This window comes from Phaeovibrio sulfidiphilus, from assembly GCF_014861485.1.
GTDB classification, from domain to species: domain Bacteria; phylum Pseudomonadota; class Alphaproteobacteria; order Rhodospirillales; family Rhodospirillaceae; genus Phaeovibrio; species Phaeovibrio sulfidiphilus.
The window spans coordinates 173,014-288,356 of record NZ_JACZHT010000002.1 but is presented as its reverse complement, the minus strand read 5'-3'; the positions used below and the strand labels follow the sequence as shown (position 1 = coordinate 288,356).

Annotated in this window: 94 protein-coding genes, 5 tRNA genes and 2 other RNA genes (2 of these 101 only partly in view); 39 read left to right on the top strand and 62 right to left on the bottom strand. The window is 67.4% G+C overall.

Annotated features, from left to right (window positions below; all coding sequences use genetic code 11):
* The 10 genes from pgaB (IHV25_RS04245) to IHV25_RS04200 form a co-directional block, all read right to left on the bottom strand.
* Positions 1 to 425, bottom strand: the start of a protein-coding gene (pgaB, locus tag IHV25_RS04245; protein ID WP_197974946.1) for a poly-beta-1,6-N-acetyl-D-glucosamine N-deacetylase PgaB. The gene continues 1,600 nt to the left of window position 1, outside the view; the window shows 425 of its 2,025 coding nt (coding positions 1-425); its start codon is at positions 423 to 425; the stop codon falls past the left edge of the window.
* 65 nt (positions 426 to 490) lie between these two features.
* Positions 491 to 3,097: a poly-beta-1,6-N-acetyl-D-glucosamine N-deacetylase PgaB gene (pgaB, locus tag IHV25_RS04240; RefSeq protein WP_192533856.1), complete on the bottom strand. Its 2,607-nt coding sequence runs from the start codon at positions 3,095 to 3,097 to the stop codon at positions 491 to 493.
* 146 nt (positions 3,098 to 3,243) lie between these two features.
* Entirely contained in the window at positions 3,244 to 7,821 is a 4,578-nt protein-coding gene (pgaA, locus tag IHV25_RS10415) for a poly-beta-1,6 N-acetyl-D-glucosamine export porin PgaA (protein WP_192533855.1), read from the bottom strand.
* Positions 7,822 to 8,351: 530 nt separating this feature from the next.
* On the bottom strand, positions 8,352 to 8,588 hold the full coding sequence (locus IHV25_RS04230) for a BolA/IbaG family iron-sulfur metabolism protein (protein ID WP_192533854.1): 237 nt from the start codon (positions 8,586 to 8,588) through the stop codon (positions 8,352 to 8,354).
* Between the two features lie 469 nt (positions 8,589 to 9,057).
* Complete coding sequence (gene purL, locus IHV25_RS04225) at positions 9,058 to 11,277, bottom strand: phosphoribosylformylglycinamidine synthase subunit PurL (protein ID WP_338048584.1); 2,220 nt, start codon at positions 11,275 to 11,277, stop codon at positions 9,058 to 9,060.
* Complete coding sequence (gene purQ, locus IHV25_RS04220; RefSeq protein ID WP_192533853.1) at positions 11,274 to 11,966, bottom strand: phosphoribosylformylglycinamidine synthase subunit PurQ; 693 nt, start codon at positions 11,964 to 11,966, stop codon at positions 11,274 to 11,276. Before purQ ends, purL begins: the two co-directional genes overlap by 4 nt.
* Positions 11,967 to 11,982: 16 nt before the next feature.
* Entirely contained in the window at positions 11,983 to 12,225 is a 243-nt protein-coding gene (gene purS / locus IHV25_RS04215; RefSeq protein ID WP_192533852.1) for a phosphoribosylformylglycinamidine synthase subunit PurS, read from the bottom strand.
* 103 nt (positions 12,226 to 12,328) lie between these two features.
* A complete protein-coding gene (purC, locus tag IHV25_RS04210) occupies positions 12,329 to 13,099 on the bottom strand; it encodes a phosphoribosylaminoimidazolesuccinocarboxamide synthase (RefSeq protein WP_192533851.1) in 771 nt (256 codons plus the stop codon).
* Between the two features lie 143 nt (positions 13,100 to 13,242).
* Positions 13,243 to 13,731, bottom strand: coding sequence for a protein-export chaperone SecB (gene secB, locus IHV25_RS04205; RefSeq protein WP_192533850.1), 489 nt, complete (start codon positions 13,729 to 13,731; stop codon positions 13,243 to 13,245).
* A gap of 107 nt (positions 13,732 to 13,838) precedes the next feature.
* On the bottom strand, positions 13,839 to 14,465 hold the full coding sequence (locus IHV25_RS04200) for an FxsA family protein (protein ID WP_192533849.1): 627 nt from the start codon (positions 14,463 to 14,465) through the stop codon (positions 13,839 to 13,841).
* Between the two features lie 291 nt (positions 14,466 to 14,756).
* On the opposite strand from IHV25_RS04200, the gene IHV25_RS04195 reads away from it, so the two are divergent.
* The 4 genes from IHV25_RS04195 (at position 14,757) to IHV25_RS04180 (ending at position 18,125) form a co-directional block, all read left to right on the top strand.
* Positions 14,757 to 15,449: a Tim44/TimA family putative adaptor protein gene (locus IHV25_RS04195; protein WP_192533848.1), complete on the top strand. Its 693-nt coding sequence runs from the start codon at positions 14,757 to 14,759 to the stop codon at positions 15,447 to 15,449.
* On the top strand, positions 15,442 to 16,587 hold the full coding sequence (gene mltA / locus IHV25_RS04190) for a murein transglycosylase A (protein ID WP_192533847.1): 1,146 nt from the start codon (positions 15,442 to 15,444) through the stop codon (positions 16,585 to 16,587). Before IHV25_RS04195 ends, mltA begins: the two co-directional genes overlap by 8 nt.
* A gap of 353 nt (positions 16,588 to 16,940) precedes the next feature.
* On the top strand, positions 16,941 to 17,456 hold the full coding sequence (locus IHV25_RS04185; protein WP_192533846.1) for a hypothetical protein: 516 nt from the start codon (positions 16,941 to 16,943) through the stop codon (positions 17,454 to 17,456).
* A 54-nt stretch (positions 17,457 to 17,510) separates the two neighbouring features.
* Positions 17,511 to 18,125 (top strand): Smr/MutS family protein, encoded by a 615-nt coding sequence (locus IHV25_RS04180; protein ID WP_192533845.1) that lies wholly within the window; start codon positions 17,511 to 17,513, stop codon positions 18,123 to 18,125.
* Between the two features lie 478 nt (positions 18,126 to 18,603).
* Here the strand turns inward: IHV25_RS04180 and IHV25_RS04175 are convergent.
* The 9 genes from IHV25_RS04175 to IHV25_RS04135 form a co-directional block, all read right to left on the bottom strand.
* A tRNA-Val gene (locus tag IHV25_RS04175) sits at positions 18,604 to 18,679 on the bottom strand.
* A 556-nt stretch (positions 18,680 to 19,235) separates the two neighbouring features.
* The gene (locus tag IHV25_RS04170; protein WP_192533844.1) at positions 19,236 to 19,595 is read right to left on the bottom strand and encodes a DUF5368 domain-containing protein; all 360 of its coding nucleotides are present in this window, start codon (positions 19,593 to 19,595) and stop codon (positions 19,236 to 19,238) included.
* A gap of 10 nt (positions 19,596 to 19,605) precedes the next feature.
* A complete protein-coding gene (locus IHV25_RS04165; RefSeq protein ID WP_192533843.1) occupies positions 19,606 to 20,946 on the bottom strand; it encodes an FAD-dependent oxidoreductase in 1,341 nt (446 codons plus the stop codon).
* 294 nt (positions 20,947 to 21,240) lie between these two features.
* Complete coding sequence (locus IHV25_RS04160; RefSeq protein ID WP_192533842.1) at positions 21,241 to 21,612, bottom strand: DsrE family protein; 372 nt, start codon at positions 21,610 to 21,612, stop codon at positions 21,241 to 21,243.
* A gap of 148 nt (positions 21,613 to 21,760) precedes the next feature.
* Positions 21,761 to 22,210, bottom strand: a complete 450-nt coding sequence (locus tag IHV25_RS04155) for a DUF6691 family protein (RefSeq protein WP_192533841.1) — start codon at positions 22,208 to 22,210, stop codon at positions 21,761 to 21,763.
* Positions 22,210 to 22,638 (bottom strand): YeeE/YedE family protein, encoded by a 429-nt coding sequence (locus IHV25_RS04150; protein WP_192533840.1) that lies wholly within the window; start codon positions 22,636 to 22,638, stop codon positions 22,210 to 22,212. The genes IHV25_RS04155 and IHV25_RS04150 overlap by 1 nt, the downstream gene beginning before the upstream one ends.
* Before the next feature lie 106 nt (positions 22,639 to 22,744).
* Entirely contained in the window at positions 22,745 to 23,248 is a 504-nt protein-coding gene (locus IHV25_RS04145; RefSeq protein ID WP_192533839.1) for an ArsR/SmtB family transcription factor, read from the bottom strand.
* 622 nt (positions 23,249 to 23,870) lie between these two features.
* Positions 23,871 to 23,945: transfer RNA gene (locus IHV25_RS04140), tRNA-Gly, on the bottom strand.
* A 67-nt stretch (positions 23,946 to 24,012) separates the two neighbouring features.
* Positions 24,013 to 24,087, bottom strand: a tRNA-Gly gene (locus IHV25_RS04135).
* 296 nt (positions 24,088 to 24,383) lie between these two features.
* On the opposite strand from IHV25_RS04135, the gene IHV25_RS04130 reads away from it, so the two are divergent.
* The 6 genes from IHV25_RS04130 (at position 24,384) to IHV25_RS04105 (ending at position 30,569) form a co-directional block, all read left to right on the top strand.
* Positions 24,384 to 26,333: an LTA synthase family protein gene (locus IHV25_RS04130; RefSeq protein WP_192533838.1), complete on the top strand. Its 1,950-nt coding sequence runs from the start codon at positions 24,384 to 24,386 to the stop codon at positions 26,331 to 26,333.
* A 486-nt stretch (positions 26,334 to 26,819) separates the two neighbouring features.
* Positions 26,820 to 27,150, top strand: a transfer-messenger RNA (tmRNA) gene (gene ssrA, locus IHV25_RS04125).
* 262 nt (positions 27,151 to 27,412) lie between these two features.
* Positions 27,413 to 28,090, top strand: a complete 678-nt coding sequence (locus IHV25_RS04120) for an SspB family protein (protein WP_192533837.1) — start codon at positions 27,413 to 27,415, stop codon at positions 28,088 to 28,090.
* 136 nt (positions 28,091 to 28,226) lie between these two features.
* On the top strand, positions 28,227 to 29,843 hold the full coding sequence (locus IHV25_RS04115) for a fumarate hydratase (RefSeq protein ID WP_192533836.1): 1,617 nt from the start codon (positions 28,227 to 28,229) through the stop codon (positions 29,841 to 29,843).
* Between the two features lie 8 nt (positions 29,844 to 29,851).
* Positions 29,852 to 30,079, top strand: a complete 228-nt coding sequence (locus IHV25_RS04110; RefSeq protein WP_192533835.1) for a ribbon-helix-helix domain-containing protein — start codon at positions 29,852 to 29,854, stop codon at positions 30,077 to 30,079.
* Positions 30,072 to 30,569, top strand: coding sequence for a hypothetical protein (locus tag IHV25_RS04105; protein WP_192533834.1), 498 nt, complete (start codon positions 30,072 to 30,074; stop codon positions 30,567 to 30,569). The genes IHV25_RS04110 and IHV25_RS04105 overlap by 8 nt, the downstream gene beginning before the upstream one ends.
* A 136-nt stretch (positions 30,570 to 30,705) precedes the next feature.
* Here the strand turns inward: IHV25_RS04105 and IHV25_RS04100 are convergent, their stop codons facing one another.
* On the bottom strand, positions 30,706 to 31,113 hold the full coding sequence (locus IHV25_RS04100) for a hypothetical protein (protein ID WP_192533833.1): 408 nt from the start codon (positions 31,111 to 31,113) through the stop codon (positions 30,706 to 30,708).
* A gap of 299 nt (positions 31,114 to 31,412) precedes the next feature.
* Between IHV25_RS04100 and IHV25_RS10410 the strand changes: the two genes are divergently transcribed.
* From IHV25_RS10410 to glyA, 4 genes are all read left to right on the top strand, one after another.
* Positions 31,413 to 32,495 carry a transglycosylase SLT domain-containing protein gene (locus IHV25_RS10410; RefSeq protein WP_242018781.1) on the top strand — a complete coding sequence of 361 codons (1,083 nt, stop codon included), beginning with the start codon at positions 31,413 to 31,415 and terminating at the stop codon, positions 32,493 to 32,495.
* A 254-nt stretch (positions 32,496 to 32,749) separates the two neighbouring features.
* Positions 32,750 to 32,974 (top strand): DUF6898 family protein, encoded by a 225-nt coding sequence (locus IHV25_RS04090; protein WP_192533832.1) that lies wholly within the window; start codon positions 32,750 to 32,752, stop codon positions 32,972 to 32,974.
* Positions 32,975 to 33,106: 132 nt separating this feature from the next.
* Positions 33,107 to 33,598, top strand: coding sequence for a ribose 5-phosphate isomerase B (gene rpiB, locus IHV25_RS04085; RefSeq protein WP_192533831.1), 492 nt, complete (start codon positions 33,107 to 33,109; stop codon positions 33,596 to 33,598).
* Positions 33,599 to 33,679: 81 nt separating this feature from the next.
* Positions 33,680 to 34,972 carry a serine hydroxymethyltransferase gene (gene glyA, locus IHV25_RS04080; RefSeq protein ID WP_192533830.1) on the top strand — a complete coding sequence of 431 codons (1,293 nt, stop codon included), beginning with the start codon at positions 33,680 to 33,682 and terminating at the stop codon, positions 34,970 to 34,972.
* Between the two features lie 311 nt (positions 34,973 to 35,283).
* Here the strand turns inward: glyA and IHV25_RS04075 are convergent, their stop codons facing one another.
* The 8 genes from IHV25_RS04075 to IHV25_RS04040 form a co-directional block, all read right to left on the bottom strand.
* Positions 35,284 to 37,299, bottom strand: coding sequence for a methyl-accepting chemotaxis protein (locus tag IHV25_RS04075; RefSeq protein ID WP_192533829.1), 2,016 nt, complete (start codon positions 37,297 to 37,299; stop codon positions 35,284 to 35,286).
* A 426-nt stretch (positions 37,300 to 37,725) separates the two neighbouring features.
* On the bottom strand, positions 37,726 to 38,724 hold the full coding sequence (gene hpnA, locus IHV25_RS04070) for a hopanoid-associated sugar epimerase (RefSeq protein ID WP_192533828.1): 999 nt from the start codon (positions 38,722 to 38,724) through the stop codon (positions 37,726 to 37,728).
* A 361-nt stretch (positions 38,725 to 39,085) separates the two neighbouring features.
* Positions 39,086 to 39,493 (bottom strand): hypothetical protein, encoded by a 408-nt coding sequence (locus IHV25_RS04065; protein ID WP_192533827.1) that lies wholly within the window; start codon positions 39,491 to 39,493, stop codon positions 39,086 to 39,088.
* 384 nt (positions 39,494 to 39,877) lie between these two features.
* Positions 39,878 to 41,365, bottom strand: coding sequence for a D-glycero-beta-D-manno-heptose-7-phosphate kinase (rfaE1, locus tag IHV25_RS04060; RefSeq protein ID WP_192533826.1), 1,488 nt, complete (start codon positions 41,363 to 41,365; stop codon positions 39,878 to 39,880).
* A 214-nt stretch (positions 41,366 to 41,579) separates the two neighbouring features.
* Positions 41,580 to 41,909, bottom strand: coding sequence for a CGGC domain-containing protein (locus IHV25_RS04055; protein ID WP_192533825.1), 330 nt, complete (start codon positions 41,907 to 41,909; stop codon positions 41,580 to 41,582).
* A gap of 114 nt (positions 41,910 to 42,023) precedes the next feature.
* Entirely contained in the window at positions 42,024 to 43,532 is a 1,509-nt protein-coding gene (gene der / locus IHV25_RS04050) for a ribosome biogenesis GTPase Der (RefSeq protein WP_192533824.1), read from the bottom strand.
* Between the two features lie 346 nt (positions 43,533 to 43,878).
* Positions 43,879 to 45,252 (bottom strand): outer membrane protein assembly factor BamB family protein, encoded by a 1,374-nt coding sequence (locus IHV25_RS04045; RefSeq protein WP_242018780.1) that lies wholly within the window; start codon positions 45,250 to 45,252, stop codon positions 43,879 to 43,881.
* Entirely contained in the window at positions 45,233 to 46,063 is an 831-nt protein-coding gene (locus IHV25_RS04040; protein ID WP_192533823.1) for a tetratricopeptide repeat protein, read from the bottom strand. Before IHV25_RS04040 ends, IHV25_RS04045 begins: the two co-directional genes overlap by 20 nt.
* Before the next feature lie 135 nt (positions 46,064 to 46,198).
* Between IHV25_RS04040 and rnpB the strand changes: the two genes are divergently transcribed.
* Positions 46,199 to 46,596, top strand: an RNA gene (gene rnpB, locus IHV25_RS04035) — RNase P RNA component class A.
* Between the two features lie 263 nt (positions 46,597 to 46,859).
* Here the strand turns inward: rnpB and IHV25_RS04030 are convergent.
* The 11 genes from IHV25_RS04030 to cysE all read right to left on the bottom strand — a co-directional run bounded on the left by IHV25_RS04030 (position 46,860) and on the right by cysE (position 55,890).
* Positions 46,860 to 47,375 (bottom strand): hypothetical protein, encoded by a 516-nt coding sequence (locus IHV25_RS04030; protein WP_192533822.1) that lies wholly within the window; start codon positions 47,373 to 47,375, stop codon positions 46,860 to 46,862.
* Complete coding sequence (thiL, locus tag IHV25_RS04025) at positions 47,372 to 48,430, bottom strand: thiamine-phosphate kinase (RefSeq protein ID WP_192533821.1); 1,059 nt, start codon at positions 48,428 to 48,430, stop codon at positions 47,372 to 47,374. Before thiL ends, IHV25_RS04030 begins: the two co-directional genes overlap by 4 nt.
* A gap of 19 nt (positions 48,431 to 48,449) precedes the next feature.
* A complete protein-coding gene (gene nusB, locus IHV25_RS04020; protein WP_192533820.1) occupies positions 48,450 to 49,046 on the bottom strand; it encodes a transcription antitermination factor NusB in 597 nt (198 codons plus the stop codon).
* Between the two features lie 457 nt (positions 49,047 to 49,503).
* Positions 49,504 to 49,995: a 6,7-dimethyl-8-ribityllumazine synthase gene (locus tag IHV25_RS04015; RefSeq protein WP_192533819.1), complete on the bottom strand. Its 492-nt coding sequence runs from the start codon at positions 49,993 to 49,995 to the stop codon at positions 49,504 to 49,506.
* A gap of 158 nt (positions 49,996 to 50,153) precedes the next feature.
* On the bottom strand, positions 50,154 to 51,287 hold the full coding sequence (gene ribB / locus IHV25_RS04010) for a 3,4-dihydroxy-2-butanone-4-phosphate synthase (protein ID WP_338048583.1): 1,134 nt from the start codon (positions 51,285 to 51,287) through the stop codon (positions 50,154 to 50,156).
* A complete protein-coding gene (locus IHV25_RS04005; protein ID WP_192533818.1) occupies positions 51,284 to 51,886 on the bottom strand; it encodes a riboflavin synthase in 603 nt (200 codons plus the stop codon). Before IHV25_RS04005 ends, ribB begins: the two co-directional genes overlap by 4 nt.
* Before the next feature lie 8 nt (positions 51,887 to 51,894).
* On the bottom strand, positions 51,895 to 53,046 hold the full coding sequence (gene ribD / locus IHV25_RS04000) for a bifunctional diaminohydroxyphosphoribosylaminopyrimidine deaminase/5-amino-6-(5-phosphoribosylamino)uracil reductase RibD (RefSeq protein ID WP_242018779.1): 1,152 nt from the start codon (positions 53,044 to 53,046) through the stop codon (positions 51,895 to 51,897).
* A 52-nt stretch (positions 53,047 to 53,098) separates the two neighbouring features.
* Positions 53,099 to 53,557 (bottom strand): transcriptional regulator NrdR, encoded by a 459-nt coding sequence (gene nrdR / locus IHV25_RS03995; protein WP_192533817.1) that lies wholly within the window; start codon positions 53,555 to 53,557, stop codon positions 53,099 to 53,101.
* Positions 53,558 to 53,914: 357 nt separating this feature from the next.
* Positions 53,915 to 54,559, bottom strand: coding sequence for a phosphate-starvation-inducible PsiE family protein (locus IHV25_RS03990; RefSeq protein WP_192533816.1), 645 nt, complete (start codon positions 54,557 to 54,559; stop codon positions 53,915 to 53,917).
* Positions 54,560 to 54,599: 40 nt separating this feature from the next.
* Positions 54,600 to 55,112: an Rrf2 family transcriptional regulator gene (locus IHV25_RS03985; protein WP_192533815.1), complete on the bottom strand. Its 513-nt coding sequence runs from the start codon at positions 55,110 to 55,112 to the stop codon at positions 54,600 to 54,602.
* Positions 55,113 to 55,137: 25 nt separating this feature from the next.
* Positions 55,138 to 55,890, bottom strand: coding sequence for a serine O-acetyltransferase (cysE, locus tag IHV25_RS03980; protein WP_192533814.1), 753 nt, complete (start codon positions 55,888 to 55,890; stop codon positions 55,138 to 55,140).
* Between the two features lie 1,479 nt (positions 55,891 to 57,369).
* Here cysE and IHV25_RS03975 point away from each other — a divergent pair.
* On the top strand, positions 57,370 to 58,011 hold the full coding sequence (locus IHV25_RS03975; protein ID WP_192533813.1) for an alpha/beta hydrolase: 642 nt from the start codon (positions 57,370 to 57,372) through the stop codon (positions 58,009 to 58,011).
* A gap of 289 nt (positions 58,012 to 58,300) precedes the next feature.
* Here the strand turns inward: IHV25_RS03975 and IHV25_RS03970 are convergent, their stop codons facing one another.
* The 3 genes from IHV25_RS03970 to dnaE all read right to left on the bottom strand — a co-directional run bounded on the left by IHV25_RS03970 (position 58,301) and on the right by dnaE (position 66,688).
* Entirely contained in the window at positions 58,301 to 61,840 is a 3,540-nt protein-coding gene (locus IHV25_RS03970; protein WP_192533812.1) for an ATP-binding protein, read from the bottom strand.
* Positions 61,837 to 63,084 (bottom strand): metallophosphoesterase family protein, encoded by a 1,248-nt coding sequence (locus IHV25_RS03965; RefSeq protein ID WP_192533811.1) that lies wholly within the window; start codon positions 63,082 to 63,084, stop codon positions 61,837 to 61,839. The genes IHV25_RS03970 and IHV25_RS03965 overlap by 4 nt, the downstream gene beginning before the upstream one ends.
* Positions 63,085 to 63,157: 73 nt before the next feature.
* Positions 63,158 to 66,688: a DNA polymerase III subunit alpha gene (gene dnaE, locus IHV25_RS03960; RefSeq protein ID WP_192533810.1), complete on the bottom strand. Its 3,531-nt coding sequence runs from the start codon at positions 66,686 to 66,688 to the stop codon at positions 63,158 to 63,160.
* Positions 66,689 to 66,914: 226 nt separating this feature from the next.
* On the opposite strand from dnaE, the gene bioF reads away from it, so the two are divergent.
* The 5 genes from bioF to IHV25_RS03935 all read left to right on the top strand — a co-directional run bounded on the left by bioF (position 66,915) and on the right by IHV25_RS03935 (position 71,619).
* On the top strand, positions 66,915 to 68,078 hold the full coding sequence (bioF, locus tag IHV25_RS03955; RefSeq protein ID WP_192533809.1) for an 8-amino-7-oxononanoate synthase: 1,164 nt from the start codon (positions 66,915 to 66,917) through the stop codon (positions 68,076 to 68,078).
* Positions 68,079 to 68,287: 209 nt separating this feature from the next.
* Positions 68,288 to 68,941, top strand: a complete 654-nt coding sequence (locus IHV25_RS03950; RefSeq protein ID WP_192533808.1) for an alpha/beta fold hydrolase — start codon at positions 68,288 to 68,290, stop codon at positions 68,939 to 68,941.
* On the top strand, positions 68,938 to 69,753 hold the full coding sequence (bioC, locus tag IHV25_RS03945; RefSeq protein WP_197974945.1) for a malonyl-ACP O-methyltransferase BioC: 816 nt from the start codon (positions 68,938 to 68,940) through the stop codon (positions 69,751 to 69,753). The genes IHV25_RS03950 and bioC overlap by 4 nt, the downstream gene beginning before the upstream one ends.
* Positions 69,754 to 69,963: 210 nt before the next feature.
* Positions 69,964 to 70,055: transfer RNA gene (locus tag IHV25_RS03940), tRNA-Ser, on the top strand.
* Between the two features lie 523 nt (positions 70,056 to 70,578).
* On the top strand, positions 70,579 to 71,619 hold the full coding sequence (locus tag IHV25_RS03935) for a PH domain-containing protein (RefSeq protein WP_192533807.1): 1,041 nt from the start codon (positions 70,579 to 70,581) through the stop codon (positions 71,617 to 71,619).
* A gap of 295 nt (positions 71,620 to 71,914) precedes the next feature.
* Here the strand turns inward: IHV25_RS03935 and IHV25_RS03930 are convergent.
* The 4 genes from IHV25_RS03930 to IHV25_RS03915 form a co-directional block, all read right to left on the bottom strand.
* Positions 71,915 to 71,990, bottom strand: a tRNA-Glu gene (locus IHV25_RS03930).
* A gap of 167 nt (positions 71,991 to 72,157) precedes the next feature.
* Positions 72,158 to 72,364 (bottom strand): cold-shock protein, encoded by a 207-nt coding sequence (locus IHV25_RS03925; RefSeq protein WP_192533806.1) that lies wholly within the window; start codon positions 72,362 to 72,364, stop codon positions 72,158 to 72,160.
* Between the two features lie 222 nt (positions 72,365 to 72,586).
* Positions 72,587 to 76,048, bottom strand: coding sequence for a pyruvate carboxylase (gene pyc, locus IHV25_RS03920; RefSeq protein WP_192533805.1), 3,462 nt, complete (start codon positions 76,046 to 76,048; stop codon positions 72,587 to 72,589).
* Between the two features lie 719 nt (positions 76,049 to 76,767).
* On the bottom strand, positions 76,768 to 77,790 hold the full coding sequence (locus IHV25_RS03915; protein ID WP_192533804.1) for an NAD(P)H-quinone oxidoreductase: 1,023 nt from the start codon (positions 77,788 to 77,790) through the stop codon (positions 76,768 to 76,770).
* A gap of 82 nt (positions 77,791 to 77,872) precedes the next feature.
* Here IHV25_RS03915 and IHV25_RS03910 point away from each other — a divergent pair, with 82 nt between their 5' ends.
* The gene (locus IHV25_RS03910; protein WP_192533803.1) at positions 77,873 to 78,076 is read left to right on the top strand and encodes a DUF1192 domain-containing protein; all 204 of its coding nucleotides are present in this window, start codon (positions 77,873 to 77,875) and stop codon (positions 78,074 to 78,076) included.
* Between the two features lie 524 nt (positions 78,077 to 78,600).
* Here the strand turns inward: IHV25_RS03910 and IHV25_RS03905 are convergent.
* The 8 genes from IHV25_RS03905 to IHV25_RS03870 all read right to left on the bottom strand — a co-directional run bounded on the left by IHV25_RS03905 (position 78,601) and on the right by IHV25_RS03870 (position 89,153).
* Positions 78,601 to 79,431 (bottom strand): 1-acyl-sn-glycerol-3-phosphate acyltransferase, encoded by an 831-nt coding sequence (locus tag IHV25_RS03905; RefSeq protein WP_192533802.1) that lies wholly within the window; start codon positions 79,429 to 79,431, stop codon positions 78,601 to 78,603.
* 44 nt (positions 79,432 to 79,475) lie between these two features.
* A complete protein-coding gene (locus tag IHV25_RS03900; RefSeq protein ID WP_338048582.1) occupies positions 79,476 to 80,252 on the bottom strand; it encodes a GNAT family N-acetyltransferase in 777 nt (258 codons plus the stop codon).
* A gap of 27 nt (positions 80,253 to 80,279) precedes the next feature.
* A complete protein-coding gene (locus IHV25_RS03895; protein WP_192533801.1) occupies positions 80,280 to 80,705 on the bottom strand; it encodes a Fur family transcriptional regulator in 426 nt (141 codons plus the stop codon).
* A 192-nt stretch (positions 80,706 to 80,897) separates the two neighbouring features.
* Entirely contained in the window at positions 80,898 to 81,311 is a 414-nt protein-coding gene (locus IHV25_RS03890; RefSeq protein ID WP_192533800.1) for a Ros/MucR family transcriptional regulator, read from the bottom strand.
* Between the two features lie 1,059 nt (positions 81,312 to 82,370).
* Entirely contained in the window at positions 82,371 to 85,427 is a 3,057-nt protein-coding gene (locus tag IHV25_RS03885) for a helicase-related protein (RefSeq protein ID WP_192533799.1), read from the bottom strand.
* A 48-nt stretch (positions 85,428 to 85,475) separates the two neighbouring features.
* Positions 85,476 to 85,847 (bottom strand): HPF/RaiA family ribosome-associated protein, encoded by a 372-nt coding sequence (locus tag IHV25_RS03880; protein WP_192533798.1) that lies wholly within the window; start codon positions 85,845 to 85,847, stop codon positions 85,476 to 85,478.
* A 423-nt stretch (positions 85,848 to 86,270) separates the two neighbouring features.
* Positions 86,271 to 87,512, bottom strand: coding sequence for a sugar transporter (locus IHV25_RS03875; RefSeq protein WP_192533797.1), 1,242 nt, complete (start codon positions 87,510 to 87,512; stop codon positions 86,271 to 86,273).
* 138 nt (positions 87,513 to 87,650) lie between these two features.
* On the bottom strand, positions 87,651 to 89,153 hold the full coding sequence (locus IHV25_RS03870) for an NAD(P)H-hydrate dehydratase (RefSeq protein ID WP_192533796.1): 1,503 nt from the start codon (positions 89,151 to 89,153) through the stop codon (positions 87,651 to 87,653).
* 93 nt (positions 89,154 to 89,246) lie between these two features.
* On the opposite strand from IHV25_RS03870, the gene IHV25_RS03865 reads away from it, so the two are divergent.
* The 5 genes from IHV25_RS03865 (at position 89,247) to IHV25_RS03845 (ending at position 95,401) form a co-directional block, all read left to right on the top strand.
* The gene (locus IHV25_RS03865; protein ID WP_192533795.1) at positions 89,247 to 90,512 is read left to right on the top strand and encodes a D-amino acid dehydrogenase; all 1,266 of its coding nucleotides are present in this window, start codon (positions 89,247 to 89,249) and stop codon (positions 90,510 to 90,512) included.
* A 103-nt stretch (positions 90,513 to 90,615) separates the two neighbouring features.
* The gene (locus tag IHV25_RS03860) at positions 90,616 to 91,422 is read left to right on the top strand and encodes a division plane positioning ATPase MipZ (protein WP_192533794.1); all 807 of its coding nucleotides are present in this window, start codon (positions 90,616 to 90,618) and stop codon (positions 91,420 to 91,422) included.
* Positions 91,423 to 91,424: 2 nt separating this feature from the next.
* The gene (gene galU, locus IHV25_RS03855) at positions 91,425 to 92,309 is read left to right on the top strand and encodes a UTP--glucose-1-phosphate uridylyltransferase GalU (protein ID WP_192533986.1); all 885 of its coding nucleotides are present in this window, start codon (positions 91,425 to 91,427) and stop codon (positions 92,307 to 92,309) included.
* Positions 92,310 to 92,416: 107 nt separating this feature from the next.
* The gene (locus tag IHV25_RS03850; RefSeq protein WP_192533793.1) at positions 92,417 to 93,733 is read left to right on the top strand and encodes a UDP-glucose dehydrogenase family protein; all 1,317 of its coding nucleotides are present in this window, start codon (positions 92,417 to 92,419) and stop codon (positions 93,731 to 93,733) included.
* 33 nt (positions 93,734 to 93,766) lie between these two features.
* Positions 93,767 to 95,401 (top strand): alpha-D-glucose phosphate-specific phosphoglucomutase, encoded by a 1,635-nt coding sequence (locus tag IHV25_RS03845; protein WP_192533792.1) that lies wholly within the window; start codon positions 93,767 to 93,769, stop codon positions 95,399 to 95,401.
* Between the two features lie 213 nt (positions 95,402 to 95,614).
* Here the strand turns inward: IHV25_RS03845 and IHV25_RS03840 are convergent, their stop codons facing one another.
* The 3 genes from IHV25_RS03840 to IHV25_RS03830 are packed head-to-tail and all read right to left on the bottom strand — an operon-like array spanning position 95,615 to position 97,991.
* A complete protein-coding gene (locus IHV25_RS03840; RefSeq protein WP_192533791.1) occupies positions 95,615 to 96,295 on the bottom strand; it encodes a pyrimidine 5'-nucleotidase in 681 nt (226 codons plus the stop codon).
* A gap of 18 nt (positions 96,296 to 96,313) precedes the next feature.
* Positions 96,314 to 97,258: an acetylglutamate kinase gene (argB, locus tag IHV25_RS03835; RefSeq protein WP_192533790.1), complete on the bottom strand. Its 945-nt coding sequence runs from the start codon at positions 97,256 to 97,258 to the stop codon at positions 96,314 to 96,316.
* Positions 97,259 to 97,307: 49 nt separating this feature from the next.
* Positions 97,308 to 97,991 (bottom strand): YggS family pyridoxal phosphate-dependent enzyme, encoded by a 684-nt coding sequence (locus IHV25_RS03830; protein WP_192533789.1) that lies wholly within the window; start codon positions 97,989 to 97,991, stop codon positions 97,308 to 97,310.
* Positions 97,992 to 98,078: 87 nt separating this feature from the next.
* Here IHV25_RS03830 and IHV25_RS03825 point away from each other — a divergent pair, with 87 nt between their 5' ends.
* The 5 genes from IHV25_RS03825 to IHV25_RS03805 all read left to right on the top strand — a co-directional run bounded on the left by IHV25_RS03825 (position 98,079) and on the right by IHV25_RS03805 (position 103,769).
* Positions 98,079 to 98,705 carry a thiamine phosphate synthase gene (locus IHV25_RS03825; protein WP_192533788.1) on the top strand — a complete coding sequence of 209 codons (627 nt, stop codon included), beginning with the start codon at positions 98,079 to 98,081 and terminating at the stop codon, positions 98,703 to 98,705.
* Between the two features lie 67 nt (positions 98,706 to 98,772).
* On the top strand, positions 98,773 to 99,765 hold the full coding sequence (gene thiS, locus IHV25_RS03820) for a sulfur carrier protein ThiS (RefSeq protein ID WP_192533787.1): 993 nt from the start codon (positions 98,773 to 98,775) through the stop codon (positions 99,763 to 99,765).
* Between the two features lie 214 nt (positions 99,766 to 99,979).
* Complete coding sequence (locus IHV25_RS03815) at positions 99,980 to 100,369, top strand: SH3 domain-containing protein (protein ID WP_192533786.1); 390 nt, start codon at positions 99,980 to 99,982, stop codon at positions 100,367 to 100,369.
* 452 nt (positions 100,370 to 100,821) lie between these two features.
* On the top strand, positions 100,822 to 102,660 hold the full coding sequence (locus IHV25_RS03810) for a phosphoenolpyruvate carboxykinase (GTP) (RefSeq protein ID WP_192533785.1): 1,839 nt from the start codon (positions 100,822 to 100,824) through the stop codon (positions 102,658 to 102,660).
* 413 nt (positions 102,661 to 103,073) lie between these two features.
* Positions 103,074 to 103,769, top strand: a complete 696-nt coding sequence (locus IHV25_RS03805) for an N-acetylmuramoyl-L-alanine amidase (RefSeq protein WP_192533784.1) — start codon at positions 103,074 to 103,076, stop codon at positions 103,767 to 103,769.
* Between the two features lie 294 nt (positions 103,770 to 104,063).
* Here IHV25_RS03805 and IHV25_RS03800 read toward each other — a convergent pair whose 3' ends face one another.
* Positions 104,064 to 104,471, bottom strand: coding sequence for a hypothetical protein (locus IHV25_RS03800; RefSeq protein WP_192533783.1), 408 nt, complete (start codon positions 104,469 to 104,471; stop codon positions 104,064 to 104,066).
* A 145-nt stretch (positions 104,472 to 104,616) separates the two neighbouring features.
* Here IHV25_RS03800 and IHV25_RS03795 point away from each other — a divergent pair, with 145 nt between their 5' ends.
* Genes IHV25_RS03795 through IHV25_RS10640 form a run of 3 tightly spaced genes read left to right on the top strand, consistent with a single transcriptional unit; the run spans position 104,617 to position 107,178 of the window.
* Positions 104,617 to 105,063, top strand: coding sequence for a PepSY domain-containing protein (locus tag IHV25_RS03795; RefSeq protein WP_192533782.1), 447 nt, complete (start codon positions 104,617 to 104,619; stop codon positions 105,061 to 105,063).
* 4 nt (positions 105,064 to 105,067) lie between these two features.
* A complete protein-coding gene (locus IHV25_RS03790; RefSeq protein WP_192533781.1) occupies positions 105,068 to 105,736 on the top strand; it encodes a response regulator in 669 nt (222 codons plus the stop codon).
* The gene (locus tag IHV25_RS10640; RefSeq protein WP_192533780.1) at positions 105,733 to 107,178 is read left to right on the top strand and encodes an ATP-binding protein; all 1,446 of its coding nucleotides are present in this window, start codon (positions 105,733 to 105,735) and stop codon (positions 107,176 to 107,178) included. The genes IHV25_RS03790 and IHV25_RS10640 overlap by 4 nt, the downstream gene beginning before the upstream one ends.
* Before the next feature lie 347 nt (positions 107,179 to 107,525).
* Here IHV25_RS10640 and IHV25_RS10395 read toward each other — a convergent pair whose 3' ends face one another.
* The 3 genes from IHV25_RS10395 to rpsA form a co-directional block, all read right to left on the bottom strand.
* Positions 107,526 to 107,861 carry a lipopolysaccharide assembly protein LapA domain-containing protein gene (locus IHV25_RS10395; protein WP_192533779.1) on the bottom strand — a complete coding sequence of 112 codons (336 nt, stop codon included), beginning with the start codon at positions 107,859 to 107,861 and terminating at the stop codon, positions 107,526 to 107,528.
* A 111-nt stretch (positions 107,862 to 107,972) separates the two neighbouring features.
* On the bottom strand, positions 107,973 to 108,251 hold the full coding sequence (gene ihfB, locus IHV25_RS03775; protein ID WP_192533778.1) for an integration host factor subunit beta: 279 nt from the start codon (positions 108,249 to 108,251) through the stop codon (positions 107,973 to 107,975).
* A 276-nt stretch (positions 108,252 to 108,527) separates the two neighbouring features.
* Positions 108,528 to 110,258, bottom strand: coding sequence for a 30S ribosomal protein S1 (rpsA, locus tag IHV25_RS03770; RefSeq protein ID WP_192533777.1), 1,731 nt, complete (start codon positions 110,256 to 110,258; stop codon positions 108,528 to 108,530).
* 802 nt (positions 110,259 to 111,060) lie between these two features.
* Between rpsA and IHV25_RS03765 the strand changes: the two genes are divergently transcribed.
* On the top strand, positions 111,061 to 111,318 hold the full coding sequence (locus tag IHV25_RS03765; protein WP_192533776.1) for a DUF1178 family protein: 258 nt from the start codon (positions 111,061 to 111,063) through the stop codon (positions 111,316 to 111,318).
* A 140-nt stretch (positions 111,319 to 111,458) separates the two neighbouring features.
* Here the strand turns inward: IHV25_RS03765 and IHV25_RS03760 are convergent, their stop codons facing one another.
* Positions 111,459 to 112,370 carry an ExeA family protein gene (locus IHV25_RS03760; RefSeq protein ID WP_192533775.1) on the bottom strand — a complete coding sequence of 304 codons (912 nt, stop codon included), beginning with the start codon at positions 112,368 to 112,370 and terminating at the stop codon, positions 111,459 to 111,461.
* Between the two features lie 594 nt (positions 112,371 to 112,964).
* Between IHV25_RS03760 and IHV25_RS03755 the strand changes: the two genes are divergently transcribed.
* The 3 genes in view from IHV25_RS03755 to IHV25_RS03745 are tightly spaced (at most 52 nt apart) and all read left to right on the top strand, a layout consistent with a single transcriptional unit that may run on beyond the window.
* Positions 112,965 to 114,989, top strand: a complete 2,025-nt coding sequence (locus tag IHV25_RS03755; RefSeq protein ID WP_192533774.1) for a ribonucleoside triphosphate reductase — start codon at positions 112,965 to 112,967, stop codon at positions 114,987 to 114,989.
* Positions 114,990 to 115,041: 52 nt separating this feature from the next.
* Positions 115,042 to 115,230 (top strand): anaerobic ribonucleoside-triphosphate reductase, encoded by a 189-nt coding sequence (nrdD, locus tag IHV25_RS03750; protein WP_192533773.1) that lies wholly within the window; start codon positions 115,042 to 115,044, stop codon positions 115,228 to 115,230.
* Positions 115,231 to 115,252: 22 nt separating this feature from the next.
* Positions 115,253 to 115,343, top strand: partial view of an anaerobic ribonucleoside-triphosphate reductase activating protein gene (locus tag IHV25_RS03745; protein ID WP_192533772.1) — the 5' end (the start) only. The gene runs 575 nt beyond the window's last position; 91 of the gene's 666 nt are visible here — the first part of the coding sequence; the start codon lies at positions 115,253 to 115,255; its stop codon lies off the right edge, out of view.

The window sequence follows — 115,343 nt, the reverse complement described above, 5'->3', positions numbered from 1 at the left end:
GGCGCATACACCGCAGGCCAGCCGCGCGCCTTCAGAAGCGGAAAAACCGACTGGTGGAAGCTCCGGTAGCCGTCGTCAAAGGTCAGCAGAACCGCGCGCTCGGGCAAGGCCGGACCGCCCGCCGCCGCCTCCAGGATCCGGTCCACGGACACGGGGGTGTAGCCGTGGTCCTGAAGCCACTGGAAGTGGGCCTTCAGGTTTTCCAGGGAAAGCGAGAAATACCGGCGGTCCGAGCCCAGAACCCCGATGTCGTGGTAGCACAGGACAGCAAAATGGTTCTCCGGCCAGGGGCGGGGAGCCGCCGGCGAGGGCTCGCGGGCGAACGCGACCCCCGCGCCCCCCCGCACGAGAGCGGAGACCATCCCGTCCGCCAGGGCGGCACCTGTCAGTGCGGCAAGACCAACAATCAGGACGAGCGCAAGCACACTGCATGCAATCTGAACAGAGGCCCGGGCGCGCCCGGCTCTGATCCAACGTGCCGGGCGCCGGGTCATCGGGTCTCTCCCGGAGAGGGAACCGGATCGCGCTGCCCCGGCCCCGCATTGGGGTAGAGGTCGAAGTCATCGGCCACTCCGGTCGCGTCCTGGCGGGGCTCGGGCTCGGTGGGCGGGAGGGTGCCCCGATGCCGGCCGCTGACAGCCTCGTCGCGCAATCTCCCGTCCCCGGCCGGGACCAGGGGCACCGGGCCCGGGCCTCCCGTACCGGGTTTCACGGCGGGCGCCACATCGGACTTCGCATTGGACTTCACGCCCGGCTTCGTGCCGGGAGCCGGATCGGGCTTCGCGCCAGGCTTCGCGCCCGGCTCCGCCCCCTGATAGGCCGGGGTCCGCTGTCCGCCGGCGGCGGGGGCCGGCGCACGTGTGCCAACCGGCGCGCTGGCGGGTTGGCGCGTCAGGGTCGGCTCGGTGGCGAGGGCGGCCCCGGTGGCGGCGCCTCCCGGCAAGACCCGTGCGGTTCCACCGACCAGACCGCCTGCCAGTGTTGCCGGTGGCAGAGCCTCCTCCTGCGGGCGGGGCGGCGGCAGGGGGAACCAAGCATCCGCCAGTTCGGAGCGGACAACCGTCATCTCCGGCTGGTTGGCCAGGAAATCGTCCGGGTAGTAGCCGAAACTCACGGCCCCGTTGCGCATGAGGCGGCGCATCCAGCCCACAAGCTCCCGGGCATCAAGCGCATCCTGACCGGGAGGCCGGTTCCAGTCCCGGGACTGGAGCAGGAAAATGGCGCGCCGCACGCCGTCAGACCGGGTCCGGGCCGCGGACACCAGGCGATCGATCCAGGAGTTCACATCGTCGGGCCTCACACCCTGGGTGTAGGGCATGGCCAGCGGCACCACCTGATCATAGGCCCGCAGGAACTCGTCGTAATTCTGGGCAAAATCCACCTCCCGGGCCGGATCCAGCACCGGATCGGGAGCGATCATGCGGGTCATGCGGATATCCGGATTGCGGTAACGCCGGACGCCCTCTGCCAGTTCGCGGGTGAACCGCACCAGGGCACCGGTCTTGAACCGGGCGAGGCGCAAGGCGGTGGCGTCATCCATGGCCGCGATCTCGGCCGCGGTGGCCGGGAGCCCCGCCGCCCGGTAGGCCGCCAGGGCTGCGGGCCCCGTATCCTCGGTCCGGGTAAGGAGGGCGTCGCCGCCGAAAACGACCCCGTGGATGGGAACATGGCGGCCCAGATCCTCGTAAATCGACAAGATACGCCGACGCCCCTCCGCGCTGAAGGGCGAGACCCGCCGCACGGGATGGACCGCGCCTGCGCTCTGCACGGTCTCGATGCCCGGGCCCAGGTCGTAGGCCAGCACCGGCATCAGGGCGAAGACCTCGGCGTTCGCGCGAGTGCGAAGCTGCCAGGCCACCCGGCTGAAGATGTCGGTGCGCACCGGCAGGACCCGGTTCGGGAAATAGGCTTCCCGAACCCGGCCGTCCGGTCCCGGGCGGGCAAACGGCGAGATGAACACGGTGGTGACCCGCATGTCGAACACGCGCTTGATCAGCGCATCCAGGTTTTTCGCCTGCCGGTCCGGATCCGGATCGTAGAGCAAATCAAGGTCGATGTTCATCACCCGGAAGCGGGGCGGATCGCGCTGGAAGCCCATGGCATTGCGGAAGGTGTCCAAAGACGGGTTGTCGGTGATCAGGAAACGGGGCACCGACATGGGCTGGTCCAGGGTGGCAAGCCCGTCATTCAGGGTGTAGGCCATGAGGTAGCCGTGCTGTTTGAGCACCTCGATCCCCAGACCGGACGACGCGCCGTAGGGCCAGACCCAGACCCGCGGCGCCTTTCCTGTGGCCTGCCGGATCCGCTCCGAGATCCGTTTCACATCGGCGGAGAAGCGCTTGCGGTACTGGTCATCGGTCTCGTAGGCCTTGCGTTTTGGATCGTACAGGCGGAACGCGGCGGTGGGCATCATGTTGCCCTGGGGATTGGCCAGGGAGCCATAGTGCATGTCGTAGGTATGGGCTCCGATCTCCACCAGGCCCGAGCGGTGGATGTCCCGGATCATCTGCCAGTTGGCAAACTTGCGCCGCTCGGTGGGCAGGCCGGCGAAATCCACGGGCCGGTTCGCGGGGGTGTCCATCCACTTGCCCACGGGGGCCAGAACCGCAGGCCAGTTGAAGGCCTTCAGGGCCGGAAGAACGCGGTGGTAAAAGCTGCTGAAGCCGTCATCGAAGGTCAGGAGGATGGCTCTCGGCGGCAGGGCCGGCCCGCCCGCCTGGGCCCGCAGGATGTCGTCCACCGACACGGGGCGGTAGCCGTTTTCCCGAAGCCAGGCAAACTGCTCGAACAGGGCCGAGGTCCGGACCGCCACATAGTTCTGGTCCGCCTCCAGATCGTCCACATCGTGGTAGCACAGCACGAGGTACTGGTTGTGGGGCCAGGGAGCCTCGGCGGAGGGGCGCTCCCGCAAGGCCGGAGGCAGGAACGGCGGGATGTCCCGAGCGTAGCTGCGCTCGCTCTGGTTTCCGGGCGCGTCAGAGGCAAGCGCCCCCGCCGGCAGCGCCATCGCCAGCGCCACCGCAAGACCTGCGAGAAGAAAAAGCAGACCCCCGAGGGAAAATCCGCTTCGGGAAAGGAGAGATCCCTGTGCCACCATACCCCGCCCTGCTGGTCTCCTGTCAGGCGCCGCCCGGCTCGGGGGCTGGGGAGCCCCGAGCGCGCACCGTCTGACGCACTGTACAATCATACACCACCCGCATGGAGTAAAGAACTCAACAAACCGAACTCCGGGCGGTGCACAGCCTAAAACCGGTACCTGAGATCGAAGGTTCCCTGCACCTCCTGCTCGCGCACCCCGTCATAGGGGCGGTTGCGGTAGGTCACGTAGGCACCGGCATCGAGAACGTCATTCCACTCAACCCGGTGGCCGTAGGTCACGAAGGCGGACCAGTCCCAGCCGTGCCCCTTCTGCCAGTAGGGACCGATGCCTCCCGCCAGATTGTGCGACCATATGGTCTGGTAGCGCCGGTAGAGAACATGGCGGGCATCCAGCCCCGGAGTGGCCCCGAAGTCCATCTTGGGGCTCCAGTAGGGCACGTTGGTGTGGGAGTTGTGGCTGAAGCTGATGTCCGGGCGCAGGTCCAGCGTGAAATAGGGATCCGTGATCAGGCGCTCCTTGCCCGCAAGGGCGTAGTCCATCCGGAAGTTCCCGTCGGTAAACCACAGGGGCGCCGCGCCCAGGGTCCATTCCCGGCGCTCGCTGTCGTACCAGCGCACCCAGGTGTCGAAGCCCCCGGCCTCGATGTTGCTGTTGAGCGCACGCAGGGGCGTCCGGGCGGCCAGGGTCTCCCCGGTGAAGCCGACGCGCCAGTGGTCATTGAAGTCGTGCCAGGCCGAGGCCCGGAAGGCGAAGGTGTCGCCCGCCTTGTAGTCATGGTGGGAGAGCTCCAGCTCCAGCCAGTTGTCCCGGGTCCGGTACTCCACGCCGGCGCGCAAGGTGCGCTGGTAGGCATAGCCCTCCTGGAACTTGCCGCGACGGTAGCCGCCGCCGCCGAACACACGCCAGTTGTCATACAGGGGCGGCGAGTAGAGAACCGTGTCAAACCCCCAGTCGTTCGTGCCGGTCACGGGCGAGGGGCTGTCGCTGTAGAGGCCCCGGTAGCCGGTCACGCGCAGTTCCGCCATGTGGTGGACCGCACGAAGCCGGTCGAGCCGCTGGGCCTCGAGGCTTTCCGGGTAGCGGGTGATGACATCGCTTGCGATCTGCTCGAACTGGTCCCACTCCTGAAGCTCCAGGGCGGTGCGGCCCTGCTGGACCAAGACCCCCAGGTTCGTGGGCTCCAGGCTTTCTGCGATTTTCAGCTCCTCCTCGGCGCGCCGGGGCCAGCCCCGGGCCGAGTAGACGGCGGCCAGAGAGGTCCGCAGCCCCTGGCTCGTGGGGGCGGTCTGCAGAAGGGTCTCGTAGAACGCCTGGGCCTCGGGCAGATAGTCGGACGACTGGAGAGACGCACCCCAGACCTCCTGGGCCAGGAACCACTCGTTGTTCGGGATCTCGACCCCCGAGCCCTTGGGGGTATAGAACGGGCGGTAGTGGTCGCGGAAGGCCTCCGCCACCTCCCGGGCCCGGTAGTGCTGGTTATTCTCCGACAGGGCGTTGAACAGGCCGACGTTGGCCTCGAAATAGCGCTCCTCGCCCAGGGCCTTCGGGCCGCGGCTGGCCAGGGCCTCGTAGAGGGGCACGGCCTTTTCCGGAAGCTTCTGGTAGAGGTAGGCTCCCGCCACCCAGAACAGCACCTGGTCGTTGACCGTCACACCCTCGGCCACCAGAGCCTCGTACTCGTCGGTGGCCTCCTTCATGTACATCCGGTTGTGAAGCGCGCCGATGTAGTCCTGGCGCACGGCAATCAGAAGATCCCGGGCCTCGGGCCGCCCGGCCCACTGCTGGAACATCCGGTCATACAGGACCAGGGCCTTGTCCGCCGTGTGGAAGCGCTCGCTCTCGATGGACGAGCCCGGAAGGCGCACCAGCTCGGCCGCCACATCCGACATGAGCTGGCGGCGCGAGGCCGCATCGATGGCATGGGGCGGACGGCCGGACTCGATGAACGCGGGCGCGGCGAGCCGGTTCATCTGCATTGAGCCCACGTAGATCTGCTGGACATCGCGGATATTGGGATCAAGCTCGTTGGCCTTCGTGGCCGCCTCGAAGGAATCAAACAGGCGGCTGATCACCCCGAAATTGTGGTAGGCCGACCGGTGGACATAGGCCAGCACCGCGTAGCTCAGGGCATCGGGCTTCTTTTTCACCATGTCCAGGGCCATGGGCAGCGCCCGGTCATCCTGACCCGCGTCCGCCAGGGTGTAGATGTAGCCCATCCGCAGGCCCCGGTCGTTCGGAGCCTTCCTCATGGCGGCCTGCCAGGCGGCCAGGGCGGGGGTCCACTCCCGGGCATCCCGGAAGGCCCGCGCCGCCGCCGCGTGGGCGCCCGCGGGAAGGGGGCGGTCCCTGTATCGGCCATAGACGTCCCGAACCGTCTGCCCGTCCCCGGCCCAGCCGGCGATCACCACCCAGTCGGCAATTTTGGCATCCGGAAGGGGCCCCTTGCGGGCGGCGTCCGCCAGCCAGGCCAGAACCGGGGCGTGGCGGCCGTCCCGGGCCATGCGCACAAGATCGTCGTAGCCCACGCCCTGGGGCGGAGCGCCGTAATCCCGGGCCTCCGCCCGGGGAGCCGTGCCGGGATGTGTCCCCGTTTGCGTCCCGGTGCCTGTCGCGGCGCCTGTTGCGACGCCCCTGCCCCCGACCGGGGCCGGCTCCGACGGCTGGACCGCTGCGGGAGCCGGCGCCCGGGCGACCTGTGGGAACGGAGGGGATGGGGCCACCCGCGCGGATCCGGGAGCCGACACCCGGGAGGCTCCGGGGGCGGCTGCGGGCGCGGAGACGGAGGCGGAGACAGGAACGGCTGCGGGAACCGATCCGCCAGGCGCGGACGGTGCGACCCGGGAGGGTGCAGTCCGGGACGCCGGCGCCCGGACGGCCACCGGAACGCCCCCTGCGGACAGAACGGCCGCGGAGCCGGGCGCCCGGGCCTGCGGGGCGCCGGGTGCCTCTGTGGCCCTGTCGCCGCTGTCCGGCCCGCCCCTTCCCGCCCGTCCTCCCGGGGCCTTGTCAGCCGCCCTGTCAGCCTCCGTATCATCAGGGGGATCAGCCGCCGTGTCCGCTGTTGCTCCGGCCACGGTTCGGGCCACCGGTCCGGAGGGGCTGTCCCCGCGCACCCCGCTCCCGGCGTCCGGTTTCGGAGCCGGGTCCGGGTCCGGCTGCGGATCCGGGCGAGCGTCCCCACGGGGGCTCACGGCCACCGGATCCCGGGGGGCACCGGCCTGCCCCCGCGGCTCCCTAGGGTCCGCCGGCGCAGCGCCAGACCCCGGGCGACCCGCCCGGCGGCTCACATAGTCCTCAAGCTCCGCATCCGGGGTCGTGCCGCGCTCATTCAGCGCCTTCAGTGCGGCCGCTGCCTCCCCCACCCGTCCGGCGTCTGCCAGGGTGGCAATCCGGGCTTTCTGCCAGGCCGTGTTCCCGGGGTCCTCCTTCAGGGCCTGCTCCCACAGGGCCAGGGATTCAGGCCATTTTTTGAGGTTGCGCAGCGACCGCGCCGCCGCCGCCAGAGCCTGGGGATCCAGCTCATGGTCCGGGCCATAGTGCTCCTGGACCCCGGCGGCCTCCCGGTCGTTCCCGGCCCAATTCGCGATGCGGATCCAGTCGGACACCTGCCCGCCTGTAAAGGGCAGACCGGCCAGCGCCATGGCCCGAAAATGATCAAGGGCGGGGGCATGGTTGCCGTCCCGCGCCAGGGTGATCAGGGCGTCATAACGGGCCCGCTCCGCATACACCAGCAGGTCGCGGGTATCGCGCCCGGGAAAAATCCGCGACGCCGCCCGCGCCAGCGGCAGGGCCTCCTGCCAGTACCCCGCATCGACCAGAGTGGCGATCTGGTTGACCGCGTAGTCCTCGTCATCGGGTTCGGCACGCCGGATCTCGTCCCACAGGGCAAGGGAGCGCCCATACTCCCCGAGCACGCGAAACGACCGGGCGGCCGCCACCTTTCCGTCAAGAGGGATCGGCGTCGTGCGAAAGCGCTCATAGACCTCGACCGCCTCCCGGTCCTGACCGGACCAGTGGGCATAGCGGATCCAGTCCGCCACGTTGTCACGGGTGAGGGGATAGCCCGAGCGCTCGAACTCGCGGAAGCGGTCCATGGCCGCCATGGGATCCTGGCCGTCGTCCCGGCGGGTCTGGGACGTCGTGGAGCGCTCCTCGACGTAGGCCAGGATCTCCCGGGCCTCGAGCCCCGGAGACACGGCCTCGTAGGCTTTCGCCCTCGCCAGGGCCTCCTCGTGGTGCCCGGCGTCGGCCATGGTTCCGATCTGCTCCAGCAGATAGATCTCGGAATCCCGGTCCACCTGCCGCAGAAGCTCCCAGACGGTCAGGGCCTCGTCGTACTCTCCCAGCTTGCGGTAGGACCGGGCCGCCGCCACCTGCCCCTCCACCGGAAGGTCATACATGGCGCGGTAAAACTCGTAGAGGCCCACCGCCTCGCGGTACTTCTGGGCCCAGCTCAGAACCTGGATCCAGTCCGAGGCCTGGGCCGGCCCGATCATCTTCCTGGCCTCAAGCTGGCGGAAGTACTCAAGGGCCGGGCGGACGTCGCCTTCCCGCGCCCTGAGAACCACCTCGTCGTAGCTGATGTCCTCGCCCTCGATGCTCATGACCAGCGGCTGCCAGTTCTGGAGAATGTAAGCAAAACCGCCCACCGACCCCAGGATCATCAGGATCAGGACTCCAACGGTCAGCCAGCCATTGCGCCGCCGGGGCTCCGGCTCCACCACGGGCTCCGCAGGCGGAGCACCCCCGGCCCCGGACGGGGCTGAGAGTACGCGTGGGGGTTGAAGTCGAAGGCTGCGCATTCGAGAGGATCCTTCAGGTGCCCGCTCACCAGCCAGCAGGCGAAGGGCCGCGTGTCGACACTTCCGGGTTTCCCGTTAGAGTGTCGTACAATGGTGTTAAAAAAAAATTAAACTCCTTCTGACCGGAGAATGGCGTGGGGTTGCGACCGGAGACATGCCGCACGCCCCGAGACCGCCCCCGAAACCGGACACCCCCGTCGCGCGCGTGTTGGAGGGCACCATCCACTCCACAGACCAGCCGCACCACCGGGAGGGGTCGGACCGAGGGGGAATGGACCCTGCCCGCCCCCTCCCCCTCCCCCGCCACCGAGCGCGAGGCCGGGAGAGGACAAGACACCCGGGACCAGGGGGCCGCGGGCCGGGAAACAGGAAAGGCAGCCTTGCGGCTGCCTTTGCGAATGGGGTCTCGGGAACCGGCGAGCGGCCAGGTGGGGGAATGGGGATGCGTGTCACGGCGTCCCGGTCTGGACAGCAAGGCGCGGCAGGGGCGCTGTGGCCGCCTCGCGCAGAACGTCCAGAAGCATCTTGTGCTGCTCCACCCTGGACTTGCCGCTGAACATCTCGGAAATGACACGGACACTCAGGTGTTCGCCGTCACCCAGGTCCTCGATATTGATCCGGGCCCCGGGAAGGGCGTTCTCGATCAGGGTCAGGATCGTCGCGTGGTCGCAGTATTTTCGGAACATGGAGGCCTCCCGTTCGTAAGCGGTGAGACAGAACGACCCAATCTACCCCATCGCGCAGGGAAACTCAAAGACCGGAATTGGACCCGATAAAAACAAAGGCGGGGTGCCCCGGGAAGGACCAGGCACGTCCGCAAAACACCCCGCAAAACACCCCGCAAAACACCCCCGCCCCTCTGGAAAACACCCCCGTCGGGGCGGGCTCTGGAGGCAGGAGCGCCGCGGCGAAGGGAGCCGACCCGGCCGCGGTCCCTCGGGAGGACCGGGCCCGATGCCCCCGCACCGGGCCACCCGGGAGCGGTGTCCGCCCGCCGGCATTCCCGGTCTGCGGGACGGGGACAGGGGCGAATCCGCTGGCGCCGCCGCCGGCCGGAGGCCCAAAAGAAAAGGGCCAGCGCGTCAGGCTGGCCCACCGGATTGACCGGCCGACACAGGCGGGAGCAGGCCCCCGCCCGTTGGGTTCCAAAAGGGCTCAGGCGCCCATGTAGGCCGGAAGCCAGCCCTCGTGTGCCTCGCGAAGAGCCGCCACGGTGGGCCCCTCCTCGCCGTTGACCATCAGCTCGGTGCCGCCGGTGATGCCCAGCTTGCGAACCGAGACGCCGGTCGCAACCGCACGCTCGATCACGGCGGTGGCCTCGGCCTCGTTGGCCACGGTCAGGACATAGCGCCCCTGGTCCTCGCCGAAGAGTGCGAACGCGGACGGCGTCCCCTCGAGATGGATGCGAACACCCATGTTGCCCGCCAGGGCCATGTCCGCAAGCCCCATCAGGAGCCCGCCGTCGGACAGGTCGTGACAGGCGGTGACCACGCCCTCGCTGATCAGGGCCCGCACCAGATCGCCGACCCGGCGCTCGTGGGCGAGATCCACAACCGGCGGAGGACCGGCCTCACGGCCAACGATCTCACGCAGGTAGAGCGAGCAGTCCAGCCAGTGACCCTCGGCCCCTTCCGGCGCCCCAAGAAGGAGAACCGGCTGTCCCTCGGCCTTGAAGGCCAGGTCCACGACCTTGTCGCAGGACACGATGCCCACGCCGCCAATGGCGGGGGTCGGCGGAATGGCCTGGTTGTTGGTCTCGTTGTAGAGGCTGACGTTTCCGGACACCACCGGGAAGTCCAGCGCCAGACAGGCGTCGCGGATGCCCTGGCAGGCCCCCACGAACTGGCCCATGATCCGGGGCTTTTCCGGGTTGCCGAAGTTCATGTTGTCGGTGATGGCGAGGGGAACCGCGCCCACCGCCGTCAGGTTCCGCCAGACCTCGGCCACCGCCTGGCGTCCGCCCATGACGGGGTCGGCCTCGACGTAGCGGGGCGTGCAGTCGGCGGTCATGGCGAGAGCCTTGGAGGGCGCGTCCTCGAGACGCACCACGGCCGCATCGCCGCCCGGGCGCTGCATGGTGTTGCCGCCCACCAGGTAGTCGTACTGCTCCCAGATCCAGCGCCGGGAGGCTCCGTCCGGAGAGGACAGCAGCTTCAGAAGCGCCTCCTGCCACGTGATGGAGTCCACGCCCGCCATGCTGGCCGGACGGGCCGGCACGGTCGGCTGCCAGGGACGGTCGTACTCGGGGCTCGCCTGGGCCAGGGGATCGATGGGCAGGTCGCCCACGGTCTCGCCGTGCCAGCGCAGCTCCATGCGGCCCGTGTCGGTCAGGTGACCGATGATGGCGAACTCCAGCTCCCACTTCTCGAAGATGGAGCGGGCCAGATCCTCGCGGCCGGGCTTCAGAACCATGAGCATGCGCTCCTGGCTTTCCGACAGCATCAGCTCGTAGGGGTTCATGCCGTCCTCGCGCATGGGGACGCGCTCCAGGTCCAGGACCACGCCCAGACCGCCCTTGGAGGCCATCTCGAAGGACGACGACGTCAGACCCGCAGCGCCCATGTCCTGGATGGACACGATGGCGTCAGTGGCCATCAGCTCGAGGCAGGCCTCGATCAGAAGCTTCTCGGTGAACGGGTCGCCCACCTGCACCGTGGGACGCTTCTCCTCCGAGCCCTCATTGAACTCGGTGGAGGCCATGGTGGCGCCGTGGATGCCGTCACGGCCCGTGCGCGAGCCCACGTAGACAACCGGGTTGCCCACGCCCGCCGCAGCCGAGAGGAAAATCCGGTCGCGCTTCGCCACACCCACGGTCATGGCGTTGACCAGGATGTTGCCGTTGTAGCCCGGGTGGAAGTTGACCTCGCCACCCACGCAGGGCACGCCCACGCAGTTGCCGTAGCCGCCGATGCCCGAGACAACGCCGGACACCAGATGGCGGGTGTTCGGATCCTCGGGGGCGCCGAAGCGCAGGGCGTTCAGGTTGGCAACCGGGCGCGCGCCCATGGTGAACACGTCACGCAGGATGCCGCCCACGCCGGTGGCCGCGCCCTGGTAGGGCTCGATGTAGCTGGGGTGGTTGTGGCTCTCCATCTTGAAGACCGCAACCAGGTCGTCGCCGATGTCGATGACGCCCGCGTTCTCGCCCGGACCGTGGACCACCCAGGGAGCCTGGGTCGGCAGGGTCTTGAGCCACTTCTTGGACGACTTGTAGGAGCAGTGCTCCGACCACATGACCGAGAAGATACCCAGTTCCAGCAGGTTGGGCGCCCGGCCCATGATGCTCAGGACGGTCTCGTACTCGCTTTCGGACAGGCCGTGGTCGCGCACGACGTTTGCGTCAATGCCTTCGGCATAGGGAACGGTCTTGCTCACGACAGCGTCTCCAGAAGGGATTTGAACAGGGGCAGGCCGTCGGTGCCGCCAAATCCGGCCTCGATGGAGTTCTCCGGATGGGGCATCAGGCCCAGAACGCGCCGGTTTTCGGACAGAACGCCCGCAATCGACCGGAGCGAGCCGTTCAGACAGGTTTCGTCAGAGACAACGCCGTTCGCGTCGGCATAGCGGAAGGCAATCCGGTCCTCGTCCTCAAGGCGCTTCAGCGTCTCGGCATCGGCGGTGTAGTTGCCGTCCTGGTGGGCGACGGGAAGACGGATCTTCTGGCCCTTGCGGTAGCCGCCGGTGAAGGGGCTCTTCTCCGTTCCCACCACCAGGTTCACGTCCCGGCAGATGAACTGGAGACCCCGGTTGCGCACCAGGGCGCCGGGAAGGATGCCGGCCTCGGTCAGGATCTGGAAGCCGTTGCACACCCCCAGAACGCAACCGCCGTCCGCGGCGAATGTGCGAACGGCGTTCAGAACCGGGCTGCGGGCCGCCATTGCGCCGGGGCGAAGGTAGTCACCGTAGGAGTAGCCCCCGGCCACGACCACCAGGTCCGTTCCCTCGGGGAGCGCGGTGTCCCGGTGCCAGACAACCGACGGGCGCTTTCCGCCCGCGACGGTCACGGCCTTGATGATATCCTGTTCCCGGTTGGTGCCGGGAAAGAGAAGGATCGCCGTTTTCATGGGTTCCGGCGCTCCTTCACTTCGCCAGTTCGATGGCGTAGGTCTCGATGACCGGGTTGGCCAGCAGCGCCTGGCACATGGCCTCCACCTGCTCGCGCGCCTTGGCCGCGTCGGTTTCCGCAAGGTCGAGTTCAATCACCTTGCCCTGACGCACGTCGCCGACACCCTCGAAGCCGAGACCCGCGAGAGCATGGGAAATGGCACGGCCCTGCGGATCGAGAACGCCGGGTTTGAAGGAAATGGTGACCTTGGCTTTCATCGCAAATTAGGCTCCTGAAGGGAGAAAGGACCACGGGGGTCCGCAAGGAAAACGGGGAACAGAAGGCGGCGCACCGGAACAGATCCGCAGTGCGCCGGCCTTGTTACTGAAGGGTGCTGGGGCCCTGGACGTCGCGGGGGCCGCTCTCGGGCAGGATTCCGAGACGGCGGGCCACCTCCTGGTAGGCCTCCTCGACACCGCCAAGGTCACGCCGGAACCGGTCCTTGTCCAGCTTCTCGCCGGTGGCCATATCCCACAGGCGGCAGTTGTCCGGGGAGATCTCGTCCGCCAGAACGATGCGGGGCTCCTCCTCCTCCTCGTCGTAGTAGCGGCCGAACTCCAGCTTGAAGTCCACAAGGCGGAGCTGCACGCCCAGGAAGAGGCCCGACAGGTAGTCGTTGACCCGCAGGGACATGGCCATGATCTCGTCGATCTCCAGGGGGTCGGCCCAGTTGAACGCCGTGATGTGCTCCTCGGAGACCATGGGGTCACCGAGCTCGTCGTTCTTGTAGTAGAACTCGATGATGGAGCGCGGCAGGGGCGTCCCCTCGGGGATGGCAAACTTCTTGGACAGCGAGCCCGCCGCCACGTTGCGCACCACAACCTCGATCGGGATAATCTCCACCTCTTTAACCAGCTGCTCACGCATGTTGAGGCGGCGGATAAAGTGGGTCGGGACCCCGATTTCACCAAGCCGGGTCATCAGGTATTCGCTGATGCGGTTGTTGAGAACCCCTTTCCCGGTGATGGTGCCCTTTTTCTGGTTGTTGAATGCGGTCGCATCATCCTTGAAGTACTGCACGACGGTTCCGGGTTCCGGACCTTCATACAGGATCTTCGCCTTGCCTTCGTACAGCTGCTTGCGTCGGGCCATCTGGGATAAACCTTGAGAAAAGAGAGACACGCGAAGCGCCCCCGAAGCGCATGGGGGCGTCATCCGTCGTTATATGCGCACTTTCGCCCGCAAAGTCCACGAAAAGCGGTTCCAAAGAAGGAATCCCGGAGGGACAGCCGTCCTCAGGCACTGCCCTTCGAGGGCTGGTCGGCGAGCTGCATCTTGCGGAACAGGCCGGCAAAATCAGGGGGCTGGACCAGAAGCGGCGGGAAGCCCCCGTCGCGGGTCACGTCCGCAATGATGTTGCGGGCAAAGGGGAAGATCATGCGCGGAACCTCGATGAGGGTCGCGGGCTTGACGTGCTCTTCCGGGAGATTGACGCTGCACACGGCGGCGTATTTCAGCTCCACCATGAACGCGGTCATCTCGGGAGTGCGGGCCTCGGCCTGGATCAGCAGAACCACCTCATAGGCGTTCTCGCCGATGCGCTCGGCCTCCACATGGAGATCAAGCTTCACCTCGGGAGGGGCCGCCATCCGGGTAAAGATCACCGGCGAGTTGGGCGATTCGAAGGACAGATCCTTTGTATATTGCCCGTTGATAACAAGCGGCGGCATCCCCGCACCGGCGGCAAGCTCCTGCGCGTCGTCCGTAATGTTCTCTTCGCTCATGGTGACCTCGTGACAGCTGGCTAACGAATGGCCCGGTATAAGTCTCCGCAGAAACCGAATCAAGCCGGAACCGGGAGAGGGCCCCTAAAAACGTCCGGAACAGACGATCACGAGCCGCCCGTGCTCCCGTCGTCCTTGCGATCCGTTCCCGAGGCACCGCCCTGGCCCACATGCGCCCAGGGGTTGTCGTGGTCGCCGCCGCTCGCGCCCCTCGAATCCGCATCGTCCGGGCCCGCGGCCCCGGCCCGGGTCTCACTCTCCACAACCTCGGTGAACTCGCCGTCGATCACGCGTCCGCCACTGTGGGAGCCGCTCCCCGGGCGGGAGCCGGAAAAGCCGCCCGTGCCCCGGCCCGCGTCCGGCCCCATTCCCGTGCGCAAGGTGCCCCGACGCTCCAGGTAGCCTCGCAGGGCCTCGTGCACCGGAGGAAGCAGAAGAAGAATGCCGATGGTGTCCGTCAGGAAGCCCGGCAGGATCATCAGCAGCCCGCCGACCACCACGCAGGCGTTGTCAAACATCTCCTTCACCGGAGGCTGGCCCCGGGCCAGGCTCTCGCGCACCCGCATGGCGGTCTGCATGCTGTGCTTTTGCATGACGATGAAGCCCACAGCCGAGATCGCGAGGGTCAGGAGAATGGTCTCGAAAACACCGAGGGCCTTGCCCACCTCGATGAAGAGGGCAATCTCGACAAACGGGATGGACAGAAGAAAGAGAAGGAACAGCGGGCCGCCCATGGTGTCAAAGTCTCCGGATGAAACGTTCTGCGGACTGCCAGGGTGAACGAAGCGGGCAGGTTTGGCAACGGCAAACCGCCCCGTGTACAGGGGACGGGAGTGCGGCCGCGGACCGCTACACCGGAAAAACGCCCCGGAGCCCCTGTGGAAACCGGATCTTTTTGCGCTTAGGGTCTGGCGAAAAGGCGCTTCAGGCGCTAACGTATAGCGGAGACACGGCCGGATTCGCGAAAAGCGTGCGCAGTCGCGCCGGTCCGCCTGGCACACCCCTGCCCAAGAGATCGGGATCCGATGGAAAACAGCTCGTTTGTTCCTATACTCCTTGTCGCACTGATTGCGGTATTTCTGGTCCTGCGCCTTCGGGCCCTGCTGGGGCAGCATCCGGAGGACGAGGATGACGGCTTTCCGATGCGCCGGGAAGACACGGGCCGCAGCCCCTACGGCACGGACGCCAACGGCCACCGCGACGGCCCGGACAGCGAGACCGGCGCCACCGGCTTCGGTGCGGACGGTCCCGTGCTGGACCCGACCCTGGCCGGCACCCTGACCCGCATCCGCCTTGCAGACCCCTCGTTCTCGGCCGAGGACTTCCTGAACGGCGCCCGCTCGGCGTTCCAGATGGTTCTGCTCGCCTTTGCCAAGGGGGACCGGCGCACGCTGGAGACCCTCCTGTCGCCGGAGGTGATGCGAAACTTTGAAAACGTCATCCGCGAGCGCGAGGAGGCCGGCGAGACCATGGAGTCCGAGCTGATCTCCTTCAAGTCCGTGGCCATCGAGACCGCCCGCCTGGACGGCAGCATCGCCCACATGACCATCAAATACGTCACCGAACAGGTCAACCTGCTGAAGAACGCTGACGGAGAGGTCATCGAGGGGGATCCGAACCGAATCGAGACCCTGACCGACATCTGGACGTTCGAGCGTGACATCACCTCGGGCAATCCGAACTGGCTGCTGGTGGCGACCCGGTCCTCCGATGTCTGAGGCCCCTGCCGGACGCCCGTCGGCCCGCGTGCGCGCGGGCCAATCCCTCAGGATGGCGGCAGCCGCGGGCCTTCTGGGCCTTCTGCAAGCCTGCGCCAGCCCCGCAGGCCCCGCAGCCTTCACGGTCGGGGACGCCCACTACCGCCGGGCCCACACCGCAGACCTGCCCGGCTGGTCCCGGGATCCGGTCCATGAGGTTCTTCCGGCGCTGGAACGCTCCTGCAGGCGGCTGGCCACCCTCCCGGCCAACACGGCCTTCGGGCCTCCGGAGTTCGGCCTGACCACCGGCGACTGGCGAAGCGTCTGCGCTGAAAGCGCCCGGCTTGCCCGGACGCGGGCGGGCCAAGCCGAGGTCCGCACCTTCCTCGAGAACAATTTCACAGTCTGGCAGATTGCCTCGACAGACGGGCCCGACGGGCTCTTCACCGGATACTACGAGGCCGTCCTGGATGTGTCCGAAACTCCGGCGCCGGGCTACACGGTTCCGGTTCTGGGCCTGCCCGCGGGCTGGGAGCGCACCGGAACCGGCCGCCCCAGGCGCGCCGAGATCGAGGACGGCGCCCTGTCCGGAACAGCACCGGTTCTTCTGTGGGCCCGCGATCCGGTGGAGCTGTTCTTCACCCAGATCCAGGGCTCGGGGATCGCACGGCTTCCGAACGGGCAGCAGGTTCGCATCGGCTACGCGGGTGACAACGGCCATCCCTTCGTCGGGATCGGACGGATCATGAACGAGCGGGGTCTGGGCAACGGCAACTCCATGCCCGCCATCCGGGCCTGGCTGACAGCCCATCCGGACCAGGCGCGCGAGCTGATGCGCGAGAACCCGCGCTATATCTTCTTCCGCCGGGTCAGCGGCGAGGGCCCGGTGGGAGCCCAGGGCGTCCCCCTGGAGCCCCTGCGCTCGCTGGCGGTGGACCGCCGTCACGTGCCCCTGGGCAGCCTCATGTGGATCGAGACCCGGGACGGGAACGGCCGTTCCCTCCAGCGTCTGGCCCTGGCCCAGGACACGGGGGGTGCCATCAAGGGCCCCGTTCGGGTGGACGTGTTCTGGGGCAGCGGGGAAAGCGCCCTCTTCCACGCCGGGGGCATGAAATCCGGCGGGCGTGCCTGGCTCCTGCTTCCCGCAGTGCGGTCCTGAGCGGGCAGCAGACACCGGAGACGCAGACCGGACGGGAAAACACACCGCCCGGTCTCCGGCCACGGAGATGAGCGCAGGGCAACCTGAACCCAAGGTCTCAGGCAGGCCGGAAGCGGCAACGTGAGGCCGGGACGCAAACGCCGGAACCAGCCCGGCGCCCGCATCCCCGCACCGCCCCCACAACACCCCTTTCCCCCCCTGCCCCCTCGTTTCCCGGACAGGCCGGCACGCCCGCGTGCCGGGCATGCCCCCAACCCGCTGTACAGATCCGCCCGGCCGGGCTCCCGCTGAACAGGAACCTTCCCAGAAAACGGCAGATGCTGTAAAAAAGGGAAAGCCCCGGGGAAAGAGACATGACCGACCTTTCAAAACGACAGCAGGCGGATCTCGAGGACTTCGACCGCAATCTGTTCGAGCACCTGAAAAGCGCCATCCAGCGTGGTGATGTGCTTGTGCTCACGGAGTTTGATCACCTCAACAAGCGGGGTGCTCCGTCCTTCAGCAGTTTTGACAACATCCTCCCCCTGCTTGCCAGTGTTCTGCTGGCCACGGGGGTGCTGTTCATCAACCTGCTGGCAGGCGTCGCGGCTCTGGTGGGGGCGGCCCTGTTCTACACCTTCGCGATCCGGCCCTGGATTGCCTACCGGCTCAACCTGAGAACCCGGGATCTGCTTCTGACCGACCTCCAGAGCTGGCGGCGCGTGTGGGCCTACGGCGGGGTCGTAATCATGCTGGCGGGAAAACAGCGCGTGGGCTGCAAGGCCCCGGCGGCCGACTGGAGGGGACTGGCCCGCCTGTTCGTCCCCGAGAGCAAGGCCGGCTTCAAGCCCAGCGGATCCTCGCTGATGCCCACCAACATTACCGACTGACAGCACGCACCGGATACGGGCCCGTTACGGGCACATAGGGATAACCTCATCGCGATGACCAGACGCAAACCGGGCACGTCTCCCGAAGACCTGTCCCTGTGGGAGGGCCTGACCCGTTCCATTTCCCCCCTGAAAGCCCGCTCGGACCGCCTGGCGCCCCCCGTTCAGCCCCTGCCCCGGCGCGGCGTTCTGCCGGACATCCCGGGAGCCTCCGAGCCCCGGGCCCCGTCGTCGCGCTGGCCGGAGGTGCCCGGCCTGTCGGTCCCCGGTCTTGCCGCGGGGGATCCGGAGGACCAGCTGTTCCGAAAAACGTTCGAGCCCCTGGAGAGCGGCCGCCTGCACGGCATGGACGCCAAAACAGCCGACCGGCTGCGCAAGGGACGCCTGCCCGTGGACAGCGCGCTGGACCTGCACGGCATGACCCAGGCGGAGGCGGAAGCCGCGCTCCAGGCCTTTGTCCGTCGGGGCTGGGATTCGGGCTGGCGCTCGGTCCTTGTGGTGACCGGCCGCGGAGGCTACCGCGCCGGCCAGGGAGGGATCCTGCGCCAGAGGCTGCCGGACTGGCTCAACAGCGCGCCAATGCGGCCGTTCGTTGTGGGCTTTACCCAGGCCCAGCAGAAGGACGGCGGAAGCGGCGCCTTCTACGTCCGCCTGCGCCGCAAGCGCTAGGGGCCGCCCCCGAAAAGACGCCGGACACGGGCTGCCAGGCTGGCCGCCGGGACGGGATGAACGATCCAATCCGATACACTATGATCCGGCCACGCGCCCGGGTGCGGACAGGTGCCCCGAACACATCAACCCGGCACTCAGCACGGCCTCCCGGGCAGAGCCCCTCGATAACCACGCCGGGCGCACCGCTTCCCGTACCGGAAAACAGCTGCCTTCAGGCCGGTATCGACCTTTCCTCAACCGAGTGGAGAGGCCGCATGCGGATGGCCTCCTCTCCCCTCGCCCGGCCGTGGGGCCACACACAGTCGCTGGTGCAGGCACACCACCGCCGCGCGCTGACGAAGGAATGAGGAAGCTTGTCGGGAGAAAAAAACAACCGAGGAGGAAAAACCAAACGAGAGTTTGGAAACTCCCCTGTTAGATTTTGGAAACTCTGGGTGAGCGGTTACAAGAACGCTACCTAACACATTGTTTTCATTGGTGGGCGGTGACGGGATCGAACCGCCGACCCTCTGGGTGTAAACCAGATGCTCTCCCAGCTGAGCTAACCGCCCGCACCAGCCTTCTGTCTGCGTCACCGCAGGTCTTACCGGCCTTCACCCAAAAACACAACCCCTTTCGTGGGGTATTGCCGGATCCAAAGGCTGTCCGCGCCCCGCCCGGGAGCCCCCTCCCCAGACGGGTCATTCCCACCACGGCAGGCGGAAGACACCCACCGGGAGGTCACCCTGCCCTTCCGCCGGAGGCACCGGCTCCACAAAACTCCGCCCCCCGCCAGCGCCGCCACAACACCCACACTCCCGGAAGCGCCCCGGAAACGCCCGGTCGTGCTCATGATGATCCGGCCCCACACCGGCCCCGGACCCGGGCAACACCGCCACACACCGGCCCGGGCGCGCCACCCACACCGCACCCGGGCAACGCCGCCACACACCGGCCCCGCCACGGCCACGCCCATTTCACATCACCAGCGCTGAACAAAAAACGCGGGACGTCCGGTTCACCGGCGCGGTCCCGCGTTCTGGATGATCGGCTAACGGGGTGGCGGTATCACCGCCCCGATGCCGGAGGTTCAGGGGCCAGGCGCACCACAGCGCCCGGCCCGGCGTTCTACTTCGTTTCCTGCGCGGGCGGACGCAGCAGGGACTGGCCCGTGTAGACCAGGATCGCCATGCCAACCGCCCCCAGAAGGGCCACACCCAGCAGGACGAACACGTCAACCGGGCCCCCCGTGTGGCGAAGCGCCGAGTTCGTCTGCGCCAGAACGAAGACCACGGCCACCACCGCGCCCACGGGCATGGAGACCTGCGCCCACAGGAATTTCCGCATGGACACGGCGCGATCACGGATCAGAACGTAGACATAGGCCACGGTGATGACGGCTGCGAGAAGCATCATGGCCCAGAACAGGCCGGATCCGAAAATTTCCTCGAACACGGCGATCATTGTCGTAAGAGTGAGTTCTTTCATAGCATCCTCCCTATGCCTTGCCGCGCAACATGGCGTTGTACGTTGCCTTCAGGGCGACTTCCTTCATGAGCCAGCTGATCCACAGTTCCTCGAGCGGCGCAATCACGCCATCGAAGGACGGCAGGAGGTTGTTGTTGTAGTCGAACTCCACCAGCATGGCCTGGCCGACACGGGTGATCATCGGGCACGAGGTGTAGCCGGTGTAGATCTCGGTCCCCTCCCGGCCCTGGATCTGGGAAACGAGGTGATCCTCGACCACGGGCACCTGCCACTTGACCGACGCGGCCGTCTTGCCCTTGGGCACGCCGGCGATGTCTCCGAGAGCGAAAATCTCGGAGTACTGCGGGTGGCGCAGGGTTCCCTGGTCACAGGCCATCCACCCCTGGTCGGTCCACTTGTCGGCCCAGCTGAGCCCGGACTCCCGCACCACCGCCGGAGCCCTCTGGGGCGGGATGATGTGGATGTAGTCCCAGGGCATCTCGACCGAGGTCACCTTGTCCGCGCCGGTCGCCGGATCCGTCACCACCGCACTGAAGGTTGCGATACGGCGGCCCGGATCAATGGCCTTGAGGTTGTACTTGTAGTGGGTGGCCACGCCGCGCTGCCCGAACAGCATCCGGACCTTCTCCGCCACGATGGGCACGGAGAACAGAACGGTCTGCGGGCAGGTGTAGTTGAGCTGGTACTTGCCCTTCGCACCGCTGCGACTGGCGATGTCGTCGATCAGGAAGGTGTGCTTGAGCGGCGCACCGGCGCACTTCATCTCGGTCGCCGGACGGTTGAAGACGCCCACGCCGCCGTTCTCGACGAACTTCGAGGCGGCCGCCCAGGTTTTCGCCGCGTACTCGGGGCCCGCGTACAGGGAGCCGATCCCGTTCGTGCCCACCATGTCCAGCGAGAAGCCCTCGATGGCGTCGTGGTCAAGAACAAGGCCCGGAGCCATGACCAGGAAGTCATAGTCCACTTTCTGGCCGGACGCGGTTGTGACGGTTTTCGCCACCGGATCGACAGCCGCAGCCTGCTCCTCGATGAGGGTCACGCCCTTCGGAAGCCACTCCCTGGTCGTGGACACCAGGTACTCCTGGGGCTTCAGACCCGCGGCCACCAGAGACAGACCCGGCTGGTAGATGTGGTTCTTGCGGGCGTCAATGATGGTGATCTTCGCCCCATCCAGCCTCTGGACCATGCGGTTGGCAAACGCGGTGCCGGCCGCACCGGCACCAATAATGACGATATTGGCGTTGGTTTTGGTTTTGGACGCCCGGGCAAGGCCCACAGGCAGCGTGGCCGCAAGACCGACTGCCGCTCCAAAACGCAGGAAGTCACGTCGTGATGACTGGAAATCTTTCATGATCTACCCCCGTTCCTTTCTCTTCTCAGGACACTGTGTGCCTTATTGTTCTCTGGACCCCGTTCATTCATGCCGCCGGGACGCTCTGGTTTTCATGCTACAGGACGGCCTGTCCTGTGTGTTCGGATCCTCCTTTTCTTTCCGTTGGCGGGAAGGGGCCGAACCCGTCCCCTGTCTCCGGTGTCTCACGCGGATCCGCCGGAAGCGGCGGGTGCGTGCGTCGTGTCGGGCCGGCGGTCCGGGCCCGTCCGGGGCGGGGCCAACACCCCGCCGCCGGTCCGGCCCGGCCAGCCGTCAGGTAATCTGAAGCGAGCCCTTCGAGCCGACAAGGAAATCCACAACCTGCGGCACCTTGACGATCTCGTACTCGGGAACCATCTGCTCCTCGGTGAAGCCGTTGTGAATCATGCACGAGTAGCAGATTCCAACCCGGCCACCCAGGGCGCGGTACTCCTTCAGAAGATCCGAGACCGGCGCGAAGGGCGCACCGATGTCCATGCCGTCCGTCGCTCCCGGAACCCCCAGCTCCACCGCCTGAAGCATCAGAAGCATCATGGTGCTGTGCCCCTTTTTCAGGGCATTCAGGGCCACGGTGAAGGCCACCGTGACTTTTTCCGGGTTCGCTTTGCCGTCAAACACCGTTGTTACGAAATCGGCAGGCTGCATGGGGAACTCCTAATAAAGAGAGCAGTGCGCTCGTTCAGGTTAACCGTCAGACCGTGACAGCCGCCAGCACAGGCGTCCGTCCGGAGCAGGAAGCCGGGATTGGCCGGAACCGACCACCCGGTGTGCGGATCCCCCGGTACCCCGTCCCTCAGGACGTGGTCTTCCGGGGCTCGAGAGTCTGGGCGCCGGGTTGGAGCGCAAACCGCGAGAACGCGATCCCCGCCACCATGGACGCCACGAAAACAAAGGCATCGGGCTCCAGAAGGCCCACAGCGGGAACCGATCCCCCGGGGCAGAAGCCTGCGATTCCCCAGCCGATCCCCAGGATCGAGGCCCCCGCCACCAGCGGCACGTCGATCTGCCTGCGGGTCGGCAGGTGGAAGCGGACATCGAAGACCGGCGCCGGGCGACGCATCACAAGGCGGTAGCCGACCGCGGTCACCACCAGCGCGCCTCCCATGACAACCGCCAAAGACGGATCCCAGGTTCCGGCCACGTCGAAGAAATTCAGCACCTTGGCCGGGTTGATCATCCCCGACAGGGCAATACCCGTACCGAACAGCAGACCGGCGAGCAGGGCGAAGGCGAGTGCGGGCATCAAAAACCTCCGAAAACGTGGCGGACAACGAACACGGTGGCAGCGGTGGTGGCCATGAAGCACAGGGTTGCCACAACCGAGCGGGTGGAGAAACGGGCCAGACCGCAAACCCCGTGTCCCGAGGTGCAGCCCGATCCCAGCTGGACACCGATTCCCACCAGAACGCCGCCGAAGATCAGCCAGGGCAGGGGTGTGGCGCTGCTGAAGGGAATCGTGACCCCGGGGACACTGGACAGGGCCAGCGGAGCCGCCACGGCGCCCACAAGGAAGGCGATCCTCCAGCCCCGAAGGGACTGCGAGGGCAAAACCGCTCCCGCCAGAATGTGGGAGAGCCCGGCAATGCGGCCGTGCAGCGCCATCAGGGTCACCGCCGAGAGACCAATGAACATGCCGCCCACAAGGGACATCCAGGGAGTGAACTCGGTCATCGGGCACCGCCTTCCATCGTACCGGGCGCCGCCCCGGGGGGCCGCTGTCTGAAAGTCGTCGGGCAGGATCGGACAGACCGCCCGGGTGTTCGTGTCGTGGTGGGCATCATCTCTCTCCGTGGGCGGGCTGCTGGTCCTGGCAGAACAGGGCGTGCATGGTGTGCATGACCGTCTCGACGCGGGAATCAGCCAGGCGATAGAAAACCTGCTTTCCCTCCCGGCGCCCGGCAATCAGGCCGGCCTTTCGCAGCGCCGCAATCTGCTGCGAGAGCCCGGGCTGGCGGATCCCGAGACACTCCTCAAGCTCGCCAACCGAGCGCTCCCCGTTCACCAGGGTGCACGCAATCAGCAGCCGGTCCGGATTGGACAGCCGCTTGAGAAAGGCAAGGGCCTCGTCAAGCCGGGCCTGAAGGGGACTGGATTCGGGAGACGGGGCGGCCTGATCCGCAGACCGGTCAGGACGGCTCCCCGCAGCGGATGCGGACGGGGCGGCCACCGGGTGCGAACGGGCTTGAGGCCGGTGCACGGAAGCCGGGCCCGCAGGAACGGGACAGGACGCGGAAGACGCGGCCTGGCGGGAATATCCGGTGATTTCGGGCTGTTGAGCCATGGGCGGATTCTCCTCCGCGTTCTCGGTGCACCTAAACAGTTTCATATTATCGATTGCGTAACAATGCAATAGATATTGTTGGAATATACACGCAAGGGCGCACCCGGCCAGACCAATCGGGCCGAAGGGGCGGGACACCCGGGATTTCTGCGGCGAAACACAAGGAGGGAACAGGACCGCGACACCAGGACGGCCAGGGCCAGGCAGCCGGGTCCGGTTCGCAAAGCACCAGAGGAGGGACGGGAAACCCGCGGAAAACAGGACGCCGGGAGAGAAGGATTCGGGGCCAGGCCGGACCGGAAGCGGGCCCGGACCACGCGGAAACGACCGGGCCGGAAGCGGGCACAGGCACCCCGAAACGACCGGACCGGAAGCGGGCCAGCCCCCGAAACGGCCGCGCCGACAGGTGTCGTTGCATGAAGCAGATGGCCGCCGCATGGCGCTGCCTACCGCCCGGGGAGAGCCGCACCGGCCGGCACCGGCACCGCGACCGGCACAGGCACGGGTGCCAACACCGGGCGGCACCCAAAGCGGCCCCACGCCGGACTGCCTGCCGGGGGCATCCGTCCGGAAACGCAAAAAGGCGTCCCGGAGGACGCCTTTTTATTGCTCTTCGCAAAAATGGAGCGGGTGATGAGATTCGAACTCACGACCCCAACCTTGGCAAGGTTGTGCTCTACCCCTGAGCTACACCCGCATCCGCGAACCACCCCGGAGGGAAGCCCGACACCCCCGGAAACCGGGAGAAAACCCAACGCAAAATCTGGAGCGGGTGATGAGATTCGAACTCACGACCCCAACCTTGGCAAGGTTGTGCTCTACCCCTGAGCTACACCCGCATCCGGAGCCGACCCGAGGGCCAGCGCGTTGGTGAGCGGCATAATAGCCACGGCGAGGCCGAACGCAAGCCCTTTTTTTTCCGGGACGCACTTTTTTCAGCGTTGGATTCAAATGCTTTTTATTCAAACGGCTAGACGCCTTTTTGGAACGGTCTCGCAGGAACGGCCCTCTGGCCGTCTTGTGACGCTTTTTTGAAACCGCTAGGTTCGCCGTGACTGGCAGAGCGTCGCCCGCCCGCGGGATAAAGACGGCCCTGCCGGCGCAGATCAACGGAACCGGTGACGGAGACAACGATATGAAGGCTGCATTGCGAAAACTGGCGACAGACGTTCTTCTGCCGCTGAGCCTGCTGGCGGGTGTTCACACCCTTCTTGTTGCGGGCGTCGCATACGGCCTGGATGTCCACCTCTCGTTTCGCGCGCAGGCCACCGATCTGGCCCTGGCCCTTCTTGTGGGCGTCCCCCTGCTGATGATGAGCCGCAACCGCGTGGCCTGGCTGGCCATGATGACGCTGCTTCTGGCCCTGCTTCATGTGGGCAATGCGCTGAAGATCACCATGCTGGGCGGACCGGTGCTCCCGGATGACTTCTTTGCGGCCCAGGCCCTGTTTTTCATCATGAAAACCTGGCAGGCCGTGCTGGGCGGAGCGATCCTCGCCCTGCTTCTGGTGTTCCTTGTCCTTTCTGTTGGCATCCGCCCCCTGCGGGCCCGGATTGGGGCCGCCCTTCTGGCCACACTGGCAGCGCTGATTGCCCTTGTCCCGGCCGAGCGCACGGTGGCCTCGCTGGACCGGACCTACGGCAACGTGGTCTGGAACCAGAGAGGCAACTACGAGAGCCGCGGCCCTCTGCTGTACCTTCTTCAGGAAGGCAGCCGCGCCCGGGCCACACGCCCCCATGTGCCCGTCGCCGCCGAGGTCCGCACCGCGTTCGAGGCCCTCGTGGGCACCGCAGAGACCGCCCCTGCCCCGGCCAGCGCCGCCAGCGCCCCGACCGTCGCCGCCCCGGCCGGTTCTGCGGGCACCCCCACGGCAGCCGAAAACCCGGCCCGGCGCACCCTGGTGGTGATCCTTCTGGAGTCGTTCTTTGACCCCTCCTCCCTGAAGGCCGCCCGGTTCTCCCGCGATCCCCTCCACCCCGATTTCCGGGCCCTGTGGAAGAAAACCGGCTACTCCCACGGCCTGTCCCCCGTGTTCGGCGGCTACACGGCCAACGCGGAGTTCGAGGTTCTGTGCGGCTTTCCCGTGACCATGGACGCGGTGTTCTTTGAAAAGGGGCTGACCCGCGACGTTCCGTGCCTGCCGCGCCTTCTGGCAGGAGCGGGCTACACCACGATTGCGTCCCACCCCAATATCCCCGTGTTCTGGAACCGGGTGAACGCGTACCGGCGGATCGGGTTCGACGTCTACCGGGCCCGGGACGACTTCGATCTGGACGACATGAACGGCGAGTATCTGGCGGATTCGTCCCTCTACCGGCAGGTTCTCGATCACGTGGGCCCGATGATCGACGCAAAGCGTCCGACCTTCAGCTACGTCGTGACCTTCTTCGGGCACCTGGACTATCCCCTGAACGAGAACCGGGAGCAGCCGGTCCGCGCCCGCAACGGCGACGAGCTCCTGGAGCGCTACGCCAACACGGTCCACGACAAGTCCCGTGCGCTGATGGAGTTCATCCGCGACGTCCAGAAGCGGGATCCGGACGCGCTGATCGTGGCCTTTGGCGACCACCTGCCCTTCCTGGGCCCCAACTTCGGAGGCTACACGGAGTCGGGACTTCTGGAATCCAGCCGCTCGGACTTCACGGATTCCATGTTCCGGACCGTCTCCGCCACGCCCCTGATCGTGATCGACGGCAAGAAGGGCCCCCTGGTGCTCGGGGACATGCCCCTCTACCGCCTGCCCTCCCTGATCCGCTCACTGATGGGGAACACGGACCTGTCCCTGGTGGACATCACCTCCCGCGCGCCGGGGGAAACCCGGATTCGCCCCCTCCCGGGCATGGCCTACGGGCTGACACCCCCGAAACGGCGCAACGGCAAGCCCGCCCTGACGGTCTGCCGGTTTGATGACACGGATCCCGAGGCCTGCGCCGCCCAGAAGGAGTGGCTGCAGGCGGTGGAAACCCTGACCCGGGATGTGTTCTCGGGCCGCCAGGAAACCCTTGGGCTGCTGCCCTCGCCCGACCTCTCGCCGGAAAAGCTGGTCACGGAGGCCAACACGCCCCAGACCGCCGAGGAGCTCTGAGCCCGCCCCGCGCGGCAAACAGCCCGGAAGGCGGGCCGCCGCGCAGCCCGCCCCCCGCAGGGCGGGTGGTCACCCCGGGGTCCGGGGAGCGGGTGAGCGGCCGAGTCCAGGAGTACGGACAAAAACCGGGGAGAGGAGGATACGCCTGCCTCTCCCCACGCCCTTTTCAGGCCCGGCAGGCGGCCCTCATCGAGTGGGAACAGGGGCCTGACGCCATCAACCACACCGCCGGGCCCGCAAAGCGCCGCACATCGTGAGACCGTGCCGCTCCCCGGAAACGGAGCCCCACGGCGACAGGGGCACGACCCGCCTGTCCCGCCCCCTCTCCCCGAACAGCCCCCCTTGCGGAACCCGGGCCCCTCCCCGGACCCGGCACCGGCGCACCGGCGGACACCTCCCGCGCCCGAACAGCCTCCCCCCAACGCCCCCCGCCAAACGCCCCCCCAAGAGCCTCCCCAACACACACCCGGCATTTGTCTCCGGGCGACGCTTGCGTTCCGCACCGGATCGGTCCTATATTGGGGGTGCCGGGGATACCCGGCTATGACGCTAAACCCCTTGCGGAATAAGCGTAGCGGACCCGGGGGCAGTACCCGGCGCCTCCACCATTTTCACGGCCCGGCCCTTGTGGCCCGTGCCGGTCCGGGGGCGAAACAGGATCGACGCGCGTGGTAAAGGCCTGGGTTGTGTTCGGTATGGTACCCGCCGTTATCGGGCCGAAACCTACAAGTGCCAACGACAACGTTGAGTACGCCGCTGCGGCTTAATAACCCGTAAGCGCGGCCCGGGGGGCGCCGGGCAACAGAAGCCCCCCACCTTTCCCGCAGTCTCCGGCCTGTCCGGCCCCCGATCCTGACCCGCCCCTACAAAAAGGCGAGAGTGTTGCCCGCAATACAAGCGGCGCTCGCAGACCTTCGGCTGTGTCTCCCGGACTTGGAAAACTTTGCTTGCGCCTTGTCTTTTAGTCGTTATTCTAGGCCGGAAACCGGACGAGCATACCGGACGCCGGGGTCTTTTCCCCTGTCCGCGGGGCGGCATCTGCCGCTGCCAGGTCGCCCGGACCTGAGATTTCCTGTCTGATGTCGACGAGGTCGGTGGTGAAAGACGCAATTGATGAATTCGCCTATGACCAGATGGTTGAGAACGCCCTGCGTGGCGTCGTGCGCGAGGCGCTGTCCATCACCGAGAAGCAGGGCCTGCCCGGCTTCAACCATTTCTACATAACCTTTCGGACCGACCACCCCGGTGTTCTGCTGCCCACCCGCCTGAAGGCGACGCACCCGCACACCATGACGATTGTCCTCCAGAACCAGTTCTGGGATCTTTCGGTCTACGACGAGGCGTTCGGCGTGGTGCTGTCCTTCAGCGGCCGGCGCGAGCACCTCACCATCCCCTTTGACTCCATCACCGCCTTTGTGGATCCGCACGCGAACTTCGGTCTCCAGTTTCACGTGCTTCTGCCCGACGGCCAGATCGTCGACGATGACGACGGTGACGGAGACGAAAGCCCCACCGATCCCGACGCCTGCTCGGAAAGCGACGAGGACCGCCGCGACCGCGCGCGGAGTATCCGCGATGCGCTCCAGGTTCTGGTGGGCGAGCTCCAGGAGGAGGACTCCTCCCGGCGAGACACAAAAAAGAAAGCACCGGCCGGAAAACCGGCCCCGGAGGACGGCCCGGAGGATCCGGACGACCCTGGAAGCAGCCCGGGCGGAAGCAACGTGGTTGCCTTCGACAGCTTTCGCAAGAAACACTGACACAAAACCCCAGGGGTTCCGGTCACAGGACCGGACACACACACCCGTTGTCGGAACCCCGTCCATGCGGCGTCCCCACGGCCGCATCCTGTTTGCGGCGTCCCCTACGTCCGCCTCTTATTGAAGGACGACAGCCATGATAGATCCCGGCTTCGCCGAGATGTTCCCCCTCGCCCCCGACACCACCGAGTACCGCCGCCTTGAGGAGGCGGACGGCCTGGTCTCCACGGACACGTTCCGCGGACAGGAGATGCTTGTGGTCGAGCCCAGGGCCCTCACCATCCTTGCGCGCGAGGCGTTCCACGACATCTCGTTTTTCCTGCGCACCGGCCACCTGGAGCAGCTGCGGGCCATTTTCGATGACCCGGACGCCTCCCCCAACGACCGCTTCGTCGCCCTCGAGCTTCTGAAGAACGCGAACGTGGCCGCTGCCGGCGTCCTGCCCATGTGCCAGGACACGGGAACCGCCATCATCATGGGCAAGAAGGGACAAAACGTCCTGTCCGGAAGCAGTGACGCTGTGTGCCTCACCCAGGGCGTGGCGGACGCCTACACCGGACTGAACCTCCGCTACTCCCAGCTTGCGCCCCTCACCATGTATGACGAGGTGAACACGGCCAACAACCTGCCGGCCCAGATCGACCTGTACGCCACCGCCGGCAACGAGTACCGCTTCATGTTCATGGCCAAGGGTGGCGGCTCGGCCAACAAGGTCTTCCTCCACCAGCAGACCAAGGCGCTCCTCAATCCGGACAGCCTGCTGCGCTTTGTGGCGGACAACCTGGATTCCCTCGGCACCTCGGCCTGCCCGCCCTACCACCTGGCCATTGTCATCGGCGGCACCTCGGCGGAAACCTGCCTGAAGACCGTCAAGCTGGCCTCGGCCCGCTATCTGGACGGCCTGCCCCACGCGGGCTCGGCCACCGGCCACGCCTTCCGCGACCTGGAGATGGAGCAGAAGATCCTGGAGCTGACCCGGACCTTTGGCCTGGGAGCCCAGTTCGGCGGCAAATACTACTGTCACGATGTGCGGGTTATCCGCCTGCCCCGTCACGGCGCCAGCTGCCCGGTGGGCATCGGCGTGTCGTGCTCGGCCGACCGCCAGGCCCTGGCCAAGATCACGCCCGAGGGTGTCTTCCTCGAGAAGCTGGACCGCGACCCGGCGCGCCTCCTGCCGGACGTGAAGACCGACACGCTCTCGGACGACGTGGTGCAGATCGACCTGTCCCGCCCGATGGACGAGATCCGCGCCACCCTGTCGCGCTATCCCGTGCGCACGCGGGTGTCCCTGTCCGGCCCCATGATCGTGGCCCGGGACATTGCCCACGCCAAGCTCAAGGAGCGTCTGGACCGGGGCGAGGGCCTGCCCGAGTACTTCAAAAACATGGCGGTCTACTACGCGGGTCCGGCCAAGACCCCCGAGGGCTATGCCTCCGGCTCCTTCGGCCCGACCACGGCCGGGCGCATGGACGCCTACGTGGACCTGTTCCAGAGCCACGGCGGCTCCATGGTGATGATCGCCAAGGGGAACCGCTCCCAGATGGTGACGGACGCCTGCCGCAAATACGGCGGCTTCTACCTTGGCTCCATCGGCGGCGCGGCAGCCCAGCTGGCCCTCGAGAGCATCCGGAAGGTCGAGGTTCTCGAATTCCCGGAACTGGGCATGGAGGCGATCTGGAAGATCGAGGTCAAGGACTTCCCGGCATTCATCATTGTGGATGACAAGGGCAACGATTTCTTCAGACAACTCTGAGGACCACAATGGATGGATCGGTAAAAAAGCGCTCGATGGTCATTTCCGGACACTCGACGAGCGTTTCGCTTGAGGATTCCTTCTGGCACGCGCTCCAGGACATCGCCCGGGAGCGCGGGCTGAAGGTGCCGGCCCTGGTGGCCGAAATCGACGCGAACCGCACGGGGTCTCTCTCGAGCGCCATACGTGTTTTTGTTCTCAACCACTACAGAAAGGGCAGCAGCCCGCATGCCTGACACACCCGTTTCGCGACGCGGGGTGTTGTTTGCACTGGGGGCCCTGCCCCTGGTGCTGGCTGTCGGAGCCTGCAGCACCTCCCGGCCGGACCGCGGTGCTCCCGTCCCGACCGATTTCGACAACCCCCGCGCCCGCGCGCTTGCCGACCGGGCCCGCGCGGCCCTGGCAGCGCACAATCCCGACACGGCCATTGCCCTGGCCCGGGAGAGCCTTCAGGCCTGGCCCGCCTCCACGCAGACCTGGGGCCTCCTGCGCGAGGCCGCCACCGCAGCCGGACGCGACGAGGACCGGCGCCTTGCGACCTTTTTCGAGGGCCGCATCAAGGACTACGAGGCCATGCACCCCCTCCAGGCGCGCCTTGCCTTTCTGGGCGCCGCCAGACAGCCCCCCGCGGCCACACCGTCCATCGGCCCCTGGGCCGAGCGCCTGGCCGGCTACTTTGCCTGGAAAGATGCCCGAAGCGGGAAGCAGACCGGCCCCCTGCGCTAAAGGCGGCAGACGGCGGATGGCGGGCGACCCGCGCGGCCATGCGGAAGACGCAAAAAAGCCCGGTGCCGTACCAGCACCGGGCTCACACACAGGCTACACAGCGGAAAGCCCCGCTCCCCGCCGTGGAAGAGGATACTCAGTTGTCCGCAGCGGCGGTCACCGCACCGGTGTCCCGACGGAAGGCCTCCCGGGCCGGGTCAAACAGAAAAACACTGCGGGGGCTCTGGGCCTCACCGCCCTCCGGAGCGACCACGAAATCCATGCGGCCGTCCTGGTCCATGTCCCGGGCCTGAATGACCGGACGGACCGGAGCCGACGCCGGATCCTCCACCGGCAGAACCTCCTCGATGGTCTGGACAAGGGTGCCCTTCCAGTAAACACGGATATCCAGAACATCGCTGGCCCGGTCCACGCTGCGCGAGGACGTGTAACAGAGGTGATAGTCGTTGCCCAGGGTTACAATCGCTTCCTGGTTAGCCAGCGAAAACGACGAAACGGCACAAAAAACCCCAAAAAGGCCGAGCAGCGGAATTGATTTCTTCATGGCATCCAGATCTTAATGAATAGTTAACGGGGTTTTTCTACAAAAGGGCGCACCCTTTGTATAATCTGCCCGCGCGAATCGAGGCTGTAAACAGAAAAATAGGACAATTGCTCTATTTTCCTTCCCAATGAGTCACAATAGTTTCTTCGGGGCGCCCCTCTTCCCCTGAAACGGGTGGCCGATACACAGTTCCTCAAGACCTGTGCCCGAAAACACGGTGGCCCGGACGAGAGGCTTCGGGGTTGTTGCACCGGGCTGCGAGACCTATAGTCAAGCCTGTGGCGTGCGAGGTGGCAGACATGGGTCGAACAGCCGTTGGCGGACGGTCTCTCCTTTATGGTTTTGCGTTCTGCGGGGCGAGCCTGGCAGTGGCCCTGCCCTGCGCGGCCCGGACCCCGCCTGAGGCCGTCTGTGCCGCCCAGACCGAGCACCACAACCGGCAGGCGGGATTTCCGCCCCACATGCTGACCGCCATCTCGCTGGTCGAGTCCGGACGCTGGAACAAAAGCCTCGGGGCTCGGATCGCCTGGCCCTGGACGGTAACCACCGGAAATGACGGACGTTTCTTTGACACCCGGGAGCAGGCGCTCGCGCACATTGCCGCCCTGCGGGCCAAAGGGGTGACGAATATCGACGTGGGGTGCATGCAGGTCAACCTCCATTTTCACGGAAAGGCCTTCCGCAGCATTGAGGAGGCCCTGGACCCGGCCTCGAACGTGGCGTACGCGGTGGTTTTCCTGAACCGCCTGTACGGGGAGACCCGGTCCTGGGCCCGGTCCATGACCGCCTACCACTCCCGCACGCCGGTTCACGCCGAACGCTACGCAGGCAAGTTGCTGAGTGCTCTCGACGAGGTGGAGGAATCGGCACCGCGCCGCCAGGCCCTGACCCGGGGCATTGCTCCCGCCCCGCCCCGGGGCCGTCCGTCCTGGACGCTCAAGGACACCTGGCAGGGCTATGATGCGGGAGTGAGCGCGGACACCCTGGAGCGCTACCGGACCCACACGGAAAGCCGCGCACGGGAATACATGGCGACCTACGGGGGCAACGGCGGGCTGGCCCCCGCCCCGACGGGACCGATCCATCTGGTTCCCGCCCCCGCGCCGCATGAGCAACCCGGCAACGCGCCGGAGGCAGCGCCGGGCAACGCACCGGAGTCCCGCGCCCCGGACACCCGACTGCCCGCAGGCGCCGCACCCGCCGCCGGTTCCACACCCGACTGGGCCGCCGGGCGCGACCGGAACCGGGAGCAACTGGAAAAAGCCCGACAGCTGGATGAGGAGGCTCGCGTTTCCAGGGAAAAAGCAGAACAATGGCGCTCACGGGTTCTGGAGGACTGGTACCGCCGGAAACAGGATGCCTCGCGGAGCCCCTCCGGCTAGCCTGCCTGACAGACCATCCGGGCGAGGCCCCGGGCTTTTGCGGGGTCCAAGACCACCCGGCCGCACCACCCCCGCCCCACCCGGCCCCGGCCGCCCACACCCGGCAGCCCACACCCGGCAGGCAGCCCCATCCGACGCCGCTCGGGCCCCGCCGCCGCCGCCTCTCCGGAGCCAACCGCCCCCGGACCACACGGACCCAGCGGGGCCCCAGACGCACACAGACGCGCTCACCCGCCCAGACGGAGACCAACGCCATGTCCACCCCCGCCAACCGCCCCCCGCCGCCCATGCCGGACGAGGTGCTCTACGAGATCCGCCCCAACGGGCGCTACCTGCGCGTGGCCGCCATTGACCCCAAAACCGGGATCGAGGCGGTGAGCATCATGCCCTCATGGGCGCGGGAGGACACCATCAAGGAAAATGCGGCCCGCAAGCTGGCCTGGGTTCTCCAGAAGCACCGCGAGAGCGGCGGACGGTGAGCACCTCCGGCACCGCGCGCCGCACACGGATCCGCCCCGCTGAATCCCTGGAACCGGACCACCGGCTGTGCTAGACAGTCCTGACACTTTCCCGCCCGGCCCCGAGGGGGCCCCCAGACAGGAAAATGCGCAATGACGCCTCATGACGCCTCCTGCGGCTGCGCAGGAACCCCGGCCCGCCCCACCGTCGCCTTTGCCTCGGACCACGGAGCCGTTGAACTGCGGCAGGTTCTGATCGACCATCTCCAGGGACAGGGCTACCCGGTCATCGACCTGGGGACCGAGCCCGGACAGTCCGTGGACTACCCGGACGTGGCCGAACAGCTGGTCAAGACCCTGCGAAAGGGAACCGCCACGATCGGCGTTCTCCTGTGCGGGACCGGAATAGGAATTTCCATCGCGCTGAACCGGCATGCGGACATGCGCGGAGCCCTGGTCCACGACGCCTACGGCGCACGCATGGCCCGGGCCCACAACAACGCCAACGTCCTGGTCCTGGGCGGGCGCACCACAGGCCCCGAGGTCGCAAAGGAATGCCTGGACATCTTCCTTGCAACGCCCTTCGAGGGAGGCCGCCACGCCCGGCGCGTGGAGAAACTGGGCGCCCCCTCCGGCACCCCCTGAGCCCCGACACACGGGCGCGCGGCGCCCCCTTCCCTCCCACGTGCAGTTCATTTCACCCAGCAGTAAACGGAACATCCGAACATGAGCTCTTATACTCCCTGGTCCGGCTACTTCACCGCCAGCGTTACCGAAACCGACCCGGCCGTGGCCCGCACCCTTGAAGGCGAGCTGACCCGCGAGCAGGGCCAGATCGAGCTGATTGCCTCCGAGAACATCGTCTCGAAAGCGGTGCTCGAGGCGGCCGGCTCGGTCCTGACCAACAAGTACGCCGAGGGCTACCCGGGCAAGCGCTACTACGGCGGCTGCGAGGAGGTCGACGTGACGGAAGAGCTCGCCATCGAGCGGGCCAAGGCCCTGTTCGGCGCCGAGTACGTCAACGTGCAGCCCCACTCCGGCGCCCAGGCCAACGGCGCGGTCATGCTGGCGCTCGTGAAGCCCGGCGAGACCATCATGGGCATGAGCCTGGCCGCCGGCGGGCACCTGACCCACGGCGCGGGCATGGCCATGTCCGGCAAGTGGTTCAACGCCGTGCAGTACGGCGTGCGCCGCGATGACGCCCGGATCGACTTCGACGAGGTCGAGGCCCTGGCACTCGAGCACAAGCCCCGCCTGATCGTTGCGGGCGGATCGGCCTACCCGCGGGAAATCGACTTCCTGCGCTTCCGCGAGATCGCCGACAAGGTGGGCGCCATGTTCTGGGTCGACATGGCCCACTTCGCCGGCCTGGTCGCCGCCGGGCTGCACCCGAACCCGGTTCCCATCGCGGACGTGGTCACCACCACCACCCACAAGACCCTGCGCGGCCCCCGCGGTGGCATGATCCTGTCCAACAACCCGGATCTTGTGCGCCCGCTCAACTCGGCGGTGTTCCCGGGTCTCCAGGGCGGCCCCCTGATGCACGTGATCGCGGCCAAGGCCGTGGCCTTCGGTGAGGCCCTGCGCCCCGAGTTCAAGGTCTACGCCCAGGCGGTGAAGGACAACGCCCGGGTTCTGGCGGACACCCTGATCGAGCGCGGCCTCGACATCGTCTCCGGCGGCACGGACACCCACCTGGTTCTGGTGGACCTGCGCCCGAAAAACCTGACCGGAAACGTGGCCGAGAAGAGCCTCGAGAACGCGGGCATGACCTGCAACAAGAACGGCATTCCGTTCGACCCCCAGAAGGCCACGGTCACCTCGGGCATCCGCCTTGGCTCGCCTGCGGCCACCACCCGCGGCTTCGGCCAGGAGGAGTTCCGCCAGGTCGGCCTGATGATTGCCGAGGTTCTGGACGGGCTGGTTGCCAACCCCGACGACAACAGCGCGGTCGAGGCCTCGGTCCGTGCGCGGGTGTCGGAGCTGTGCGCCCGCTTCCCCATCTACCCGAGCGCCTGAGGCGACGGGTCACCCTGACGACGGGAGGCGCTCCGGCGCCTCCCTTTTTTTATGGCCGCGCGGCCGGTCCGCCCGCCAGCGACAGCCAGAGCGCGGGCCCCGGGCCCCGGAACCAAAGCGCACCGGACGCCTGTTCAGGCCCGAAGCCGGCCGCAGGTAACCGGAAACCTCTCCGACTGGCGGCCTGCCCGCTTCCGCTCCCCCACCACGGGGCCCTGCCGCGTCCCCCTCGCCGCGCCCCGGCGGGAGTCCGAACGCCCCCACCGGGCCCACGCAGGCCCGGGCCGCCCTGAGCCCCGCGGACCGGGAGCTCACGACGTCTGGCGGGCCTCCTGCGTCTTCAGTTCCAGAATGATGTGGTCAACCGACCCAGCCTGCTCGATCAGGGTTTCGAGAATGGCGCTGGACGTGCGCATGTCCTCGACCGTTTCCAGGGCGATCGCGTTCACCCGGTCAAGCCCGCGGGCAATGCCGGCACTGTCCCCCTCCATCCCAGCGATGGCGTCGGCAATCCGGGTCATCTGGAGGGCGTTGTCCCTGGACACGGCCACGATGTTGCGCAGGGCCTCGCCCGAGGCGGCGGCAAGGGACGTCGCCTCCTTCAGGGCCTCGGTGGTTCCCGACATGCCCGCAAGGTTTGCCTCCGCCACCTTCCGGATGCTGGCCAGGACCGCGCTCACCCCCTGTGTGGCCTCCATGGTTTTTTCCGCCAGCTTGTGCACCTCGTCGGCCACGACGGCAAAACCCCGGCCGGCCTCCCCCGCCCGGGCGGCCTCGATGGCCGCGTTCAGGGCAAGAAGGTTGGTCTGGTCCGCAATCGCGGTGATGGAGCTCAGGATATCCGCGATGTTGCCGGTCTGGGCTGTGAGGGCGTTCATGGAGCCCCGCACCTCGGCGGCGTTTTCCTGGACCCGGCTGATGGCGGCAATCACGCTGTCCACCCGTCGGGCACCGGTCTCGGCGACCTCGCGGGCCTCGGTCACGCTGCGGGCCGTTCCGGCGGAGCTGCGGGCGATCTCGCCGAACACCCCCACCATGCGGCTGACGGACACGCTGGTCTCCTGAAGGCTCCGGTACTGCTCATCGCCGCCCTTGCGGGTTTTCTCGATCTCGTCCCCCAGCTGGCGGGCCACCCGGTTCAGGTTCTCGGACACCGCCGCCGCCTTGTCCGCCACCTCCAGGGTATGGTCCAGAATGGAGCGCAGGGCATGCTCCTGGGTCTCGGCCTGGAGGATCCGGTTCTTCAGGGCCCCCACCATCTGCCGCAGGGACGACGACAGGACACCGATCTCATCGCGGCCCCGGACCTCGAGGGTCTCGTCCAGGTTCCCCCGGGCCACCTGGCGGGCGTAGTCCGCCGTCTGGCGGAGCGGCCCAATCAGGGGCCGCAGCACGGCCATCCCGATCAGTCCGCCCGAAAGGGTGAGAACCGCCGAGAACAGGGCGCTGAAGAACAGGGAGCGCCAGACGTTCCGCATCAGCTCGCTGTCGCTGGCCTCGGTGCAGAGGTACCACCCCAGACCGGGGATCTTCTGGGTGAAGACGTAGCGCGTGTCCCCGTCCAGGCGATAGCGGAACGAATGGGTGTCCGAGGCGGTAATGGCGCTCCACTCCTCCCGGTACGCGGGCAGCACCGCGCCCACAGGCGTGTTCAGGCGCTTGATGTCCTGATAGAAACGCAAGATGCCGTTCTCGTCCGCGATAAAGGTCAGGCCCCGGGTTCCAATGACCGTGCGGGCCAGGTTCGCGGCCAGATCCCGGATGTCCAGCGCCATGGACATGACCCCGGCGAAGTCACCGTCCACCTCGACCCGGCGGTTGACGAAGGCCTTTGTCCCCCACACCGGATCGTCCACATAGACCACCACACTCTGCCAGGCGCTGCCCGTGCGGAACTCGTGGAACCAGGGATCGTTTTCCTCGGTCATGGTGTAGCTGTGGTCGCGCACGCCGTCCTGGAATTTGGTGTACTGCAGCGTCCGGTTCGAGGCGAAGTTGGCGCCCAGGGTGTGGTAGGTGGCGCAAAAGCTCTCGAGAAGGGCATAGACCGCGTCCAGCCCGGCGTCATTGGGCTCGCCCTGACGGATCCACTCCTGGAGCACGCCGCTGCGCGCCGCGAACTCCGCCGCCCGGGCGGGCTCCATGATCTCGTGATCGATGGCCGCCAGAATGGTTCTGGAGGTCTCGGGAAGAAGACCGTCAACCAGCTGCCTGCGAATATCCGACTGGTGATAGTACGAGGACAGAGAAATAATCGGAACAGAAACAAAAAAAAGCAGGACTGCAATAAGGATGTTGATCTTCTGCCGTATGGAAAATGTCTTCATTCCAGCACCCTGTTCGCCCGTTGAATGTTGAACGGAGCCGGAAAAAACGGGACAGGCGCCCACGGCTCCGCTTGAACACCGAGTCAGCGTGCTTCAAGCATAACCTCTTCAGAGTACTTCCAAAAGGCAAAAACAACCATGGAGACATGTCGCGCCCGTTTTAAACGCATACAGGCACACGAAGGGTGAAGAGCGGGCGAGAACCGTGGGCTGGCCCGGCACACGGCACCCGACCCCATAGGGCTCCCAGAAATCTGGCGGACGTGCCGCCCCCTGCCACGCACAGGCGAGCGGACGGTGGAAAACCAACGGGACCGCCAGTCGGAGGGGCGGTCGGACGGTCGGACGATGGGACGGCGGGGCGGCCGAAACCCGATGCGGGATCCGAAACCAGCCGGAACCCGATGCGGGATCCGGGGCAGGCCGTCAGCCCCCCAGGTAGCCGTTCTCGCGAAACCAGGTGACCGCATCCCTCAGGGCCTCGGACGCGGGCCGGGGCGCATAGCCCAGCGCGCTGCGGGCTTTGGCGGACGAGAAGAACATCTTGTAGCGGGACATGCGCACCCCATCCAGGGTCACGAAGGGCTCGCGCTCCTGACGGCGGAGCCGGGCCAGGGTTTCCACCACCCAGGCGACGGGCATGATCAGGCCCTGGGGCACCACCAGGCGGGGCGGCGTGCGGCCGGCCAGGCGGCAGACCTCGCTGACCAGGGCCAGAAGGGTCATGTCATCGCCGCCCAGGATGTAGCGCTCGCCGACCTGCCCCCGGTCGAAGGCCAGCAGGTGCCCGGCGGCCACATCGTCCACGTGGACCACGTTCAGGCCCGTGTCCACCACCGCGGGCATCTTGCCCAGTGCCGCCTCGACGATGGTCCGCCCCGTGGGCGTGGGACGCACGTCCCGGGGGCCGATAGGCGTGGAGGGGTTGACGATCACGACCGGCGCACCCTCGCGGACCACAAGGCCCCGCACGGCCTCCTCGGCCAGGAACTTGGACAGCTTGTAGGGGCCGATCATGTCGGCAGCCGTGGTCGGCGTGGTCTCGTCCGCGACGGAGCCGTCGGTCCCGGGCTTCAGCACCGCAACCGAGCTGGTGTACACCACCCGCGAGGCCCCGCCATCCAGCGCAGCGCGGATAATGTTCACGGAGCCGTCCACGTTGGCGCGCATCATCTCCTCGGGGTGGAGGCACCACAGCCGGTAATCCGCCGCCACGTGGTAGAGCGCCGAAATCCCCCGGGTGGCCGCGCGCAAGGAGGCCGCGTCCGTCAGGTCGCCCTGGACCGTCTCCACGTCGAGGCCGTCCAGGTTGGTCCTGGGCGAGGAGGAGCGCACAAGAGCCCGCACGGACTCCCCGCGGGCCAGAAGGGAGCGGACAACGGCTGCGCCCACAAATCCGGAGGCGCCGGTAACAAGAACGGTCATGAGAACACCCGGGGTTCGAGCAAGGAAGGGAGGGAGGCAAGCAAGCAGGGAGCCGGACACCGCCCGGCGGAGTGGCCGGGAAGGCCTGTCGGAGGGCCACCTTAGCCTGGCAGCCGGATCATGGAAAGGCGCACCGGCGGGAGCACCGGCAGGCGCACGGTCCTGGCCGACCTTACCCGATCCCGGGCGCGACCCGGTGGACGCCCGGTTCTGCGGTCCGGTTCCCCGGCGCCGTCTTTGCCCGGGGCCCGGGGGTTGGAGGGGGGCAGGCACACGCCGGGGCGCGGGCCTCAGTCGGGGCGACAGAAACAACAGCAGAACGGCAGAGGAAACCCGGCCAGACTCAGTCGAGGCGACGACCTCAGTCACAGCGGTCGTAATACCGGGACGAGCCCGCCGCCAGGTTCGCCTTGCGGATCCGGCTGCCCTCGTTGGTGATGACGGTGTCATAGCGGTCCTGGGACGGATCCCCCGAAGCCCGGGTCACCTTGAACGACACCCGCACGCTGTCCGGAGCGTAGTAGCTGTACTTGCCCCGGGCAAAGCCCCAGCTTCCGTCACGCTTGCGCCAGCGGTAGCCGCCCCGGGCAAAGTGGATGGTCTCGGACACCTTGGACTCGCACTCGCCGTTCACGGCCCAGGATCCCAGAAGCCAGGGGGGCGGGTCGTCGCTCCAGTCCGGCTCCTGGGCGAGCGCAGGGGCAGGACAGAGCAGCAGCGCGGCAAGCGCCACAGCGGGAAGCACGGTTTTTCCTCTGGCTCGGCTCACGAGAACATCCCCCGACGGCTGTTGCATCCTCGGAGTGATTATAGATATCCATTCGCCGCATGGAAATGCAAAAGCGCCCCCGGCCGGCCATCCCTCCCCCACCCTGCCATCCCTTCCCCACCCGGACGGAAGGCCCGGAACAGGGGGCGACGGGCCGCCGCACAGCGGAAGGAACGCGGTCGCCCTGGACCGCCCCCCCGGCATCGGCAGGGGCGCATCTCCCGGGCAGCCCCTGCGGACGCGTCACTCAGATACGGGCGCACCCGGGACACCCACCGGAAGGACGGTGCTTGCGGGAAGACCCGCCACCGGCCGGGCGCAGGCCGGTCCCGCCCCCGGAAGCCGACCGGGCGCGTGCTGTCATCCGGAACGCGGGCGCCCGGATCAGTCGCCCATAATGGCGCTTTCGGCCCGGCTGTGGTAGCGGCGCAGCGTCGCGGTGGTGGAGTGCCCCTCCTCGAGGCTGGCGAGGAAAACCCGCCCCCCGGCCGCCTTGACAAGGTCGCCCCCGACCACCTGGTCCTCCGAGTAGTCGGCGCCCTTGATGAGCACATCAGGGGTGAGCAGGCCGATGAGCTCCAGCGGCGTGTCCTCCGAGAACAGGACCACCAGATCCACAAACGACAGGGACGCGAGGACCGTGGCCCGGGCCGTCTCGGACTGGACCGGGCGCTGCTCGCCCTTGAGGCGCTTCACCGAGACGTCCGCATTCAGACCCACCACAAGCCGGTCGCACTGGGCCTTGGCCTGCTTCAGCAAGGACACATGCCCCGGATGGAGAAGATCGAAGCACCCGTTGGTGAAGCCGATCCGCTTGCCCCGGCGGCGCCAGCGGCTGACCCGCTCCAGAGCCTCCTCGGGGGTTGCCACGCGGGACTCGGTCTCGGACCACTCCTCGTGACGCAGGGAGCCCACAAGGGTGTCTGCCTCGACGGTGGCGGTTCCCACCCGGCCCACGGCAATTCCGGCCGCCCGGTTGGCCAGGCGGCAGGCATCCTCGAGCGGCGCCTTGACCGCCAGGGCCGCGGCAAGGGTCGCAAGAACCGTGTCCCCGGCGCCGGAGACATCGAACACCTCGCGGGCGTCGGCGGGCAGGTGCACCACTCCGCCCGTATCCCGGGCCAGGGTCATACCCTCGTGGGAGCGGGTGGCCAGAACGGCCCCGAAGCCAAAGCTGTCCATCAGGGTCCGGCAGGCGCCGACGATGGCGGCATCCGTGCTGACGGCCAGGCCCGTGGCCTCGGCCAGTTCCTGACGGTTGGGAGTGATCAGATCCGCATGGGCGTAAATTCCGTAGTCCCGCCCCTTGGGATCCACGATGACCGGCACCCCGGCGTCGCGGGCCAGATCGATCAGCCGCGTGGACACGCCGTCGGCCAGGATCCCCTTGCCGTAGTCCGACAGCACCAGGACATCCACCGACGGCAGACGCGCAACCGCGGTCTCAAGCAGGATGCGGGCCCGCTCGGCGGACAGGGGGGCCACCGTTTCCTCGTCCGTTCGCAGGAGCTGCTGGCCGTTCGCCACATAGCGGACCTTGAGCGGTGTGCGCCGGGCCCGGTCCACACCAATCAGGGGCTCCACGTTCTTTTCCCGGGTGAGAAGGCTCTGGATCTCGGCCCCCGCGGCGTCGTCCCCCATCACGCTCAGGAAGACCACGCTGGCGCCCAGAGCCACAAGGTTGCGCACCACGTTGCCCGCTCCGCCCAGCATGGTCCGGGTCTCCCCCACCTTCAGAACCGGAATGGGCGCCTCGGGGGAAATGCGGTCCACCGTTCCGTGGACAAACCGGTCCAGCATCACATCCCCCACACACAAGACCCGGGCCTCGGGAAAGCGGGAAACGATGGCAGTCAGGGCTTTGGTGGTCATCGGGACGGCTCCTGGTTCAGAACGTCGGGCAGTGTGCAGGACAGGTGGCAAAAGGCTGGGGGCAAAACGCTGGGGTTGGGGGCAAAACGCTGGGGTTGGGGGCAAGAGACGGGAGGCTGGCGGAGCGGAAACCCTGGCACCGGAGATCGCGGCCTCAGGGACCGGAGCCCTGGGGCCACCGGGGTCAGCGGTCCGCGGATCGGGAGCGCCGGGCTCAGTGGGTTCCGTTGACGATGGGAAGGCCGGTGACCCGCTCGATGGCCTCGCGCATGGGACCAATATAGGGACAGGTCATGGTCCCGCCATAGGATCCCCTCACCATGCAGGTGGACAGCATGATGACCTCGGCCCCCTTGCGGGCCAGAAGCTGGGCCCGCTGGACGGCACGCCGGCCGGAGCACCCGCCGCAGGACACAAACCCCACGACCGAGGTCTCCCCGAGCGGCTGGAAGTGGGCCGCCCCGTGGTCTCTGGCCACAAAACAACTGGTCCCGGGACAGGTGTCCTCGGTCTGCTGGCAGCGGATTATTCCAACCTTCACCATGCCATGCCTCCTGCTGTGAGAACGGGCTCCCGACCCGACAGCGGCCCGAGCCCATGGGATTGGGCCCGGCACCCCAGCGGACCGCCGAACCCTTCCGGAAAAGACCGACAGGCCCTAGCGCTTGTCGGCGAACGGATTGCGCGTGGCCCGGAACAGCAGGCGGACGGGCACGCCGTCCATGTCGAAATCCTCCCGCAGGCCGTTCACAAGGTAGCGGCGGTAGGATTCGGGCAGGTCGTCCGGGCGGGTCATGAACAGGGCAAAAGTGGGCGGACGGATCTTGGCCTGGGTGGCGTAGCGGATGCGCAGGCGCCGCCCGTGCTTGCCCAGGGGCAGCGGATGCCCCTCGATATGGCGGGCCAGCCAGCGGTTCAGGCGCCCCGTGGACACACGCCGGTTCCAGCGCTCGTGAACCACGAGGATGGTCTTCATCAGCTCGTCCATACCCCGGCCCTGAAGGGCGGACATGGTCACCACCGGCACCCCCCGCACCTGGGACAGGGAGCTTTCCAGGCGGTCCGCCACCCGCTGGCGCGACGCCTTGCGGTCCTCGGCCACGTCCCACTTGTTGACGGCGATCACCAGAGCGCGGCCCTCGTCGATCACCCGCCGGGCGATGGTCAGATCCTGGCGGTCCATGGGCATGTTGGCATCAAGCACCAGAATGCAGACCTCGGCCAGGCGCAGCGCGTTCAGGGTGTCGGCCACCATGAGCTTCTCGAGGGAGTCCTCGATGCGGGCCTTGCGCCGGAGCCCGGCGGTGTCCACCAGCCGGAAGCGGCGTCCGCCCCATTCCCAGTCCACCTCGATGGCGTCGCGGGTCACACCGGCCTCGGGACCGGTGACAAGACGCTCCTCCCCCAGAAGGCGGTTCACCAGCGTGGACTTGCCCGTGTTGGGACGTCCCACAATGGCGACCTGGATCGGGCGCTCGCCCCTGGGGTCGATGGCCTCCACCGCGTAGTCATCCTCGGCGTCCGCATCGTCGGCATCGGCGTCGGCCGCCAGGGCCGAGGGGTCGTCGGGCCAGTCCTCGGGCTCCAGGGCATCGATGGCCTCGAGGTCCAGACCGTCGCGCTGGCGGGCGGCGGCCTCGTCGGGATCCTCCTCGGGACCGTGGGCCTCCACCCAGGCATCGTAGACCGGCATCAGGGCCTCGAACAGCAGGGCCATCCCCTCGCCATGCTCGGCGGAGAGGGGGACCGGATCCCCCAGGCCCAGCTTGTAGGCCTCGTACAGGCCGGCCTGGCCCGCACCGCCCTCGCACTTGTTGGCCACCAGGATCACCGGCACCGGAGACCGGCGCAGGGCGTCGGCAAAGTGGGCGTCCAGGGGGGTCACACCGGCCCGGGAGTCAATCAGCATCAGGGCGGCGTCCGCCTCCTGGAGCGCGCGGTCCGTCTGCTGGCGCATGCGGCCTTCCAGAACCTCGGGCCCGGCCTCTTCCAGACCGGCGGTGTCCACGATGCGGAAGGTCATGTCCCCCAGGGAGCCCCGGGCCTCCCGGCGGTCCCGGGTGACGCCGGGCATGTCGTGGACAATGGCCAGGCGCCGTCCCGCAAGACGGTTGAACAGCGTGGACTTCCCGACGTTGGGGCGCCCGATGATGGCAAGGGTAAACATCTGTATTTCCTTGAAACGAGACCGCGACGGACCCTCTGTCCATCGGCGGGTCCGAACAGGGACGGCGCACCCGGGATGTCCGGTGCGCCCCCTCCTCGGAGAACTCAGTCGGTGTGGGACGCTCCCTGGAACCCCGGTCCGCCTCCATGGCGGGAACGCCGTCCGGTGGGCCGGGCCGGCGGTCTTTCGCACCCGCAGGCCCCGCCTGCCGTCCCGCCGTCCCCTGCCCTGTCCGAAACCGGAAGCGGAGGAACCGCGGCGCAGGCCCCAAAGGGCCAGGGGTGCAGCGGCACACAACGGGGTGGACGGCGGACCGCGGAACCGGGCGGAGCCGCCCGGACGGGCCCTAATGGAAGGCGACCAGCCGCCCCTTTTCGGTCAGGAAGTAAAGGATCCCGTCAGCGACAACAGGGGTAGTGACCATGGCGCTGGAGAGCTCGATCTGTCCGAGCAGCTTTCCGGTATAGGGCGAGAAGCTGTAGACGTAGCCGTCCGAGCAGCCGACGATCAGGCGATCCGACACCAGAATGGGGCCGATCCAGAACAGGGCGCCCTTCTGCTTGGAGGCCTTGTTCCACCGCGGCAGCGAGAAGGACCACAGGACCTCACCGCTCGAGGCGCTGACGGCCGCAAGCTCCGCATCCTCGGACACCAGGTACAGCACGTCGCCCGCAATCCACGGAGACTGGGTGCCCGCAACCCGAAGCTGCCAGGCCCGCCCGCCGGAGCGCAGGTCCATGCCCACCATCAGGCCACTGTTGCCGATGAAGTAGACCCGGTTGCCGTCGATGATCGGATTGGCGCGAATATCATAGAGCAGCCCGGCCGCATCCGTGCGCCGCACCGCCGTGACCGAGTCCGCCCAGATCTCGGTGCCGCTTTCCAGGCGCAGGGCAAAGACCTCGCCGGAGGAATAGGCCACCACCACAATGCCCTGATCGATCGCCGGAGCGGGCGTGCCCATCAGGGAGGTGCTCTCCGCAACGCCCGAGTGGACCCACAGCTTGGAGCCGTCCGCCGCCGCCAGGGCCACGGTCTGGTTCCCCAGGGTCACCACAACCACCCGGCCCGAGTTGACCGTGGGAGCCGCACGTACGGGCGCGTCCATGGACGCCCGCCAGAGCTCCGTGCCCGAGGCCGCATCCAGGGCCACAACCTTCGCAAAGCCGGTGGTGGCGAAAATCCGTCCGTCCTCGTAGGCGATGCCGCCCCCGAGGAAATCGCCGTCCCGCTCCTCGGTGCCCCGCTCGGGCAGGGACACGTCCCAGACCTTGCGCCCCGTCCGGGCGTCGAAGGCCCGCACGCTGGCGCGGCGGTCAATGGTGAAGACCAGGCCCTCGGCCACAATGGGGGAGTTCAGAAGCTTCCCACGCTTGGTGGAGCCGGAGCCGATCCGGGTGGTCCACAGCTCGGTCAGGGGACCGTCCGCCACCATGTGCTGCATGGCGTGGTGGGAGTAGCCGCCGCTCTGGGGCCAGTCCTCGTTGGGCTCAGGATCGGGGAGCACTACGGGCCGGTTGGAGTGGGGAGCCGTTGCCAGCCCCCGCTCCTGAATCAGCACGCCCTGCCGCTCGCCCGGGTGGGGCTCGAAGCTGGACTCCCCGAACCAGGAGTCGCCACCGCAGCCCGCCACCAGAAGGGCCAGGGCCGCACCGCCGCCCAGGCGGAAGACCCGGGCGCGAAAACTGTCAAGAAGCGACCTAGTTCCCGTCATCAGCATCGCTGTTCTCCCCACCCGAAGTGTCCGAAGGCGATCCGTTCCCCGCCGGAGCCGCAGACGGCCCGTCCTGCGCGCCGGGCCTGGCCAGACCCAGCCCCAGGGACATCATGACGCCGCGCACCCGCTCGCGCCCCTGCTCGCCGGTCTGGGAGTTCCCCAGAACGGCGGTGAACAGGGCCTCGGCCGCGGCCCGGTCCCCGTCCTTCAGGGCGGCATAGGCGGCCAGCTCGTCGGCGAGCGGCTGGAAGTTGTGGCGCGGCGAGCGCAGGGGAGCCAGAATCTCCTCCACCTCGGCGCGGCTCAGGGTGTCGAGGCCGTTGGAGACGGCCAGAATGCGCGCCAGATCCCGGAACGGGGGCGCAGCCGCCTTGTCGGCCGCGATGCGGCGATAGAGGTCGACCGCGTCCGACACCCGGCCCTGGTCCAGGGCAATGGCGGCCTCCGACAGACCGGCCAGAGCCGCCACGGCGCCAGGATACTCGCGGGTGATCTCGGAAAACTCACCGAGCGCACCGCTTGTGTCGCCCAGCTCGAGCTTGACCAGCGCCTCCTCGTAGGCCCGCACGGCCGCAAGGGTGCGCTTGTGCTCAATGTACTGGTAGCCCTTGAAGCCCGCCGCCACCAGGGCAAGACACAGGGCGAGGCCCGAAATCCAGCCCCCGTAGCGCTTCCAGAAGGCGAGCATGCGCTCCCGGCGCAGCTCCTCGTCGACCTCGCGAATCAGTGCGGCCTCCGCCGGATCAATGATCTCCTCGTCCGCGGACTCGGCGGCAGATTTGGGCGACTTCGGGGGGTTCGGGTTCCTGGCCATGCAACAAGGTCTCGCGAAGAAAAAGGGGAATGGGCGGGAAAAATGACCGCGTACAATAACGCACAGGCCCGCACCTTGGCAATGGAGCCTGTAAACCCTTGCATCAGGGGCCTTGTATGCGCACAATGCGCCCCGTCAGAGGATCGGATGGCCGCTGCCGGGCTCGCGCCCGGGGGAGGAAAGTCCGGGCTCCACGGAGACGCGGCGCCGGGTAACACCCGGCGGGGGCGACCCCCGGGACAGTGCCACAGAAAGCAAACCGCCGGTCTATACGGCCGGCAAGGGTGAAAGGGTGCGGCAAGAGCGCACCGCGCGCCCGGCAACGGGAGCGGCACGGTAAACCCCGCCGGGAGCAAGATCAAAAAGGAACGGCAGTCCCTCTCGCGGGGACAGACGGAGTTTCCGGGTCGCCGTTCGGGTAGTATCGCACGAGGCGTCCGGCGACGGGCGTCCCAGATGAATGGCCATCCCCGCTGCAGGCACCCCGGTGTGTGCGGTGTGGACAGAACCCGGCTTACAGATCCTCTGACGCGCTTTTCCCCTTCCGGCCGGCTGTAACGGCCCGACCGCAGCGACATAACTGCACCGGCACGAAGGCAGCGGCCTGACCTGAGCGACCACGAACGCGCCCGCCCGAACGAAACGGGCCTGCGCCCCGGGTTGGTGTGCGGGTGAGATCAAACTGCCGCAAGGAGACATAGCGACGCCGCCCCCCCGGGGTTAGTGTGCGGATGTGCGGGGCGATACCAGCGCTCGCCCCCGGTCCCTGCGCCCCCGCCCGAAGCCGGAACGGGTGCTACTGCTGGGGCGGGTTGCCGGTGGTCTCCGAGAAGCCGGAAATGAGCACCTCCTGGACCACGTTCTCCTCCAGGGCCCGGTTGGCCACATCCCGCAGGCGGGCCTTGATCTCGGCCATGTTGAAGTGGCCGACCAGCTCCAGCTGCTGGGGCAGCAGGACCATCAGCTCCTCGAGGAAAACCGCAGAGAGGATATGACCCCGGCGAAGGAAAATGTTGCTCTTGGCCGGATCCACCAGGATGCGCGCGCTGATGTTGGCGCTGCGCACCAGCCGTCCGTCCACGATCACCGGGACCGTCAGGGTGCGCACCGACAGCAAGAACGGCGGCGGGCCCAGACGCTCGCGGGGCGTCGGCGGCGGTGCGGGGGCCTCGGCCTCGACCGCTTTGGAGTCGGACAGGCCCAGACTGCCGCGCAGGCCAAAGGTGTCGGGAATGAACCCCAGAGCGATGCCGCCCACAAAGATGCCCAGCAGCAGAACCACCACGCTCAGAATAACGACAAGAATCTTCACCCTGCATTCTCCACGGCATCCCCGGGGGAGCAGCCGCCGGACCCGTCGTCACCGGAGCCTCCGGCCAGGTGAACCCAGCCGCCCCGGCGCGGACGAAATGGCGCGCCCCCCACGTCTCGAAGACTGACCTGCCCTTCCCCCGGCCCCGTCACCCGACCAATCCGGGTCACCGGGGTGCCGCTGGCCTGTCCGGCCGCCAGCACCCGGTCGCGCACCGTTTCCGGGGCACAGAACAGGAGCTCGTAGTCGTCACCGCCGGTGACTGCGGTCTCCAGAAACCGCGCATCCGACTGGCAAAGGATACGGGCAGCCGGGGACAGCGGCAAGGCACTCCTGTCGATCTCGACGCAAACGCCCGACGCGCGGGCCATGTGCGCAGCGTCATTGAAGAGCCCGTCGGACACATCCATGGCCGCCGAGGCCAGACCCCGAAGGGCACGCCCCAGGGACACCCGGGGCCGCGGGCAGCGGTAGCGCTCCGAAAGCCACTGGTGGTGTTCAGGTGCCAGCCCCGCAAGCGCGGGATCGTCGCGGCAGGCGAGAAGCCCCAGAGCCCCGTCCCCCAGGGTGCCGGACAGCCAGACGTCGTCGCCGGGCGCCGCGCCCGAGCGCCGCAGGGCCATGCCCTCGGGAACGTAGCCCAGGATGGTGACGGAAAACCCGAAGGGACCGGGGGTGGAGACCGTGTCGCCGCCGTACAGGGACAGGCCGAAGGTCTCCATGTCCGCCTTCAGGCCCGCATGGAACGCCTCCATCCAGCCGTCATCCAGCCGGTCCGAGAGAAGCGCCGCCAGAAGGAAGCCGGCCGGGTCCGCGCCCATGGCCGCCATGTCCGACAGGTTCACCCGCAGGGCCTTGCGCGCCACGTCGCCGGGAGGGTCGGTCTCGAGAAAATGGACCCCCGCCAGGACCGTATCCACGCTGACGACCTGCTCCTGCCCGCAGCGGGCGGGGATCAGGGCCGCGTCATCCGCAAGGGACAGGGCCTCGGGCGCTCCCTCGGCCAGGGGGCGAAACAGGGAGCCGATCAGCTCGAATTCCGGACGCAGCGCCATTCCCCGCAGTCCCCGCGGCTCAGCTTCCGAACCCGTCCGTGCCGGCTGCGCCGGACCGCAGGGTGCGCCCCAGACGGTCCAGGACCGCGTTCACAAGTCCACGCTCGGGGCCGGAGTAGAACGAGGCGGCCAGGTCCACGTATTCCTTGATGATCACCGGAACCGGCGTGGACGGGCGCTCGAGAAGCTCGTAGATGGAGACCCGGAGCACCGCGCGCAGAAGGGGCTCCAGCCGCTCCCAGGGCCAGTCGGACGACAGGGAGGCCCGCAGAACCTCGTCGATCCGGGCCCGCTCGTGCACGGTGCCGCGGGCCAGAAGACCGAACAGCTCGCCGTCGGGGGGGGCGAGATCCTCCCGCTCCTCGGTGGGCTCGCGCACCCCCAGAGGATCGGGAACATCAATCATGGCCAGAGAGCCGAGAGACCCGTCCATGAACGCCCGAACCAGGGTCTCGATACGGATGCTGGCCTGGTGGGGGCGCTCCTCCCCGGCGGGGGCGTCCACGTCGAAGGCATACAGGGCCTGGACGGCGGCCAGGCGGGCACTGGAACTCCGGATGCGACGGATTTCACTGCGGGTACGGTCACGGGATCCGGTCCCGGAATCTTCGGTCATGGTGATGACTATCCTTGTTGTCGGGCCCGGCCGTGCCGTCCCTGGTGTTCGGACCGTACACACAGTCCGCATGCATGTCGGCCCCGCCCCGGCGCCGCAGGGAGCGGGCGCAGGGCCCCGGACGGACCCGGGAGCGGACCTGTTTTCGGATCCCGGCGCGGCACCCTCAGGGGCACCATCGGACGCCGGGACCGGCGGGCGGAGCCCCTGCCCCGTGTTCCGGAACAGGCCGAGCCGCCAAACCCGAACCGCCGGGACAAGCCCCGGCGGCCATACTCGTGGTCCCGGGCGCGTCCGCCGGACCGCGGATCCGCCCGACAGGGCGAAACGCCGGATCCGGCACCGCCCCGGACGTGGGGAGGCCGTTGACGTGTGGCACCCTGTGCCTGGTGGCGTCCCGGTCGTGGGGCGCCCTGTACCTGGTGCCGACCTGAACCCGGCGACGCCCGGCCCGCCCTCAGACCTTCTGGGCGGTCTGGTTCGGGGGCAGAGCCCTCTTGAGGTCGATCAGGCGCAGGCAGGCTTCCGCCGCCCGTCCGCCGTAGTTGCGCTGGGCCGGGTCCGCCCGCTCCAGGGCCAGATCCAGGTTCGGGCAGGTCAGGATGCCGTTGCCGATGGCCAGCGAGTGGGCCAGGGTCAGCTTGCCCAGAGCATCGAAGCACACCCGCGAGACATGCTCGTAGTGATCGGTCTTGCCCTTGATGGCGCAGCCCAGGACCACGAAACCGTCACAGCCGTCATAGGTGATGCCGATGAACTGGCTGCGGGAGACATATTGCACCACCGCCGGGATTTCCAGAATCCCGGGAACGCTCAGGCGCTCGTACACCACGCCGGCCCGCTCCAGCGCCTCGATGGCGCCCTTGACGAGAAGGTCGGAGATATCATCGTAGAACCGCGCCTCGATAATGAAGACGCGGGTCGGCTTTTTCTTGGCCAACGCGGACATGCGAGCCCCCTTTTTTCATTTCTTTTCTGGACCGGCCCCGCCCCGCCCCCGAAGGCCGGGAGGGTCGGCGCACCCGACTCTCCCCGGCCCGGAGCGAACCGGAACGCCGGGCGTTTTTCCGGCCCCGGCAGCACGCCGGGAATCCCCTCACAGTGCCGCTAAAGCGGTCTGTGTTCAACAATCTTCAGGCCATACCCCGCAAGCCCGACAATCGTCTTGGGCGTGTTGGACAGCAGGACCATGTCGCGCACCCCCAGATCCAGGAGAATCTGGGCGCCCACGCCGTAGTCCAGCAGCGGACCCGACGACGCGTCGCGGTCGACGGAGTTCTGGATCCGGTTCAGGAGCATGCGCGGTGCGTTGTTGCGAATCACCACGATCACGCCCCGGCCCTCCGCGGCGATACGTTCCATCGCCGAGTGGAGCTGGCTGCTGTGGTCTTCGCCGCAGCGCCCCAGAAGATCGTCAAACACGTCGAAGGCGTGCATGCGCACCAGAACCGGATCGGACCCGGCCAGGTCGCCCTTCACAAGGGCGATGTGCTCGATCCCCGAAACCCGGGAGGTGTACAGGATCAGACGCCAGTCCCCGCCGTACCGGGAATGGAACTCCTGCTCCAGCTCCCGCTCCACCAGACGCTCGGTCCGGCGGCGGTAGGCGATCAGGTCGGCGATGGTGCCCAGCTTCAGGCCGTGCTCCTGCGCAAACCGCACAAGATCGGGCATGCGGGACATGGTCCCGTCCTCGTTGATGATCTCGCAGATCACGCCGGCGGGCAGAAGCCCCGCCAGCCGGGAGACATCCACGGCGGCCTCGGTGTGGCCCGCACGCACCAGAACGCCGCCCTCACGCGCCACGATGGGAAACACGTGACCGGGGGAGACGATGTCCTCGGACCCCGCGTCCGGGTCAATGGCGACCGCGATGGTCCGGGCCCGGTCCTCGGCGGAGATGCCGGTGCTGACCCCGTCGCGCGCCTCGATGGACACGGTGAAGGCCGTGGAGTGGCGGGACTTGTTCTTGCGCGCCATCAGGGGCAGGCCCAGATGCTCCACCCGCTCGGCGGTCATGGCCAGGCACACAAGGCCCCGCGCATGCCGGATCATGAAGTTGATGGCATTGCGGTCGGCCATCTGGGCCGGGATGACCAGGTCACCCTCGTTCTCCCGGTCCTCGTCGTCCACCAGGATGAACATGCGCCCGTTGCGGGCGTCCTCGATGATCTCCTCGGGACTGGCAATGTAGTCACGAAACGAGACATGGGACGGATTGGAGTTCACCTCGGCGCTCACGACTGGGCCCCGTTCTCGCACGAGAGAAGACGGGCCACGTAGCGGGCGAGCATGTCGATCTCCATGTTGACCCGGTCCCCGGCCTTCAGGGAGCCGAACGTGGTCACCGAAAGCGTGTGGGGAATGATATTCACGCCGAACAGGGCGCCGTCCACCTCGTTCACCGTCAGGGACACGCCGTCCAGGGCCACCGAGCCCTTGGGCGCGACGTACTGTTTCAGGTCGTCGGGAACCCGGAAGGTGAAGCGCACGCTCTCGCCGTCGGGGCGCAGGTCGACAACCTCGGCGACCCCGTCCACGTGACCGGAGACGATATGGCCACCCAGCTCGTCGCCAAGGCACAGGGCCCGCTCGAAGTTCACGGGGGTTCCCTCGGTCCAGCCACCGAGCGTGGTCTTGGACAGGGTTTCCGCGGACGCCTGGACGCTGAACCCGTCCGCGTCGGTGTCAACCACCGTCAGACAGCAGCCGTTGCAGGCAATGGACGCACCGAGGGGGATGGTCGAGGTGTCATAGGCCGTCGAGAAGGTGAAGCGGGTCTCACCGCTTCGATCGACCGCGCGCACCCGCCCGAGGTCGGTGATAATACCGGTAAACATGGACAAACTTACTCCCAGAGAGGCGGCTGTCGCCTGGAAACCCGGGCGCCAGCATAATGCTCCACACGGTCTGTGCCAACCGGGTGCGTGCGCACGAGTTCGAAAAAAGGTCGCCCGGCCAGTGAGGCCAGGGCAAGGGGCGCCACGCAGGACAGGCCGTCGCCCCCCACAAGGCTGGGGGAACGGAACCACACAATGCGGTCCACCACCCCGGCCTCGAGGAACGCGGCATGGAGCCGGGGGCCGCCCTCCACCAGAAGGCGGGTGATACCGCTGCGGGCCAGGTCCGCCAGAACGGCGCGAACGCAAGGCCGGCCGCTGTCGCCGTCGGGTTCGGTTGGCACCACACGCACGCCCAGGGCCTCGAGGGGCCCGGCCCCGACCCCGGGGGCCGAATACAGCCAGACCGGCGTGTCCCGGGCCGTGCGGGCCAGAACCGAGTCGGCCGGAAGCCGGGCCCGGCTGTCGAGGATCACCCGCACGGGCGAGCGGTCCTCCAGACCGGGAAGGCGGCACGTCAGGGCCGGATCATCGGCCAGAACGGTTCCCGAGCCCACCGCAATGGCGTCGTGGTCCGCGCGCAGCATCTGCCCGGCTGCCCGGGCCTGCGGCCCTGTGATCCACTTGCTGACACCGGAGGAAAGGGCCACGCGGCCATCCAGGGTCGAGGCAATCTTGAGGGTCACCAGGGGGCGCCCCTGGGTACGGTTCAGCACAAATCCCAGATTGAGGTCGCGGGCCTCGTCCTCGAAGAGCCCCACATCCACCCGGATCCCGGCCTCGCGCAGGCGCTGCACACCGCGACCGTTGACCCGCGTGTCCGGATCCTCCATGGCCACCACAACCCGGGACACGCCCGCCGCAATCAGCGCGTCGGCGCACGGAGGCTCCTTGCCGTGATGGGAACAGGGCTCCAGCGTCACATAGGCCACCGCGCCTTGGGCCGCGTCCCCGGCCCGCTCCAGCGCGATGCGCTCGGCGTGGGGACGGCCTCCCGGCGCGGTCCAGCCCCGGGACAGAACCCGCCCGTCCGCGGACACAAGAACACAGCCCACAGCCGGATTGGGCCACACGCGCCCCAGCCCCCGCGCGGCAAGGGCAAGGGCAGCGCGCATGTGCTGCCGGTCTGCGGACGAGAAAGTCTCTGTACTGAAAACCATCAGGGTGCCTTCGGGCTCCTGCGGACCCGGATCCGCAGGGGCCACGCTGTCCTCAGGGGTCCGGCGCTTGCAAAGTGCCAACAAACTCCTGGAAGTCCTTGGGATCATTGAAATCCCGGTAGACCGAGGCAAAGCGCACATAGGCCACCTTGTCCAGAAGGGCCAGTTCCTCCATGGCCATCTGGCCAATCAGGCGGGACGGCACCTCGGCCTCGTTGAGGGCCTCGAGCTCGCGCTGGATCTTGGAGACCACCATCTCGACCTGCCCGGTCTCGATGGGCCGCTTGCGGCAGGCCAGCATGAGCGCCTGGGCCAGCTTGTCACGATCAAACACGGCCCGCTCTCCGTTGCGCTTGATCACATACAGATCGCGGAGATAGACACGCTCAAACGTGGTGAAACGGGAATTGCACTTGGGGCAATAGCGACGCCGGCGAATTGCCGTACTCTCCTCGGTGGGACGGGAGTCCTTCACCTGAGTATCTTCATTGGCGCAAAACGGACAGCGCATCGGCGCACCTCCGGGCTCGACGAAACCTCCTGACAGGTGATCCCCGCCCGAGCCACCGTGTATCCGAAAAATACTGAACCGGGAACCAAGACGAAAGATCAGTTCGGGTTTATCATACCTGAACGGCGCGTCAACAAAATAGAGTAAAGTTACAGGGGGAAGAGGCACAAAATGTGCGGACATCCCGGCTGGAACGCTCCCGCGGTGCATCAATCCGGATACCGCGGCCGGATACCGCGGCGGGGCCGGAATTTGCGAGCGCGAAGCATCCCGATCGGGCCCTGGCGAGACGCGGCGGAAGGACGGGACGCGGGAGCCCGGCCCCCCCCCGGGAAACGGGCCCCGGGAAACGCGTTCCTAGCGCACCACGCCGCCCTGGTGGGACGCCCGGCGGGCGTCTGCCCAGGCGTCGGACGCTGCAGCGTCCTCGGCCGCCCCCTCGGGGGGAGGATCCGCCGGAGGCTCGCGCCGGGGACTGGTCTCGGGCAAAAAGAGGGTCGTTGTCGCGCCCCCCACCAGCCGGTGGGCAATGGCCACCACCAAAATGGCCCCCAGAACCAGAAGATAGCCCCAGATGCCCATCATCTCCTCGAGATGGACGTCCCCCGCCGCCGTTTGCACCGGCATTACGATGAGCTGGCGCAGGAGGGTGATCATGGCCACCTCCAGAAACACCCGGACCTGGAACTGGCCGGTGCGCACGTACTCCACCTCGGCGGAGATCAGGGCCGAGAGGGTCCAGACAATGAACAGAACCCCAAGGGCGTGCAGGAAGCTGCGCACCAGGTTCAGTTCCTGGAAGCCGGTCTCGGTGATCCGGCCGAAGGCCACGTACATCTCGGCGAAGAACTGGACGAGCACCACAACGCTCGCCACCACCAGAGCAACCGAGATCACGATATGAAGGAGACCGTTGAAGAGCCAGAGCCCGCGCACGAGCACGAACTCCAGAAGGGTTTCCCTCAGGGACAGGATGGGATTGCGGGAAAAATCCGTCAGCATCGCGGGGGTATCCGGCTAAAGACTGGGGAACGGAGATCCGTCAGGGCTGTCCGCCCGGAGGGACCGAATGCAAGGCATCGGCGGCATTGACCGGGACGCAGGACGCCTCTCCCGAGGCCTGCGACGGGCAGCCAACCCGTTTTCGCACCACGTCCTCGAGGGTGAGCCGGTCCAGGAACAGGAAAATATGGCTGGCGAGGGCATCCCAGAGATCATGGGTCAGGCACCGGGAGCCGTCATGCTGGCAGCCCTCTCCGGGGGCCAGGCCCTCCTGGGCGCAGCGGCAGGTCTCGATGGGCTCGTCCACGGCAAGAATGATTTCGGCGATCCGGATCTCCGAGGCCTCCCGGGACAGGACATAGCCGCCCCCGGGACCGCGCACCGAGTTCACAAGCCCCTGGCGGCGCAGGCGGCCGAACAGCTGCTCCAGATAGGACAGGGAAATGTCCTGCCGACGGGCAATCTCCACAAGCGCCGTCGGCGTCTCCGTGCTGCAGGCGGCAAGGTCCGTCATGGCCATGACCGCATAGCGTCCCCGCGTGGTCAGTCTCATTGCGCCGCCCTCATTGTCCGTATCCTCACTGTGTCGTGCCGGAGCGCCGCTCGCCCCGACCTGTCCTGGCACCGCCCGCCGGCGCAGACGGTGCTGCAGCCGCGACCGGAGCCGCCACCGGAGACGGCATCCGCTCCAGTGTCTCGATTCGTTCCCGAAGACGCTCCAGTTCCTTGTGAAGCTCCCCGATATGGACCTCCACCGGATCGCTCACGTTTTCCGGCGTGCCGTAGGGGGAGAACCCCTCCTCCGCCCGGAGCCGGACCTCACCCGCCTCCTGGGCCGGGATGCCCACCATGGTGGCGCCCGGGCGAACCGGCTTCAGAACAACCGCGTTGGCGCCGATCCGGGCGCCCTTGCCGATCACATGGGGCCCCAGAACCTGGGCGCCCGCACCGATCACCACCCCGTCCTCGACGGTGGGGTGGCGCTTGCCCCGCTCAAGCGAGGTGCCCCCCAGGGTCACGTCGTGATAGAGGGTCACGTCATCGCCCACCTCGGCGGTCTCGCCGATCACAACGCCGGTGGCGTGGTCGATAAAGAGGCGCCGGCCGATTTTTGCCGCCGGGTGGATCTCGACGCCCGTGAACATCTTCCCCAGGTGGGCGATGAAACGGGCCAGGGTGTACCAGCCGTGTGTCCACAGCGGATGGGCGATTCGGTAAAACAGAAGGGCGTGGAAGCCCGGGTAACACAGAAAAACCTCAAGTTTCGAGCGTGCCGCGGGATCGCGGGCCATTATTGTGTCAAGGTCTTCTCTCAGTTGCTTGAAAAACATGGGGTCTTCCGTACCAGTAACTCAGCCTGCCGGACAGGGAAAGCGGTCCGGGGCGTATCAGATCAGGGGTGTAACACGGCGCCGGTGACCGGCCCTGTCGGGTCGGGAGCGCGCACAAACGGCATTTTCACGTGGATGTCTTCGAGCGTTTTTCCCTCCGGAAGGGACTGCCGGGTCATGGAAAACCCTAACATCACCGACGAAAACGATCAACAATAGCAACCGGATCCGGGCCGTGCCGGAGTTCGGACCGCGGCGCCCCGCAGGCCCGAAGACCCGCCAGCGCCGATGAGGGGGGACAGGAGCGCGGCCCCCACGCGCAAGCGCAGGTGCAGTCCTGCCGGACCCGCCCGCCCGACGAGACCGCCTGCCGAGACCGCCTGCCGAGACCGCCTGACGACAGGGCGGGCCCGGGAGTTCGTCACCGGCCAGGGCTCCGCCGGGCAAGGGCTCCGGCGCCAGCCGTTCTCAACTCCGCTGTCTACACCCTTTTGCCGGATGTTGCGACTCATGGTTTTCCCGAAGCCCACCGCCCCGTGGCCACTGCCCCATGGCCACTGCTGAGGGACACACAGGAGATCCGGAGGCCGGGCGGGCCAAAGCCCGGGGAACGGGCGGGCCAAAGCCCGGGGAAACTGAAAAGCAGGCGGACTGAAAAGCGGGCACGACGGATTTCGGGGAGCCGGCCGCGCAGACCCGGAGCAGGCCCAGGAGACCCGACCCGGCCGCGCAGACCCGCAGCCCCGGCGCACCGGCCACCTCACGGGCACCCGGACCGCCCGCACGTGGCACCGGGCCCAACGGCAGCCACAGCGGCATACCCCTGTCGTGCACAGCCGCAGATCCCGCCCGCCCCGGTCGCATACACCGTCCGCCATCCTGTCCGGACCCGTGATCCCAATCGGGGACCACGCCCGTGTGTCCTCATGTGGAGACCCGAGGAGCCAAAAAACAGCCCCAGGATCCGGTTTTCACACCGTAAACACCTCGACGCGGCGGAAAACTCTCCCCAGATGAGCACGGCGAGGCGGAAAACAGCCCCGTTCGAGGCGCCGGAGCGGGGGCGATTCGCGACAAAAGCACGGCAGGATCGACCGGATCGGGCAGGAAAACCTCCAGTTTCGGGCCCGTCGAACGGTCACGGGACCGGGTTTGTCAAGCTCTTCTCTCAGTTTCTTGAAAAACATGGTGACTTCCGTGCTAATATCCCTCGCCCGCCGGACGGCCGAACGGGTCCGAAGCAGAGGAGAGCTCCGGAGCATGGCGGTTACGAGGCTTTTCCCTGCACGTCCCGGTGCCCGTATGAACCGGTTTTTTCTGCGGGCACACCCGGGCTGCCCCGAATCCGTCGGGAGCACGCGCCCCGGGTAAACACCGGCCACGCCCACGCAGCCGACCGACGCCAGCGGCCACAACCGTTCGTACCGTTGCTTCGCAACCCGCGCCTCCGGCGCACACATGGATGGAACACCGACCACGATGCCTGAAATTATCTTTAACGGTGCCGAAGGCCGTCTTGAAGGCCGCTACAAGCACTCCTCCGCGTCCGACGCTCCCATCGCCCTGATCCTGTCGCCGCACCCCCAGAAGGGCGGCACCATGAACAACAAGGTCGTCTACACCCTGTTCCATACCTTTGCCAGCCACGGTTTTTCCGTGATGCGCTTCAATTTCCGCGGTGTGGGGCGCTCCCAGGGAACCTTTGACAACGGCCCCGGCGAGCTGTCCGACGCGGCCTCCGCCCTCGACTGGATGCAAAGCTACAACGCCAACGCCCGGTCCTGCTGGGTGGCGGGCTTCTCCTTCGGGTCCTGGATTGCCATGCAGCTTCTGATGCGACGCCCCGAGATCAACGGGTTCGTGTCCGTTGCCCCGCCTGCGGGGGTGCACGACTTCAGCTTCCTTGCGCCCTGCCCGTCCTCGGGGCTGATCGTCCACGGATCCCGAGACGGCATGGTGGCCGAGGCCAACGTGGCCCGGCTGGCCGGCAAGCTGTCCCAGCAGAAGAACATCAAGATTGACTACCGGGTCGTGGCGGGCGCGGGGCACACGTTCTCGGAACACCTGCCGGTCCTGCAGGACACGGTGGGGGCCTATCTGCGCGAGAGCCTGACACCCTGAGCCGGATCCGGGGCCTCTCCTGAGGGCATCGGCCACGCCCCCGGGACGCACCCGGCCCGGTCGGAAAACGGGTAGCCCCATCGGGCCCGCGCGCTGTCACCCGACGCCATGACCGCGCCGCCACCCGGCGCTGACACCTTGCGCTCCAGGCCGACGCAGGCCCTTGCGCCGTAACCCGGCTCTGGCGCCGTGCGCTGCAAGCCAGTCCCGGCCCCGCCCCCGCACATGCACCGGGCCTCGCGGACCGCCGCACCCGGCCGGGGTTCTATACCCCGCACGCCCGCGGCGCTCACGCCCCCGGCTGGAGACCGGCCGTCGGAAGGGTGTGGATGTGCACCCGGGCCCCGCAGACCTCCTGCGCCAGATCCACCACATGGCGGTGGTGGGTCAGGTAGATCGCCTGGCCGGTCCGCCCGATCCGCTCCATGAGCTGGCAGGCCGCCCGGGTCCGCCCCTCGTCGAAGGTCTCGAAAATGTCGTCACAGAAAAACGGCAGGACCGTTCCGGCCGCGGCCATCTGCTCGTAGGCCGCCGCGCGCAGGGCCAGGTAAAGCTGGAAGCGCGTGCCCTTGGAGAGGTCCTCGGCCCGCTTGGCGGTTCCCGCCGCGTCCAGAGCCATCAGGATTTCGGCCCCGCCATCGGGCACGGTCTCGAGCCGGGAGTAGGCCCCGTTGGTCAGCTCGACGAACGCGCGTTCCGTGGCCTCCAGCATCCCGCTGCGATGGCGGTCCCGGTAGCGGCGGATCGCCTCGTGTGCAAGGCGAAGGCCGATCTGCCATTCCAGATAGTCGAAGGCAATGTCCCCGAGCTCCAGCTCGAGGGTCTTGCACCGCTCCACAAGCAGGGCCACATCGGCCTCGCCGGTGACCGCTTTCAGGGCGGTCTCTGCGGCCACCCGGGCCTCCACCGCGGCAGTGTGGCGCCGGTCCGCATCGTCCAGAGCCGCGGCGCTGTCCAGAAGCCGGGTCTCCAGATCGCTCATGCGGGCATCCGCCAAAGACGCCCGGGCGTCGGCCAGATCGGTGCACCCCAGGCCAAGGCAAACCTCCCGCTCCAGCTCCGCCTTCTGCTGGCGCATGCCGATGGCCCGGTGGGTTGCGGACACCGCGGCGCGCACGTCCTCAAGGGTGGCCGCGGGAATGGCGGGCGGGAACAGGGCGCCCAGATGGGCCACCCGCGCGGCCAGCCGCTCGCGGCGCCGGGTGATGTCGTCCCCGTTTTCCCGAAGCTCTGCCAGGGATTGCTCCAGGGCGGCGGCCTTCTGTTCGGCGGCGGCGCTCTCGCGGGCGCGATCCTCCAGCGCGGCGTAAATCTCCTGCGCCGTTCCCGTGTCGGCCACCGCGTAGCGCCCGGCAAGAGCCCGGACCTCCTGCCCGAACGCCTCCCGGTCCCGGGCCATGGCCTCGATCCGCTGAACCGTCTCGCGCAGAAGGCCATCGCATTCGCGCAGATCCCGAAGCGGGTCCAGGGACCGGAGCAAAGCCTCCGCCCCCAGGGTGGAGCCGAACAGCCCGTCGACCAGGGACGTCCAGCGCGCAACTGCCTCCTCCTCCCGAAGACGGGCGGCGGACAGGCGGTTCTCCTGGGCCTCGCGAGCCTCCAGATTGTCCCGCAGGCGCACCTGCTCCTGCTCCACATCCCGAAGACGGGTCGTGTGGCGGGTCGCAATCGTGCCTGCCCGGTGAAGCACATCGGGAAGCGCCGCGGTCTCCGCGGGCCCCGTGTCATCGGCGCCCAGCTCGGCCATCAGGGCCCGGGCCCGGGCAAAAACCGGCGCGTGCTGCTCCTGCACCTGGTCCAGGGTGCGGGCCGCCTCCCGCGCCGCGTCCAGAGCCCGGAACCAGACCACCGCCCCATCCGGCGCAAGCCCCCCGGCGCTCCGTGAGCCAGCCCCCGGATCAAGCCCGCCGTCAGTTCCCGCATCAAGTCCCGCCTCAAGCCCCGCATCCGCAAGAAGCCCCGCAAGGCGGGTATACAGTCGGGCCCGCTCCGTCCCGGCCTGCTCCAGCGAGCGGTCCAGCCCCGCGGCCCGAACCTCCTTTTCCCGCAGATCCTGGCGGATCTCCCGCAGGCTTCCGGCTTCCGCCGCCCGGGCAAGCTGCTGGCCCTCCAGCCGGTCCAGGGCCTGCATGGCCTCGTGAAATGTCCCGGCCGTGTCCGCCGTCAGGGCCGCCCGGTGGGCCGCCCACAGGGCATCGCGGGTCGTGCGCGCCGCCAGGACCTCCTCATCCGAGACCACGCCGGCCGTGGTTTTCAGGGCCTCGGCCCGGGCCCGAAGGCTCTCGCACTCGGTGCGAAGGTCATTGCGGCGCTCCTGCAGGTCGGCGAGCTTCCGGTCCAGGCTCTGGATCGAGGACACCAGGTCGGCCACCTCGGCCTCGGTCACAGCCGTGTCGGGCACGGTGTCGAACACCTGCCGCCCCCGGGTCAGGGCGGCCAGAGCACTCCCCAGACGGGCCCGGGCCGAGGCCAGCTCCTTCTGGGCGACGGCGTGATCCCGTTCCAGGCCCTGGGTGTCGAACCGCTCCAGCACCGCTGCGATCTCGGGGCCGTCCCGGTCCCCGTCGTCCTGGAGCCGGGCGATCTTCCGCTGCAGGTCCGCCAGAAACCGGTCCTGGGCCTCGAGCTCACCGCACTCCCGTGCGATGTCCGAGCGGGAGGTCAGGACGGCCTCGCGCGCCTGCTCCAGCTCCGTCAGCCGGAGGGCGGGCACCACAAGGGTCTGCGGGTCGACGTCCTCCCCGATCCCCAGATCGCGGACGCACTGGCGCATGGCGGCGATCCGGTCCGCCCGCTCCTGCTCCCGGTGGGGCAGATCGGTCTGCGCCGCCTGAACGCGGCCGTGCACCCCCTGAAGCGCTGCCAGATCCTCGGCCAGGCCGGGAGCCCGGGGAACCGCCGCAACTGCAGCCTGCTCGTCCTCCAGTCGGGCCCGCTCCCGGGCCAGCTGGGCCGCGCGGTCATCCAGGGTCGCACGCTCCCCCAGAAGATCCAACAGCTCCTCCGGATCCACGTCCAGAGCCTCCGGGTAGAGCGCCAGGGGAGCCAGATCACGCTCCAAAGCGTCGATCCTCTCCAGAACCGGCAGGGCCCGAAGGCGCGCCTCGATGTGCACCTTTTCCTGATGGAGCGCCCGGCGGTCCGCCTCCGCCGACGCCTGCTCGGCCCGGGCCTCGTCCAAAGCCTGCCTGCGGGCCTTCCAGGCCTCGCCCGGGATGTCCGTCTCCTGGATACGAGTACGCAGGTCATCAAATTCCTTTTTGACCTCGGCAAACCGGGTCAGGCGCGCGCCCTTGCGGTAGAGGTCGTCCGCCTTCTTCCGGGCGTCCTCCAGCACCGTGGACAGGTCGCTGATCCCCGCCGCCGCGGAAAACAGCAGCCGCCCGATCTCGCCCTGGCTGTTGGTGATCTCCTGTCCGCCGGTCTCGATGGTGGCATCGTCCAGACACAGAAGCTTCCGGTAGTCGTCCCGGGACAGCCGTCCCAGAACGGCCCCCAGAACCGCCTCGGGGACCACGGCCCCGCGCTCGTCCAGAAGGGGCGAGCCTTTTCTGGGACTTCGTTCCAGAAATAAAGTCTGACCATTGATATCCAGAAGACCCGCCACCGACAGGTTGGGGCGCTGGTGGCGGAAGTCATAGGGCTCGTTCTTGGCAAGAAACCCGTAAAGAAGCCGGAGATACCCCTCCATCAGGGTGGTCTTGCCCGCCTCGTTGGGGCCGTAGACCACGTGGAAGTCCGGTGTGCCGGGGACGGCCTCGCCGAACTCCAGGTGTGTGTCGGTGAAGTGGCCGAAGCGCTTCAAGTCCAGGCGGCGCAGGCGCATCATGAGGACGCCCCCCGCATAAGGGCCAGAACCCGCTCGCGCCCCCGCCGCGCGAGATCGTCCGCGTGCTGCTCGAGCGCCCCCTCGTCCGGCAGGAGAGCCGCCCGGTGCTCCGCTGGCACGAGCAGCAAGACGGTGTCCACATCCGCCAGAATGTCCTGCCGGATGCCGGGCTCGGCAGCGATGGCCTCCATCAGGACCGCCAGCTCCGAGGTGGCGTCGCACGCCGTCTCGCCGGGCCCGGCAGCGTCGCCGGTTGTCACATCTGTATCGACCTTCTCGACCCACAGGCGACCGGTCTCCAGGGCCAGCTCTTTCACGGTCTCGGTCCAGACCTCCGCATCGCGCACAATCTGCCAGCCCAGGGGGCCGGTTCCCGCAAGGCGGACCCGGACAATCCCCCGGGGCGAGACAAGCGCCCGGTCGCAGCGCTGCAGCGCCTTCCGAACCGCAAGGCGCAGCGCGTCCGGATCGCCGATCCCCGTGACGTCAACGGAAACCCGGTGGAACTCCACCTCGGACGTGGGAATCTCGGACACGGAAATCCGGCCATCCCCGATGCTCAGGAGCGTGGCCGAGCGGGGGCCGGGCTCCTTGATGTCCCGGCCCTGGGGCGTCCCGGGCATGACCACCCAGGGGGACTCCCGGTGCACCTGCCGGCGGTGGACATGCCCCAGCGCCCAGTAGTCAAATCCCAGAGCCTCCAGCTCCGCCACCGAGCACGGCGCATAGGGATCGTGCCCCGGAGCCCCCGAAAGGGACGTGTGCAAAAGCGCGATGTTCACAGCACCCGGCACGGGCGCCGCGAACTTGGGCAGCAAACTGGCCGGGGCCTGGCGACCGCTGAAGCTGACGCCGTGGATCCAGACATCGGTCTGCCCCAGGCGCACCTTTCCGCCCTGGTCGTCGAATACGTGGACATTTCCCGGAAGCGGAATTTCCCCCGCCACCGGGTTTTCCGCGTCGTGGTTTCCCTTCACGTAGAACACCCCAATGCCCGCGCTGTTCAGGCGGTCGAGCTGGGCGTTCAGGAAGGCGGCGGTGCGGGCGCTTCTCTGGGCCCCGTCGAACAGGTCTCCGGCCACCAGAAGGCCCTGGACGCCAAGCTCGAGCGCGCTGTCCACAATGCGCACGAACGCCTGGCGCGTGGCCGCCCGGACCTGGTCTTGAAGCGCGCCGTCCCGCAGCGCCAGCGAGCGCAGCGGGGAATCCAGGTGAACGTCGGCGGTGTGGATCAGGCGGATCATTCAGACAGGGGCTTTCTTCTGGAGGGTCGGACGGAACCAATCAGACACACGGAAGGGCGGGCAAGCGGGACGGCTAGACCTCGCGCACCGCCAGAATTCCCGGCAGGGTGCGCAGGCGGGAGATGGTCTCGCCGCGCACCGCGTAGCCGGATTTCAGCCGGATATCCACGTCCCGCTCCTCCCGGGTGAGGCACAGGGTGATCTGGCGTTTTCCGCGACCGTCGCGCTCCAGAACCTCCCGCAGCTCCCCGACCGAAATCTCGGGGCCAAGCGTGATGCGGACCCTCTGGACCGCCTTGGCGATGGCGTTGTCCAAAGGCTCGATATGGGAGGCCGAGAGCCGGATCTCATCGCTGTCCATGCGGACCGAGACGGTCATGAACAGGGGCTGGCCGCTTTCCAGAAGCTCCCGGGAGGCCGCCAGCTGCTCGGAAAACACCATGGTCTCGAGCATGGCGGTGGCGTCGGAAATCTCGACAAAAGCATAGCGGCTTTTGCTCTTTTCGGAAATGCGCTCCTTCTTGGCGCCGGGGACCACCGCCACCGGCACCCGGGCGGACGACCCGCCGCTGCGCACGTGTCCGGCCAGGTAGGCCAGCGGAATGACCTCGAGACGCTCGAGGGAGTCCGCGTAGATGTCCAGCGGGTGGGCCGAGAGATAGAACCCGATGGCGTCGCGCTCGTGGGAGAGGCGCTCCATCTCGGACCAGGGGCGGGCCTTGGGCAGGTTCAGGGGCGGCAGACTGTCCTCGCCATCGCCGAACAGGCTGGACTGGGAGGACGACCGGGTCTCCCCCGCAAGCTGGGCGTGGCGCATGAGAAGCTCAACCCCGTCCAGAAGGGAGCGGCGGTCCGGATGCAGGGAGTCCAGCGCCCCGGCCTTGATCAGGTTTTCGAGCATGCGCTTGTTGACGGCCTTCAGGTCCATGCGGTGGACGAAGTCCTCCAGCGAGCGGAAGGGCCCGTTCTCCTGCCGCTCGGCCACCAGATCCCTCATGGCCGCAAGGCCCACGTTCTTGATGGCCCCGAGCGCGTAGCGCACGGCCCCGTCCTCCGGGCAGAAGGTGGCCTCGGAGCGGTTCACATCCGGGCCCAGAACCTCGATGCCCAGGCGCTTGAGCTCCATCTTCGAGGCGGCCAGGCGGTCCGTGTTGTTCAGGTCGAAGGTCATGGTGGCGGCCATGAACTCCACCGGGTAGTTGGCCTTCAGGTAGGCGGTCTGGTAGGCCACGATGGCGTAGGCGGCGGCGTGGGACTTGTTGAAACCGTACTCGGCGAACTTGGCCATCTGGTCGAAGACCTCGTTGGCCTTGCTCTGGGAGGTGCCCCGGGCGGTGGCCCCGGTGACGAACAGGGCGCGCTGCTCGTCCATCTCGGCCTTGATCTTCTTGCCCATGGCGCGGCGCAGAAGGTCGGCGCCCCCAAGGGAGTAACCGGCCATGATCTGGGCGGCCTGCATGACCTGCTCCTGGTAGATCATGATGCCGTAGGTTTCTTTCAAGATCGGCTCCAGGGAGGGGTGCATGTAGATCACCTCCTCCTCACCGTTCTTGCGCCGGATGTAGCTGGGGATGTTCTCCATCGGCCCCGGGCGGTAGAGCGCCACAATAGCCACGATGTCCTCGATGGTGTCGGGCTTGAGGCCCTTCAGCACATCGCGCATGCCCGTACTTTCCAGCTGGAACACACCGGCGGTCTCGCCCCGGCTCATCAGTTCGTAGGCCGGGCGGTCGTCCAAAGGAATGGTGTCCGGGTCCACCTCGATCCCGCGGCGCTTCAGAAGCGAGGCGGCGGTGGCCACGACGGACAGGGTTTTCAGGCCCAGGAAGTCGAACTTCACCAGACCGGCCTGCTCGACCCACTTCATGTTGAACTGGGTGACGGGCATGTCCGAGTTGGGGTCTCGGTACAGGGGCACCAGATCCACCAGGGGCCGGTCGCCGATCACCACACCGGCGGCGTGGGTGGAGGCGTGGGAGTAGAGTCCCTCGAGCTCCTGGCCGATTTCCAGCAGCTTGGCGACCTCCGGATCCTCGTCACGCAGGGCGCGCAGGCGCTCCTCCTCCCGGATGGCGTCGGCCAGCATGACGGTCTTGCCCGGAGGCGCCGGGACCAGCTTGCAGATGGCGTTGACCTTGCCCAGGGGCATCTGCATCACCCGGCCGACCGAGCGCAGGACCGCCCGCGCCTGGAGCTTTCCGAAGGTGATGATCTGGGCCACCCGGTCCGTGCCGTAGCGCTCCTGGACGTAGGCGATGACCTCGCCCCGGCGCTCCTGACAGAAGTCGATATCGAAGTCGGGCATGGAGACCCGCTCGGGGTTCAGGAAGCGCTCGAACAGAAGGGCGTAGCGCAGCGGGTTCAGGTTCGTGATGGTCAGCGCCCAGGCCACAACCGAGCCCGCGCCGGACCCGCGCCCGGGCCCCACGGGGATGCCCTTGCCCTTGGCCCACTGGATGAAGTCCGCAACGATCAGGAAGTATCCCGGGAACCCCATGCGGATAATCACGTCGATCTCGAAGTCCAGACGCTCCCGGTAGGGGGCGGCGACCTCGGAGCGCGCGGCCTCATCCATGTCGGGTGTGTAGACCTCGGTCTCCAGGCGCCGGTCCAGCCCGTCCCGGGCCAGCTTCCGAAGCGCGTCGCCCTCGGACATGCCCTCCCCCGCGCCCGGACCGTGGGGCAGGATGGGCTTGCGCTTGGGCGAACGCACCGCACAGCGCCGCGCAATCACCAGGGTGTTGTCACAGGCCTCGGGGAGGTCGGCGAACAGGGCCCGCATCTCGGCGGCGCTCTTCAGATAGTGCTCCGGCGTCAGGCAGCGCCGGTCCGGGTCGTCGAGGACCGTCTTCTGGGACAGGCAGATGAGGACGTCGTGGGCCTCGAACTGCTGGCGCTTGAGGAAAAACGCGTCGTTGGTGGCCACCAGGGGCAGGTCGTGGGCGTAGGCCAGATCAATGAGCCGGGGCTCGATCCGGTTTTCCTCGTCCGTGTCGTGGCGCTGGATCTCCACATACAGGCGGTCGCCGAACACCTCTTTCAGGCGCAGGAGATGGGCCTCGGCCTCATCAAAGCGCCCGGCCAGAAGAAGGCGCCCCAGCGGACCGCGAACGCCCCCCGTCATCAAAATCAGCCCCTCGCTCAGAGCCTCGATGTCCGCCAGCCGGACCTGGGGAAGCTCGGTGCGCGCGGACTCGAGAAACGCCTTCGAGGACAGGCGCGTCAGGTTCCCGAGCCCCGTCTCGTTCTGGGCCAGAAGCACCAGGGTGTCCGGGTCGGGATCACGCACCTCCCGCGAGGCGCCGAAGCCGGATTCGCGGGTGTCCTCGTTGCGCACCGCAAGCTGGATCCCCACAACGGGCTGGACGCCCCGGTCCTGGGCCGCAATGGAGAACTCCAGAGCCCCGAACAGGTTGCCTGTGTCCGTGATGGCGACGGCGGGCATGCCGTCCGCGCGGCACGCGTCCGCAAGCTGGCGGATGCCGATGGCGCCCTCGGACAGGGAGAGCGCCGTGTGAACGCGCAGGTGCACGAAGCTCCCTTCGGGAACCTGGACAGCGGGAAGCTGCGGCGTTTCCTCCGCCGGAGAGGGGGTAGCGGTCATGACAGCCCTGTGATGCGAACGTGGGGTCAGGTGGGGTCAGGTCGGGTCCGGTCAAATCAGATCGGGATCGGATCCGGATCAGCACGCGAGCATGCCACGCCCGGACGGCGAGTGTAAGCCTCAAGTTGGGTCTCGCGTCCGGGTGTGTCCTGTCGTATATCTTCCGTCCGTACCCGTATCGTCCCCCCGCGCCCCTTTCGGGCTGCGGCCGACAGGAAGCGCGCCCATGACCTTTGAACTGGCCCGGCGTCTGGAGACGCTCCGAAGCCAGGGGCTCTACCGGCACCGTCTCACCCTCGAAACTCCCCAGACTGTGAACATCACCGTCAGGGGCCGGTCGCTTCTGGCCTTCTGCTCGAACGACTATCTGGGACTTGCGGCCCGGCCCGAGATCGCCGACGCCTTCATGGACGGACTCCGCCGCTGGGGAACCGGAGGCGGGGCCTCGCACCTGGTGAACGGGCACTTCACGCCCCACCACGAGCTGGAAACGGCCCTGGCCCGGTTTACCGGACGGCCGCGGGCCCTTCTGTTCGGCTCGGGCTATGCGGCCAACGTGGCGGTCCTCTCGGTCTTCGGGGGCATGGCCACCTCGGTCCTCCAGGACCGCCTGAACCATGCGTCCCTTCTGGACGGCGGCCTGCTGAGCGGCACCCGCATGGTGCGCTACCTCCACAACGACCCGGGCAGCCTGGAAACCCACCTGGGCCGAGCCGGAGACGCCCCCCTTGTGGTCACCGACGGCGTCTTCAGCATGGACGGCGACCTGGCACGCCTGCCGGAGATCGCTGCCCTCACCCGGGCACACGGCGGTCTCCTGGTGGTGGACGACGCCCACGGCTTCGGAGTGCTCGGCGAGCGGGGCACCGGCTCGGTCGGGCACCTGGGCCTGGACAGCGACGACGTCCCGGTCCTGGTGGGCACCCTGGGCAAGAGTTTCGGCACCAGCGGCGCCTTTGTCGCCGGAAGCGAGGAGGTCATCGAGACCCTGATCCAGTTCGCCCACTCCTATATCTATACCACCAGCACGCCGCCGGCCCTGGCCTGCGCAACCCTGAAGGCGCTCGAGCTTCTGGAGACCGCGGACACCGAACGCGCCCACCTGAGCGCCCTCATCTCCACGTTCCGGACGGAAGCCGCCGGCATGGGCCTGGGGCTGATGGACAGCCAGACGCCCATCCAGCCGGTTCTTCTGGGGGACAATGACCGGGCCGTGGCCGCATCCGCCTTCCTGGAAGACCAGGGCCTGCTTGTGCGGGCCATCCGCCCGCCCACCGTGCCCAGGGGGACCGCGCGCCTGCGCATCACCTTCAGCGCGGCCCATACCCACGATGATCTGGCCCGCCTGCTCTGCGCCCTGAAGGCGGCCAAAGACCGGGGGATCCTGTGAGCGCCCCCGCCATCCAAAACGGGGCTCCCGCACCCGTCGCCCGCGCACCGGAGGGCCCCGGGTCCGCGGCCCCGACGGCGCCACGCCCGACAGCGCCCCGCCCGACAGCAAGCGCCCCGAAAACAAACACCCCGACGGCCATCGCCCTCTTCCCGGGCTGGGCCCTGTGCGCCTGCACGCTAGACCCACTCGCCCGCGCCCTGGAGGACGTGCTTCCCGGCGCCGAAATCCGCGTCCATGACCTGCACGAGGGGCCCCATCCGGACCACCTCTCCGGCGCGCCGGTATCCGACGAAACCGCCGCCCGCGTGGCGCCCGGCGCCTGGCTTGTGGGCTGGTCCCAGGGCGGACAGGCCGCCGCACACCTGGCCGCGCGCCGGGGGGCGGCCTGCCCCGGACTGGTCACCCTGGGCTCCAACCCCCGGTTCACCGCCAGCACGGACTGGACCGCCGCCATGCCGGTGGACACCTTCAACGCCTTCTGCGAGGGCTTCCGGACCAACCCGGACCTCACCCTGAGCCGTTTCCATGCCCTGTGCACGAAAGGCGGCCCGGGAGGACGGGCGCTGGCCCGGAGCCTGGGGGAAACCCGCCCGGATCGTGCCGCCTGCCAGGCGCGTCTTGCGCTGCTGGGCACCCAGGACGCCCGCCAGGACCTGGTGGCGTACCGCGGGCCCCAGTTGCACCTGTACGGCTCGGCGGACGCCCTGGTCCCCGCGTCTGTGGCCCGGGATCTGGCGGTGCTCGTGCCCGAAGCCACCGTGGAGATGATCGACGGGGGCTCCCACGCCTTCGCGCTCGAGGATCCTGCCGCGGTGGCGCGGCGGGTGGCCGCCTTCATTCGGGAGCACACAGCGCCGTGACCCCGCCCCCTGATCTCCCGACAGGGCGCCTGCGCGACAAGCTGCGGGTGGCCCGCTCGTTTTCCCAGGCCTCGCCGGCCTACGATGCCCGGGCTGGGCTGCAAACCGTTGTGGGGGCAGCGCTTCTGGACCTGCTGGAGACCGGTTGCTCCCGGGCCCCTGAGGTTCTGATCGATCTGGGCTGCGGAACCGGCGCGCGCACCGCCCTGCTGATGGACCTCCACCCCGGCGCCCGCGCCTTCGGGCTGGACCTGGCCCAGGGCATGGCCCGCCACGCCGCCAGCCGGGCACCGGGCGCGTTCTATGTGACCGGGGACATGGAGGCCCTGCCCTTCGCGCCCCGGGTTGCCGACCTTCTGTATTCCAGCCTGGCCATCCAGTGGTGCGAGGATCCGGCCTCGGTCCTGCGCGAGGCGCACCGCGTCCTGCGTCCCGGTGGCCGGTTTGTGTTCTCGACCCTGCTGGCGGGCACCCTCTGGCAGCTTGAGGAGGGCTGGCGGCAGGTGGACAGTCATGTGCACGTGAACCGCTTTCGCACCGGAGGCGACTACCGGAGCCTTGCGGAGAACGCCGGGTTCCGCATCACGGCCTGGCGCGAGGAAACCCGGATCGAGACCTTCCCGGATGTGCTCGCCCTGATGCGCAGCGTCAAGGGAATCGGTGCACGCAACCTCAACACCGGACGCCGCCCGGGGCTGACGGCCCCGGCCCGGATCGCCGCCCTTGCCCGGGCCTTCGAGCCGCTGCGCACGCTGGAGGGTCTCCCCCTCACCTACCGCGTCCTGTACGTCGGGCTGGAAAAGCCGGCCTGAGGCCTGAGCCGGATCCGTGCAAAAGGGATGCAGCCGGCGCGGCCTCCCGCCGGCCCAAGGCAGGCAACCCGTTGCTGCAAACAAAACATCGCACAGGGCAGGAAAGAATATTGACCTCGTGTCTGCCATCTGTTACTTCAGGGCCACTTCGCGCGAGGCGGGCTTGAACCCGCATTTGACCGAAGCGGGCGCAGCCAGCCCGAGACCTGCGGAGCGGTGGGTGAGTGGCTGAAACCAACGGTTTGCTAAACCGTCATGCTGGGAAACCGGCATCGAGGGTTCGAATCCCTCCCGCTCCGCCACGCCCCCTTTCGGGGGTGTTTCCCCCCGTCCCAGAAAATTGACAACCCGCAGAAAATAGCCAATCCTTGGCATAAACCTGTGCCGGGAAGTCCCGGGCCATTCGTATTGGGCGTGGGGCAAAAAAGATTGGCACTGCGCAACTGAAGGCATTCCCCGTAATCGGTGACACTCCGGTCGACACAGTTGACGCCAACCTTGTTCTTGTTGTCCTGCAGCCGATCTGAAGGGGGAAGACAGAAACGGCCTCCCGGGTCCGGGTGCGCAGGGATGCAAGCCGGTTTCCCCCCCGGACGTCCCGATCTCCGGATTCCGGCCCAGGCAGCCACCAGGAATGGCCGTGTTCACCACGGCGCTGCCCTCGGGGCGCAGCAGGGCGCCTGCGCTGAAAATCCCGTCCTCCCATGGGGTGAGCGAAGGCAAGGTTCTGGCGCGCCGGGTGGCTATGTTACTCTCCAGGAGCAGTTTCGTTTCCGCGAACTCGGCTCTTCGCCCCTTGAGGCGACACGAATGGAGGGATGACCTATGGAGCGCACCCGGGAGGACCTGGCAGCCGAGGCCGTCATCGGCGAGCGTCGCATCGCCAAAGAGCCGGCTCTGGCCCTGATTGCCGGTCTGCTGGTCGAGGGCGAAAGGTTTTACGGCGCTGTAACCGGTCTTTACAGCGATGGAAAGGGTCTCCTGGCTGCCACGGATCGACGCCTGATTTTTGCCAGCAAGGGACTGTTGGGGCGCTCCACGATGGAAGAGTTTCCCTACACTCGCATTGAATCCATCCAGCAAAAAACCGGTCTGCTGCTGGGGGAAATTTCCGTTGGACAGGCAAAAATCACGCACGTTGACAAGGCTGTCGTGCCCAGGTTTGTGCGCGGCATCCACACCGCCATGAGCGGTCTCGAGCCGGCTCCTGACATCACCCCGGACGACTCTGTCCATCCGACGCCACGCGAGAAGCTCTCTGCAGCCCCGCCGAAAACTCGGTCGTCCGAAGCCATAAAGAAGCCCGGCCGGGCGGGTCTCGGCTGTCTGGGCATGGCTCTTCTGGCCACTTTGCTCGGGGTGTGGCTGATCGGTGACAACGAGAATGGGGCCAAGGCACCCTCCACCGACCAGAGAGTGAGGGGTGGAGCCGTTCAAGCAGCAACGGAACCTGCGAGGACTATCCGGATCCCGGGGGATCGCGGCCTTTGGGATGCCGCCAGGGCTCTCGGATACGAGGCCACTGCTCCTGCAGAAGCCCTGACCACGGACGGGGCCGATGTTTTCCGCTATTCGTGCACGGGAGAGCGGGAGTGTGAGCTTCACTGGTCCGAGCGGGACAGACGGATTGAAAGCCTCTCCTACACAGCAACGAGCTGTGACCGGGATGCTCTGGCAGACATGGCTCTTATCGCCGGAAGCCTTTTTCCCGAGGTTCTCGAACCTGCCAGGCATTGGCTCGCAGCGTGTGAGAGCGCATGCAAGGAGGGTAAGCCCTTTACGGTTTTTGAAGGGGTAGCAGCGGTTACCTGTGGCTCGGGGTCCAAAGGGCAGCTTTTGCTGACCGTCACGCCCGGGGAGCGCTGAGCCGCAGCCCGGCGCCGCGCTACCCGAGGGGGCGACAGCCCCTCCCCGGGGCGCTCTGTCGGAAGAGCATCCGAGCGCTGCAACACCGCATCAGCCACGGAGCCGGCTGGCGCCCCGCCCGGCCCCGGCCTCCGGGGAGATGGAGGCGAACGGGCCCCGGGCAAAGCCGAAGGGCAGCCCGCCGGCTTCCGCGGTCACACCCGGACGCGGGAATAACAAAAAGCGCCCTGCCCCGGTCCCGCTTCGGAACAAAAGGAGCGCGCGCTTTGGAATGTCAGACTGTCAGGAAAGAAAATGGCGTCCCCAACGGGAATCGAACCCGTGTCTTCAGCGTGAAAGGCTGATGTCCTAGGCCTCTAGACGATGGGGACGCATGTTCACCTGCCGACCCGGAGGCCTGCCTGTGGCTCTCGAACGAACGGCGAAGGCTGTGGCCTTCGCCGCCGCTTTTGTCAGCGCCCGGGGGCGCCGTCGATGCCCGCTTTCTAAACAACCTTGCTGGTGAGTGCAAGCTGTTTTTTCAGGGAAAGCGCTTTTCTTAGAGGGGCTTCAGCTCCGAAGCCGCCATCTTGCCGGTGCGGCCGCGCTCGAGCTCGAACGACACCTTCTGGCCCTCACGCAGGGCGTCCATGCCAGCCTGCTGGACAGCAGTGATGTGCACGAACACGTCGTTGGATCCGTCCTCGGGCTCGATGAAGCCGTAGCCCTTGGTGACATTGAACCACTTCACAGTACCGATCGCCATGTTGGGTAGTCTCCTGATCTGGCGTTCGTAAGAGGCAACATGCCCCAAACGATCAATTCTTCGTCAATGGTCAGACCAGAAGCCGGCCAGTTAGGCAGCCGCGGTAAGCCTATGCGAAAATCGATGCGTAAGCATGACTGATTATCGCCCCCGGCGCAAGGAAAACGTCCTCGCAAGGCACATTTCCCTGTACGCCGGGTCGGCTGCCCGTCCGGACCGGCTTCAGGCCTTGTAGATCACAAGCAAGTCCTTGGCCTCGACCGCTGTGCCCGGAGTGACCGCGACGCGCTCGATCACGCCGTCCCGGTCTGCGGCCAGGGCCGTTTCCATTTTCATTGCCTCGATGACCATAAGTGTCTGTCCGGAATGGACAGTCTGGCCCGCCTGCACGCCAACGCTGGCCACAAGGCCCGGCATGGGTGCCGCAACGTGGCAGGGATTGGTGGGATCGGCCTTCTCCCGAGTCTGCTGGACAACCCCGCTGGAGCGGTCCGGCACACGCACGGTGCGCATCTGGCCGTTGAGCTCGAAGAACACGCGCACCTGACCTTCCTCGTCGACCTCGCCGACTCCGAGACAGGACACCACGATGGTCTTTCCGGTCTCGAGCTCGACGCTGATCTCCTGCCCCGGCTTCATACCATAGAAGAACACCGGGGTCGGAAGGGTAGACACAGGGCCATTGGTCTTCTGGGTCTTGACGTAGTCAATGAAGACCTTCGGATACATCAAATAGGACTCAAACTCGAGGTCCGAGATCGGCCGCCCGGCCTTGTCCTCAGCCTCCTTGCGGCGGGCCTTCAGGTCAGCCGGGGGAACCAGAGCACCCGGACGGCCCTCCATGGGCTTCTCGCCGCGCAGCACCTTGGCCTGGAGCGCCTGGGGGAAGCCCTCGGGCGGGCGCCCCAGCTCGCCGCGCATCAGCTGCACGACGCTCTCGGGGAAGCTGATGTCCCGGGCCGGATCCGTAACGTCCTCCGGCGTCAGGCCCGCACCCACCATATAGAGCGCCAGGTCCCCCACCACCTTCGAGCTGGGGGTCACCTTCACGATATCGCCGAACATGCGGTTCACATCCGAGTAGGACCGGGCCACCTCGTGCCAGCGCTCCTCCAGCCCCATGGAGCGGGCCTGCTCCTTGAGGTTGGTGAACTGGCCGCCGGGCATCTCGTGGAGATAGACCTCGGACGCGCCGGCCTTCATGTCGCTCTCGAAGCCGTTGTACTGGCGGCGCACGGCCTCCCAGTAGTCGCTGATCTGGCGCAGGACCACGGGATCGATCCCCGTCTCCCGGTCCGAGAACCGCAGGGCCTCGACGATGGAGCCCATGCACGGCTGGGACGTGAGCCCCGAGAAGCTGTCCATGGCCGCGTCCACCGCGTCGGCCCCGGCCCGGATGGCCTCCAGCACCGAGGCGGCGGAGATGCCGCTGGTGTCGTGGGTGTGGAAGTGGACCGGAAGCCCGGTCTCCTCCTTCAGGGCCCGGACCAGCTCGAAGGCCGCGCGGGGCTTCACCAGACCGGCCATGTCCTTGATCCCCAGAATGTGCGTGCCCGCCTTCTGGAGTTCCTTGGCCATCTTCACGTAGTAGCCCAGATTGTACTTCGGCCGCGACGAGTCAAACAGGTCGCCCGTGTAGCAGATCGTGGCCTCCAGCAGCTTGCCGCTTTCCAGGACCGCGTCCATGGAGACGCGCATGTTCTCCACCCAGTTCAGGGAGTCGAACACCCGGAACACGTCCACGCCCGCCTCGGCGGCGCGGGAGACGAAGCCCTTGACCACGTTGTCCGGGTAGACCGTGTAGCCCACGCCGTTGGCGCCGCGCAGCAGCATCTGGAACAGGATGTTGGGCACGCGCTCGCGCAGCTTGACCAGACGCTCCCACGGGCACTCGTGCAGGAAGCGCATGGCCACGTCGAAGGTGGCGCCGCCCCAGCACTCCAGCGAGAACAGCTGGGGCAGGTTCCGGGAGTAGGCCTCGGCGATCTGCAGCATGTCGTAGGTGCGCAGCCGGGTGGCCAGAAGGGACTGGTGGGCGTCGCGGAAGGTGGTGTCCGTGATCAGGGCCTGCTTCTGGCCCAGCATCCAGCGGGCAAAGGCCTCGGGCCCGTCCCGCAGCAGGCGCGAGCGGGTTCCCTCGGGCACCTCGTCGCGCAGCAGCTCGGGCACCCGGGGCGGCAGGCCCGGGGTGGGAAGGGCGCGGCCCTTGACCTCGGGGTTTCCGTTCACCGTCACGTCGGCAATGAAGCCCAGAAGCCGGGTCGCCCGGTCCTGGCGCTTCTCGAAGTGGAACAGCTCCGGGGTCTCGTCGATAAAGCGGGTGGTGTACGAGGCCTCGAGGAACTTCGGGTGGTTGATCAGGTTCTCGACGAAGGCGAGGTTGGTGGCCACGCCCCGGATCCGGAACTCGCGCAGGGCCCGGTCCAGACGGTGGATTGCCTCGGTGGGCGTGGGCGCCCAGGCGGTCACCTTCTCGAGAAGGCTGTCATAGTAGCGGGTGATGACCGCATCCGTGTAGGCCGTGCCCCCGTCCAGACGGATGCCGAAGCCGGTAGCGCCCCGGTAGGCGCTGATGCGGCCGTAGTCGGGGATGAAGTTCTCCTCCGGATCCTCGGTGGTGATCCGGCACTGGATGGCGTGGCCGTTGTGGTGGATCTGGGGCTGGGCCGGGACACCGGTCTCCTCCGGGTTGCCGATGTGGCCGCCCTCGATGATCCGGATCTGGGCCTTGACGATATCAATGCCCGTGATCTCCTCGGTGATGGTGTGCTCCACCTGGATGCGCGGGTTGACCTCGATGAAGTAGAAGGCGCCCGTGTCCACGTCCATCAGGTACTCGACGGTTCCGGCACAGACGTAGTTGGCCTCGCGCGCGAGGCTGAGGGCGCTCTCGCACAGGGCCAGGCGCTGCTCCTCGTTCAGGTACGGGGCGGGGGCCCGCTCCACGACCTTCTGGTTGCGCCGCTGGACCGAGCAGTCCCGCTCCCACAGGTGCACAATGGTCCCGTAGATGTCGCCCAGGATCTGGACCTCCACGTGACGGGCCCGCTGGACCAGCTTCTCGAGATAGACCTCGCCGTTTCCGAAGGCGGATTCCGCCTCGCGCCGGCCCGCGTCCACCTGGGTCTCCAGATCCTTCTCGCTGTGGATGACCCGCATGCCACGGCCGCCGCCGCCCCAGGACGCCTTCAGCATCAGGGGATAGCCGATGGCCTTCGCCTGCTTGCGCACCTCGGCCATGTCCGTGGAAAGGGGCCCGGTCGCGGGCATCACCGCAACGCCGGCGCGCACCGCCATGTCCCGGGCGGACACCTTGTTGCCCAGAACCCGCATCACGTCCGGGGGCGGGCCGACGAACAAGATGCCCTCGCGGGCGCAGGCCTCGGCGAAGTCCGGGTTCTCGGACAGGAAGCCGTAGCCCGGGTGAATGGCGTCCGCACCGCAGGCGCGGGCGACCCGGATCACCTCCTCGATGGAGAGGTAGGCCCGGACGGGCCCCATGCCCTTGCCCACAAGATAACTTTCGTCAGCCTTGAAGCGGTGAAGGGAGAGCTTGTCCTCTTCTGTGTAAAGGGCCACCGTACGGATGCCCAGCTCGTTGGCTGCGCGAAAGATACGAATGGCGATCTCGCCCCGGTTGGCAACGAGCAGTTTTCTGATCTTGCGAGACTGCAATGCGGACATGCGCATCCTCTCCCCTTATTGAAATCCCTGGATCGGATGCCCCGAAAAACAGGGCACCCGGTTTCTGCGCCGACTGAAGATGTCGGACTTTTGGGGACGAAAGGTGATCGAAAATCAACCCGATTGCAAGGAATTGCCCGGCCGGAAACGGGCAAGGGGCCGAAAGAGGCCCGGCAATGTCCCCCACGCATTGGGGTCAATCAGGACACTGCATTCCTTGGAGGGCCTCCGGCAGAACGGGAGGCCGGGGAGCCTCCGACTCCCGCTCAAATGACGGGCCCGGACGTCACCGAAGCGTCACCGGCCCGTGCAGGATTACACGATATAAGAGCGTATTGGAAGTCATGTTTTCCCCAGGTTGCCGACCGATTGGGGAAACAGCCGGGCGCCGGCAGGACACCGGCAGGACACCGGATCCGGATCCTCTCGGGAGGACAGGGTGTTTCCGGAGGAGACAGAGGCCGGACCGGGGTCCACCCCCTGGCTGCCTCCGGAAACAGAGGCGTCAGGTTTTTCTCCGGACGGGGAACCGGAGCATCTCCCTGCCGATGGGGCGCCAGTCGGCCCACAGCGCAACCGAAGACTGCGACGTGCGCAAAGGTAGCGCCCCGGTAAATCTGTACCGCACGGGAAACGCCCGTTCAACCGGAAACTCGGCGCGCGGGGAAGAAACACGCCGGCGTGCCAAGCCGCGGGGTACGGCCCCGAAGAGCCGCCCGTCAGAGCACGAGGACGACCTTGCCCGAGTGCTCGGAAGCCTCCATAAGCCGGTGCGCCTCGGCCGCCTCGGCCAGGGGAAGCTCGCGGTAGATGTGGGGACGGAAGCGCCCGCTCTCCACCAGGGGCCAGACGTGGCGACGCAGCTTCGAGGCAATGGCCGCCTTCACGCCCACGGGCTGGGTCCGCAGCGTGGAGCCCGTCAGGGTCAGCCGCTTGAGCATGACGCGCATCATGTCGAAACTCACCTTCGAGCCCTTCTTGAAGGCGATGGACACCCGGGTACCCCCCTCGGCCATGATGGAGATGTCCCGGGCCACGTAGTCACCGCCGACCATGTCCAGGATCACGTCCACCCCGGCCTTGCCGACCAGCTCGCGGATCACATCCTCGTAGACCTCCTCGCGGTAGTTGATGGCCCGCTCCGCCCCTAGGCGCTCGCACAGGGCGCACTTCTCGGGGCTGCCCGCCGTGGTGTAGACCGTCGCACCGAAGGCCTTCGCAAGCTGGATGGCCGTGGTGCCGATCCCGCTCGCGCCCCCGTGGACCAGGAACCGGTCGCCCTCGCGCAAGTCCCCGATCTGGAACACGTTGCGCCAGACCGTGAAGGTGGTCTCGGGAAGGGCGGCCGCCTCGGCAAAGCTCAGATCCCCCGGAACCGGCAGGCAGACCGCCCCGTCCGCGGTGGCGTACTCGGCGTACCCGCCCCCGGTCAAAAGGGCGCAGACCGGCATCCCGACCCGCAGCCCCTCCCCGGCTCCGGGCCCGAGAGCGGCAATGACTCCCGAGACCTCGAGCCCCGGCAGGTCCGAGGCTCCCGGAGGCGGCGGATAGTAGCCCTGCCGCTGGACAAGGTCGGGGCCGTTCACGCCCGCAGCCCGGATCCGGATGAGCACCTCGCCCTCGCCAGGGACCGGAACGGGGCGCCGGGCGGGCTTCAGAACCTCCGGCCCGCCCTTGCCATCGATCTCGATGCACGCCATGGTTTCAGGAAGGGGCAGAGGGCTATTCGAGGATTGTGGCATATGGTGGACTCCTGAGAGTAAAAACGGATATAAGCGAGAGTGCCGGAGTTTAGGAGATACGCGACAGGGAGAAAAGGCCGCTATGGACGATGAGGAAAGAACGGTCCCCGTTTCCGGATTCCTTCCCAGGGTTCTGGATGACATGAGCGTAAGTGAGATGGAGGCCTACCTCGCAGATCTGGAGGAGGAAATATCCCGTGTGAGGGAGGTGGTCCGCAAGCGGTCGGGGCACCTGTCCGCCGCCGAGGAGCTGTTCCGGAAGGCCCGGGAAACCGGCGGGGGCTGATCCCCCGGGGCGCCCGCAGGCGGGCCCCCTCCCCGACAAGCCACCCGGCGCCGGACCGCGCCCCGCACCCCGCAGGTGGGCGAGGCGGGCGAAAACCACCGGACGGCCCCCCCGAGGGGACGACACAGAAGGGCGGGATACACCACAGGATTGCGCCCGACTGGACCCCATAACAGGGCAGCACCGGCAGGATCGCGATCACGGGGAACACCCCACGGGCGGGCAGGAAAAACGGGCTGCACCGGCGGGAACACAGGACGGGACTGCACCGGAGCGGACCCGGCGGAGCGAGTGCCCGCACGCCCGACAGCGGGCAGGTCCGACCCGGTCCGCACCGCCAGCACCGGGGCACAGGCAGAAGGTTCCCCTGCCGGGGCAGTCTCCTCTGAGACAGTTCCGGGGCCGCCCTCTGGCAACGCCAAACCGCAGCCCGATAACTCCGGGGCACCCTCCTGATGCCCGTCCCCGTCTTGTCGCCCGCACACCCCTCTTTCTGGCCGGGGCAAGCCCTCCGGCGGCGACCGTTACCGCCCCGAAGCCGCAGCCGGAGCCTCGTCCTCCAGCCGCCCGGACAGGGCCCGGGACAGCCCGCCCGAAATCTGCGCCTGACAGTACCCCGACAGCGCCTTGCGGGAGGCGAAGTCCGCCGGGCGGACCGGCGGGTGAAAGATCACATCCACCCCGAGACGCCCGAAGCCCAGGACCGTCCAGGCGTGGGGCGCCAGGTCCATATCCCCGTACCAGGCAAAAAGCGGGCGAAGGCACCGCCCCATGGGAAGTCCGTCCACCCGGGTGTAGGCCAGGGTCACCGGCTGGACCCAGGGCTCGGAGGCCGTGTCGTTTCCGGGAAGGACCACCGGGGTGTCCGCAACGGAAAAAAGGGCACTCTTAAAGGGATACACCCGGTTCCCGTCATCGCTTGTCCCCTCGGGGAACAGCACAAGCGGATCCCCCTGGACAAAGCGCCTGCGGATATCCCGGGCCGCCTGCCCCGTGGCCGAGCGACGCCGGTCGATGAAGATCGTCCGGGCCGACTTCGCGAGCAGCCCGAGCCCCGGCCACCCGGCGACCTCCGCCTTGGCCACGAACACGCCGCCCGGAATGCACAGCCCGAGAATGAAGATATCCAGATAGGACACGTGGTTGGACACCACCAGAAGGGGCTGGTTGGCCGACACCGCTCCGTATCTGCGGATGTCCAGCCCCAGAATCCGGGAGCAGACCCACCAGTGGAACACCCCCAGGCGGCGGTAGCCCCAGCCCACGGTCCGGGACAGGGCATAGGGCCCCACAATGAGGAGGCTCCACACCGTAAGGCAGACAAGGCGAAGAAGGGCGGGGAAGGCATGGGACACAGGCACACTCTCCTGAAGCTGTGCGGACACAAACGTGGGCAATATCAGAAGAAATGCCTGCGGTATTTTTCCTCGAGACGGTCCAGCGCAACAATAACGAAGACATCTGTTGTGTTGAACTGCCGGTCGATGACGGCCCCGTCCCCGAAGAACCCGCCCACGTTCAGGTAGCCCTTGATGAGCGGCGGCAGGGAGACCACCACGCCGCGGGTGTCAATGGCCTCGGGGGGAAGGAGATCCATGGGCTGGTACAGCTCGGGAAGGGCGCGCACCCGAAGCGCGCCCGGCGCCAGGTGACGGTGGTACAGGTAGGACAGCTGGGGCGCCAGAACCGACGGGTCCGTGCCGTACAGGCTGGCGCACCCGAACAGAAGCGACACGTCGTGGCGGCGCACATAGGCCGCCAGTCCGCGCCAGAGCATCTGCATGGTCGCCCGGTTCCGGTGGGTCGGGGCGACACAGGACCGCCCCAACTCCATGATATTTCCGGAAAAATCCAGGACCGGCGTGATGTCGTACTCGGACGCGCTGTAGAAGCGGCCGATTCGCTCCATCGGCTCGCGCCGGAGCATGCGGTAGCACCCGACGACCCGCCCGTGGGGTGGATCGAGATCATAGTCCAGCACAAGGAGATGATCGGCAACCGGATCGAAAACATCGAAATCCTGCCCGCGCAGGGCCATCTCCGCGGTCGGGGTTGCCCCCATCTCCTCGTAGAAGACCTGATAGCGCAGGGACTGGACCGCCTGCAGTTCGGCGTCCGTATTCGCAAGCCCCACCCCAAGCGAACCCGCTGGAAGAACGCCCAGATTGTCCATCATCACTTCCCGGAACGAGAGGGAGCCGACTTACTCCGACTCTTTCGACGCGAGCGGAACGCCATACAGGGCAAGGGTATGCCCAATAAGACGGAAGCCCATCTTCTCGGCGATTTCCTTCCGGATACGATCGATCTCGTCACTCTGGAACTCGATGATCTTGCCGGTTTTCACGTCAATCAGGTGATCGTGCTGGCCCTCATCGGATATTTTCTCGTAGCGCGCACGCCCGTCCCGGAAGTCATGCCGCTCCAGCACGCCGGCCTCCTCGAAGAGGCGGACGGTGCGGTACACGGTGGCGATGGAGATGCGGTCATCAAGGAGCGAGGCGCGACGGTAGACCTCCTCCACATCGGGGTGATCCTTGGCTTCTGCAAAAACCCGCGCGATCACCCTTCGCTGTTCAGTCATCTTGATGCCCTGATCAAGGCACCGCTTTTCGATGTTCGTTATCATGCGGGGGATCTCTTCCTAAAAAATGATGCAGCACCGGGCCGCAAGCATACCCGCATTCCGGCCCGAAAGGCAAAGAGGTCATTCAGCCCCCCGGCCACCTGGCCTCCGCCCGTCACTCGGGGGCGGGAAACGGCTCCGCGGGGCCACGGGGGCCCCGCATCACAGCCCGGAACGCGTCGGTCCCGCGGGAGTCTAGCCCTGGCGGGTCGTGCGAGTCCCGAGACCGATCTTCTTCGCCAGCTCGGAGCGTCGGACGGCGTAGTTCGGGGCCACCATCGGGTAATCCGGCGACAGACCCCAGCGCTCGCGATACTCTTCCGGCGTCATGTTGTAGGCCGTCTTCAGGTGACGCTTCAGCATCTTGAGCTTTTTGCCGTCCTCAAGACAGATGATGTAGTCCGGGGTCACCGACTTGCGGATGGGAACGGCCGGCTGGGGACGTTCCTCAACCTCAACGGGCGGACTGGACAGCGCCACCAGAGACCTGTGGACAGACACGACGAGATCAGGAAGCTCGGATACAGCCACCGTATTATTGCCGACATAGGAGGCGACAATTTGAGCCGTGCACTGAATCAGATCTTTTTGCGGCATGGGATTGGACATAAACTCACCTTCATTGAAAAAGGAGCCTGGCATTTCGAGTATAAGTATACTTCACTTTTTTGAAAACCGTAAAGACCAAAAAAACTCCCTTTTTGCTCCGCGAGGACAGCATTCCGAAGCAACCGGGATGACAAAATCTTGAACACAAATCCGAGTGGCATGGACAGGAATTAAAATTACTTCCAATGTGCACCGCTTCCCGTTAACCGTTTTTCCGTTCAAAATCACAAACACGGGCTGCGAAATACCGTCCTTTGTCTTGACCGGGGCCACCCAAAGGCCTGTTCCCGCGCGATTCTCCCTACCAACGAATATCGGTCCGACTGTGCACCCCGCGGTAACTCGCTTACAGCGAGTGCTTCGGGCATGACAATAACGCCATAAAAAAAGTGTCATGGGCACTGAAAAGAAGTCGGGCGGCAAAGCCCCGCGCGCCCAATGCTGCGCCCGGTCCGCATCCAAACGAAACGCGCCCCCTCCCCCAAAGCGGGAGTCACGGGACGGACCATCCGCGACTCCGGCGGCGATCCGGACCGAGGGCGTGCGGTCCGCCCCCCCCTGATACCGAAGCCGCTGGCGGAGGTGCCACCGCGCCCGCAGTCCCCGAGCCCACACCCCGCCCCCCCCCTCCCGCCCGCCCCGTCCGGGAACGGCGACCTGCGGGGACGGCGACCTGCGGGGAGGGTCACAAAGCGGCAGAACGCTCCCGCGGCGAAGGTGCACGGGGACGGGGCGTGTCCGGACACACAGCCGGGCGGGATCAGGAGGCCGGGAGACCGGGACGAAACGAGACCCGCCCTTACCCCGGGACGCAACAGAGCCCGCCTGTGCAGGTGCAGGTGGGCCCGGAACGGAGCAGCGGGAACGCCCCCGCGCGTCACCGGTATGGCGCGGACACCGGGAAACGCCCCACAAAAGAGAGAACCGCGCAACAGCCCGGGCACCGGACCCGGCCAACGCCCCCTTCCTGGAACAGGGCAGCCGCCGCACACAGCCCGAAAAAAAGTGGCCCTGCACAGCTGTCAGGGCCACCCGATGTCTCACGTCTGATGCGTGATCCTAGCGCTTCAGAAGGGCGCCGAGGACAGCGAAGGGGCTGTCCGGATCCGGCTCGCGCTCACGCGGAGCCGGTGCGCTGGAGAAGCTGGACGGCTTGCGCCCGGCCCTGGCACCGTCGTGCGCTCCGGGCTTGCCCCGCTTGCGACCGTCGCCCGGACCTTTGCGGCCCTCGTCCCGGTCCCGCCGGGGACGGCCCGCGTCGCCCTCCTTGCGGGGACGGGCATCACCGCGCTCGCCCTGGGCGTCCGCCTGCGGACCGCGCCGGCGGTTCCCGCGCTCGGGACGGTCTTTCGAGACGCCACGGCGCTTGGGCCGAACAAACAGGGAGCCGTCCTCCATCCGCGTCCGGTAGCCCAGAAGCTGGAGGACGATCTCGCCGTCCTCGATATCGATGCCCAGCTGGGGAAGGATATCCTTGGAGAAAACCACCTCTCCCGGGCGGGGGACCGCGGGGGTCCGCACGGGCGCGTCCGCACCCTCAGCGGCACCTTCCGTACCCTCAGCGGTACCTTCGGCACCTTCCGCGGTCGGAGCCGCAGCCTCGGGCGCGTCGGCACGGGCGGCGTCGGCCGAGCCGTCCGGCCCCTCCGCAGCCAGCGGAACCGCATCCGCATCCCCGGACGGGCCGGCGGGTTCCTGGGGCACCGCGCCCGCGCCATCACCGGAGTCCGGGGTGGCCTCGGACGCCTCAGCGGAGGCCGGGACCGCAGCCCCCTCCCCGGCGGCTGCGTCCGCAGACACCCCATCCGTGGCCGGCGCGGCGGCGTCCGCCTTGCGGGCCTCGTTGGTCTCGCGGATCAGGCGGCGCACGTCGGCGGCAAAGCGCTCGAGCATGTCAACGCGAATGGCCTTGGTCCCCATGAGCCGGTAGCCCATGGCAAGGTAAAAGCTCTCCGGAACATCCGGGGCGGCGACGAAGGACACGCGCCCGTCCGGCGGAAGGGCGCCCCCCGGGTTTCCGTTGTGGATCCGCCACAGGGTCGCCAGAAGGGACTGGGCCGTAGGCTTCAGAAGCCCCGGCACAAACAGGCAGCCGACGCCAAGCCGGACGCGAAGGCGCCCCAGGGCCCGGCGGTCCTCCTCGGTCAGCGCACGGACCATCTGGTCAACCTGGTCCTCGCCCTGGCCCCGCAGCAAGGTGCCCAGGTTCTCGAGGATCTGGTAGACCAGCCCGCGGGCCACACCCGAGAGGTCGGCCTTGCGCATCTCCGCAAGCGGCTCGAGGCGCGAGGCAAACTGGCGCTCGAACCAGGCATTGAGATGCTCCAGGAGCTTCTGCTGCCCGGGCTCGCCCAGGAACGGGTTGTCGTCGGCGACGAGAACCGGCTCCAGAGGCGTGGGCCCCTTGCCCAGGTGGCCCACCTCATCACCGCGCCAGAGAATGCGGCCGTTCGCGTCCAGGGAGAAGACGGCATCGTCATCTCCCAGAAGACGCCCGAGACGCCGCTGGATCTCGGCCTCCAGCGCAGGTCGCGCCGCGGTCAGGAGCATCTGGTCTTTTTCCGGAGAACCGGTCGGCGCCGGCGAACGAAACGCGAGTCCCTCGAGTCGACCGAACTCGTCTTTCTCGACCAGGACCCGTCCGTCGGCGGCCAGGATTTCGACATCAGGCATTGTACATTCCTTCAGGCGGCGCATGAGCACGGACATGCACCGGTCCACAAACCTCTGGGTCAGGCGCTCGTGCAGGGCGTCCGAGAGCCGGTCTTCGATTGAGCGCGTCAGTCCCTGCCAGTGGGCGGAGTCCTTCAGCCATCCACTCTGGTGCGCAATATACGTCCAGACGCGAATGGCGGCAATGCGGTCTACGAGAGTGTGGATGTCACCATCGGTTCGGTCAACCCTGCGCACACGCCCGGCGACAAAATCGTCGTCGAGACGCCCACCGGGTGCCGAAAGACCGGTAAAAACCTGCATCTGCAGGCGGGTATGGGACTGGCTGCGCAGTCTCCGGAAGTCCGGAATGCGACAGACATCCCACAAAAGGGCGACCGAGGACGGCGACGACGCGCGCGCCGCAATCTCCGAATCGCCCGAAAGCAGTTCAAGGGCCGCCTGATCCCCGGCGGTGGGAGCCCGCACAAGGCCGGGCTCGGGCGGGGGCCGGTTCAGGGACTTCAGAAGCGACTCGACAGAACGAAAATCCAGAACGCTGTTCCGCCAGAAAATCCGCTGCTGGGGAGCAAAGGTGTGGCTCTCCACCCGCTCGATCACATCCTCGGGGATGGGGCGGGCCCCGGCGGTGGTCCCGAAGGTGCCGTCCTTGCGGTAGCGCCCGGCGCGCCCGGCGATCTGGGCGACCTCCTGGGCGGTCAGGGACCGGACATCGGTGCCGTCGAATTTTTCCAGGGCCCCGAAGGCCACATGGTCGATGTCCATGTTCAGGCCCATGCCGATGGCGTCCGTGGCCACCAGGTAGTCCACCTGGCCCGACTGGTAGAGCTCCACCTGGGCGTTGCGGGTCCGGGGGGACAGGGCCCCCATGACGACGGCGGCGCCCCCGCTCTGGCGGCGGAACATCTCGGCAAGCGCATAGACCTCGTCGGCGGAGAACGCCACCACCGCCGAGCGGCGCGGAAGGCGTGTCACGCGGTTGGCCCCGGTATAGGACAGGCGGGAGAACCGGGTCCGGGTGTCAAAGGTGCAGCCCGGAACCAGGCGGCGGATCAGGCCCGCCATGCTCTCGGCGCCCAGGAACATGGTTTCCCCGGTGCCCCGGGCGTTGAGCAGCCGGTCGGTGAAGATGTGGCCCCGCTCGGGATCGCCGCACAGCTGGATCTCGTCGATGGCGAGGAACTCCACGCTCCGGTTCACGGGCATGCTCTCGACGGTGCACACGAAGTAGCGGGCTCTGGGGGGGAGGATCTTCTCCTCGCCGGTGATCAGGGCAACGGCCCCGGCGCCCACAAGGCGCACGGCCCGGTCATAGTTCTCCCGGGCAAGCAAACGGAGCGGAAAGCCGATCATACCCGAGGCATGAGCCAGCATCCGCTCCATGGCAAGATAGGTTTTACCTGTGTTGGTCGGACCAAGAACGGCGCAGACGCGCGACACCATGCCGGGAAGCCCCTGAACTGCTCGCTGTCGCGCGCCCGTTTGCCCGGATCAGCGTGTAGCGCTTCGATACTCTTCCCTGCGCTTTTCCACAAGATCCTTGAGCTGACGCTCCATGGCCGTGAAGGCATCGCGCAAGGCGACGGAGATGTCCTCGTGCTCCTTCAGCTGGCCGGGATCGTCGCCGAGAGCCGAGCGCGAGACGAGATCCTCGCCCGGAAGGGAAATGGTGACGGTGATCAGGAAGGGCTTGCCACGCCGGTTCTGCTGCGAGGGGTTCTTGTGGTGATACTCCACCACGACACGGGCAGCAGTGATGTTTTTGGTGAACTGCTCCAGTTTGGTGAGTTTGGTCTGAATACGCTCTTCAATGGCGTCGGAACGATCGAGTCCGAGAAAGACGATCTGGGCAGGTGTCTGCATAAACACTCTCCTCTTAGGAGGTCGGTACAAGGGGCCTAGACCCTCCTATAGCGAACTCTTTTTTGGCGTCCGGGTCAAGTGTTACGGGGATTTTTATTTTTTTTTCAAGTCTCAGGAGGGCGTTCCCGCAGGGGATGCACCCCCGCCGGAGGGGCCCCGGAGTCCGGGCGCGCGGACCGCTACCGACGCACACCGGATACCCGGGGCGGGCCAATTGGGGGACGGTCCGGCCCCGGGTCGAGGGGACGGGGCGCCAGCACAAAGCCGGGCTGGAAAACCACGCTCCGAAGGTCTCGCGCAGGGCCTGCGCGTGGCACGCATCCGCTCCGGGGAGCGGGCGACAAGGGGACGCCAGGAACACGGGCCCGCCCCCCCCGGAGACCGGGCGCGGCCGGACACTGCGCCCCAAACGGCCCGGCCGGCTCAGCCGGGCCGCGATCCGGCCCCGGCGCCTGCCCCTGTTCCCGTCCCTGTCCCGGGCAGTGTCCCGGCCCCGGGCCCGGTGGCCGTGCGCATCATCACCACCGCCACAAGCACGGAACCAGCCAGGAAGACCGCCCCGCAGTAGCCCACATTCGCAAGCCCGAGGGTGTTGATCACCACCCCGCCCAGAAGGGCTCCGGACCCGATTCCCACGTTGAAGATGGCCGAGAACATGGCCATGGCCACGTCGGTCGCGTCGCTGGCGAGCGCCATGATCCGCAACTGGAGCGCCAGCATCACGATGGTGACGCACACACCCCAGATCACGGACAGGGCCAGAATGCCGCTCAGGCTCGTGGCGAAGGGCTTGATAAGGGCCAGACACACCCCCACCAGGGCCAGGGGCACAATCATCATGGTCCGGGGCCACAGGGGCGTCAGGCGCGCGTTGGCATAGCCCCCGAAGATCCCCGCCAGCCCGAAGGCGAACAGGATCAGGACCACGGTCTTGTCCCCGTAGCCGCCGATTTCCTGGCTGAAGGGCTCGATGTAGGTGAAGGTCTGGAAGTCCCCGGTGATGGCAAGGGCCGTCAGCAGGTAGCACAGCATCAGTTGGGGGCGCATCAGAAGGTGGGGCAGGCTCCTGAGGGAACCCGCGTTGGTGGCCGGCAGGCGCGGCAGCAGCACCGCAAGGATGACCAGCACGCACGCGGCCGCAAGCCCCACGACCAGGAACGCCGTCTGCCAGTGGAAGGTTTTCCCCAGAACGGTCCCGATGGGAATGCCCAGAATGCTGGCCAGCGAGGTTCCCACCACGATCACTGCAAGCCCGTAGGCCTTCTTGCCCTCGGGGGCGAGGCGGGCCGCAAGGGGCGTGGTGATGGCCCAGAACACCGAGTGCGCAAGGGCAATGCCCACCCGGGAGGCCACCAGCATCCAGTACTCGCTGGCGACGGCGGCCAGGCCGTGGGCCCCGATGAACAGCACCAGAAGCGACAGCAGCAGCTTCCGGCGCTCGATCCGGGCGGCAAGGAGTGTCAGGGGCAGGGACGCAAGGGCCACAAGCCAGGCGTAGCCGGTCAGCAGAAGGCCGACCTCACTTTCCGTCTTGTGGAAGTCCCGGGCGATGTTGGTGAGCAGGCCGACCGGAAGGAACTCGGTCGTCACGAAAATGAAGGTGGCGCAGCTCAGGCTGACAACCGGAAGCCAGGCTTTCCAGCTGGTGGTCTGTGGGGAGGACATTTTTTCACCGCAGGTGGACGAGACAGGCTCCGGCGCTCCCGAACCCAGCCGGCGCGCTGCCCGAATCAGAAAAAAGAACAAGCCGCCGGAACCTTCAGCATCCCGACGGCCTGTGCCACAAAAGCGCAAAAAGGTAGGTCAAAACCCGCCCCGGTTCAAGACGGAAGGCAGGGCGTCCGGCAGATCCTCGGCGATCAGGGCAACGCCGGACGGGGCGGCACACGCGGCCTCCCCGTGGAGCCACACCCCCGCGCAGGCGGCGCAGAAGGGCGCAAGGCCCCGGGCCAGAAGGCCCACGACCAGCCCCGAAAGGACATCCCCGCTTCCCGCCGTGGCCAGGGAGGGGGGCGCATTCCCCGACAGGGCCGCCCGGCCGTCCGGCGCGGCGATAACCGTGTCGGGCCCCTTCAGGACCACCACGGCCCCGAGCGCGTTCGCCGCCCGCCGGGCCTGCTCGAGCCGCCCGCGGGCGCTCAGGACCGCCAGCCCCTCGGGACCGGCAAACAGGCGGCGGAACTCGCCCTCGTGGGGCGTGATCACACACCCGCCCCGCAGGGCCCGGGCCAGCTCGCTGGAGCGCCCCTCCAGGGACGAGAGCGCATCCGCATCCAAAACCAGGGACAGGCCGCTGCGGGCCAGAAAAAGGGCCTCGGCGGCGGTCCGGTCCGACCGGCCCCGCCCGGGACCGTGCAGGAACCCGGTGCGCCGGGGATCCTCGAGAAGCTCCGCGAAGGGACGGGCCCCCTCCAGGGTCCGGATCAGGGCGCCGGGCTCGTCTCCCGCCAGGGGAGCACGAATCGCCTCCTCGCCCGCAAGGGTCACAAGGCCCGCACCCACACGGCGGGCCGCCCGGGCCGCAAGGCGCGCCGCGCCGGTCATGGGCCCCGCAATGATGGTGGCGTGCCCCCGGGTGTACTTGTGGCGATCCGGGCCCTGCACCGGCACGGCCCAAAGACCGGGCGCATTGTAGAACGTGTTCGGACGGACCTGGGACACCAGCGCATCGGGGATGCCGATATCAACGACGCACACCTCGCCGCACAGGCCCCGCCCGGGGTAGAGGACATGCCCCGGCCTTGGCTGGGCGAAGGTCACGGTGAGACGGCAGCGGGGCGCGTGGCCCCGGACGGCGCCCGTATCGCCCTCCACCCCGGAGGGCATGTCGAGGGCCACACAGTCCGCGCCCGAGCGGTCAAGGGCCCGAACCACATCCAAAGCCACACCCGACAGATCCCGCGACAGCCCCGCCCCGAACAGGGCATCCACCACCAGGTCATCCGGGTCCAGGGCCTCGGGCGTGAGGGGAAGGGTCGGGCCTGTCCAGCGCCGGGCCATCTCGCGCGCGGCCGGGGAGCGGACCTCGCCCAGGGACAGAACCCGCACGGGCCAGCCCCGGCGGGCCAGCTCCCGGGCCACCACAAGGCCGTCGCCCCCGTTGTTGCCCGGCCCCTGGAGAACCGCAACCGGCCTTCTCGAAAACCGTTGGGCGATCAGGACCGCGGCCCCGAACCCGGCCCGGTCCATCATGGAAGCCGGGGACAGGCCGCAGGTCCGGCTGGCCAGATCCTCGGCCAGGGCCATCTCCCGGGAGGTCAGAAGCGGGCGCGAGGTGTCGAAAGGGGCAAACGCAGGACGCTTCATAAAACCGGTTCCTCGTTTAAAGACAGGTCTTTCGTTTGTCGTGCATTTATGTTCTAAAGCGTAGCACCAACCCGAAGCAAAAAGGACTCTTCTTTGCGTGCCGTTGTAATGGGAGCCGGCGTCGTCGGCGTTGCCCAGGCGTGGTACCTTGCCCGCGCGGGGTTCGAGGTCAGCGTGCTGGAGGCGAACGAAGGGCCGGGTCTGGAAACCAGCTTTGCAAACGGCGGACAGATCTCCGCCTGCCACACCCAGCCCTGGGCCTCGCCCGCTGTGGCGCGCCAGGTGCTCGACTGGTTCGGCCGGGATGACGCGCCTTTGGTCATGCACCTGATGCGCGTGGATCCGGCGCTGTGGCACTGGGGCCTCCTGTTCCTGACCAACTGCACCCGGCGCAAGTTCCTCGAGAACATGGAGCGGGCGATTCGCCCCGCCCTCTACTCCCGCAGGCTCCTGGGCGAGCTGCGCCGGGAAACGGGCCTCGAGTACCGGGAGAGCACCGCCGGGATCCTGAAAATCTACCGCTCGGAGCGCGCCTTTGAAGACGGCCTGCGCGCCCTGGACGCCGCCCGCCCCTGGGGGCTGGAGCAGACCGTCCTGACGCCCGAGGCCTGCACCGCCCTGGAGCCCGCCCTCGCCCGGGTGGAGGGGGCCCTTGCGGGAGCGATCCACGCGCCCGGAGACGAGAGCGGTGATGCGTACCGGTTCACAGCCGGTCTGGCCCGGCTGGCCCGGGACCGGGGCGTGCGCTTCCACTTCGGCACCCGGATCCAGAGGCTCGAGAAAACCCGGGGGCGCATCGCCCGGGTCCACACGGACCAGGGGGCGTTCGAGGCCGACATCTATGTGCTGGCGCTGGGGGTGGGCTCGCCCCGTGTGGCCCGCACTGTGGGGCTCCGGCTGCCGGTCTACCCGGTCAAGGGCTACTCGGTCACCCTGCCGGTGGGCGGGGACTCGGTCCACGCGCCCCGGGTCTCCATCACGGACGAGGAGCGCCGCATGGTCTACTCCCGCCTGGGCTCGGACCTTCGCGCGGCGGGCACGGCCGAGTTCTCGGGCGTCAACAAGACCATGGTCCCGGCCCGGGTGGAGCTGATCCGCCGGGAACTGGGGGCCCTGTTCCCCGGAGCGGGGGATCCGGCCAGCGCCACCCCCTGGGTCGGACTGCGCCCCACAACACCGGACAACGCGCCGATCCTGGGGTTTGCCCCCGGAGTGGAAAACCTGCTTCTGAACACGGGGCACGGGACACTGGGATGGACCCAGGCCTGCGGCTGCGCCCGGGTGACCGCCGACCTCGCCGGCTCGAAAACACCGGAAATTTCGCTGGAGGGCCTCGGCGCCTCCCGCTTTGCATTTTAGCCTTGCTCCGAACTCCGGGACAGGGCAGTCTCGTTGTCGGATCCCGTATCTGACACAAGATATAGCGACAGCCTTCATCGTCACGACCAGGGAAAAAGGCGGCATGGAGAACCAAACGCAGACCAGAAAACGCGCCCGCGTGATCGTCGTCGGCAACCAGAAAGGCGGATCGGGAAAATCCACCATCGCGATGCATCTGATCGTCGGGCTGGCCCGGGCCGGCCACGTGGTGGGATCCGTGGACCTGGACGCCGGGCAGGCAACCCTGACGCGCTACCTGGAAAACCGGAAGGCCTTTGCCGACAAGCGCAACATCGAGATGCCGGGCCCCGCCCACGTCCCCCTCGCCCCCAGCGAGAACGTGGAGGCGGACAAGCGCCGCCTCGAGGAGGTCATGCAGGGGTACTACGAGCAGGTTGACACCATCGTCATCGACACCCCCGGCACCGACATTCCCGTGTCGCGTTACGCGCACTCGTTTGCCGACACCCTCGTCACACCGCTGAACGACAGCTTCATCGACCTGGACGTGCTCGCCCGGGTTGACGGCGAGACGCTGAAAATCCTCGGACCCAGCCCCTATGCGGCCGCCATCTGGGAGGCCAAGCAGGCCCGCGCCCAGCGCGACCGGGGCCAGATCGAGTGGATCGTGCTGCGCAACCGCCTGTCCACGCTGGACGCCCGCAACAAGCGGGAGATGGAGGACGCGCTCAACGAGCTGTCCCGGCGGATCGGCTTTCGGGTCATCTCGGGCCTCGCGGAGCGGGTCATCTACCGCGAGCTGTTCCTGAACGGCCTGACCCTTCTTGACCTGCGCGCCCAGGGAACGGGCGTCGACATGAAAATGTCCCACGTGGCAGCCCGAAACGAGATCCGTGGCCTGCTTTCCGCTGTTGGAATTAAGGAATAATGATGTCGAGACGCGTTAGAAAGGCTGTCTTCCCGGTTGCGGGAATGGGCACCCGTTTCCTTCCTGCGACGAAGACCATGCCCAAGGAAATGCTTCCGGTCGTGGACAAGCCCCTGATCCAGTACGCGGTCGAGGAGGCCTCGGACGCTGGAATTGACCACTTCATCTTCATCACGGGCCGCGGAAAGCAGCCCCTTCTTGACCACTTCGACCACATGCCTGAGCTCGAGGCGCTTTTGAAGGAGCGGGGCAACGTCACCATCCTCAACAGCCTTCTGCGGGCCAAGCCCCAGCCGGGCACGATCTACTCCACCCGCCAGCAGCAGCCCCTGGGGCTGGGGCACGCGGTGTGGTGCGCCCGCGCCTTCATCGGCGACGAGCCCTTTGCCGTCCTGCTTCCGGACGACCTGGTCCAGGCCTCCAGCCCCTGCATCGGGCAGTTGATGGACGTTCACCGGGAGACCGGCGGCAACGTGGTGGCCGTGGAGAACGTCGCCCTCGAGGACACCTCGAAATACGGAATCCTGGATGTGGTGGAGGACGATGGCCGCCTGGCACGGGCCAAGGGCCTGGTGGAGAAGCCGGCCTCCAGCGACGCCCCCTCGACCATGGCCATCATCGGCCGCTATGTCCTGGAGCCCGGCATCTTCGATGCCCTCGAGCGGGTCCAGAGGGGCAGCGGCGGCGAGATCCAGCTCACCGACGCCATGAACCACATGATCGGGACCACCCCCATGCACGGCCTGCGCTACGAGGGCCGACGCTACGACTGCGGGGACAAGGTCGGCTTCCTGGAGGCCAACGTGTCCTACGCCCTCAGGCGCCCCGAAATGCGCGCCCGCGTCGAGCGCATGCTGGAGGACATCCTGTCCGGCCTGCGGGAGTAGGCGCCCTGCCCCGCCCCCCAGACTTCCGGATCCCCGCCCGACACGCGCCGGGGGCCGGACCCTGTTGGGCATGCCCCGGTTTTACCTGAGAACAAGGTGATTTTGACATGCGCGTCGCGATGATTGGAACGGGATACGTCGGCCTGGTTTCCGGAGCCTGCTTTTCCGAATTCGGCGTCGAGGTTGTCTGTGTGGACAAGGACGAGGCCAAGATTTCTGCCCTGAGGGACCGCTGTGAGATCCCCATCTACGAACCCGGGCTTGATACCCTGGTCCAGACCAACGCAGCGGCGGGGCGGCTGACCTTCACCACCGACCTGACAGAGGCGGTCCGCAACGCGGACGTGGTGTTCATCGCCGTCGGCACCCCCTCGCGCCGGGGTGACGGGCACGCGGACCTGTCCTACGTGCACGCGGCCGCCCGCGAGATCGCGGCGGCCCTGTCGGGCTACACGGTGGTGGTCAACAAGTCCACGGTGCCGGTGGGCACCGGGCGCGAGGTGGAGCGCATCATCCGCGAGGCCCGGCCCGACGCGGACTTCGACGTGGTCTCCAACCCGGAGTTCCTGCGGGAAGGCTCGGCCATCAACGACTTCATGCGCCCGGACCGGGTGGTGATCGGAACCGACTCCGAACGCGCCCGCGACATCATGCGCCGGCTCTACAGCCCCCTCTACCTGATCGAGAAGCCGATCCTCTTCACCTCCCGGGAGAGCTCCGAGCTGATCAAGTACGCGGCCAACGCCTTCCTGGCCACCAAGATCACCTTCATCAACGAGATCGCGGACCTGTGCGAGAAGGTGGGCGCCAACGTCAATGACATCGCCCGCGGCATCGGACTGGACCGGCGGATCGGCTCGAAGTTCCTGCACCCGGGGCCGGGCTACGGCGGCTCGTGCTTCCCCAAGGACACGGCGGCCCTCATCCGCACCGCCCGGGAGTACGACGCCCCCATCCGCATCGTGGAGACGGTGGCCGAGCTGAACCGCACCCGCAAGCTGGCCATGGCGGACCGCATTGAAGAGGCGCTGGGCGGAACGGCCCAGGACCGGACCATCGCCATCCTGGGCCTGACCTTCAAGCCCGAGACCGACGACATGCGCGACAGCCCCAGCCTGGACATCATCCCGGCGCTTCAGGCCCGCGGCGCTTGCATCCGGGCCTATGACCCGGAGGGCATGAAGGAGGCCGCCCGCCTCTTCACCGACGTGTATTTCGCCACCGACGCCTACGACGCCATGGACGGCGCAGACGTTCTGGTCATCCTGACCGAGTGGAACGAGTTCCGGCAGCTGAACCTGGAGCGGACCCGCGAGCGCCTCAAGGCGCCCCTGATCGTGGACCTGCGCAACGTCTACACCCTTCAGGACATGGAAGAACACGGCTTCCGCTATTATTCCATCGGCCGTCCGGCCATCCACTGAGACACGGTATTTTGCCAGGAGGCATGACAGAACATGTCGCGACGGATTCTCGAAATCGACACCACCCCCTTCGGGGACCAGAAGCCCGGAACCTCCGGACTTCGCAAGAAGGTCACGGTTTTTCAGCAGCCCCACTACCTGGAGAACTTTGTCCAGTCGATTTTCGCCTCCATCGGCGACACCGGGGGGAAAACCCTGGTCCTGGGCGGTGACGGGCGGTTCCACAACCGCACCGCCATCCAGACCATCTTGCGCATGGCGGCCGCCAACGGGTTCGCCCGCGTGGTCGTGGGCCGCGACGGCCTGCTGTCCACCCCGGCCGCCTCGTGCGTGATCCGGGCCCGCGGCGCGTTTGGCGGGATCATCCTGTCCGCCAGCCACAACCCGGCCGGCCGAAACGGTGACTTCGGCATCAAGTACAACATTTCAAACGGCGGCCCGGCTCCGGAAAGCGTGACCGAGGCCATGTACGCGCACTCCCGCACGCTGCGCTCGTACCGCATTCTGGACGAGGGACCGGAAATCGACCTCTCCCAGGAGGGCGAGGCCCATCTGGGCCCCATGACGGTCGAGGTCATCAATCCGGTCACGGACTACGCGGACCTGATGGACACCCTCTTCGACATGGACGCCATCCGCAGGCTTCTGGCCGGCGGCTTCACGATCTGCTTCGACGCCATGCACGCCATCACCGGGCCCTATGCGCGGACGATCCTGGAGGACCGTCTGGGCGCCCCCGAGGGCTCGGTCATCAACGCCATTCCGCTGGAGGACTTCGGCGGCGGCCACCCGGACCCGAACCTGACCTACGCAAAGGACCTGGCGGACCTGATGTTCTCGCCGGACGCTCCGGACTTCGGGGCCGCCAGCGACGGGGACGGCGACCGCAACATGATCCTGGGGCGGGACATGTTCGTGACGCCCTCGGACAGCCTTGCCATCATCCTTGCGAACTCCGCCCACCTTCCGGGCTACCGCGGACGGGTCCGGGGCGTGGCGCGCTCCATGCCCACCTCCATGGCCGCAGACCGGGTGGCCGAGGCCATGGGGCTGAACAGCTTCGAGACCCCCACCGGCTGGAAGTTCTTCGGAACCCTTCTGGATGCGGACCTCGCCACCTTCTGCGGGGAGGAGAGCTTCGGCACCGGATCCGACCACGTGCGGGAAAAGGACGGTCTCTGGGCCGTGCTGGCCTGGCTCAACATCCTGGCCGCCCGGCGCGAGAGCGTCTCCCAGATCGTCCAGGAGCACTGGATGCGCTACGGCCGGACCTACTACACCCGTCACGACTACGAGGAGCTGGATTCCGCCCGGGCCCAGGAGCTGATGGACGAGTTGCGCGGAACCTCCCTGGTGGGAACCGAGTTCGCCGGGCGCCCCGTGGTGCTGCACGACGACTTTTCCTATACGGACCCGGTGGACGGCTCTGTCTCCCACGGCCAGGGCATCCGGATCATCACCGACAACGACGCCCGGCTGGTGGTGCGCCTCTCGGGGACGGGCACCAGCGGCGCGACGCTGCGCCTCTACATGGAGCGCCACGAGCGGGGCCCCTCGAACCTGTTCAACAACGCGCAGACCGTTCTGGGCGAGATGATCTACAGCGCCCGCACGCTGCTTCGCCTGAGGGAGCGCTTCGGCACCGACACGCCGACCGTCATCACCTGACGGGGCCCGTCCCCGTCGCCCCACCCCGGGGCGGCAGCGGCTGAGCGGGCAGACGCCTGTCTCGGGACGCCTGACCGGACAAGCACCTGCCACAGCGTTGCACAACGGGCCCCGGCTCCACGGCGGGCGGGGCTCTCCGCCGCAGGCGGAGGTCTCTTCGCCACAGGCGGGATCAGGGATCCGCTGCAAACGGCCCAACGGGGCCGCAGGGGCTCAGGCAGGAAAGCGGGCGTCGAGCCAGGTGCGCAGGCAGGATGTGCGCTCCAGACGCGCGGCGAAGGGTTCGAGATCGGGCGCATCCACGCCCCCGCCCGGGAAGTCCTCCCGGGCTCCGTCCTCCACCAGAAGGCCGTACAGGCCCCGCTCCAGGGCGGGGCGCAGGTTCCGGGGCGAGTCCTCCGCAAGAAGGGCCCCGGCGGGATCAATGCCGAACCGGGCCAGAAGGCGGTCATAGACCTGCCCGGCCGGTTTGGGGACAAAGCCGTTGTCCACGATATCGATGATGGTCTCGAAGTGCCCGGGATCGACCCCCAGCCGGTCGAGCACATTCCGGGCGTGGGAGGCGGTGCCGTTGGTGAACAGCAGCTTGCGCCCCGGCAGGCGCGCGAGAGCCCGCTCCAGGCCCGGATCCGGGGACAGGGTGGTGTAGTCCACCCGGTGGGCCTCGTCGAGGAAGGCCACGGGGTCCATACCGTGACGCTCCATCATTCCCTTGAGGGACGTTCCGTACTCCCGGGCGTAGGCCCGCTGGATCTCATCGGCCTGCCCGGGGGGAACCCCGAGCGCGTGGGCGATGGTCTCGCGGATCCTCTCCCGGACCTGGCGGAACAGGCCGCTGGAGGCCGGATAAAGCGTGTCATCGACATCGAAAATCCAGACCTTGATCTCGGCCATGTTCCGCTCCCCGGACGGTCAGTCCTGTTTGGCCACCCCGGCACCGCGGATCAGGGTTCCGGCGCCGGTGGGGGTGAAGATCTCCAGCAGGACCGCATGGGGCGCCCGCCCGTCCACGATGACGGCGGCCTCGACGCCCTGCTCGACCGCTTTGACGCAGGTCTCCACCTTGGGGATCATGCCGCCGGTCAGGGTGCCGTCGGACATGAGCACCCGGGCGCGCTCCACCGAGAGGTCGTGGATCAGGGTCTTGCTCTTGTCCAGAACCCCGGCCACGTCGGTGAGCATCAGAAGGCGCGACGCCCTCAGGCAGGCGGCAATCGCTCCGGCCGCGGTGTCCGCGTTGATGTTGTAGGTCTCGCCCTTCGAGCCCACACCGATGGGCGCGATCACCGGAATGATATCGGACTTGCGCAGGTGATCCAGGATGTGCGGGTTGACCACCGTCGGCTCCCCCACAAAGCCCAGATCCAGCTCGCGCTCGATGCGGGAGTCCGGATCGCGGATCGTGCGGGTCAGCTTGCGGGCCTCGATCAGGTTGCCGTCCTTGCCCGACAGGCCGATGGCAAAGCCGCCCGCCTGATGGATCGCGGTCACAATCGCCTTGTTGATGGACCCGGCCAGAACCATCTCCACCACATCGGCGGTCTCCCGGTCCGTGACCCGCAGCCCCTCGACAAACGAGCTCTGGATGCGCAGCTGCTCGAGCATGCGGCCGATCTGCGGACCGCCGCCGTGGACCACCACCGGGTGCATGCCCACCTGCTTCAGCAGGACCACGTCGCGGGCGAAGGCCCGGGCAAGATCCTCGTTGCCCATGGCGTGACCGCCGTACTTGATCACCACGGTCTTACCGGCAAACCGGTGCATATAGGGCAGAGCCTCGGCCAGAACGCTGGCCTTTTCCCCCCAGGACAGGACGCTTTCAGCGGGTTCGGGGATCTCGTTCGAGGATTTGGTCATGCGGGGCATCCTTGCAGAAACCGTAAAGAAACACAGGTCGGGCGGAAGCTCACCCGGGGTCACGCTCGCCGAACAGCGCCGTGCCAAGACGAATATGGGTCGCGCCGAAGGCAATGGCCGTCTCGAAATCGCCGCTCATGCCCATGGACAGGACGGGAAGACCGTGGCGCTTGCCAATCTCGCGCAACAGCGCAAAATGCGGGGCCGGCTCCTCATCAACCGGCGGAATGCACATCAGCCCCTGCACGTTCAGGCCCAGCCCGGTGCGGCAGCGCTCAAGGAAGGCATCGACCTCCAGCGGAGGGACACCGGCCTTCTGGGGCTCCTCGCCCGTGTTGACCTGGACCAGAACCGGCAGACGGCGGTCCTGACGCTCCATCTCCGTCGCCAGGGCCTCGGCCAGACGCATCCGGTCAACCGAATCGATGGCATCGAACAGGGCGACCGCGTCGCGGACCTTGTTGGTCTGGAGCGGGCCGATCAGGTGCAGGTCCAGGTCCGGGAACTGCTCGCGCAGGGCGGGCCACTTGCCCTGGGCCTCCTGAACCCGGTTCTCGCCGAACAGCTGGTGACCCGCTTTGAGAAGGGGCAGGATGTCCCCGGCCGGGCGGGTCTTGGACACCGCCACCAGGGACACGTCGGAAACAGGGCGCGAGACCGCGGCACAGGCCGTGCGGATGGACTCAAGCGCCCGGGTCAGGGGGGGGCAGGAAAGCGTCTCGGGGGTGGTCATCGGACTCGCTACAGGCTACGCGTTACGGGATAAGGGTCAGAGGGCGGGAGTTTAGCAGGTCTTGCCCCGGGAGGAGGAGAAATAAAAATGAGAGGACCGTTCCCCGTCCGGTTTGCCCGCTCCCGGGATCCGCGGCTGCCCTCGGGCATTCTTGTCAGCGACCCGGTCCGCCTGCCCGATCCCTCGGGAGCGCTGGCCCGGCTGGGTCCGGGAGGTGCGGTCCACCTGAGGCTTTATGGCATGCCCGCCGCCGAGGCGGCCCGGGTGCAGGCCCGGGTTCTGGGCGCGGCCCGGCGCGCGCGGGTACGGGTGGTTCTGGCCCGCGACAGCCAGCCCGCCGCCCTTCCCCGAACCCTGGGAGGCATCCACCTGCCCGAGGCCCTGGCCCTGGGGCGCCTGCCCCTTGCGCGCCTGCTTCTGTGGCGCCGGGCCGCGCCGGAGCGGACGCTGTGCATGGCCACCCACAACGCCCGGGCGCTTGGCCGGGCGCGGAGCCTGGGCGCCGACTATGTTCTTCTCTCCCCCATGTTCCCCACCCGGAGCCACCCGGGCGCCCCGGTCCTGGGCGCCGTGAGAGCCGCGCTGCTCGCCCGGCAGGCGGGTGTGCCGGTGTATGCCCTGGGGGGCGTGACGCCGCGGACCGTGCGGCGCCTGCCCCCGGGAACGTTCCGCGGGGTTGCGGGGATCGATACCTTCACGCTCCCGGGCGCTTGAAGTCGACTGGCCGGGGAGTCATAGTGACACCCTCTCCTTTTCCCTAAATTCTTGTGAAAGACAGCCCATGCACATCGTTCTGAACGGAGAAACCCGGGAGCTTTCCTCCCCCGTTTCCCTTGGCGCCTTCCTTGCACACATCGGCATCGACTCGCGCAAGGTGGCCGTTGAGCGCAACCGGGAAATCGTCTCCCGGACCGCCTACGACGACACCCTTCTCCAGGACGGCGACCAGCTGGAGGTCGTTCACTTCATCGGCGGAGGAAGCGGCGCCGTCACCCCGCCGCCGGTGGACGAGCCCTTCACCGTGGCCGGCCGGACGTTCTCGTCGCGCCTTCTGGTGGGAACGGGCAAGTACCGGGATTTCGAGGAAACCGCCCGGGCCATCGAGGCCAGCGGCGCCGAGATCGTGACCGTGGCCGTGCGCCGGGTCAACGTGTCGGACCCGTCCCAGCCCATGCTGGTGGACTACGTCGACCCCAAAAAATACACCTACCTGCCCAACACCGCGGGCTGCTTCACAGCGGATGACGCGGTGCGCACGCTGCGCCTGGCCCGGGAGGCCGGCGGCTGGTCGCTGGTGAAGCTGGAGGTTCTGGGCGACCAGAAGACCCTGTACCCCAACATGGCCGAGACCCTTGTGGCCGCCGAGGCGCTCATCGCCGACGGCTTCCAGGTCATGGTCTACTGCGCCGATGACCCCATCGCGGCCAAGCGCCTGGAGGACATGGGCTGCGTGGCCATCATGCCCCTGGGCTCGCTGATCGGCTCGGGACTGGGGATCGTCAACCCCTACACGATTCGCCTGATCAAGGAATCCGTCAGCGTGCCGGTGCTGGTGGACGCGGGCGTGGGCTCGGCCTCGGATGCGGCTGTGGCCATGGAGCTGGGCTGCGACGGCGTGCTGATGAACACCGCCATTGCCGACGCCAAGGATCCGATCCGCATGGCCCACGCCATGAGGCTGGCGGTCCAGGCGGGCCGGGAATCCTACCTGGCGGGCCGGATGCCCCGCAAGAGCTTTGCGGACCCGTCCTCCCCCATCACGGGCCTGATCTGACCCGACCCGGGAAGCGCCTCCGAAACACGCGGGGGCGCACTCCGGCCCGGGCCCGGCTCGCCCCGGGACCGGACACGCGGCCTGAGCGCGCGGACGGCCCACAGCAGGGCTGCCCGCCCCCGGACCGGCAGGCCTCGCGGGCGCCCCCTGCCCCACGCGGACCACCCGGACCACGACACCCCGCCCCGGTTCCCTCCCCCCTGGAGCCCACCTTATGGACTATAAAGTGATCCACAGGCACCGATGCGAGTACCCGGTTCCCGTTTCCGTTCACACGGGGGACCGTCTGCGCGTTGGCGAACGCTACGAGGGACCCGAGGCCTGGGACGACTGGTATTTTTGCACGGCACCGGACGGCGTTCAGGGGTGGGTGCCGGGATCGGTCTTCCGGCGGCTGGCCGGTGATCAGGCCGAGGCCCTGGAGGACTATTGCTCCCGGGAACTGGATGTGGACGACGGCGAAACCCTCACGGGCCTGAGGTCCCGAAACGGCTGGCTGTGGTGCCGCAGACCGTCCACCGGCGAGGAGGGGTGGGTGCCTCTGGAGTCTCTGGCCCCGACCGGGACCGACCTGGCCAACGCGCGCCCCGCAACCGGGCCTTGAAAGCCCGCGACCCCGGACACACGGCGCACGCCCCGTCACCCGGAGCCCGCCGAGTCCGGGCTGCTCCGGGCGAACCGCCGCCCCCTCGCAGCCGCAAAATGAAAATCGGGCCGCCCGGCGCTGGCGCCGCCTCTCCCGCCGGGCGAAAATCCGGCTCCCGACCCACCACCACGCCCGAAAACGGACCCCCCTCGGTTTAGGGAGCCCCCTCCAGCTCGCGCCTTCGGTGAAACCCGGGGCCAAAGATGAGAATCTTTCGCGAAACACATTTCTAATGTTGATTTGAAGGCCTATATTGACTTCTATCGAAAGAAATGTTGCGCTCGGGGTCTTCGGGAACCGGCGGATTTCCGCTTTTCCGTCGCCCTGCGAAGCCATCTCTTGGTTCTTGTGCCTTGCCGTATCCGAAAGGGGCCACACGGCCCCCGTTCCACGCAAACTGGAGACTACTTATGAGCACCTGCCCTACACGCAACCAGAATCTTGTCGCCTGGGTCGAGGAGATCACAAAGCTGTGCGAACCCGACCAGGTCTACTGGTGTGACGGCTCGCAGGAAGAATACGATCGCCTTTGTCAGGAGATGGTTGAGTCGGGAACGTTCACCCGGCTGAACGAGAAGAAGCGCCCGAACAGCTACCTGTCCCGCTCCGACGTCCGCGACGTGGCCCGCGTCGAGGACCGCACGTTCATCTGCTCGGAACGGCAGGAGGACGCCGGCCCCACCAACAACTGGAAAGACCCCAGCGAGATGCGGGCCACGCTCAAGGGCCTGTTCCGGGGCTGCATGAAGGGCCGCACCCTTTACGTCATTCCGTTTTCCATGGGTCCGCTCGGATCCCCCATCGCCCACATCGGTGTCGAGCTCACGGACAGCCCCTACGTGGTCGTCAACATGCGCATCATGACCCGCATGGGCAAGAAGGTGCTGGACGTCCTGGGCGACACGGGCGAGTTCGTGCCGTGCCTGCACTCGGTCGGCATGCCGCTGGCCGAGGGCCAGAAGGACGTGGCCTGGCCCTGCAACCCGGACAACCGCTACATTGTCCACTTCCCGGAAACCCGCGAGATCTGGTCGTTCGGCTCGGGTTACGGCGGCAACGCGCTGCTGGGCAAGAAGTGCTTCGCCCTGCGTATTGCCTCGGTCATGGCCCGCGACGAGGGCTGGATGGCCGAGCACATGATGATCCTGGGCATCCAGGCTCCGGGCAGCACGGAAAAGAAATACGTCGCCGCCGCGTTCCCCTCGGCCTGTGGCAAGACCAACTTCGCCATGATCATTCCCCCGGCCGGGTACGAGGGCTGGAAGGCCAGCACCATCGGTGACGACATCGCCTGGATCAAGCCGGGCCCGGACGGCACCTTGCGCGCCATCAACCCGGAGGCGGGCTACTTCGGCGTGGCTCCCGGCACCTCCGAGTTCACCAACCCGGTCGCCATGAAGACCTGCGAGCGCGACACCATCTTCACCAACGTGGCCCTGACCGATGACGGCGACGTGTGGTGGGAGGGCATGTCCAAGGAGCCCCCGGCGCACCTGATCGACTGGACCGGCCAGGACTGGACCCCGGGCTGCGGACGCCCGGCGGCGCACCCCAACGCCCGCTTCACCTCCCCGGCGGCCAACAACCCCGAGATCGACCCCGAGTGGGAGAACCCGGAGGGCGTGCCCATTTCCGCCTTCATCTTCGGCGGCCGCGTGTCCCACAACTTCCCGCTGGTCTACCAGAGCAACGACTGGTCCCACGGCGTGTACCTGGCAGCCACCATGGGCTCCGAGGCCACCGCAGCCGCGGACAACCAGAAGGGCCTGCGCCGCGATCCCATGGCCATGCTGCCCTTCTGCGGCTACAACATGGCCGACTACTGGAGCCACTGGCTGAAGATGGGCAAGTCGGTTCCCGTGGAGAAGCTGCCCAAGATCTTCCGGGTCAACTGGTTCCGCAGGGACGAGAACGGCCGCTTCATCTGGCCGGGCTTTGGCGACAACCTGCGTCCGCTGGAGTGGATGCTGGGACGCTGTGAGGGCACCGCGGGCGCTGCAGACAGCCCCATCGGCGCCATGCCGCGCCGCCAGGACCTGCGCTGGGACGGCCTGGACTTCGACCCCGCCGTCTACACCAAGCTCATGAGCATCGAGAAGGACGTGGCCCTGTCCGAGGTCGAGGACCAGTCCACGTACTTCGCCCGCTTCGGTGAGAAGATGCCCGGTGAGCTCCTGGACCAGCAGGCCGCCCTGGCCAAGCGTCTCGGCGCCCTGTCGGGTCCGTGGACGCTTCCGTCCGAGGACTGATCCCGGCACACCCGCATGAACGCACCCCGGCGGTTCCGGCCGCCGGGGTGTTTTTGTCTCCGGCCCCCGAGACCGATAACGGAACCGGAGACGGAACCGGAGACGGAACCGGAGACGGAACCGGACCCCAGGCCCGGTCCACCCCGGCAAGCGCCACTTTCGACAGCGGTCCCATCCCCGGGTCGCCACGCATCTGATGGAGCCACTCCCGGCAGGTGTCCGCCCGGAAGGCGCCGCACCCGACAGCCGCCGCACGCCCCCCAAGGGCCCGGCAGGATCCGAACCCGGCAGCGGTCCCGACACACCCCGCGGGCCCGGCGCTCCCCCGTACACCACCCGGTCCGCAACCGCTTCCGGACAGGGCTCCCGGTTTCCTCCCCAAACCGCCACACCCACCCCCACGAGACAACGCCATGCAGGTTTTCGACAGCCCCAACCAGGATGCCCGGCCGGACGGTGTGCCGGTGGACACTCTTGTGCTCCACTACACCGGGATGACCAGCGGGCGGGCCGCATTCCTGCGCATGATGGACCCCCAGGCCCAGGTCAGCGCCCACTGGATGGTGGCGGAAAACGGCGCCCTGACGGCCCTGGTCCCCGAACACCGCCGGGCCTGGCACGCGGGCGTGTCGTTCTGGCGCGGACACACGGGCCTCAACGCCCGCTCCATTGGCATCGAGATCGTGAACCCCGGGCACGAGTACGGCTACCGCCCCTTCCCCGAGCCCCAGATGCGGGCCGTGATCCGCCTGTGCCGCGCGATCCTCTCGCGCCACCCCATCGGTCCGCAGGGCATCGTGGCCCACTCGGATATCGCCCCCGTGCGCAAGGAAGACCCGGGCGAGCTGTTTGACTGGCCCCGTCTGGCCCGGGAAGGTGTGGGGCTGTTCCCGTCCGCGCCGCTGGAGGGGCCGGACACCGATCCGGCGACCCTGCTGGCCGCCATCGGCTACGACACGTCCGACCTGACCGCCGCGGTCCGTGCCTTCCAAAGACGCTACCGCCCCGCCCGCATCGACGGATGCGCCGACGACCTGACCCTGGGCCTGATGCGCGCGGTCCTGAAGACCCTCACGCAGAGCGGAGCCGCCCCCTCACCGGCTGCCTGAGCACGCCAGAGGGCTCTCCGAGGGCCACGGGCACTCCCCCACGCACCACGGGGACTCCCCGAGGGCCGTGAGCCCCCGGGGGCCTGTCCCGCCGCCATCCGGCACCCCGGCGGAGCCCCTGTGACCAATCGCGCCCATCCGGTGGCTGCACAGAAAAAGGGGCCGGCCCCGCAGCCTCCTGCAGAACACGGCCCCTTTCCGGGCTCAAATCCGGGGCACCCCACCCGGGCCCGTTCGGGAGAGGCCAGCGCCGTCCCCCGAAGTCAGTGCGGACGCGTCAGCGCGTCGGCAGGCTTACCAGTTCGGACCGCGGCCCTGACCCGCACCCGGGCCCATTCCACGGCCCGGCCCCATTCCCTGGCCCGGACCCATTCCCTGACCCTGCTGGCCCGGAGCCACTCCCTGGCCCTGGTAGCACGGTCCCGGGTTCGCACAGGGCCCCTTGCGCCCGGCGCGGCCCATCTGCTTCCAGCGGTGATGGCCGGCGCGGCCGTAGCCATAGCCCGGACACGGGTTGGAGGCGTCATAGCAGGGGTAAGCCGGCTGATTGCCCTGGGCAGCCGGGCCACCCGCCTGAGCCTGCCCGGCCGCGGCCGGAGCTCCGGGCCCCTGCTGGGCGTCCGCCGACCCGGCCCAGGCCACAGCCCCGGAGAATGCGATTGTCGTTGCCAGAACGCTGCGAAGAAGTGCTTTACGAAACATGATGTCCTCCATATCCAGAAACCCGGTGGCCAAAGGGAAATGCGTTTTTGGCCTCTCAACGAACCCATAAAAGCATGCGGCTCATGAACGAAGTCTGAGGCTGTTTTTCATCAAGCGTTCATGAACCCGGACCTACGCTTTCGTCATGGTATTTTCACGCATCATCCTCGTTGCCGGGCTCGCCGGCGTTATCGCTCTCACGCTCCCGGCCCCGGCCTCGGCCCAGCCGGAGGGCTCTCCCCCCTATGGCGGCCCCCGGGGCCACGGCGCGTGGAAAGGCGGGCGCTGCGCTGACGACGCGGGCGAGTGCCGCGGACGCGGCTCGGGCTACGGAGCCCGCCGGCTCCTGCGCCACTCGGACCATGACCGCGCCCGCCGGGCGGTGCGCAGCGGCGAGGCCGTCCCCCTGTCCTGGATCCTGACCGACATCGAGCGCACTACCCGCGGTCGTTTTCTCGAGGCCACACTCGATGACGAACACGGTGTGCTGGTCTATAGTGTTGAGATCCTGCGGTCCGACGGGACCGTAAGCAAGTTCATCTATGATGCGAAATCGGGCGCCCTCCTGCGGCGCCTCGACGCCGGAGACTGAAAACGTGCGCATTCTGGTCGTCGAAGACGAACCCACCTTGTGCAACTCCCTGCGGGCCGCGCTGGAAAGCCGGGGTTTTGTCGTGGAAACCGCGCCCGACGGGGAGGAGGCCGCCTTTCTCGGCTCGACCGAGGAGTATGACGCCGTTGTCCTGGACCTGGGCCTGCCCAGGCTGGACGGCATCAGCGTCCTGCGGGCCTGGCGCGCCGAGGGCCGGAACTTTCCGGTTCTGATCCTCACGGCGCGGGGCGGCTGGAGCGAGAAGGTCGCCGGCTTCGAGGCCGGCGCCGACGACTTCCTGGCCAAGCCCTTCGAGATGGAGGAGGTCATCTACCGCCTGCGCGCCCTGATCCGGCGCACCGCCGGACACGGCGCCACCCTCATCGACGTGGGCCCCCTGCGCTTTGACACGGTCTCGACCCGGGCGTACGTGAACAGCGCCCCCCTGGACCTGACCGCACAGGAACTGCGCATCCTCGAGTACATGGTCACCCACCGGGGCCGTACCCTGTCGCGCACCGAGATCACCGAGCACGTCTACGACCGGGACTTCGACCTGGATTCCAACGTGATCGATGTTCTGGTGGGGCGGCTGCGCAAGAAGATCGGCGCGCCCCTCATCCACACGGTCCGCGGCGTCGGCTACCGGCTGAGCGAAAGCCCCGACGCGTGAGCACCGCTCCGCCCAACGTGCCGCCGGACGTGCCGCCCACCGCACTGCCCACCGCAGCGCCCAACGTGCCGAAAGCGCCCCACTCCATGCGCATGCGGCTCCTGATCGGAGCCACCATCTGGCTGTCCGGGTCGCTTCTTGTGGTGTTCGGTGTCCTGGCGCTCAGTGTCAGCCAGTCCCTGGAGCGCACGGTCCAGCGCCAGCTGGGCTTCGAGGTGGACTCCCTGGTCGCTGCTGTCGATATCGGGGACGGGGGCGACATCGCGGTGGAGTACGAGCCGCCCAACCCCCTGTTCTCCCGGCCCTACTCAGGCTGGTACTGGCAAATCCGGCACGGGGACACGGTGCTGCGCTCCCGCTCCCTGTGGGACTGGGACGACCTGCTGGACGCCCGTCCGTCCCACACGCCCAAAGGCACTCTCCATATCCGGCGCATGCAAGACCCCTACGGGCGGGAGCTCCAGATTGCCGAGCGGGACGTCTATCTCCCCGGTCTGAAGGGCGCGCTGCACGTGACCGTGGCGGCCGACCGCTCGGAACTGATCCGCGAGCGCTCCACCTTGCTGACGGTCCTTGGGGGCGCCCTGCTGCTGCTGTTCCTGGTCCTGCTTCTGACGGTGCATTTTCTGGTGTCCATCACCCTGCGCCCGCTCTACACCCTGCAAAACCAGCTGGAGCTCATGCGGGAGACCCCGGAGAAGCGTCTGGGCGGTGCCCAGCCACGAGAGCTGGCGCCCCTCTCCAACGCCTTCAACGCGGTTCTGGACCACGACGCCGACCTGATCTCCAAGGCCCGGACCCACGTGGGCAATCTGGCCCACGGCCTGAAGACGCCCCTGTCAATCCTGGCCACCCAGGCGGAGACCCTGGACCCGGCCCAGCGGGAGATCATCCTGCGGGAGGTCTCGATCATGAAGCGGCTGGTGGAGCGGCACCTGGCCCGGGCGCGCTCGGTCACGGGATCCGCCACCATCCGGGGCGTCCGTGTGGACGCGGGCCGGGCCAGCCGGCGCCTTGCAACCACCATGAACGCCCTCTACCGCGAGGGCCCCCAGATCACGCTGGACTGCGGAAACGACGCCGTCTTCATCGGCGACGAGGACGACCTGATGGAAATGCTGGGGAACCTTCTGGACAACGCCTGCAAGTGGGCTGCGGGACAGGTCCGGCTGAGCGCCCGCGCCACGCGCCCGGACGGCCTGGTCCTGACGGTGGAGGACGACGGCCCCGGGCTCGCCGGAGACGAGGCGGAAAGCGCCCGCCAGCGCGGGGCCCGTCTGGATGACACGGTCGCGGGGCATGGTCTGGGTCTGGATATTGTGCAGGATCTCGCCTCCCTGTACGGAGGCACCCTGACCCTGGACCGGTCCTTCCTGCTGGGGGGACTGCGGGCCGAGTTGCGGTTTCCCGCCATGGTCCCGCCCCCGGCCCGCCCCGCCTGACCCACACCGGCAGCGCCAACCGAAGTCCGAAAAGCGAGGCCCGGGAACCGGATACCGGGAACCGGCACCCGCCCGTTCCCGCGGCACCGGCCCAACGCCCCCGGGACACAGTGCCCCACAATCACCGCGCCATAAAAAAAGGCCCCGAAACGACGGGACCGGGATTCCGCGCCGCTTCGGCACAGGAGCCGGGCGGACTGAAGGCCCGTCCACGACAGGCCCCAACAACAGAGGTGCCCCACCCGCAGGCGCCCGGAAGACAGGTCAGCCATCCGGCGCGGGCGCGCACAAACAAACGTGGCCCCTCACGACGGCGGGGCCACGGATCAGGTCGGCCGGGGGCCGGATCAGGAGGACGGCAGGGCCCGGGTCTGGTCCGCCGCCTTTTCCAGCAGCATCTGCTGCTCGACACTGGACCGGTCCAGGGTGCGCTTGAGCGTCCGGATTTCCATGTCGCGGGTATAGACGCGCATGCGCAGCGTCAGAACCGAGAGCCACATCAGGAGAGCGCCGCACAGCAGCCCGATCCCCATGGATCCCAGAAACAGAACATACACCGGCATGGATGCTTCCGCCTGAAACGGGAAGAAGCTGACGGTAATTCGATCCAGATTGTTTGCGGCAAAGATGGCGCACATCAGAGCCAGGGGGACTCCGACAATCCAGAAAAGCGCTTTTCTCACTGTATCCCTCCAGCGTTGGCAGCCGAGACGAACCGTTTTAGCGCCAAAAATCGTGCGCGCCAAGGGAGAAGCACGCCGAAAAGATCAAAAGCCGGAAAATCCGGCTTCGGGTCACTCGTTAAGAAGCTCGCGGAGCTGCTTTCCGGTCTTGAAATAGGGGACAACCTTCGATGCCACATGCACCGACTCCCCTGTACGCGGGTTCCGTCCCACACGGGCATCCCGGGTCTTTACAGAGAAAGCCCCGAACCCACGCAGCTCCACACGGTCGCCGCGCGCAAGCGCGTCCGAGATCTCGTCAAAGATCGTCGAGACAATCCGCTCCACGTCGCGCTGGTACAAATGAGGGTTACGCGCTGCCAGTCGAGCAATCAATTCGGATTTTGTCATATTTGGAGCCCGTCGCCTGTTCAGCCTAGAGTTCGGCAAAACTCTCTTGAAAGGTGACAGAATCTCTGGGGTCCGTCAAGAAACCCGTTCCGGGAAATGGCCATTTTGGGGCCAAAATAGACCCGGTTTCAGAAATTTTCTACCTAAAACCCGTCCGGAAGGCCAGAAAATGAAAAGCCGGGAGAAATCCTCCCGGCTTTTCGAGCGTCACAGGCGGAAAACGGGCCCAAATCCGGAGAAATCCTCCGGATTCGGTTCCGAGTCCGAATGCCTTCCTCAGGCGTTGTCGCCGTCGGCGGCGGAGGCGGACTTGCCAGCCTTCTTCAGGGCCGCGCCCAGGATGTCACCCAGCGAGGCGCCGGAATCCGTGGAGCCGTACTCGGCCATGGCCTGCTTCTCTTCTTCCATCTCGCGCGCCTTGATGGACAGGGTCAGGCGGCGGTTGGACTTGTCGATGTTCGTGATCTTCGCATCGATCCGGTCGCCGACGTTGAAGCGCTCGGGGCGCTGGTCGGCCCGCTCGCGGGCGAGGTCCGCCTTGCGGATGAAGCCGGTCAGGCCGGCAACCTCGACCTCGACACCGTTGTCCTGGACCTGGGTGACCACACCGGTGACGGTCTGGTTCTTGCGCAGCTCCATCTGGCTTTCCTGGTGCGGGTTCTCCGAGAGCTGCTTGGCGCCCAGGGAAATCCGCTCCTTCTCCACGTCGACGTCCAGGACCTTGGCGCGAACGATGTCGCCCTTCTTGTAGTCCTTGACAGCCTCGTCGCCCGGACGGTTCCAGTCCAGGTCGGAGAGGTGGATCATGCCGTCGATGTCGCCGGTCAGGCCGATGAACAGGCCGAACTCGGTGATGTTCTTGATCTCGCCCTCGATCTCGGAGCCGACCGGGTGAGCCTCAAGGAACGACGCCCAGGGGTTCGACATGGTCTGCTTGAGGCCGAGCGAGATGCGGCGCTTTTCCTGATCCACGTCGAGCACCATGACCTCGACCTCCTGGGAGGTGGAGACAATCTTGCCCGGGTGGACGTTCTTCTTCGTCCAGGACATCTCGGAGACGTGCACGAGACCCTCGACGCCCGGCTCCAGCTCCACGAACGCACCGTAGTCAGTGATGTTCGTGACGCGACCCACAAAGCGGGTGTTGGGCGGGTACTTGGCGACAACACCGCCCCAGGGATCGGCCTCAAGCTGCTTCATGCCAAGGCTGATGCGCTGGGTTTCCGGGTTGAAGCGGATGACCTGCACCTTCACGGTCTGACCGATGGTCAGGGCCTCGGACGGGTGGTTGATGCGCTTCCAGGAAATGTCGGTCACGTGCAGCAGGCCGTCGACGCCGCCCAGGTCCACGAACGCACCGTAATCGGTGATGTTCTTGACCACGCCGTCCAGGATCTGGCCCTCCTTGAGGGTCTCCATGAGCTTGGAGCGCTCCTCCGCACGGGTCTCCTCGAGAACGGCACGGCGGGACACGACGATGTTGCCGCGGGTGCGGTCCATCTTGAGGATCTGGAAGATCTGCGGCTGGCCCATGAGCGGGGAGATGTCCCGAACCGGACGGATGTCCACCTGCGAACCCGGGAGGAACGCGATGGCGCCGGAAAGATCGACCGTGAAGCCACCCTTGACGCGGTTGTGAATGACACCCTTGACGCGCTGGCCCTCGTTGAAGGACTTCTCCAGCTCGTTCCAGGCCTCCTCGCGGCGGGCCTTCTCACGGGACAGAACGATCAGGCCGTCCTTGTCCTCGTAGCGCTCAACGAACACATCGACGCGGTCGCCGATGTGCAGCTGGAGCTCCTCGCCGGGGCGCTGGAATTCCTTGACCGGAATACGGCCTTCCGACTTCAGCCCGACGTCGACGATAAAGAAATCGCCGGAGCGGCCGATAACGGTGCCGTTGAGAACCCCGCCGTCAAGACCGCCGGACTCGCCAAGCTGTTCGTTGAGGAGGGATTCGAAATCTTCGTTCATGTGCATGTCCTGGGTGCTGATCGCGCTGGCCATGGGACGTGTGTATCCTTTCAGAGTGTGTTTCATTTCGGGCCAACCGGTTGGTTCCGGTGGTCTTTCAGGTTTGGACGAAAACACGCCCCTCCTCCCCGGACGCGGGCCCGGAGACGGGGGACGAGGTCGGATGGTGTACGAGCAACAGGGCACGGCCTTGCCGGAAACCGCTCAAGCGGCGCGGCAAGCGCAGAAAGCACTGCAACAGCCAACGTACCCTCAGGCTGAAACCGGCGGAGTCCTTATCACGGATTTTTGAAAAACTCAACGGCTGAATGCGAGGGCACACCGGCCGGGGCCGGGTCTGCCGCCCCCTGAACGGGCCCGGGCGGGGCCGGCGCACAGCGGCGGGAGCCGGCGCGGCGGGCACTAGACGGGCACGGGCGGACAGCAGCGCGGAGGGCTCTTTCAGACACGGGCCCTTTCAGACACGGGCCGTAAACGGGGCCCACAGCAGCGCGGGGTCTGGTGTGCTGTGAACCGACGCGGGCCGGAACGACCGGCCCCGGACGGGAGTGAGACGGGCACCGGCCCCGGGCCCTGCCTCCCTGGGACGGACGCCCGGATGTACACTCTCTTGCCGCCGTGCTCCGCCTGTCGTAAAGAATCCCATCCGGACTCCCGGACAGGCAACCCACGTCCGGACTCCCGGACAGGCAACCCACGTCCGGACTCCCGGACAGGCAACCCACGTCCGGACTCCCGGACAGGCAACCCACGTCCGGACTCCCGGACAGGCACCCAAATCCGGAGCACCGGACCCGCCATTCAGGCCGGACACCCCCAGGAGAGAGGACACGTCATGATCCGCTATGCCCTTGAATGTGAGCACGAGCACGTTTTCCAGCACTGGTTCGACAGCATCAGCGCCGCCGACGCCGAACTGGCGGGCGGACAGGTGGCCTGCCCGACCTGCGGATCCCACGCGGTGCGCAAGTCCCTGATGGCGCCGTCCATCGGCGGCCCCAAGGCGGTGTCCTCGTCCGAGATGCTGCCCTCCTGCGCCGGGCCGTCGTGCTGCGCGGGCGCGTGCCCTGCCGTATCCCCGGACTTCGGCTGACCCGCATCGACCGCCCAGCCCGGACCGGCCCACAGGGGCCCCGTGTCCGGGCTCCCGGGCTTGCGCGCTCGCGGGCTGTGTCAGGCCACCCTGGCCCGTTGCGGCCCGTCTCAGGCAACCCCGGCCCGTAACGGGCCGTATCAGGCGATGGCCACTTCCGGCAGGGGAGCCGCGTCCAGGCTCTCGATCATGGACAGGCACAGGCGCTCGCGGTCCCAGCCGTCGGGGATCGGGGTGAAGGGGCTCAGCCCGCCGGCCTCCCGGTCCTCCACCGCCTCGACCACCGTATTGAAGGTGATGACCTTCTGCTCCTGCGAGAACCCGTACAGAAGGGACACATCACACAGAAGGTTGATCAGCCGCGGCAGGCCACCCGAGAAGTAGTGGATGGTGGCACAGGCCAGATCGTCAAACAGCTCGGGCGCCCCGCCCGCGATGGAGACCCGGTGGCGGATGTAGCCGGTGGTGTCCACCAGATCCAGGGGCGTCAGGTGACAGTGCACGGTGATGCGCTGGCTGAACTGCCGCAGCTCGGGTTTTCTCAGCATCGCCAGAAGCTCGGGCTGGCCCACCAGGACGATCTGGAGAACCTGATCCATCTCGTTGTTGATGTTCGAGAGCATCCGCAGATCCTCGAGCATCCGTTCCGTCAGGTTCTGGGCCTCGTCAATGATCAGGACCGTGCGCTTGCCCTCCGCATAGTTTTCCAGCAGAAAGTCGACAAACCGGTCGTAGAGGGAGACATAGTCCCCGTCCCGGTGATCAAAGCCGTAGGCCATGGCAATCCAGGTCATCAGGTTGCCGAATGTCTGGGACGCATTGGTGATCAGGCCCACCGCCACGTCGTCCTTCCTGGACAGAAGGTAGCGGCGGATGATCATGGTCTTTCCCGACCCCACCTCCCCGGACAGGACAACAAAGCCCGCAGCCGAGAGCATCCCGTACTCAAGAACATGCATGGCCTTGATGTGCGAGCGGGCCGGATAGATGAAACTTGAGTCCGGAAGAAGCGAGAACGGTTTTCGCGTCAGGCCGTAAAAGTCCTCGTACATGACCTTTTCCAGTATGCGGATGCGTGCCTGGGCCCCGGGGGCTCGGCGGATCCGCGGTTTGGTTCCCGAAAACGGGGATCTCCCGGGATAATAACGTTCAGGAACAAGATTTTAACACGAAGGCTCCAGCCGCCCCAAGCCGTTTTGCCCGCTTCGGGGGAAAATGGAGGTGTTTCCACTGCCGCGCAAGAAGTCGCGCGAGGATATTACATCCCATGAGGGCGAAAACCCGGGGAAACGGCCCCGGCGGGCGGAGACAGGGCCCCGTCCCCGGGCACGGAGGACGGGTGAGTCCCGATCCGGCGCGTCCGGTCTCTCCGAGTCCCCGCCCCGGAGCGGGGCGAGGCCCGGAGATTGAAACACCCTGGCGGGAGACTGGAACCGGGTTCACCTTTAAATAAGAAGGGGTTGCGTCGCAAGCACATGAAATCGGTGACATCTTCCGGAAAGCCAATTGGCGCTCCGACCTTTTGGCCTTGACTAAGCCCAGGCGCCCTGCGATACTCCATCACATCATGTAGTGTATAAAAGCAAAAAACACACACTATATAGACAAACCCTCCCCGAACCGCCCAAATCTCCCGAGAGGTCTCCATGTCGCGCCCTGCTTCCGAACCCTGTACCGTCCGGCACGTTCTCAAGCGCGATGGACACCTCGTTCCCTTCCTGGGCGACAAGATCTGCTCGGCCATCGAGCGGGCGGGCAAGGCCACCGGCGAGTTCGGCCCCGCCGAGGCGGCGGACCTGGCCGAGCGCGTGTTTTCCCGCCTCGGGCTTCTCTTCCCCGACCTGCCCCCGGACGTGGAGCAGATCCAGGACGTGGTGGAGGAGGTCATCAGCGCCAGCGGCTACGCCAAAACGTTCCGCGCCTACGCCGTGTACCGCGAGAGTCACCAGCGCCTGAGAAAGGACCACACCACGGTGGTGGACGTCGAGTCCTCCATCAACGAGTACCTCCGCCAGGAGGACTGGCGCGTCAACGCGAACGCCAACCAGGGCTACTCGCTGGGGGGCCTGATCCTGAACGTCTCGGGCAAGGTGATCGCCAACTACTGGCTGTCCCACGTCTACCCCCACGAGGTGGGCAAGGCGCACCGCGAGGCGGACATCCATATCCATGACCTGGACATGCTGGCGGGCTACTGCGCCGGCTGGTCCCTGCGCACCTTGCTGACCGAGGGCTTCAACGGCGTTCCGGGCAAGGTCGAGGCCAGCCCCCCGCGCCACCTGTCCTCCGCCGTCGGGCAGATTGTGAACTACTTGGGCACGCTCCAGAACGAGTGGGCGGGCGCTCAGGCGTTCTCGTCCTTCGACACGTACCTGGCCCCGTTCATCCGCTATGAGAATCTCTCCTACGCCGAGGTGCGCCAGTACATCCAGGAGCTCATCTATAACCTGAACGTGCCGTCGCGCTGGGGCACCCAGACGCCCTTCACCAACCTGACCTTCGACTGGACCTGCCCCGAGGATCTGAAGGACGATGTTCCCATCATCGCGGGCCAAGAGATGGACTTCACCTATGGTGATCTCCAGGCCGAGATGGACATGATCAACCGGGCCTACATCGAGGTGATGACCAAGGGTGACGCCCGGGGCCGCGTGTTCACGTTCCCGATCCCCACCTACAACATCACCCCCGATTTCCCCTGGGAGAGCGAGAACGCGGATCTTCTCTTCGAGATGACCGCCCGCTACGGCCTGCCCTACTTCCAGAACTTCGTGAACTCCGAGCTCAAGCCGAACATGGTGCGCTCCATGTGCTGCCGCCTGCAGCTGGACCTGACCGAGCTTCTGAAGCGCGGCAACGGGCTGTTCGGCTCGGCGGAGCAGACGGGCTCCCTGGGCGTGGTGACCCTGAACTGCGCGCGCCTGGGCTTCTTGCACCGGGGCGACGAGGAGGGTCTCTTTGCCCGCCTCGAGCACCTGCTGGAGATCGCCCGCACCTCCCTCGAGATCAAGCGCAAGGTCATCCAGCGCCACATCGACAGCGGCCTGTTCCCGTACACTAAGCGCTACCTGGGCACCCTGCGCAACCACTTCTCCACCATCGGCGTGAACGGGGTCAACGAGATGATCCGCAACTTCACCGCCGACCGGGAGGACATCACCACCGAGGAGGGCTACGCCTTCGCCGTGAAGTTCCTGGACCGGGTGCGCGAGACCATCGTGCGCTTCCAGGAGGAGACCGGACACCTCTACAATCTCGAGGCCACCCCGGCCGAGGGCACCACCTACCGCTTCGCCCGCGAGGACCGCAAGCGGTTCCCGGGGATCCTCCAGGCCGGCTCCGACGCCCAGCCCTACTACACCAACTCCAGCCAGCTGCCCGCGGGCTTCACCGACGATCCGTTCGAGGCCCTGGCCCGCCAGGAGGAGCTCCAGCGCAAGTACACGGGCGGCACGGTGCTGCACCTCTATCTGGGGGAGCGGGTCTCGTCGGTGGACGCGTGCAAGAAGCTGGTGCGCCGCGCGCTGGAGCGCTTCCGCCTGCCCTACATCACCGTCACGCCCACGTTCTCGATCTGCCCCGTGCACGGCTACATCGCCGGAGAGCACAAGTTCTGTCCCACATGCGACGAGGAGCGACTGGCCGAGAAGCGCCGCAAGCTCAGCGCCTGACTGCCCCCGTGCCCAGAGACGTCCCTTAACCCACAGCCGGAGTTCCCAGACCATGAACCACATGAGCACTGTTGACCTTCTCCAGGAACCCCTTGCCCTTGCCGACGACGAGCGCCAGCCCTGCGAGGTCTGGACGCGGGTCATGGGGTACCACCGCCCCTACTCCTCGTTCAACACGGGCAAGAAGGGGGAGTTCTCGGAAAGGGTCTACTTCAAGGAATGCAAGGTCGACCTGACCTGAGGTCGGCCGAGGCATACGGACCATGACCGGACCCTCCGGACCCGACACGCCCACACACGCCGCCGGTGCCTTGCGCATCGGCGGTGTTGCGACTCTGTCCACCGTTGACTGGC

Bases quoted from the DNA above. Each gene is read 5' to 3' on its own strand.
- pgaB (WP_192533856.1), bottom strand. From the start codon at position 3,097: ATGGTGGCACAGGGATCTCTCCTTTCCCGAAGCGGATTTTCCCTCGGG.
- IHV25_RS04230 (WP_192533854.1), bottom strand. From the start codon at position 8,588: ATGTTCCGAAAATACTGCGACCACGCGACGATCCTGACCCTGATCGAG.
- purQ (WP_192533853.1), bottom strand. From the start codon at position 11,966: ATGAAAACGGCGATCCTTCTCTTTCCCGGCACCAACCGGGAACAGGAT.
- purS (WP_192533852.1), bottom strand. From the start codon at position 12,225: ATGAAAGCCAAGGTCACCATTTCCTTCAAACCCGGCGTTCTCGATCCG.
- purC (WP_192533851.1), bottom strand. From the start codon at position 13,099: ATGGCCCGACGCAAGCAGCTGTACGAAGGCAAGGCGAAGATCCTGTAT.
- secB (WP_192533850.1), bottom strand. From the start codon at position 13,731: ATGAGCGAAGAGAACATTACGGACGACGCGCAGGAGCTTGCCGCCGGT.
- IHV25_RS04200 (WP_192533849.1), bottom strand. From the start codon at position 14,465: ATGGGCGGCCCGCTGTTCCTTCTCTTTCTTCTGTCCATCCCGTTTGTC.
- IHV25_RS04195 (WP_192533848.1), top strand. From the start codon at position 14,757: ATGGAAAACAGCTCGTTTGTTCCTATACTCCTTGTCGCACTGATTGCG.
- mltA (WP_192533847.1), top strand. From the start codon at position 15,442: ATGTCTGAGGCCCCTGCCGGACGCCCGTCGGCCCGCGTGCGCGCGGGC.
- IHV25_RS04185 (WP_192533846.1), top strand. From the start codon at position 16,941: ATGACCGACCTTTCAAAACGACAGCAGGCGGATCTCGAGGACTTCGAC.
- IHV25_RS04180 (WP_192533845.1), top strand. From the start codon at position 17,511: ATGACCAGACGCAAACCGGGCACGTCTCCCGAAGACCTGTCCCTGTGG.
- IHV25_RS04170 (WP_192533844.1), bottom strand. From the start codon at position 19,595: ATGAAAGAACTCACTCTTACGACAATGATCGCCGTGTTCGAGGAAATT.
- IHV25_RS04165 (WP_192533843.1), bottom strand. From the start codon at position 20,946: ATGAAAGATTTCCAGTCATCACGACGTGACTTCCTGCGTTTTGGAGCG.
- IHV25_RS04160 (WP_192533842.1), bottom strand. From the start codon at position 21,612: ATGCAGCCTGCCGATTTCGTAACAACGGTGTTTGACGGCAAAGCGAAC.
- IHV25_RS04155 (WP_192533841.1), bottom strand. From the start codon at position 22,210: ATGCCCGCACTCGCCTTCGCCCTGCTCGCCGGTCTGCTGTTCGGTACG.
- IHV25_RS04150 (WP_192533840.1), bottom strand. From the start codon at position 22,638: ATGACCGAGTTCACTCCCTGGATGTCCCTTGTGGGCGGCATGTTCATT.
- IHV25_RS04145 (WP_192533839.1), bottom strand. From the start codon at position 23,248: ATGGCTCAACAGCCCGAAATCACCGGATATTCCCGCCAGGCCGCGTCT.
- IHV25_RS04130 (WP_192533838.1), top strand. From the start codon at position 24,384: ATGAAGGCTGCATTGCGAAAACTGGCGACAGACGTTCTTCTGCCGCTG.
- IHV25_RS04120 (WP_192533837.1), top strand. From the start codon at position 27,413: ATGTCGACGAGGTCGGTGGTGAAAGACGCAATTGATGAATTCGCCTAT.
- IHV25_RS04115 (WP_192533836.1), top strand. From the start codon at position 28,227: ATGATAGATCCCGGCTTCGCCGAGATGTTCCCCCTCGCCCCCGACACC.
- IHV25_RS04110 (WP_192533835.1), top strand. From the start codon at position 29,852: ATGGATGGATCGGTAAAAAAGCGCTCGATGGTCATTTCCGGACACTCG.
- IHV25_RS04105 (WP_192533834.1), top strand. From the start codon at position 30,072: ATGCCTGACACACCCGTTTCGCGACGCGGGGTGTTGTTTGCACTGGGG.
- IHV25_RS04100 (WP_192533833.1), bottom strand. From the start codon at position 31,113: ATGAAGAAATCAATTCCGCTGCTCGGCCTTTTTGGGGTTTTTTGTGCC.
- IHV25_RS10410 (WP_242018781.1), top strand. From the start codon at position 31,413: ATGGGTCGAACAGCCGTTGGCGGACGGTCTCTCCTTTATGGTTTTGCG.
- IHV25_RS04090 (WP_192533832.1), top strand. From the start codon at position 32,750: ATGTCCACCCCCGCCAACCGCCCCCCGCCGCCCATGCCGGACGAGGTG.
- rpiB (WP_192533831.1), top strand. From the start codon at position 33,107: ATGACGCCTCATGACGCCTCCTGCGGCTGCGCAGGAACCCCGGCCCGC.
- glyA (WP_192533830.1), top strand. From the start codon at position 33,680: ATGAGCTCTTATACTCCCTGGTCCGGCTACTTCACCGCCAGCGTTACC.
- IHV25_RS04075 (WP_192533829.1), bottom strand. From the start codon at position 37,299: ATGAAGACATTTTCCATACGGCAGAAGATCAACATCCTTATTGCAGTC.
- hpnA (WP_192533828.1), bottom strand. From the start codon at position 38,724: ATGACCGTTCTTGTTACCGGCGCCTCCGGATTTGTGGGCGCAGCCGTT.
- rfaE1 (WP_192533826.1), bottom strand. From the start codon at position 41,365: ATGACCACCAAAGCCCTGACTGCCATCGTTTCCCGCTTTCCCGAGGCC.
- IHV25_RS04055 (WP_192533825.1), bottom strand. From the start codon at position 41,909: ATGGTGAAGGTTGGAATAATCCGCTGCCAGCAGACCGAGGACACCTGT.
- der (WP_192533824.1), bottom strand. From the start codon at position 43,532: ATGTTTACCCTTGCCATCATCGGGCGCCCCAACGTCGGGAAGTCCACG.
- IHV25_RS04045 (WP_242018780.1), bottom strand. From the start codon at position 45,252: ATGCTGATGACGGGAACTAGGTCGCTTCTTGACAGTTTTCGCGCCCGG.
- IHV25_RS04040 (WP_192533823.1), bottom strand. From the start codon at position 46,063: ATGGCCAGGAACCCGAACCCCCCGAAGTCGCCCAAATCTGCCGCCGAG.
- thiL (WP_192533821.1), bottom strand. From the start codon at position 48,430: ATGGCGCTGCGTCCGGAATTCGAGCTGATCGGCTCCCTGTTTCGCCCC.
- nusB (WP_192533820.1), bottom strand. From the start codon at position 49,046: ATGACCGAAGATTCCGGGACCGGATCCCGTGACCGTACCCGCAGTGAA.
- IHV25_RS04015 (WP_192533819.1), bottom strand. From the start codon at position 49,995: ATGTCCGCGTTGGCCAAGAAAAAGCCGACCCGCGTCTTCATTATCGAG.
- IHV25_RS04005 (WP_192533818.1), bottom strand. From the start codon at position 51,886: ATGTTTACCGGTATTATCACCGACCTCGGGCGGGTGCGCGCGGTCGAT.
- ribD (WP_242018779.1), bottom strand. From the start codon at position 53,046: ATGGTTTTCAGTACAGAGACTTTCTCGTCCGCAGACCGGCAGCACATG.
- nrdR (WP_192533817.1), bottom strand. From the start codon at position 53,557: ATGCGCTGTCCGTTTTGCGCCAATGAAGATACTCAGGTGAAGGACTCC.
- IHV25_RS03990 (WP_192533816.1), bottom strand. From the start codon at position 54,559: ATGCTGACGGATTTTTCCCGCAATCCCATCCTGTCCCTGAGGGAAACC.
- IHV25_RS03985 (WP_192533815.1), bottom strand. From the start codon at position 55,112: ATGAGACTGACCACGCGGGGACGCTATGCGGTCATGGCCATGACGGAC.
- cysE (WP_192533814.1), bottom strand. From the start codon at position 55,890: ATGTTTTTCAAGCAACTGAGAGAAGACCTTGACACAATAATGGCCCGC.
- IHV25_RS03975 (WP_192533813.1), top strand. From the start codon at position 57,370: ATGCCTGAAATTATCTTTAACGGTGCCGAAGGCCGTCTTGAAGGCCGC.
- IHV25_RS03970 (WP_192533812.1), bottom strand. From the start codon at position 61,840: ATGATGCGCCTGCGCCGCCTGGACTTGAAGCGCTTCGGCCACTTCACC.
- IHV25_RS03965 (WP_192533811.1), bottom strand. From the start codon at position 63,084: ATGATCCGCCTGATCCACACCGCCGACGTTCACCTGGATTCCCCGCTG.
- dnaE (WP_192533810.1), bottom strand. From the start codon at position 66,688: ATGACCGCTACCCCCTCTCCGGCGGAGGAAACGCCGCAGCTTCCCGCT.
- bioF (WP_192533809.1), top strand. From the start codon at position 66,915: ATGACCTTTGAACTGGCCCGGCGTCTGGAGACGCTCCGAAGCCAGGGG.
- IHV25_RS03935 (WP_192533807.1), top strand. From the start codon at position 70,579: ATGGAGCGCACCCGGGAGGACCTGGCAGCCGAGGCCGTCATCGGCGAG.
- IHV25_RS03925 (WP_192533806.1), bottom strand. From the start codon at position 72,364: ATGGCGATCGGTACTGTGAAGTGGTTCAATGTCACCAAGGGCTACGGC.
- pyc (WP_192533805.1), bottom strand. From the start codon at position 76,048: ATGTCCGCATTGCAGTCTCGCAAGATCAGAAAACTGCTCGTTGCCAAC.
- IHV25_RS03915 (WP_192533804.1), bottom strand. From the start codon at position 77,790: ATGCCACAATCCTCGAATAGCCCTCTGCCCCTTCCTGAAACCATGGCG.
- IHV25_RS03910 (WP_192533803.1), top strand. From the start codon at position 77,873: ATGGACGATGAGGAAAGAACGGTCCCCGTTTCCGGATTCCTTCCCAGG.
- IHV25_RS03900 (WP_338048582.1), bottom strand. From the start codon at position 80,252: ATGATGGACAATCTGGGCGTTCTTCCAGCGGGTTCGCTTGGGGTGGGG.
- IHV25_RS03895 (WP_192533801.1), bottom strand. From the start codon at position 80,705: ATGATAACGAACATCGAAAAGCGGTGCCTTGATCAGGGCATCAAGATG.
- IHV25_RS03890 (WP_192533800.1), bottom strand. From the start codon at position 81,311: ATGTCCAATCCCATGCCGCAAAAAGATCTGATTCAGTGCACGGCTCAA.
- IHV25_RS03885 (WP_192533799.1), bottom strand. From the start codon at position 85,427: ATGGTGTCGCGCGTCTGCGCCGTTCTTGGTCCGACCAACACAGGTAAA.
- IHV25_RS03880 (WP_192533798.1), bottom strand. From the start codon at position 85,847: ATGCAGACACCTGCCCAGATCGTCTTTCTCGGACTCGATCGTTCCGAC.
- IHV25_RS03875 (WP_192533797.1), bottom strand. From the start codon at position 87,512: ATGTCCTCCCCACAGACCACCAGCTGGAAAGCCTGGCTTCCGGTTGTC.
- IHV25_RS03870 (WP_192533796.1), bottom strand. From the start codon at position 89,153: ATGAAGCGTCCTGCGTTTGCCCCTTTCGACACCTCGCGCCCGCTTCTG.
- IHV25_RS03860 (WP_192533794.1), top strand. From the start codon at position 90,616: ATGGAGAACCAAACGCAGACCAGAAAACGCGCCCGCGTGATCGTCGTC.
- galU (WP_192533986.1), top strand. From the start codon at position 91,425: ATGTCGAGACGCGTTAGAAAGGCTGTCTTCCCGGTTGCGGGAATGGGC.
- IHV25_RS03850 (WP_192533793.1), top strand. From the start codon at position 92,417: ATGCGCGTCGCGATGATTGGAACGGGATACGTCGGCCTGGTTTCCGGA.
- IHV25_RS03845 (WP_192533792.1), top strand. From the start codon at position 93,767: ATGTCGCGACGGATTCTCGAAATCGACACCACCCCCTTCGGGGACCAG.
- IHV25_RS03840 (WP_192533791.1), bottom strand. From the start codon at position 96,295: ATGGCCGAGATCAAGGTCTGGATTTTCGATGTCGATGACACGCTTTAT.
- argB (WP_192533790.1), bottom strand. From the start codon at position 97,258: ATGACCAAATCCTCGAACGAGATCCCCGAACCCGCTGAAAGCGTCCTG.
- IHV25_RS03830 (WP_192533789.1), bottom strand. From the start codon at position 97,991: ATGACCACCCCCGAGACGCTTTCCTGCCCCCCCCTGACCCGGGCGCTT.
- IHV25_RS03825 (WP_192533788.1), top strand. From the start codon at position 98,079: ATGAGAGGACCGTTCCCCGTCCGGTTTGCCCGCTCCCGGGATCCGCGG.
- thiS (WP_192533787.1), top strand. From the start codon at position 98,773: ATGCACATCGTTCTGAACGGAGAAACCCGGGAGCTTTCCTCCCCCGTT.
- IHV25_RS03815 (WP_192533786.1), top strand. From the start codon at position 99,980: ATGGACTATAAAGTGATCCACAGGCACCGATGCGAGTACCCGGTTCCC.
- IHV25_RS03810 (WP_192533785.1), top strand. From the start codon at position 100,822: ATGAGCACCTGCCCTACACGCAACCAGAATCTTGTCGCCTGGGTCGAG.
- IHV25_RS03805 (WP_192533784.1), top strand. From the start codon at position 103,074: ATGCAGGTTTTCGACAGCCCCAACCAGGATGCCCGGCCGGACGGTGTG.
- IHV25_RS03800 (WP_192533783.1), bottom strand. From the start codon at position 104,471: ATGTTTCGTAAAGCACTTCTTCGCAGCGTTCTGGCAACGACAATCGCA.
- IHV25_RS03795 (WP_192533782.1), top strand. From the start codon at position 104,617: ATGGTATTTTCACGCATCATCCTCGTTGCCGGGCTCGCCGGCGTTATC.
- ihfB (WP_192533778.1), bottom strand. From the start codon at position 108,251: ATGACAAAATCCGAATTGATTGCTCGACTGGCAGCGCGTAACCCTCAT.
- rpsA (WP_192533777.1), bottom strand. From the start codon at position 110,258: ATGGCCAGCGCGATCAGCACCCAGGACATGCACATGAACGAAGATTTC.
- IHV25_RS03765 (WP_192533776.1), top strand. From the start codon at position 111,061: ATGATCCGCTATGCCCTTGAATGTGAGCACGAGCACGTTTTCCAGCAC.
- IHV25_RS03760 (WP_192533775.1), bottom strand. From the start codon at position 112,370: ATGTACGAGGACTTTTACGGCCTGACGCGAAAACCGTTCTCGCTTCTT.
- IHV25_RS03755 (WP_192533774.1), top strand. From the start codon at position 112,965: ATGTCGCGCCCTGCTTCCGAACCCTGTACCGTCCGGCACGTTCTCAAG.
- nrdD (WP_192533773.1), top strand. From the start codon at position 115,042: ATGAACCACATGAGCACTGTTGACCTTCTCCAGGAACCCCTTGCCCTT.